A 115,343-nucleotide genomic window follows, 5' to 3' on the forward strand; every position below is an offset into this window, starting at 1 on the left:
TGCTTTATGCCGGGAAACCCTTTCGCCAGTCGCTACAAGTCGGCACTAGACGCGAAGCGGCTTCCCGGAGGGTAGCCGCCCAACGCGCTGGCTCACCACCGCAGTGGCTCCCCCACACCCTTACACCCTTACACCCCTCTTTCAAGCTAAGAAAATGAGTTTAAGAACTTACAAAAAACTAATAGCAAAAAATTTTTCTCAAGATTTTAAATCGGCTATCGAAATCATAGAAACTCCTATTCCTGAATCTAATGCTGATGAAATAGTCATTCGCAACAAATTTGCTGGTATCAATAGCGGGTTTGATACATTACTGTGCCAAGGAAAAGTTCCTTACGTTAACTTGACTCCCCCTTTTGATTTAGGAGTAGAAGCTGTTGGCGAAGTGGTAGGTGTAGGAGAGAATATTCAAAATTTTCAAGTTGGTGATGCTGTGGTAACTACTGTGCGTGGTGGTGGTTATCGCGAATACCAAGCTATCAATGCTAACTTAGCAGTAAAGGTACGGGAAGTAACTCCAGAAGTATTAACTTTAATGCCAACAGGAATATCAGCTTTGGTGGCATTAGAAAAAGTAGGGGAGATAAAAAGCAATGAAGTTGTCTTAGTAACAGCAGCAGCAGGAGGAACCGGGCATATTGCAGTACAGTTAGCTAAGTTAGCAGGTAATCACGTCATCGGTACTTGTAGTTCACAAAAAAAAGCAGAGTTGCTTGCAAGTGTGGGATGCGATCGCATTATCAACTACCGCACAGAAAACCTCGATCAAGTTCTCAAACAAGAATATCCTAACGGCATTAATTTAATTTTCGATTGTGTTGGCAGGGAAGTTTTCGATACCTGCTTAGAAAATTTGGCAATTCGCGGACGTTTAGTTGTGGTTGGTTTTATTTCCGAATATGGTAAAAATCTGGAAGAGGTAACACAACCACGCATCTATCACAAACTATTTTGGAAAGCTGCTTCTGTGCGCGGTTTTCTCATGCCTCTTTATCAAGAATATGCAGCCGAAGCACGCGATCGCCTGTTACATCTTTTCTACACCAATCACCTCAAAGTTGCCGTCGATCCAACCCAATTCCAAGGCATAGAATCCATCCCGGCTGCGGTTGAATATTTACTCAGCGGCAAAAATTGCGGCAAAGTTGTTGTGAGGTTTAGTCATTAGTCATTAGTCATTAGTTAGTAGGGGCGGGTTTATTTATGTATCTTCGCCATCTTCGAGAGATTGCTGTTAAAACCCGCCCGTACAGTATTAGTTGGTAGAGACGGGATTAATCTCGTCTGTACATTATCTGTACATTAGTAGTTAATGATATGCAATGGTGCGATCGCTTGTAAATTCAGATCTTGCACCTCACCCATAAAACGCCTAGAACTAAAGTTCCTCTTTTATAGTTCAAGTCAGTTAAAACTGACTGAAAATTTTACTTAGTCTGCTTAAGCAGACTTTAGCTTTAAGCCAAGAAATAAATTTCTTGGCGGACAAGAACTCAGATGCAAGATTTGAGTAAAGTAAAATTCAGCTATTGCACTAAATACTGCCATAAACAGGAACTGCCGCACCTCGAATATCTTTAGCAGCTTCTGAAGCTAAAAAGCAAATGACTTCGGCTAAAGATTCAGGTTTTACCCATTGATCGGCATTTTCTTCACCCATAGACTCGCGGTTAGTGGGAGTGTCGATGACGCTGGGAAGAACAACATTAGCAGTGATATTAGTACCCTTGGTTTCGTCGGCGATCGCTTTTGTGAGAGCAACAACACCAGCTTTAGCAGCACAATATGCCGCCAGTTGCCCAGTTGGTTCTACTGCACCTCTAGAGCCAACAGTAACAATACGTCCGTAACCATTTTGCAACATACTTTTCAGGCTATGTTTGCAAACTAGGAAAGTCGTATTTAAATTTATATCAAAATCACGTCTCCAATTCTCAAAACTGTATTCGTGGGTTTTTCCCATCGAAAAGCCACCCACTAGATGAATCAATACATCGACTCGCGCTATCTGGTTAATGAGATTCTCTACCGAAGCTTCATCTTTTAAATCGGCAGTGACAAATTGAATTCTGGCAAAGTCGGCGGGTGAGAGAATACCTTTAAGTCGCTCGATGTCTTTGGGATTGCGATAGGGAATTGTCACTGCTGTTGCACCTTGCGCCAGAACCGTTGGTGTTACACCTAACCCTAAGCCACCAGTGCCGCCTGTAAGTAAAACGTGCTTGCCCTTTACCACTTTATGCACTCCTTTAGCCTTAAATATCAAGATAGCGCGATCACTACAGTTGTGCTTACACCTACCACGAGTTGGGAATGGTAGCCCAAAAGTTGCGGGAATATGAAGAGGCACGGCGCAATTATCAGCAAGCTTTGGAAATCAAAATCGAATATGGCGATCGCTACAGTTGTGCTTACACCTACCCTCAAAAACTCATTAATTACTACCATTTCTCTATTAAGATGCTCTTAGAGATGATTAGTAACTGGCGGTGCGTTACGGCTAGTTCTTACTTTCTTAAACTTTCAAATCCTTATATAGCCGTAACACACCCTACTTCATATTTACTTTACAAATGACTTCTTAATCTAGCCCGTGCAGGCGGGCTTAGTTCTTATAGCCCAACCCTTCTAGGGTTTGGGCGATACAAAAAATTATCGTTGTGGCAGTGCGATCGCATTTCTTTGGGGTGTGATTCATACAAGTGCGATCAATGGGAACAATAAATAAAAACCAGCCGAAAACCAAATCACTAATATGCTTCCACATCAACACCTAAATTCCCCCTCCCCCCTGCGGGAGGGGTGAGTTAATTTTCTGGTGGCAGGGTTCCAGAATTATTAATGGGTGGTTCGGTATACTCGCAAAATATATTCAGACTAATTTTAAGAATATACAAAACAATAACAGTAGCGATCACTGGATCAATTGGTATGCCATTTGCCCCTGCTATACCTACAAGGGAAACAATTAACCCTGTCAATAATGGCGCGCTTCCCGGATTTTTAGTATATTCGCTAACTTGACCGCGAAAACCATCGTCTCCACAGAGTTCCTTCCGTAATACCTTGAGCGTTACTTCCCAAAGAGATTTTTTCTTTGGCATTGCCATTAAACCGTGCTTTTCTACCCACATATCCTGAAAAGCATTTTTAATGTCACCATTATGCCTTTCCAACTCATCTAATGCGTGCTGTGCGGGTTCGTAATCTTGCAAAATATCTCGCGTTAAATCAATCTCGTGAGCTGTTAATTGAATATCCATTCCTAGCCCCTTTTTTGGACGAACTGCAAATAATCTACAATCTTCGAGCTTGAAATTTCAAAAAACAGTGTGCTTTTCAAATCTTAAAATTCGTGACTTCCAGTCGTCTAAGCTGTGAGTAGTGGGATTGTTTGTTAGGATGCGCTTATGTTTTGCCAAATGTAACAACTTTGCTCCTATCCAAAACAGGTAAATTAAATCCATAGCAACTCACATCCATTCATGTTTGGTGCAACCATGCAAATTACCCAACCTCTCCATACAGCAATTCTGGTTACAGATTTAGAACGCTCCGAACATTTTTATGGCACTGTATTGGGATTAACCAAAGTAGAACGCTCAATGAAATTCCCTGGTGCTTGGTATCAAGTCGGTGAGTATCAAGTTCACCTCATAGTTGCGCCAACTGTCCCCAATGAACCTAAACATGAAAAATGGGGACGCAATCCCCACATTGCTTTTTTAGTTTCCGACTTAGATGCCGCTAAACAGCAGCTTCTAAATTATAACTTTCTAGTGCAACCTAGCGCTTCTGGTCGCCCCGCTATTTTTACCCAAGATCCAGATGGAAATGTGATTGAGTTAAACCAGCAGTGAGTGTGCGACGCGGGGACACAGGAATAAGGGGAGCAGAGGAGAACAACCAGCTACTAACCACTGTACGGGCGGGTTTTAACAATAATCTCTCGAAGATAGCGAAGATACATAAATTAACTCGCACGCGGCTGTGCTACAAGTCGGCTCCGCCGACGGCAGTCGCTTTATGCCGGGAAACCCTTACTTTCGCTTATCCGCCTTCGGCGTCTACGCCAGTCGCTACAAGTCGGCACTAGACGTGTTCGCCGTCAGGCGTTGCGTTAGCTAGCGGCTACCCTCCGGGTAGCCGCTAGGGCGCGCTGGCTCCCCTACTAACCAATGACAAATGACTAATGACTACTCATGAAAATCTTCGCTTATACTTACACCGATCCGCTTCTGGAAAATCCTCCCGATCCCACAACTTGGGAATGGCAGGTAAATCGAATTTATCAAGATTTGGGAGAGCGATCGCAATTAGAACAATTCTTTGCAGACTCCACAACCGATCCACCCGATTGCCTTCTGATTCGCCGTTTGGAAGAATTGGGAGATTCTGTCGAACAAATAAGCGATCGCCTCTCGCAACTAGAAGCACTGGGGATAACGTTGATTGCATTTGAGCAGGGTTACAATTCTTCTGAACAATCTCCCCATCTCCGTGCTGAGTTGCTGAAATTATTACAAGAAATCCAGCATCAGCAACACAGCCGCCGCATTCGCCAAGGACACGCCCGCAACCGTTTAGATGCAACTCCTCCACCCGGTAAAGCTCCTTACGGCTATCGTCGTAGTAGAGATAAATACATCATAGACCGCAGCACTTCCCCAGTAGTCAAAGATTTTTTTGAACACTTCTTACTTTATGGTTCGCTGCGGGGAGCAGTGCGTTACTTGGCAAAAAAATACGGTAAGAAAATTTCTGTTACCACCGGACGACGTTGGTTGACTAATCCAGTGTATCGCGGTAATACAGCTTATCAAAACGGCGAAATTATCCCCAATACTCATCCTCCAATCCTTTCTAAAGAAGAAGCAGCACAAGTCGATCGGCTGTTGCGCCGCAATAGTCGTTTGCCATCGCGAACTGCTAGCGCACCGCGTTCTTTAGCCGGATTGGTAGTTTGTGGCGAATGTCAATCCCACATGGGTGTCTGTCGCGTCACAATTCGCAACCAAGATAAAGAGTATCTTTATCTACGTCCGATTAGTTGTCCTCAACGTCCTAAATGTCGTTCTATTTCCTATCAGCAAGTATTGGATAGTACTATTGGTGCAGTTTGCCGCGATTTGCCGATGGCAGTAGCAAAAATGAATTTTCCCCAGTTGGATGCAGTTAAAGATAATTTAGGAGAAGCGATCGCCCGTCAGCAAGCAATTCTTGAGCAGTTACCCAATTTAGTAGAAACTGGTGTGCTGGATACAGAAACAGCCAAATTAAGAACATACAAACTCCGCACCGAAATATCTGCACTTGAGGCGAAGTTAGCGACTTTACCACCAGTAAATCTGCGTTCTGTCGCTCAAGCTGTTTCTATTCCTCAATTTTGGTTAGATTTATCGGAAGCAGAGCGACGGTTTTATTTTCGCGAATTTATCCGCCAAATAGAAATTCTTCGTCAAGAAAAAGAATGGGAGTTACGAGTTATTTTTATTTTCTGATAGAAAGTAAAGAATTTCCAACTTATCACTCATTACTACATATCTTTATAAGCAACAATAGAATCGGCAACAAATGGAATTAATCTTGAAATAGATTCAAACCCAGGTTTCCAAGGCGCAATAATTTTTTCTACTAACGAACCTGGATATTTTGTCCATTTCCGTAAACCAGCACCAATCACTTTATAGCCACGACGCTGAAAATAACTACGTGGTACATAACTTAAGTGAGCATCAAAATCATTAAACCCAACTATAGTATCTGAACCGTCTCTAAAACATGGATAATTAGGTGTTGAAACTATCACTTTTTTATGAGCAGCATTCTCTAAAGCTTTGAGAAAATCTTCTACTTTTTCTTGTTCAATATGTTCAATGATTTCACACGCCAAAACTGTATCCCATTTTCCCGGTAAGGGTGATGGCAATACCTGATACCACACGTTCCGATAGCATTTCTGTTGAGAACAATATTCTACATTTGCTTGAAACGCATCAATACCATCAACTAATGGAGGTTTATCTAATCCAGCTTCCCAAAAATTAGCTTGAATTAAATTACCCCATCTTCCTAAGCCACAACCAACATCTAGTACTGTTTCTCCTGTAATTAAAGGAACAACTATTGGATCTAGATAAAGTGGAGAAGAACTCATAATTACTCCATATTAAAAATGACATTTTGTCACGATTTTTATAAGTAATTTCATCGAGATTTGTAAGCTAAAAAGCTCAATTAATTTAGAATTAGTTTTTTCATAATTTTGCCAATGGGGTTATTTTTTATTCGTTGCCAGCTAGGTGTTTTTAGCAAACGAGCTGCAAAATCAAGCTTCCGATCTATACTCAACTTACGTATCAAAGCTATGCCAAAATTATTGGGACTTGTATTAACCTCAACTAAATCAAAATGAGAATTATTTTGTAAAAACTTGTCAATAACGAATCTCGGCCCATCCCAGTCACAATCTTCAGGGTAGATATCATGTAATAAGATATATCCTCCAATTGAAACATGAGGATAAAAAAGTATTAAATCGGTAAGACATCCTCTTTTTGTATGATCTCCGTCAATAAACAGGAAATCAATGGGTTCATTAATTATTTCATGATATTTTTTACCCATTTCTTGAGAATTCATTTTATGAAACTTAATTCGATGGGAAAGTTGAGCAGTAGCGACAGATTCTTGGGCAAATTCAAGAGGATTACTCAAATATCCATACCGATGAGGTAGCCACGGCATAATATCATCAAATAAATCAACCGAGTGAATAGTTGCTGGGTTTCCTATTTGCTCTAAGCCAGCAGCCATCCATATAGTAGAAATACCTGTAAAACAACCAATCTCTAAAACATTTTTGGGTTTAATATTGCAAACTAAACTTTTCAGAAATTCCCCTTGCTCTGGTGATAAAGGAGAAGGATAATTAAAAGTTTTTTGATACATTTTAGTTAAAGTAATAGCCCAAGGAGATGTGCTATTTTTTAACCAGTCTGGGATTCTATAATAGTTGCGATCGCCTGTTATACCTTGAAATGAAAAATATTTATCAAAGAAGTCTTCAAGAGTATTTTTGGGAATATGTATGACATTCTGTAGTTTAACTGTATTAAAATTTTTATCTTTGACAAATGCTATCACATCTTCCGGTGTAACTCTGAGAATTTGAGATAATTCCTCGCTAGAGTAAAAAGTTTCATTATCATAATCTACAGGCATAATTTACCTCTTCTCTAATTTTGAAATTCAAACTTTATTTTGTGCCGAAAAATATTGGCTTTATCTAGATAAAGTAGAAAATAACTACAATGTAAACAAAAATGTTTTAATCAACTCCGAATCTAGTTGTAGGGTGTGTTGTCGCCAAGCACAACGCACCACATTAGATTCTGTATGCATTATGCCTAATGCCTATCAAGCATCCGATGCAAATCTTAGCCAACCATAGATAAAGAATTAGCTATCTGTTTCTCAAACACACCAAGCGATCGCACTACAGCCTGATCCATGTCGTAGTACTTATATTCAGCCAACCGCCCTACAAAGATGACTGTACCGTTCAGTTTCTCTACCTCTTTGAGATAAAGATCCAACCGCTCGCGATTCTCCTCACGAGGTATGGGATAATAGGGGTCGTTTTTCCCTGGTACGTAAGCTTGAGGATATTCCATCACTAAAGTAGTTTTGGGTGAGGTTTGCCCCGACAAATATTTTTGTTCTGTAATGCGGGTGATGTTGTACTCGTTGGGGTAATTAACCGTACCTACTTCTTGATAATATTCTTGATCCAAAGTATCAAACTGAAAGCGTAAACTACGATAAGGCAACTCACCATACATATAATCAAAGAAGGTATCAATCGGCCCAGTACAGATGATCCGGTTAAACTTAACGTCATTAATAATTTCCCGGTAATCTGCGTTCAGGAGTACCTTGATGTTGGGGTGAGCAAGCATTCGGCGAAACATCTCGGTATAACCGTGCTTTGGCATAGCCTGATATCTATCCTGAAAATAACGGTTATCCCGACTGATATAAACTGGAACACGTCCTGTTACTCCACGATCCAATTCTTCGGGTTTTAACTCCCACTGCTTCATTGTGTAGTGGAGAAAAACATTTTCATAAATGTAGTTGGCTAAAAAATCTAAATCTCCACTTGCACTTTCACGCAATTTGAGAATAGGAACTTTAACTCCAAAACCGAAGTGTTCTAAAAGCAAATTCTCCAACTTCTCTGCATAGCGTGGGGGAAAAAGAGCATAGAGAGAATTTAAATTAAAAGGAATAGGCACTTTCTTGCCTTCCACTACTCCCAACACATGATGATAGTAGTGTCTCCATTCAGTAAATTGAGAGAGATAATCCCAAGCTTTTTTAGACTTAGTATGAAAGATATGAGGGCCATATTTATGTACTAAGATACCATGCTCATTATAGGAATCGTAAGCATTACCGCCGATGTGATCTCGCCGTTCTACAATCAGCACTCGTTGTGCCAATTGAGTTGCAATTCTCTCAGCTAGCACGCAGCCTGAATATCCAGCCCCTATAATTAGCCAATCTGCTTTCATGCTGCTTCTCCTTGTCTAAAATAAGTTGAATCTTGAAACTTTGTTTTACTTTTGAGGTTCGAGATACTCTTGCCAAAATTGCATAGAGGTTAAATCGTTGAACGCTTTTTTCCACTCTGCATTAACACTTGACCATTTCAAACTATTTTTAATTACAGAGTTAAACCAAGAAAATAAAATATCAACTCCAGCTTTTTGCTCCAATTCATACTGATAAGAATTAGGATTTTCTTCTATGATATAAAGAATTCTTTTTTTAGCTAAGGCTTTACAAATTGAGTCACGTTCTTTGTCTTTGATACCTAATCTAATTACTGCACTTTCATTGGCAATTAAGAATCGCGGTAGTAAGTGACCATTAAGTGTTAACAAGCTAATCATTTTTTGAAATTTTCCAGCTTTAGTAATTTGATAACCTTCCGTGTTGGCAACATAATTAACTAGTATAGTTTGGTTTTTATAAGTTTTACTGGAATCAACAATCTTGGAATGCAGTAAATCTGGAGTATTATTTGTAATGAAATTGGGGCCTTGCATATAATCTTCAAAACCTTTGACTACCATTTGTGCAGAATTGTAATCAAAGATGAATAAATAATAGAGTATATTGTTTGTGAAAGTTTTAACTGTTTTCACGTATTCCAAAGAACTATGAATTGAATTGGTTATTAAGTGATTGCGAATATAATAGTAGAAATCCCAAATAGGTCTTTTAGCATAAAAAGGTTCGTGCCACACAGCTATAGACGGAAAAGCCACTATTCCATTCTCAAAATGTTCGTTAATTCTTAAACCAAATTCCATGTCATCTATTTTGATAAACAAGGGAAGTGGTAATCCAATTTTTTCGACGATTTCTTTAGAAAAGCCAAAAAACCAAAACCCCCCATAATCTATATTGTCTTCTACTAAAAGTGAGTTAAGCGTGGTAGTGTTTTGTAAATCAAGATTGTGTTTGAGAGGATAGCCTGTGAATTTATCCTGCTTGATGTTTCCTTCGTCATCGATGGATTTGTTATATATTGCTCCTGCTTCATACAAAATGTGTTTTTTGTATAAATCCAACATACTACCAGCTACAGCAAAATCCTGATTCGCATATTCATACAAAGAAAAAAGCCTATAAATAGCTTCACTATCTAACTCGATATCGTCATCCATAAACAAGAAGTGGGTATAAACGCCTTCTTGTAATGCTTCAATCAATCCTTTAGTAAAACCACCACTTCCACCGACATTGCGATTAGGAATTAGCTGCACTCTATAGTCTTTAAAATCACTCGAATTCAGAGTTTTACCATTATCTACTACAAAAACTTTGAATTTTTTATCCTGCAAAAACCTGTCTTGCAAAATAGTGTTGACTGTCTTTTTTACATAAACTTCTTTTTTGAATGTACAAGTGATGATAGCTAATGATACATCCCGATGCTTTTCTTGTTCAGTTACAATTAATCCTTCTGTAAATAAACCTTGTTGACTAAGACAAGTTATTTCCAGATAAATGCGACCAGCTTTTTGATTTTGCTTGAGTTCTGGCAAGATAATTTTTACATAATCTGATAATTGACAATTCTTAATCTTTTGACTGTAAATAAGTTCTCTGGTACTTAATTCCGAAGTTTCTCGATAAGCAAAAACTTCAAAATCTCCCTCTAATTTTAGTAAATAATGAAGTGAATTTATAGAGGTATATTTTGTATAGTGTTTTTCATATATTGAATTGAAATAAGTGTTCAAAGATATAGTACTATCTTCATGTAAAACAATTTGATTGCTGTCTTCATTCAAATTAATTGATATATTATTAACAACCTTGAAGTATAAATCAGAAATCTCAAAGTTTTGAGGAAATTGAACTCTGCTAACTATGTTCATATGCTTCCTACCTTTTAGGCGTGTTTACTAAGAAAATGTTGTCAAATCTCAAATGCCAATCTTGGAAATTTACTTAGGCAAAGCATTTTACCTTCTGCCTACTGCCTTAACTTGCTGTAAATACTGGTGGGTATAATCTACAAATGGTTGATAAGCTGCTTGAGGAGATAGCTTGGCGATCGCGTACCTGTGAGCTTGTTCCTCCATCCACTGACGCTTTTCTTTTTTGGTTATAACTGTGTGTATGGCTGCTGCGAAATCTTCAGGCGTATCTGCTACCAGAACAGCACTACCAACAACCTCTTGTAGTCCTTGAACGCCTACACTGGTAGAAATACAAGCGCGCCCATAGGACATTGCCTCTACAAGTTTAATTTTCAGCCCGCTACCAGCCAATAAAGGAATCAGACAGAGTTCAGCCGCGCTGTATTCTGCTTCCAAATCGTCAACTCTACCTAAAAAGCGAACATTTGGATAATTTCCTTGAATTAAATTACACACAAGACCACATACGTGGAGAGTCAGATTGGGCATTGACTCTATAACCCTTAGCCACACATCCTCAAGAAACCACTTAAGACCATAGTAGTTGTGATCTGCACCACTACCTACAAATAGGCAACGACCGGGTACTTGCTTGTCGGTATGAGAGTGATATATTGCAGATATGGGCATCGAAATGACATCACACTGAGATACCATTTCCTTAAAAAACTTAGCATCCTCTTCCTGAATAGCTAGCAGCACTTGTGCTTTACGTAACTGTACAACTTCCTTATTCCTATCCCATTCTGAAATATCTATGTGTGCTCCGATTTGTTTTAAATCTGCAACTCTTCTATGAAGAATGTCATGTGTTAATATGACTTTTAATATTGATACATCAGTAGAAATAACATCAAACACATTACTTAGCCAAGCGTAATTAGCTACTACAACATCTGGCTTAAATCTAGCAAACTGTGAACCTGCAAAAGCTACTTCCTCTGGAGTTGCCAAAATATCCCACTTTTGAGTAAAAATCACATATAAAGGCTTTATCTGTCGTTTATTTCTGGCAGAACGGTAAATGTTTTTTAACTTTTCTGGTAAGCGATCATAAGCCAATCGTAATAACTCAATTAACCAATCTGATAAAGAGTTAAATCTAAGCAGAAGACGACCTATTCTCAAGTTATTTTTAACTGACACATTAGCAAGTGTTGCCAGTGTAGGCGGAATGATATACCAGGGAGTTCTACCATTAGGTGATGAATTAATAAGTACATACTCAATTTCATAACCAGCTTGCCGCAAGTACTGCATAAAATCAAGTATATAAGTAGAATTACCAGCAGTGTTCTCGACAGGAATATCTCTACTAATAAATTGAATTTTGATATGTCGATTAATACTTTCTCTCAACATATATTTAACTACCATTATCAGTTTTAAGCTTGCTGTAATTATTAATAAATAGCTTAATTAAAATTTTAAAATTAATAAAACTAACTATCTAATTAAGCATTTTCTCTAATAAATCTAGAACTTTTTTGTTATACTCTTTGGCAAAAATATAGGCATTTTGTGAGAGATGACTAGACAATATTGGATTTGTCATAACTTGAATGATAGATTGAGCAAATTCATCTAAATTGTTAGCAATGATAAAAGCTTTATTAGCTCCTTGCTCCAGCCCTTTAGCACCTTCAGGTGTTGTAATCAAGACTTTAGATTGTCCTAAAGCTTCAATAGTTTTGATTTTTAAACCTGTCCCAAATAGAATAGGGTTAATAACTATATCAGCAGTATCATAAACCTCGTCTATGTTCTGCATATATCCAAGTTTTATGCATCCGTCAGTATCCTCTACTACTTCACAAATATTTCCTGCGATCGCTAGTTGAACATCAGGAAGCTTTGCTCTAACTTTTGGTAAAACTTCTCTAATAAAGTAGCCAAAGCTATGAATATTGATTTCATTTCTAGAAGCTACATAAAGAATTTTTCTGCGAAGCGATACTATCTGTTTTGGTCTACGCAGGGGAACGGTATGACCTATAGTGATAACTTTGTTTCCTACTAGCTTTTTAAAATATTCTTCTTCTTCTTTTTGTACGGCTATAACTAAATCTGCTCGGCAAAGCCCCTTTATTTCCTCTTTAATAGTTGTAGAGTACCAATAATATTGTTGACCGTTATTTTTATATAAATTCACTCGATCATTGAATATATCGTGGGTATCAATTATTTTCAAAACATCTTTACTAAAATATTTTAGAGCTTTGGAGAAAAATACATATTCAACAATTACAATATCAGGCTTAATTTTTGTTTGTAATTCTACTAAAAACTGATTAATAGAATTGTCATACCAATCATCCACTGTACCAGGGAATTTAGGATAGTTGGTTAGAAAACATCTTAATTTTCTAATAATTCTTGCAATTAAACTTCGTTTTCTGTGCCAGCAATCTGTGTAAGGTAAAGAGTAGAAATTTTCCCCCCAAGTTTGGCGCATCAAATCTTCATCTGCTATCTCCTGCTGAATGTACAAAAAATGTACTTCATGACCTAGATTTTTTAGGTTTATTAACAAATTATAAATTCTAGTTCGATTACCTGCATTTTGAGGATGGGAGGGAACAGGAGATATTACTAGTACTTTTTTTGATGTACTAGTTACTTTATTTTGACTGAAAAAAACAGGAGCTGTATCCAAAATACAACTTTGAAACATAGAAATTTCCTTTTATCTATTTTCTGCTTTAGAATTCTGGGTTAAACAATTGAAAAATTTTACAACCATTCAACTTGCCAAGCTTTTTCCGATAACTTAGCTTTCCTCCTTCCAGTGGCTTCAGCTTGAATAATTAGTAAATCCATAGGAGTGATTAACAAGTCTAAAAGAGTAGCTTTACCTATAATCATTTTCGCAACATTAATCGGCAATTCTTTTAGTAGCCAACCTATCCAGCGATAGGAGTAGTCTTTAATGTTCCATATATTTTGGAAGACATCGGTACCATAGAGTTCTTTCAAATATTGATGAGAACAACCGTAGCGGTGAAATTGGTTTGTAAGTTCCCGTAGATTCACACGGTGACGGTGCTGAACTACGGCTTGATCTGCACAATAAAACTGCCAAGAGCTTTGGCGTTGAATTCGCCAACATATGTCAGCATCTCCACCCGTTGTCAGGTAGGGGCGAAACAGCCCAATCTCTCGCAAAGTTTGGCGGCGAATAGCAAGATTAGCTCCGGCGGCATAGGGACAGAATGGATGCATTGCTGCGTCTTTATGAGACAATATGTTTTTGCGCTCTGCATACTTTTCAAGAAGTGTTTTACCGGGTAGAGCAATAACTCCACCACCAACTAAACCAACTGTGGGATTGGCAAAGGGTTGAACAATGGCATACAACCAATCTGGCTGGGGACGGCAATCAGCATCGGTAAAGACGATAATTTCACCACTGCTAGTACGAATGCCAGCATTGCGAGCAGCGTATGAACTTTGAATTTTATTTTCGCTTTGGTAGCGAATTTTTATTCCCTGCTGTTGTGCATCTTCACTCTTTTGTTTGATAATTTCGGCTGTGTGATCGCCACTGCCATTGTCTACCAAGATATACTCGACGCGATCGCACGGATAAGTTTGCATACACAAACAATTTATCAAGTCTGGTAAGTCTGCTTCACCGTTATAAATTGGGACAACAACCGAAACCTTGGGCAAAAATGCTTCATTATTTAAACTATCTGTTTGATTGCTAACCATATTTCACACAAGCTCATACTTTATGTTTGATAGCAAAGCTCAACGAATCTTTTTCTTGTTTTCACTCCACAATATCCCCCACATAAATTATGACTTTACGACTGATTTAGATAAGTGAAATTTTCTTCTGATTGATAATAAACCTTGAGTAACAAGTCACTTTTTAGATAAGTGACAATGCTACCAATAGCAAAAATAAGCTCCAAACCTATTACTATTGGTACTGCTAAAGGTAGTAAACCAGAGCGACTTTTATCTTCTTGTAAAACAGCATGAATTTTCTGATTATCAAACGGTTTAATTCTCTTAATTGTCGAGAGCATACCCTTAATTTTCTGAGCTAGTGTCCAATTTAAATCCGTAGATAATTGAGCATAATCAACCAGCTCCGAATTTTTTGTCAAAAGATACTTGATGTGCTCTTTCAAAACGCGATCGCGCCCCATTAATAAATAACGCCAAATACAAAAAGATAATGTTGGTGGTTCGTGGGTAGCTTGGGCTTTTGGATGTTTCCAGATTTTGTTTTCCTGTAGGCAATGAAGAGAGTAACAGTGTATATCACAGTTGCCTCGGTAAAGCGGTAAATTAGTCGGAATGGGATATTGCAAGAGAAAATCACGACGAAAGGCAACAGCATTTAGAAAATAGTAGTCTGATATATATGGTTCCTCTTGATATGAAAAGCGCGGGAAGAAGTAGTGCATAGCTATGGCAAGTTCATAAGCATTCCTTACAGGTGTACTCGTCTCGCCGGCAACAACATTAATTTCACCGCTTTGCATGAAAGGAGTGAGTATATTCCTCAGCCAATTTGAGACATAGACACAATCTGAGTCACAATAAACAATGATTTCACCCGTAGTAAGAGTAGCACCAAGCATTTTTGCTTCGTAGTAGCCTAATCCTGGTGCTTTTTGTAAAGTAATCCAGGGATATTTAGAAGATATTTCATCTATCACTTCTTGTGGTGCATAGCCACCATCAATGATTAAAAATTCATTAGCTTGCTCAGGTGAAATATCCTGGGCAGCAATTGAAGCTAAACTTCTGTAGATATTATCAAGCTCTATACTTGAAAGATTTTCGGTTTCAAATATAATCGAAAAACTAGGCAATTTTGTCTCTATTGATTGCTTAACTTGTTCTTGACTGAGAGATTTCATAGTATTTACCTCTCCTTATTTAGAAATCTGATTTGTGGTTACTATATTTTCTTTCATTAACAAACAAATTGAAGCATTGTGAGGATGTATTATTTTCCACTTGCGTGGTTGATAGAACAAACATCTGCTGATACTTTCTTCTCTTCCCTCTACTCGAAACTGAAAGGATTCCACTGCATCGAGATGATACATTCTCTCCTTTTTCGCATATACATCCATGATGTAAATTCCCAGCTTTAAACCCATGTAGGGCATTTCTAGTTGAATTTCATTTTCACCAGGTAATAGGTAGATATTATTTTTGTCTTTTAAGTTGTTAATAAGTAAAATTGTGTCTCCTCCTTCTCCTAGACCTTTGATAGCGAATGTAATACTAACATCCTCAAGTTTTTTAAGTACTTTACATTTAATACATAAAAATGTTTGTTCCCCACTAATCGGCGATTCAATTATTTCACCTTGACTATTTCTAAAAAATAGAGATTGTATTTCTAAACCAAAACTTTCTCTTTTCCGCAAAAAGGGAATTAATTTTGTTCCTACTTCTGATTCATTTAAAAATAAATCCCTTTCGTACTGATTAATAATTGAACCTGCATCATCATATCCAAGAAACTCACCTTGTTTCAGGTAAACCGCAGATTCGCATACAGTGAGAATAGAATGGGCATCATGACTAACTAAAATAAAAGATGTGCCTTTTTGACGCAAATCGTGCAATTTCTGAAAACACTTGCCTCTAAATCGACTATCTCCTACAGCTAATACTTCATCAATTAAAAGAACATCTGGCTCAGTATGAATCGCACTAGCAAAACCTAAGCGTGCTGCCATCCCAGAACTATAACTCTGTACTGGTGCATCAATCGCATCTCCTATTTCTGCAAACTTTACAACTTCATCAAATCGCTCATTTATTTCCTTTGTAGATAAACCCAAAATTGACATATTGGCATAAATATTTTCTCGCCCAGTCAAAATAGGATTAAATCCAGCCCCTAAGGCAATTAAAGGTGCTATCCGACCATTAACTTCTACAAAACCAGTATCGGGTTTAATCAGCCCGGCAATAATCCGCAATAGGGTAGATTTTCCACTGCCATTTTTACCAACTAAACCGAGTGCTTCTCCTCGATGCAATTGAAAATTAACATCTTTCAATACCCAAAATTCTTTTGGTCGAAGCATATCGTTTTTCTCTCGCAAACCAAGTACTTCAGAAGCGATATCCTGAATACCATAGAATAGCGATCGCCTTAAATCTCGACAAAACTTTTTCGCAACTCCATTAACCGAAAGAACTACTTCACCATCATTTTTGTACGATTTTGCTGAAATTTCCTGCTCATCAATATTAATCATCATTAAGAACTCATTCTTTCAACTACATAAGGCATTGCTAGACGATAGATAATCCAAGCTAAAAGTAATCCCACAATTGCAATTAGGCTGGCTATCCAAAATCCTTGTGGATCGGATATAACACCTGTTGTTGCCAACTCCCGTGTTGTTACTAGCAAAGGTGTAACAGGATTTAGGTTGACAATGGAGCCAAATATTCCATGATTGGGAACTGGATAGACTACTGGGGTAAGAAATAACCAAAATCCAGTTATTAAGGTTATCCCCATTGAAAAATCTTGATAGAGAGCGCTTAGTGGAGCCAACAGCAAACCAAAAAAAGTTCCTAGCAATACCAAATGAATTAAGGCGACTGGCGCTAAAAAAACATTCCAAGTTATTGGAATTTGATACCAGATAAACAAGCCCACAATCAGAATTAATTTGATGCCAAAATTGAAAAAAACTTCACCTAATTTGGCAACAATCAGCGCTTCTCTGGGAAAATTAATTCTAGAGAGCATCATCTTAGCAGCTGTTACTGCTTGAGGTGGCCCGTTCAGCGCTTCGACAAAAGTTTGCCACAACGTCATGCTGAACATGACGTAAGCAGGATAGGGCAAGTCTGTGGCACCGATGTTGACAACTCCACCTCCTTGAGCAAGGGTAAAGCCAACTGCCATGACTATCGGAGGTATGATTGCCCAGAAAATACCTAAAAATGACTGACGGTATTTAGCTCTGATATCTCGAATCATCAGCCGCCAAGCCAACTCTCGTGATGCTAACAAATCCCGCCCCATTTCTTTGAATAACCGAAGCGGATGCCTCATTCGACTTTCAGGGCGATGCACTATTGTGTGGACTCTTGGAGCTACTTTTTGAACTGTATTTTGTCTCAAATACTGCTGACTTTTGTCCATCATGATTAATTTGAATCACTAATTAGATTGAGACACCAAATATGCGTCGGCGTAAGATATGAGTTAAACTCCGCACTCCATCGTAGCCATTAGCACCAAACCAACGGATCATAGCGATCGCTAAACTCAAACGCAGATATTTTTCAGAAAAGAACACTTGTGAATAATGTAGAAAAGCTTGTTGACGTAAATGAATCGCCTTTTTGTAGTCTCCTTCATCTACAGCAAGCCATGCTAAACCAAAAAATATACTGGCATAACACTGATTTCTCAAATACAACTGCTCTAGAGGAACAGATGCAAATGCTTTCTCGACAACCTGGCGAAGCTCCTTAATCATGCCTTGGCGGTTTCTAGAGAAACTATTGGGAAGTTGCCGATAGCGGACTAAAGGTTCTTTGACGACTGCTATAGGATAGCGATAAGCAATGCGAACCCACATATCTAAATCTGGTGCATAAGCCAAATTCCGATCAAACAGCCCGACAGTATCAAAGCAACTCCGTCTCACCAGTGGTGAACTTCCACTAGAAATTGGATCATTTTCTAGCAATTTATTCCATACTTTACCTTCAAGATGGGAAGCAAAAATTCTACCTGTAGGATTGTTTTCTTTATCAACTAAAAGCGTCCAAGTATATACCAAACCTACTGTTGGTTGCTCATCTAAACAACGTATCTGTTTTTCTAGTTTTGCTGGCTCCCACAAATCATCAGCATCTAGAAAAGCTATATACTTTCCCTGAGCATTAGTGATGCCTGTATTGCGTGCTGCCGAGACACGTTGGTTTGGTTGCGTAATCAATTTTACGCGTGGATCTTTGAGTTCAGAAGCCCATTCCAAAATGTTATCTGTACTGCCATCATTAACAATCAAGATTTCAAAATCAGTGAAAGTTTGCCGCAAAACACTTTCTAAAGTTTCTGGCAAAAAAGCCATAGCATTGTAGGCAGGAATGACAACAGTAACTTTTGGCATATTTGAACTCCTGAAAAGTTGATTATTGGCATTGGTAGGAACGGGTTTTACTGATAATCTTGCTGATCAAACCGATTATTTATCTTTTAAACCCGCCCGTACAGTTGTTATTAGGTAGAAAAAAAGACATTATTTTGTTTATTTTTGCCAAACTGACGGGTGATTTAGATCCCCGACTCCTTGTAGAAGTCAGGAATCTTGAACCCAACTTCTTTTGACTCCACCTTTTGCCTCAAAATAAAGTCCTGCAATTGTTTGCCTATTACCTGAGGTGAAAAGTATTCCTCTATGCGGCGACGAGCGCGCTTACCTAACTCGCATCCCCAAGCTTCATCATCCAAAACACGACCGAGTGCTTGTGCTAGTGCAGTTGCATCTTCCCTTGGCACAACTAAACCACCAGAAATCTCTCCTCCTTCTAAGATGTCGGGAATACCAGGAGCATCAGCTGCAACTACGGGCAAGCCACAAGCCATTGCTTCTAGTGGTGCGACAGGAAAACCTTCTTGCCGAGAAGCCAGAGTGTAAACATCTGCCGCCGAGAGATAGAGCCGAAGTCTTGAGTGATCGTTGACAAATTCGTCTTGCCAGATCACGCCTTGTAAGTTCATATTTGCAATACATTGGCGCAATTTGTTTGCGTCTGGGCCTGTTCCTACTAGGAGTAACCTTAGGTTTCGGTGGGGGCGATCGCGACAAATTTTCTCCCAAGCGGCTACCAGAATGTCTAGCCCTTTGCGATGAAAATCTATCCGACCATGACATACTACTATCTGAGCATCCATTGGAATGCCAAGTGCAGAACGTGCCTGAGTACGAGCAATGGGATACCAGGTTCCCGTATCCATTGGAGTGAAAATCCGGGCTATTTTAGTAGGCGGTAGTTGATAGCGATCGCGAACCCGTTCAATCTCTTTTTGCGTTGAGATAATTACACCTGTACATCCTCGCAATGCCATCTGTCGCAGGGGGTATTCCAGGAAACTGTGTGTTTTGTCACCTCCTTGAAAACTAGCAAATACTGGTAAATTCATTAACTTTCCCAAAAGTACGCAAGCATCAAAGCGGGCATACTCATACTCTTGACATAAAATCGCCTCACAACCCTCGTTTCTAATTTCCTGAATAAGTAAGCCTAGTGGTGTAGACAAGTAAGTTCCCATACTCTGAGCTAGATTCTTAAGTGTTGTCAGCAGGGAACGACGGGTGGCATTTGAGTCTTGAATCTCTGTGAATGTTTTTCCCTCACTCACACCGTAAAATTTGAGTGCTTGATGTCGCACCATACGGTAACCAAGATAGCTTTTGGGAGCAGGCAGCACGCAGATGGTGGCACCAGTAGGCACATGGGTGAAGCGTGAAACTTCAGCAACACGAGCGGAAATGCAGAATAGCACTGTCCGTACACCAACCAGTTTCAGCGTATTGATGTAGCCAAACATCCAGCTACCGACAAACTCATGACAGTAAGTCTCAAATGAAATATGAATGTGATCTAAAAAATCATCTATCAGATCCATGCAATGCAGTAATGCGATCGCTGGTTCTTTATTTTGATTTGAGATTAGTGATTCTTGTTTAACAACGTCAGGCGCTAGCATATTTTTATATTCCAACATAATTATTAAATCTCACAGTTATCTTTGGGTTTTGATGTTTGAGAAAATGCGTAAACAGCGAATATTTTTATAATATTATTTATAGTTATTGAGTAGTTTTATCAATAATTTTAAAACTATTTATAGAATCTAAATTTGGAAAACTTAAAATCTGTCGGCGTAGAGCATAAGCAAGTTCTAGCAATTTGCTATAGCTATCATTTCCAAATAATTGCAGTGCTATTATGGCCACACTCAAGCGTATATTCTCGTGAGAATAGCGTAGATGAGGGTAGTAGGAAATAGCTTTTTGTCGATAATAACGTGCTAGTTTGTAATCTCTACAACTACTTTGTAAAGCTTTCCAAGCTAAACAAAGGTTAGCATAACCGTAACTGTGTTTTTTTAAGTACAGTAGCTTTGGTGGTACAGAGTGGAACGCCTTTTCAATTACAAAAAGAAATGCTTGTTCCAGCACCCGAATATTTTTAGAGAGGCTGTTAGGAACTTGCCGATAATAATAAAGAGCTTCCTTGATAACAGCAAAATGATAATGAGCGGAGATACGAATCCACATATCCCAATCCTCAGCAAAATTTAAATGCGGTTCAAATCCCCCGACATTTTGCAAACAACAACGACGAACCATAACAGAAGAACAAGCTACCATATTTTTCTCAAGTAATTGCTGCCAAGTATTACCTTCAGCATTGGAAGTCATCACTCTACCGTTAGATTTACCTTTGCAATCAATTAAAGCCATCCAGGTATGTACCAAGCCGACTGACGGATTTTGATCAAGACAAATAACTTGTTTTTCTAACTTTGTCGGTGTCCATAAATCATCAGCATCTAGGAATGCCACATATTCTCCTTGAGCGTAGGCAATACCTGTGTTGCGTGCTAATGATACACCTTGATTTTCTTGCGAAATTAATTTCACCCGTGGATCTTCTAGTTCAGATACCCACTGCACAATCTGATCCGAGCTACCGTCATCAACAATTAAGACTTCAAAATCTGTAAAAGTCTGCCTCAAAACACTCTCTACTGTTTCTGGCAAATAGGTCATTGCATTATAGGCTGGAATAATAATAGAAACTTTTGGCATAAGTTAAACCTTAAGATAGAAAAGAAAAAAACTAACAATTAAGAGTTAATTGATACTGACAGATGTTCTAAAACATCTACTCCTTTATCTAAAACAGGAGTCGAATTAATATTTAAGATGCGAATAACTCTTGCAGGATTCCCAGCAACCACAGCACCTGCGGGGACATCTTTGACAACTACAGAACCAGCCCCAATAACAGCATTATCACCAATAACAACTGAACCAATAATGACAACATTGGAGCCAATATCTACATTATTTCCAATTTTTGGACATCTACTGTAGGAACCATCGGCTAGTTTTTTGTTACCAATTGTTGTTGAATGCCTGAGAGTGCAATTAGTTCCGATGATAGTTTCATGATTGACGACCAAAGCCACGCTATGACTCAGTTTAAGATTGGCTCCTACTTGTGTATCCCAAGGTAATTCAACCTTTAATATCCAATCTACTACTAATTGATAAAAGACTCTATAAAAAGTAGAAAATAAGGAAAAAGGTGTAGGTAAATGGCCAAATAATTGTGCTGAACGAAACATCAATAATATGAAACGGGACTTGGTACTAGTATCGTCATTTACTTGCCAATCTTGCGTAATATAATTTATGAATGTACTCATATCTAGAATGAACTCCATTAATGATATTTTCAGAAGATTTAATTTCATGTGATATGAGAGTAATGACTCAAAGATTTTTAATGCTTGAGCAAAATCAGCTACTTTGTAAGTAAGTAATACTCGTACTATCTCCTGAAAAATTTACTAGTAGATACTGAGTGTTCCAAAGTCTGAGTTTCGTTCCAATTCCACCCAGCTACAGCAAATACAGACCACCAGTAGAAAAAGGTAGGGGTTTGACTCCAGATGTTTTCAGTAACCATTGCTACTGGCATAGAGAAAAAAATAGCTAACATAATGAAACACAGGTTGCGCTTTGCACTTCCACGAGGTGCTGAATAGATTAACTGAACAAGACGCACACCCTGGGCAATCAAAAAGATTACAAAACTTACTAAACCCATAATCCCTCCTTCTATCAATGCTCTGAGGTAATCATTATGGGGATAAGCTCCATTGCCAGCCACTGGAATACTCAACCCCAAACCGTAACCTAAAATTGGGTGGTGCTGCCAACGGTTCAGGATTAAATTCCATTGAGCAAGCCGCCAGTTGAAGCTATTCATGTCTCCTTGTGACAGCAGAATTGCCCGTGATATATCCATGTCTGGATTAAGTAGCGGTGTGTTAGCAATTGAGGAGATGCGATGTTGTCCATACTCTGAACTGACAAATAGTCCCATAACTAAGGCAATCAGTAGCATCCCACCGATGAGGGTGATTGGGCTTAATCTCGGTGCAATCAAAACAAGCACAAAAACAGAAAGCATCATTAAGCCAAATAGGGATTTAGTGCTTGCATAGCAGAGTACCAGCAAGCCTAACAAACAAAGCCAGGGTAAGCGTTGCCTAGATTGATTTAGTTTCCACCACGTTAAACCGATAAATAGCAATAAAAAGCTGACAAAGGCATTGGGATGACCAATAGTCCCTTTGATTCGACCATCACCAGCTGCTAAGAAGGGAGGTAGGAGGGAAGGTAGAAACATCTGCATTAATGCTACTGCAATTGGTATGACTAAAGCTAGGAACAAGCTAGAAATAACTTTTTCGGGAGGGAGTCTATCTTTAAGTTGCATTACCAATAAGTAAACCATAGCCCAAGAAAATAGACGTACCCACTCGCGGATAGCTTCTGGCAAAAACGAAGCATCTAATCCCAAACCTCCTACAGGTAAGAGTATTACCCATAAGCCTTGTAACATCACCCAGCCAGCAAAGAACCACCAAAAGCCATCAGTATGTACACTTTTGCCTATTAGTAACCTTACCGTTACATACAGCAAAGTTAAGAAAATGAAGCCGATGCCAAATGCAGCCGGTATTTGTTGAGCAGAGAAAACATCAAGAGAACTACGCAAAATCAATAAACACAGTACAGCTTGCTCAAATCTGGCAAAGAAAAAGATAAGTGTCGGCACCGCAATGAGAGCCAATACCAGTAATAGCGGTTTAGCTCCTGCAAGAAATCCTGCAACTATACCAACTCCTACACCTGCCAACCCAACCAAGAGTGCCAGACGAGAGGAATGACTTGAGGTTTGATCGGACAACATACTTTATCTAAACCTTGAACCGTTATGAGAATTTCTATTAGCACCTCCCAGATTGGCTAAACGTCTGAAAGGACTCGGCGATCGCGGTTGGTAACCATTTACGGGATAGCGGTAATATTGTTCGGTGTGATTTGTGATTCCATTCACAACTACTCCCATAATTGGTATTTGGTTGTGTGTTAATTCTGATACAGCCCTTTGTAAAATCTCCTTAATTGTAAAACCAGGACGTGCTACGAGCAGAACTCCATCACTTTGCCGACTCAATGTATGTGCATCAGCACAAGCACTCAGAGGAGGAGTATCTAAAATAACGCAGTCATATTGTTGAGCTGCTTCTGCCAACAGAGACTTCATCGCATCTGATTCTAGTAACTGCAAAGGGCGTCCGTGCAATTCACCGCAAGTCAACACAGATAAATTCTCAATCCTAGTTGGCTGCACTGTTTGCTGTAAGGTTCTCTCTCCATAAATCAAATCGGTAATCCCTGGCTGGGGAGCTAAGTTAAATAGTGTATGTTGCACAGGACGACGCAAATCTGCATCAATCAGGAGTGTGCGCCGAGACAACATTGCACAAACAGCAGCTAGGTGTGAAGCAACTACAGATTTACCCTCTCCCGATATGGTGCTGCTAACCACAATCTGTCGCAACGGCTCAGTACTGCGAAACTCCAAATTTTTGAAGAGCATCCGGTAAGGCTCAATCAAGGCACTATTATCCAAGAATCGCTCAGATGGTTCAAGCATAAGAGTTTTGGCAGGCAAATGCGGCAACACTCCTAGCAATGGCAGATTCAGCAGTTCTTCTGCTTCGGAAGCATCCTTTAAAGTGTTATCCATTAGCTCTAGTAGCAGGACAACTCCTGTGGCTAAAGCAGCTCCGAACACAGCAGCGATCGCCAGCACAACTTTTTTATGGGGCGAGGTGGGTTGCAGTGGAATTTGAGCGGCTTCGATAATTTGAATGTTCCCTACTAGCTGGGCTTCTGCAATCCGTGCTTCTTCCAGTTTGCTTTGCAGCAATTTCAAAGATGCTGCACTTTCTTCCCGTTGTCGGATTAGTGGCGTCAGCTTTTGCTGTCTAATTGGTAATTGTGCCAAGCGAGTTTGCAGATTGGCACGATTTGCTTGCACAACTTTGAGCTTATTTTCAACTGCCAGGCGCTCAACATCATTTACCAGCAGTTGGGAAGTCAGATCTTGACTGATGCGATCACTAGCTACAGCAGTTTCAGGGATGGCTTGATTTTGAGGTGATACGCGCGCTAGTTCCTTTTGATATAGAGCACGTAATCCGTCTCTTTGTTGTACGAGTTTAATGGCAGTGGGGTGGTTGTCTGTAAAGTACAAGCCAGTCTCAATTACTTTTGTCTCCAACTCTGCCAACTTAGCACGCAACATCTTAAGTTCTTCGTTTTGTCCGCCACGTACAGATGCGTAGGCTTGATTGAGGGCTTTGGCGTCTGTGACTTGTCGCAGCGAAGCCTCTTTTGAGCGCAATTCTTGGAGTTGAGCGCTGAGGGTACCTTCTTGTTCTTCCAAGGTGGCGAGGCTATTTACTAAACTCTTGGTTTGTTCATCAAAGGAAACAATACCACTGTCTTGTCTGTATTTATTTTCAATCAGTTCAGCTTTCTCCAAGCGTTGTCTGGCTTCTGGCACCTGTTGTTGTAAAAACTTCCGCACGTTGGCAGCTTCTTGGCGAATGATTTGCGTATTATCCTCAACCATTGCCTGAGAAACGGCATTAACTAGCTTGGTAGCAAGTGCAGGATCTTTGTCTTGATAGCTCACCTCTAAAATATTGGTAGCTGGAACAATTTTCACTTTCAAGCCTTGACGAACTTTCTCAGGCGTAAGTGGAGTTGAAAGCGAATTACTGTTTAACTGAGGAACTACTCTGGAGATCGCTCTACGCAGAACACGTTGAGACTTAATTAATTCTGCTTGATCGGCTAACGGGCTAGGCCCACCTGGTATATTCGTTGGCATCTGGGTAAGATCGCGTCCTAAGTCAGAAACACTCACCCTTTTGTCGTCAAGCATGAGTCGGGCTGAAGTTTGATAACGATGGGGAGCCACTTGCAGATAGGCGATCGCTCCACCAATCACGGCAGCGAACGTAGCCAAGGCAGGGAAAGCACGCCGCTTAAATACCAAGAGTAAAGATGAAAAGTCTTTTTCCATTACATATACCCTAAAAGGTAAAGATAGTAGCTGATAGAGCAACTATGTTAGTTGTGGGATGTCTACTAGCTCAGTGGAGTTCAAAAGATTTGTATATAGTTTCAAGGTTTCAGAAGTAATGCGATCCCAACTGTAGTTAAGTTGCACGTATCTTTGTGCATTCTTAGCCATTGCCGTCATTTTTGTGGGATGGTGAATTGCCCAATCTAGAGAATGAATACAAGAGTTAAGGTTTCCAGTTTCAAAAAGCATTCCTCGTTCTCTACCAATTAATTGTTCATGGGGAGGAATGTCGCTTGCTACGACTGGTATACTCTCTTGCATTGCCTCTAACATTGCCAGAGGTAATCCTTCCAAATCCGAAGGCAGTACAAACAACCCTGCACCCCGAACAATTTCCCAAAGACGAATACCTCTGAGTTCGCCTGCAAAGACGATATTGTGATCGTTTGCTATCTTTTCTAGGAGCTTGGTGGTGAAAGATTTTGTATCACTGATGCCTCCAGCTAGAACTAGTTTCCATCCCTTTGGTTTCAAATTACTAAAGGCTTCGATAAGCAAATCAGGACGTTTTTCCGGTACCAGTCTACCCAAGAATAGCAGATAGCGTCCCTGCTCCAAGCCGAGCTGAGTTCCGTAGGTAAAATTTGGATCTGATTTACCGTAGCTCGCTGGAGCATTAGGGATGTAAACTGTATCTCTACCGTAGGTTTGCAGAAAGTAGAATTTCAGAGCATCCGAGACAACAATGATGCTATGAGCAAAACGTACTGCTGCTTTTTCCCCGGTATGAATTAAGCGAGTAGAAAAACTGCCCCACTTGGCACGTTGCCAATCTAAACCCTGACAGGTAACTACCACCTTGGCAGGAGTGGTAAATTTAGCTAAACCAGTAAATAGAGATGGGCCCAGAGCATGGAAATGAATGATATCGTATTTATTGCCAGCAGATGCGATCGCACCAAGAGCTGAGGTAATTAAAGCGTCTGCTCCTCTGAGTTGCACACTGGGTAAAGAAATGACTCGCACTCCTTGAAAGTCACACTGGTGAAGCCAGGAACCCTGAGTATAGGAAGAGCGAGCGAATAAATCCACAGTATGACCTTGTGCTACTATACGCGGATACAATTCTGCACAGTAATGTTCGATCCCACCCTGTTTAGGAGGTAATCCTTTTGCACCAATTACAGCAATCTTCATGTCAGTTACACTTGTGCTAAATGTACAAACTTGTAAGTAAAAGACTTTTTCCGCCTACTTTCTAGAGGTGCCATTTTATATTTATTTTTGTCGAGCTACTTACCAAGTTTTATGAACTCATTGGAACTGAAACACCTACATTGGTTTTGATAGTTTGTTGTTGGGGCTATCTGTTGTCTTAGTCACTAAATAGCATACTTATACAAGAGCTAATTGGTTTCGCTGTTCCCAGCGTTGCCACATTTGGTTGTAAACTTCATTGACAACATTACTGGCGGCATAGGGTTGCGCAGCCCGTACACAAAATTCAGTTGGATAATTCTCTGGATGCAACAATACTTTGCGTAAACCATCTGCTATGCACTCTGGTGTGTGTTGTTCACAAACAACTCCAGTATTAGTGGTAAGGATTTTTGGTGTTTCACCGCATCTAGTTGTGACTACTGGTGTTCCACTAGCAAGGGCTTCAAGCGCCACTAAAGGTAAACCTTCATATGCACTGCTGAGAACAAAGACATGACTGATGCGATGCAACTGTGCTATTTCTGTTTGGGCAACCGCCCCAAGCATGGTTGCTTGAGTGGATAATCCTAAGCGATAGATTTCCGCGCGTAATTCTGTTGCTAACTCCCCATCACCCGCCAATAGTAAATGAACGTTGGCAAGATTCAATGCTGCAAACGCGCGTACCAACAAAATGGGATCTTTCTGTGGGTGCAGTCTGCCTGCGAACAGCACAAAACGTGTGTTCTTTGCCAAACCCAACCTAGATGCTAATTCCCATCTAGAAGCTTCTTTTTCCTCCCTACTCAATGGGTAGAAAATCTTGTCGTCAAATGAATTTTTGATGTAAGCTACACGTTCTGCTATTTTTGGATAGCGTTGTTGGTATAGTTCTATTGCTTCAGTGTTGCATGAGAGGATTTGGTTGAATTGTTCAAGTAAAAATTTTTCTAAGGCAAAATAGGCGGCGGGAAATCTTCGCCACAGTATTGCCTTCTTATCACCTCCAGCCTGCATCTGTGTCCGAATATCATTGTGAACAAATAGAGTTTTCTCCCCACGCCACTTCAAAGCAGCTAAAGTTGGTTCTAACCTATGAAAATGCATGAAATCTGAAGCAAAGCAACGCCCTAAAAGAGCTGTTGTATATTTCAAGGTAGTAGGTACAAAATGCCTGATATTATCGTTTTCTAACGCAAATAAAGGTAGAAAATTTATTGTCCGTCCTGCCAATTCTGCTTCTTGCCATTTACCTATTACTTGGTTGCGATCACCTCCGGTGGGCGCAACAGGGGCAAAGCCGGATGTTGTTCCTACAAGCCGTACTTCAAAATTACTAGGAGCGTACTTAACAAAATTTTTGATTAATGTTTGAATACCTCCAATAGTAGTGTTCCAAGGATTGAATTGGTAAAAGATTGTCAGAACAGGTTTACGCATGATATGCACCTGACACAATAACTGTGCAATTATGATGTTGTTTCTATTCCAAAAAAATTCAAGTAATCTTTGCTATTTATTTTTAGTTTTATAGTATTTATACTTAGGAATCTAAAGACTTGGTGGGAAGCCCTCAGAAAACGTATACAGCTATCTGTGCAACTAGCTTATGGCTTGTGAGTTAATTTCTTGTGAGCAACAAAATCAAGTTTCTTTCTACCTTAAACTTATATCCCACGCAGATGCAATCATTTAGACTCCTGTATTTTACTTATGAAATTTTTATTATGTTTCTATCAATCTAAAGAAATTAAGTATTTACTGAATTCCTCCTATAGTGGTATTCAGTATGTAATGTTGATATTCATAGCTAGTGTTCAAAATCATTAAAACTACCCATGAATAGTCATAGAAGTAGATAGCTCTAGTACCAACACTGAGCAAGCTTTCTACTTTAAAAAATATGTAAACAGAATTTTTATTATTTTTACATTGAAAACTTAATCACATCTTCACAAATCCTAGTATCTAGAAAATTAAATTTCACTTACTTCTAGCTAAACTTTACCAAAACTTTATATTTTTTATGTGTAAGTTCTTGAAATCATGGTACGCAGTATCCTGCATTACTAAAAATAGCTACAAAAGAGTAATAATTTATACTTTTATATTTTATAGTTTATGAAATTTTCATAAATTTTACTATGTCAAACTATTAAAAGTAGCTGCAATTTTATATACAAATAAGATACACATAAGATATGTAGATAATCAAAGTTAAACAGACTAAAAACTACTCTGAACTCTTCTCATCGCTCAAAATAACCTATAAATATTCTTTTTGGTCATCTTCTGACTTAGAGTAAATATTAAAAGTATTTAAGAGAAATCAACACACAGAGATTTAATTTTGCAACATTAAGAACTATCTAGTCCTAAATTCGTAATAATTAGGAATTGAGCAGATTTTTTCTTGATTACAAATGTAAATGGTATTTTTGATTACAAACTTTCAAGAAATACGAAGTAGAAGAGGCAGTGCTATCTGATCACCGCACTAACTCACTATATCCTGCACGAAAAGCTACTCTCCCTTGAAGTTACCCTGTAACTGATGCCAATTTAAAAAATGATTAAGGGCAGATGGATTCATGAAAACCCAACATAGAAGGAAATTTCCAACTTCATTATCCAAAACTTGTACTGAACTTATCGAAGTATCCAAAATGGTATGAGAGAGCATTCTGGCTCTGGTTTTCGTTACCAGGCTCAACCTGGTAACGAGGGTAGAATATCTAAAGTAAACCCACTGCTACTAATTACTGCCTTAATTTTCTTCATGATTAACTGAATAACGGCTATCAGAAGCAGGGCGTATGCCTGCATTACGTACATTCACAACTTTACTAAGTAAATCGAACCAAAAGGGCGCACCCATAGCAATAGCAATACCACTAACTACCCAGCCGGGAATTAAAGTTATGATTTTAATGATTGGGAATGCTTGTTTTAAATCACGTTTCCAGTGAATTTGCTGATTTAAATTGACATCAGTCCAACCAATAGGTAGGGCAATATCGGTTAAAACTCGATCAGCATCACTTTTTAATGCATCTAAATTAATAATTTGATTATTATTTCTGACAACGATTTCTCCAGCGCTATTAGTAATCGTATCTCGCAAAGCCGAGTCTTTTGATAGTCTGTTTACCATATGAAATGCATCAGCATTAGCAGCAGTAGCAATAGTCAAACCAATTAAAATTGCAACTCCTTTAGCATTGCGTTTATAGACACCAGAGGCTCGCTCCATAGAGCTATTAAATGTATTTTCAATTTCTATACGTAATGCATTTATTCCTTCTTCTGTTTTTTTTACTCTTACTTGAGCACGTTTTGCCAAAACCTCAAGGTTATCTATCACGGATGGTGGTAATGTTTGAATGACTTGTTGAATACCTTTAAACGTTTCGCTGTCTTTATCTTTAATTGATGCTTCAATCTCTTGATAAATAGCACTACTTCTTCTTACTGTTTCTATAACTTCATTAATATTAGGTCGTAATCCTCCTAAAGATATGGCTTGCTCAAGATCATTAAAAATATCTTTTCTTAAAAATTTTAGTCTTCGTAAAGTTTTGACACATAATTCACAATCAGGCATCTGCATCTGAAAAGTCTCTAAATATCTATCAAAGCTTTCTGCCATGCAATTTAGACTTGTATTCAAACTAGCTTTTTTTTGCTTAAAATTCTGAATATATTTGTCCCATTCTTCTTGAAGGTCTGCAAATCCATGACAAATATTATTAAAAAAATATGTCAAATCTTCATCAGTATTCACTTGTTCTTGTAAGACCAAGATAATATTTTTAATTTCGGATAGCCTTTCATTTTTAAACCGTTCTAACCTAGATTCAGTGAGCTTTTCTACTAAAAAAGGTATTTGTAATGTTTCGATAAGAGTAGTAGCAAAAATATCAGCAGGAATATAAGAGGGACCACTATGTTTGTCTTTGCCAAAAATACTTTCACTCTGACTCATCCCTGGTCTAGGTTTTCTTAAATAACGATACATAGAAGCAATTGCCCAAGTAATCTTGCGAGGTAGAGTTGCAAATAATCCTTTTGCTTCTTGATTAATATTTTTAATTAAAGGATTAGCATAAATTTGGTTAGCTAGTTGAATGACTTTAGCTTCTTCTGCATTTTTTACATTCCCAGCTAAAAGGATTTCAATTGATTTTTTTAGGTGTTCGGCACGCCATTGAAAAACAGTAGCAATCAGTTCCTGGATTTCTGAGGCTAATAAGCTTAAAATTAAATAGATAAAAATTAAACCAATAGCTACGTCTACAGTAAAAGGTAAATTCATTCCTTGTCTCGACAATTACGTGCAAATAAGTGGTAATTGATAATATTCATATCAGTTTATTCAATCAAAGCTTGTTAAATAAATTTAAAATATATGTCGATAACTATGTCAAAAAATATTATGATTAATTAGCAAAAATTGAATAAGTGTGCAAATTAAAACGGCATTAGAAAATTTTGTAAACAAAACTAGATTAAAGATAGACTGAAACTAACACAGGGCAATGATTTTACATTGATAGCAACAATAGAGGCTCGTAGGCGTCTGTTTGTAATCGAACCAGCAAGCAAAATAATTATCCTGAACTATGCAAGAAGGAAGCTTTACTTGGGGCAGTCTCGAAAAACAGTATCGGGCGCTTGACAAATGGATTGATTGGACATGGATAATGGTACTGCTTGTAGCCGCAGTATTAATTTTTACCATAAATCTTGATCAATTGCCACTGCGAGATTGGGATGAAGGTACTGTGGCGCAGGTTGCCCGCGAAATTTGGCGTGCTCCATTGGGTTCTATGCGTTGGCTTTACCCGACATTGGGAGGAGAGCCTTATCATAATAAGCCACCGTTGCTTCACTTGCTGATTGCTTGGGCTTACTCTGTTTGGGGTGTGCATGAGTGGACAACACGCTTGCCTGGAGCAATATTAACAGCTATTTCTGTGCCTTTACTGTACTGCATTGGTCGTGAAATTTTTCGCAGACGTTTTTGTGCAGTTTATAGCGCTTTGGTTTATCTGACAATGTTGCCAGTAGTTCGTCACGGGCGTTTAGCGATGTTGGATGGGGCTGCGGTATGTTTTTTTATACTGATGATGTTGTGTTTGTTACGATCGCGTCGTGACTTACGTTATTGCCTGGGTGTAGGTATCGGTTTTGGGTTGATTTGCCTGACTAAAGGGATGTTGGGCATATTACTGGGTGCTATAGCAGTTGCATTTTTGGTTTGGGATACACCACGACTGCTGACTAGCGGTTATATGTGGATCGGAATGCTGATTGGCATTATTCCGGTTGCTTTTTGGTATGGTTTCCAATGGTGGGAATACGGTCAAACTTTTACTAATGTCGGGATGCTCAATCAATCACTTAGCCGGATTTGGACATCTGTGGAAAAACATTCGGGGCCACCTTGGTACTATATATTAGAAATTTTGAAATATACATGGCCCTGGTTGCTATTTTTGCCCTCAAGCTGGCGATTATTCTGGGAAAATCGTAATCTCAGCTGGGCAAAGCTCGTACTGGTATGGATGGGAGTATATCTAGTTGCTATTTCTTTAATGGGAACTAAACTTCCTTGGTATGTGTTCCCAATTTATCCTAGTCTCGCTTTGGCAATCGGAGCTAAGTTAGGAGAAATTGAAAATACGCCTTTACTATCATCATATCCCCGTGCATGGGTAGTAAGTTTGGGAATTTTGGCGGTGGTGGCAACTGGTGGTAGCATCTATTACGGTTGGGGAGGCTCGCCAACTCCGGATTTACAACTCGTTTTTGCTACTGTTGCGATCACAATGGCTTTAGCAGCTATTTTGACACAGCGAGGTGACAGGCAGTTTTTGAAGGTTCTATTGTGGGGGAGTTATATTTCTCTGTTGTTGTTGATGAAATCTAACTACTGGGTTTGGGAATTAGGAGAACGCTATCCAGTCAAACCTGTTGCTGCTATGATTCAACAGCAAGTTCCTTCAGGCACAAAAATTTACACCTCTAATCCTGAACAGCGTCCATCACTAAATTTTTATAGCGATCGCACAATTATCTCTGCTTCTATTACACAACTAGAAGAATATTGGCAATACAATCAAACATCTTACTTCTTATTGGATGAAGCTGCTTTTAATACTCTTCATCTTGATTCTGTGAGGTTAATCGACCAAGCAGAGGGATGGAAGCTTGTAACTAAGGATACAATATAGATTGTGAGCCACCCCTACTAACTCCTATCCCCTAATCATAAATAACTAGTCACTTTGTATATTTTTTGATATACTGACACTGAAAACTGTGGAAGAGGATATAGATCCCAGGAGATGCACTCACTGGGATTTTTTTCCTTGTTCTGTGATTTCTTCGATTGGTAGTGGCAGCAAGTCATTGTTTGTGCTTTGCTGGTTTATGGCAATCATACCAAATACAACGGCGCTACCCACAATAAGAGCGACTATGGGGTGTTTGGGAATAACAAAATCTCGTATAATTCTAGCTAAGGGGCGGCTTTGACGACGCAGTGCTGATGAAATCGCGATTTGTTTAAAATTAAAGGGATCGCGAACGTAATGACCACTCTTACAAACTACTAGTCTTTCCTGACAATACGGACAGGTAAACAATCCTATGTATGATTGAACAGATTTGGTTGTAGAATGCTTTTGGCAAATCGGGCAAGTTACATAATGGTGGTCAAAAGTGTGTGTATTCATCTACTTTGTTTACTTAGTACACTTACTTGCTCTATAAAAAGCTATATTTTCTCTGTTTAACCCACGTGTAAATTTCCTAGCATGGGTGAAATTTAGCCAGGAATTACACACTTAAGATGATGCTATTATTTTTATATTAGTATAAACAGACTCATGACGATAAATCAGTATTTGTAGTGTGTGCTAATCCTGTTATAGAGCATTGACCATCGATTCTCTCATTTAAGCATCACCACTACACAAAATTTGAAGATTAGAAAATTTTTAACTAAAGCTTTTTTAGAAAAATACAAAACACAAAATTCAGCATTGCTCAAGCCATTATGACTATACACGAATCGCGGTATGAAGTTTGGCGCAATATTTCAGTAGATTCACCAAAACTTTATAATTAATACATCTTTCAGCGTCTATACAATCAATAATCTTGTAGATTCTAGCTATTGGCTTGCGGTTTATTTTCTCCAACTTATAAAAGGATGTTATGAATTTTTTTAGTGAATTATATATATAGTAGAAATAACTACATATTAAAGTTTTTGCTTGTCTACTGGCTAAATAATGCCTGACAATAAAAACTAAAGCATAAAATTTAAATTTTTTATTAGATTTACTCCTCATTCAATGACTCTCCTGCCTCCCACAGAACTCAGGAAGGTAAGTGAACAGGCTGCCTTTCCTTCTCCCGTTGTTTTAACCTATTTATTTAACCGTTTTCAACCATCTCAAGAAACAATTGTACTACTTCTGGCTGTACTCATCGGTGGAGGCAGTGGTATGGGTGTAGTTACATTTCACTATTTAATCGAGCTGATTCATCGCTTGATGTTAGAAAATTTGATGGGTGCGATCGGCGGCTGGGGTGCTTGGACTTTAGCCTGCATTCCCATCTTGGGAGGATTAATAGTTGGTTTGATGCGCTGGCGATCGCAAGATTTTGGCCCTGGATTATCATCTTTGATTGCGGCATCTCAAAAAGGAGAAATCAAAAGACAACTGCGCCCAGTCACAAAGATGATCGCAGCAGCAGTTTCTCTTGGTAGTGGTTCTTCTTTGGGGCCTGAAGGGCCTAGTGTAGAAATAGGTGCTAGCTTTGGCATGCTGCTGTCTGTGGTATTACAAGTATCGCGAGAACGCCAACGTTTGCTGTTGGGTGCTGGTGCTGCTGCTGGCTTGGCGGCTGGATTTAATGCCCCGATCGCAGGTGTGTTTTTTGCTCTAGAGGTGGTATTGGGGGCGACATCCTTTGCTACTTCGGCAGTGAGTGTGGTATTGCTGGCAGCAGTGGTAGCAGCATTAATTGCTCAAATTGGTTTGGGAGCGCAACCTGCTTTTACTTTACCTGTTTACCAAGTCCGTAGTCCTTTAGAATTGCCACTTTATCTGGGTTTGGGGTTGTGGGCAAGCCTAGTGTCTTTGACTTACACTCAATCAATTAGACTCCTCAAAGCCACCTTTGCCGGGAAAGTACCAGGTTTTGCTTGGTTTGGAAAAATACCGAAGCCAATTCATCCAATTATTGGCGGTGCGATCGTTGGTGCTGTGGCTTTGTACTTGCCACAAATTTTAGGGATTGGTTATGAAACAGTAGAGGCGATGCTTCAGGATGTGGAGTTTTCGCTGCAACTTTTGGTGGTGCTTTTATTTGCAAAACTGGCAATGACAGCCATTAGTGCTGGTAGTGGTTTTGTTGGTGGTTTATTTGCACCAGCGATGTTTTTAGGTGCTTCTTTGGGTTCTGCTTATGCAAAAATTTTAGCTACTTTAGCACCTATGATTAGCGATTTTATGGCTGCCCCTCCGGCGTATGCAATGGTGGGAATGGCAGCAGTACTAGCTGCAAGTGTAAGAGCACCATTAACGGCAATTTTATTATTATTTGAATTAACACGAGACTACCGCATTGTTTTACCACTCATGGCAGCAGTGGGTTTAAGTGTATGGCTAGTCGAGCGATTCAAACCTACTTCCAACTCTAATTCTAATCTTCAACAAATAGGTCTTTCGGAATTGAAAGACGAGCAAGCAGAAATTGTTCAGCAAATTATGGTTGGAGAAGCTATGCATCCTTGCCCAAAAAAGCTTTTGGCAACAATGCAGGTTATAGAAGCTGCTTTAGAAATGATCCGCGATCGCACTCGCAGTGCTTTAGTTATTAATGAAGCAGGGCAGCTAATTGGGATTGTGTCTTTAGAAGATATTAATCGCGTCCTTTCTGCTTGGCAAAATTACCCAGATTCAAATAGCGAAATTAAACGTAATTTATCCAATCAAACTCTCAAAGATATTTGTACCACTGATATTGTTTATGCTTGGCGAGATGAACCTTTATCGGAAGCTTTAGATCGCATGGCTGTGCGAGGTTTACATCAGCTACCAGTGATAGCACAAGACAATCCTGAACAAATTTTAGGTTTATTGGAACGGGAAGAAATTGCTTTGACATCCAAAGTGGCAGCTATACGCAGAACTCTTTGTCATTATCTACCAGTGGCAACGAAAACAATAGAGACGCGATGAATCGCGTCTGTACAATAGTCATCAGTTTAGGTAAGGACACGATAACATTCGTGTCCTTTTTTAGTCCTCTGACAAAGGAGAAATAACATAGACTTCATAAGCTAAAACCTCTCCCTCAGTCCTTGTCGTTACCCACATCTTTATAGATATCTCACTTCGTTGCTATCCCGCTAGAGAATCAATTCTCAAACCTAACAGCTAAGGTCTACTTTAAGTAGACTCGCAGCATATTTTCAGTCCTAGAAGTGAACTTGCGCTATTAGCCCGGTACTTCTGTTTTGGGCGGGATCATACGAGAGCACATCACTTTGACTATTACAATAGGTAATGGCAAACCCTCAATTTTGGGTGAGGACTGCCGAACTAATGCAAATGACAAATGACAACCGACTTTAAGCTACTGTTTCTAGAGCTTCGGCATCTTCTCTATCTTCTGTGTCTATCTGTCTCAGACGAATATGCTTTTTGCCCAAAGTGATGATAAACTCATCTCCGGGTTTGAGATTCATCTGTTTTGTATAAGCGGAACCTATTAACAAGTTACCGTTAGACTGGACACTAATTCTATAGCTAGCGCTGCGTCCTCCCCGACCATTTGCACTGGGAGCACTATCTAACTGAATACCCTCGGCATCAATTAGAGCATTCAAGAACTTCATCATATTGACACGCTCTATACCATTTTTGGTAACGGTATAGTAGCCGCACTGTTTAGCTTTTTCTTCCTTACTCAGGTTTTCTAGCTCTTTGACTTTTTTGAGCAGATCTTCACCAGTTAGGGGTTCAATTTTTTTCGCTTTAGCCATCAACTTAGATTAAAAATGAACGAACGATTTACAAAGTTTAGTCGATTTTATTTTAGCTGACCTTGAGGAAATAAGAAAACAATTCTTTAATTTTTTTATTTCAGCTACTGCCAAGTATATTACACAAACAGCAGAAAATTTTTGTACTCTTTACCAATCTTCCCTTAATAAACTAATATTCAAAGAATTTTACCCATGCTGATAACTATCTGTAGTTTGTGAAGAACTGCTACACTGTATTTGTTTAAGTTTCCTAAAGCGTAGAAGGTTGCCTATTCGCATTGATTTAATAATTGGCATACAGAATGATAAGTAAAACTGATCCTTGGTCATTGGTGATTAGTTACTAAGGGCAAATGACAAAGGATAAACAAAAAAGCTAACCAAAATGAAATTAACTACCAGAGGACACTACAGTGTAAAGGCTTTATTAGATTTGAGCTTGCAGCCGGAGTATGGCCCTGTTTCGGTGAGAGCGATCGCCTCACGGCAAAATATTCCTGCTGCTTACCTAGAAAAACTACTAATAGAAATGCGTCGTGCAGGATTGGTAAAATCAATTCGTGGTAGCATCGGCGGATACAAACTAGCACGAGATCCAGCACAAATTTCTTTAGGGGAAATTCTAGAAGCAGTTGGCGAAACTATTGAACCTCTACCCCATCATCAAGCTTCACGAGGACAAGCAGAAGATTGGGTAACATTTACTCTTTGGCAGAGGTTACACCAAAAGTTGAAAGAAGCATTATACAGTATTACTTTGGCAGACCTTTATTATGATGCTCGTAGTTGGCAAGCTTCCCTTGGGGAAGAAGCTAGTTTTGTGGTTTAGTCAATGTTAGGGACTGGGGACTAGGGACTAGTGATTAGGTACTAAAATCCCCACAGAAATTAAAGAAATGATATCTGTTATTGTTTTAATTCTTGCTGCTGGTTTAGATTACTTAATTGGCGATCCCTGGGGATGGCCTCATCCTGTAAGAGTAATGGGGTGGATAATTTCTCGCTTCAGCAAATTAGCTCTGATATATTGTCAAAATTCCCTAACACAACGTTTAGCCGGAATTGTGTTAGGCATCGTCTTAATAGTAGGTAGTGGCATTGCTGGCTACTTAATAATTCAAATTACCAGATGGTTGCATCCATTCTTAGGTATAGCGATAGAAAGCATTCTTTTAGCCAGCTGTTTTGCTCTTAAAAGTTTAAGGGTAGCGGCTCAAACAGTTTTGCAACCTTTAACATTAGGTAAAATTCAAGATGCTCGCTCTAGTTTAAGTAATTACGTTGGTAGAGATACAAAAAATCTGACAGAATCAGAAATATTGCGAGCTATTTTAGAAACAGTTACAGAAAATGCGATCGATGGGGTAATGGCTCCTCTTTTTTATACGATTATTGGTGCATTTGTGCCAGTAGTGGGTTCAGTACCTTTGGTTTTGGCATACAAAGCCAGCAGCACTCTAGATTCAATGGTGGGTTATCGCCAGGCACCCTATACTTATTTGGGTTGGTTTAGTGCGCGCTTGGAAGATGGCTTGACTTGGCTTCCCTGTCGGCTAGCAGTAATAACTTTAGCGCTGCTGTCTGGTAAACCCTTGCACGTTATTAAAATTTGTCGCCGTGATGCACCTCAAGATCCTAGTCCTAATTCTGGTTGGAGTGAGTGTGTCTATGCAGCAATTTTGGGCGTACAAGTAGGAGGTACGAATTGGTATGGTGGCGTAGCCAAGCATAAACCATTGTTGGGAGATGATATTCATGCGATCGCACCTATTTTTATAAATAAAGCTTTACAACTAACTAGATATTGTTTTTTGCTGTGGTTAGGGGTAAGTATTCTATTGCTAATCTTTTTAAAAAGGTAATTATGGAGATAGGGAACAGGGAATAGGGAACAGGGAACAGTGAAAGAAAAAGGTAACTGATAACTGACACCCACTTCCCAGTTAAGTTAATCAGGGAGATATGGGTAAATGAATATTTCTACCAATGCAAAAGTGGTTGAGATTCTCTCATCTGAAGAACTTCGTCGTACTGTCAATCGTGTTGCATCTCAAATTGTGGAGAGGACACGGGATTTGTCGCAATTGGTATTAATTGGTATATATACTAGGGGAGTGCCTTTGGCACAATTGCTAGCGCGTCAAATTGAGGCACTAGAAGGTGTATCTGTGGCAGTGGGAGCATTGGATATTACATTCTATCGAGACGATCTCGATCAAATTGGCTTGCGCACTCCTGCTAAAACTGATATCCCTTTTGATTTAACAGATAAAACTGTTGTGCTTGTCGATGATGTTATATACAAAGGACGAACTGTTCGCGCTGCATTAAATGCTGTAAATGAATATGGTAGACCAGAAGTAATTCGTTTAGCTGTATTAGTAGATAGGGGGCATCGGGAATTACCTATTCATCCAGATTTTATTGGCAAGCAATTGCCTACTGCCAAAGAAGAGATTATCAAGGTTTACTTCCAAGATACCGATGGACGAGATGCGGTGGAGTTGATTGGGGATTAATTTTTAGTAATGGATTAATTCTGCGTAGTGCATCATGATAGCGTAAAAAAAATTTCTTTGTGCATCGGAATCTATTTAGGATATTTTTCAGTAGTCAGGTGTTGTGTATTTAATTTACAGATTAAATTTGCATATTTGGGGCGGGCAAGATGCTCATCCCACAAGAATTAAATTAACTTAATCTAATATATAGTGTACAAATTATAGAATTTTCAGTCGTTCGAGGTTGTATCAGTTAAAATCTCATATAAATTAGTCATCTGCTGAAGCGTAAATCAATCTTGTGTCCGCTATTGTTCGGGAAATTCTGAAATTCTACACAGATCGCAAGGACTTTATTGACAATCTACTTTCAGGTGGGTTGCCTGCGATTTTACCAGCAGCGATCGCTTTCTTGTGGTGGTTAAGATGGCGACACCGCCAACGGCGTATTCCCCCGTCAATTTTCCCCTTTGAGGTAATTAAATCTCAAACTCAAGACTTGAAAAAGCGGATTCTGGGTGGAGAAGACAACGATCCTTTGGCAGATCGCAACATTGCCTACCAACAACGAGTAGCTAATCGCAACATTCGCCGAGAACTACAACAACTGCTAGAAGAACATCGCTGGGTGTTAATTTTAGGACGCACCGGATTGGGGAAAACACGGGAAGCCACAGAACTGGTAAATCATCTCAACCAACAAGGCTGGATGGTACTTTATCTTAAACCCAATGAATGGCTGGATATTCCGGCGCGGATGCCTACAGAAATTGGTACAGATCGCAAATTGCTGTTTTTCTTCGACGATCTCAATCAGAAAATGTATCGCAGCCGCGAGGAGATATCGCCAGAAGCCGAGAAAAGCCCGGTGGAAAAGTTTAACGTGCCGTTGCAAGAAAGACTGCTGGAAGCGTTGGAACGATACGAACAATTCTGCGGAAAAGAGGAAGTGCGGGTAATTGCCACAGCGCGGAATGAAAAACAGTCTAACTTTCCGGGAGAAACTAGCCCTTGGGAAAAATTGCAATGGGAAAAATATCCGAAGTTGTGGCAGCGATTTACAATTTATGAATTGCCTCAACCGGAAGATGATGCGATTATTGGGGCGTTAGCAGCAACTGTCACCGAAGCTAAAATTGCTGCCGATCCGCAACAGTATCCCGAATTGGCAAGGCGCAACGATGCCACTTTTAGAAATGTGGTAGAGAATCTGCGACGGCTCAAAAACGATGGCTTATCTTTAAACCCCAACACCTACCGCGAAAGTTTGGGAAAGACTTGAGAAAGGCGCTACCAAGAGGCGGTGACGAGATATGCGATCTGCCGTTGTATTTATGATGCAGTTGACTTGTTGCAACAATTTGACATCCCACTCTCTCGCTTGACGGTGGAAGCAACTGCACTGATGTTGACAGGTGGGAATTTTTAGCAGCAGTTGCGGTATCGTTGGCAAATTCGCCGAGCTACCAATTTTTTAATTCACGCCGAACGCATCCTCACACCCCGCGATGGGCAAATTGAGGCAAAGGGTAGGCAAGTAGAAATTGGGAAATATATCCGCCCCTTACTTCGCTTGATGCTGAAACTGGCAAATCGATATCCTGAGGAAATGCATGCTTCACTGTTTAATTTTGGTTATCAAATGGCGCTTTTAGAGCGTTATAAGGAAGCAATTGACTGCTGGAATAAAGCGATAGAAATCAAATCAAATGATGAAAATACCTTGTATAACCGAGGTTTGGCACTGGCGAATTTGGGAAAATTTGAAGAAGCAGTTGCATCCTTTGACAAAGCGATTGAATTTAAACCCGACTTACACCAAGCTTGGTACAACCGCGGCGTTGCACTGGGTAATTTGGAAAGATTTGAAGAAGAGATTGCATCCTACGACAAAGCGATTGAATTCAAAGGCGACTTACACCAAGCTTGGTACAACCGGGGTACTGCGCTGACTAATTTGGGAAGATTAGAAGAAGCGATCGCATCCTACGACAAAGCAATTGAATTTAAAGTTGACGATCACGAAGCTTGGAACAACCGGGGCATTGCACTGGGTAATTTGGGAAGATTAGAAGAAGCGATCGCATCCTACGATAAAGCGATTGAATTTAAAGTTGACGATCACGAAGCTTGGTACAACAAAGCTTGTTGCTATGTTTTGCAGGGTAACGTTGAATTAGCACTTGAAAATTTACAGCAAGCCATCAATCTCAATCCCGAAGAATGTCGAGAATGGGCAATAACTGATTCTGATTTTGACAGCATTCGGCAAGATGAGCGGTTTCAGGCTTTGATTATTAGTGGGTAGAGATGCGATTAATCGCGTCTGTACAATTATCCATAAGTTGTCACAACGAACGCATAAGCTGTGGTTACCACACCAAACCTGTGGTTAGGAATGCATAAGCTGTGGTTACCACACTAAATGCTGTGGTTAGGAACGCATAAGCTGTGGTTACCACACTAAATGCTGTGGTTAGGAACGCATAAGCTGTGGTTACCACACTAAATGCTGTGGTTAGGAATGCAGAATGCTTGCTAATTTAATTTACCGCACAATCGGGCTGGCGTGATGATGTACTAAATACCACTTACCACCGAGAAGCTCGAACACATTTGTAGCGAGCGATCGCGCTTCCATTTTTCTGCCATTAATGACTTGCATAACATTTTCGAGCAACACAATATAGGCAACATTTTCACGTACTTCTGTGGCAATTATGTCTCTATTAATTTCTATGTATGGGGTATTTCTAAATATCTTTTCCCAGGAGCTGCGGATTTCTTTCCAGCCTTTGAGTATATTCCAGCCAGGATGAACGCAAAGGCTAGCAGTACCTTGAGACCATACTACACTCATAGCCTCAATATCTTTTTTTTCAAATGCTCGGTAAAAAGCATCATTAACGGCTAAAACTTCAGATGTGTTTGTCATTTGTTAATTACTAATGGTTAATTGATAGTAATTAGTATTTACATTTTTTCCTGTTCCCTGTTCCCTATCCTTCTGCCTCATGCCTCCAGCATAGCTGCCTTATTTTCATTTTCCATTTTTAACTGCGCCAATTGTTTGCAATAACTGCTTTGCGGTGTAGGGTTTAGATAGAAAGGCTTTGACGCCAATATCGGTTGCGGCGTTAACTTTCTCGGCAGAAGCAAGCCCGCTAACAGCAATTACTTTGACATTAGGATTAATTTTTTGTAGGGTGCGGATTGTAGTTAACCCATCCATTGAGGGCATAAGCATATCTGTTAAGACTACAGATATCTCATTTTGATGTTCTGCGTAAAGGGCGATGGCTTCAATGCCATCACTAGCTGTAATTGCTTTATAGTTATAGGTTTCTAGGGAAGTTTTGGTAATATCGCGAATTGAATCCTCATCGTCAACCACCAAAATCAACTCGCCGTTTCCAGCAGGTAACTCTACCTCTTGTTCTTCTTTTATTTCTGGTGTCTGTTGTGCTGGCAGAAACACTTTAAATTCGCTGCCTTTACCTATTTCGCTGTAAACACTGATAAAACCACCGTGACTTTTGATAATTCCCAATACCGTAGAAAGACCGAGTCCGGTGCCTTTGCCTAGCTCTTTGGTAGTAAAAAATGGTTCAAAAATGCGATCCAATATTTCCAGTGCAATTCCAACTCCCGTATCGGTAACAGCGATCGCTACATAGGCACCGCTTCGTGCATCTATATGCATTCTGGCATAATTGGCATCAACTAAAAAATTCTCGGCTGTAATTTTCAATTTACCGCCGTTGGGCATGGCATCACGGGCATTAACACACAAATTCATTAGTACCTGATGCAGTTGAGTTGGATCGCCAAATACAGTCCAAAGGTTTGGCGATATTTGGGTGGAAACTTCAATAGATTTGGGAAATGTTTCTTTAATGATTTGTTGAATTTCTCTAATCAAGTGCTTTAATTGCACCAAGGTGCGATCGCCTTCCATACCACGAGTGAAAGAAAGCACCTGTTTGACTAAGTTTGCCCCCCTTTTTGCATTGTTGATTAATATGGGCAAAAGTCGCTGGCTACGCTCATCATTTAGTTGCGATTCTAACAGTTGCGCTGTCATCAGAATGGGAGCAAGAACGTTGTTGAGATCATGAGCGATGCCGCTTGCTAGTGTACCTATACTCTCTAATCGCTGGGCGCGTAAAAATTGTGCTTCCAGTTGTTTTTTTTGTGTTATGTCAGTATTTACAATTAATATAGATTGTGTTTTGCGCTCAAATTTTTTAACTAGAGTCCAACGACTTTCGACAGTAACTTCTTTTCCAGATTTTGTTATTTGTTGTAGTTCACCCTCCCAAGATCCATGTTTCATCATTGTGGAGAGTGCTTCTTGCAATTGCGATAAATTTTTTTCTTGCCAAATTTCTGATACTTTTTTGCCGATCGCTTCTTCTTTTCGCCAATCATAAAGGCGTTCGGCGGCCTTATTCCAATATAAAATTTGATTATCTAAATCCTGAACAAAAATTGCGTCAGTCGCAACATCCAACAAAGCTGCTTGTTCACGAATTTTATGTTCTGTTTGTTTGCGTTCTAGAGCATAGCGGATAGAACGTTCTAGCAAGGGGGCAGTCAACTGACTTTTTTCTAAATAATCTGCTGCTCCTGCTTTCATTGCCTCAACGTCTATTTCTCGGTCTCCTTTACCAGTGAGTAAAATGAGGGGAGCGCTACAGCCATTTGTCACAGCTTCGCGCAACAATTCCAGCCCATTACCTTCACCCAAGCGGTAATCAACAAGATAGACATCATGTTGTCGAGAAGCAATTTTATCTCTTGCAGCGTGATAGCTACCCACCCATTCTAACTCGCACTCCACTACTTGGAATTCTCCAAACCAATCACGAGTTAAAATATAGTCATCTTCATCATCATCAATTAGAAGAACTTGGATGGGGCTGTTTGTCATATCTGCCTCCCACCGCTCATAGCGGCAGTTCTACGATTTCAAACCAGTATTTTCCTATGGTTTTCATTACTTCAACTAAAGCTGCAAACGTGACAGGTTTAATAATAAACGAGTTTGCTCCCAAATCATAGGTACGATAAATATCTTCCTCTGCTTTTGAGGTTGTGAGTACCACAACAGGGATTTGCCTTAGTTCTGGATCATCTTTAATTTCTCTAAGTGCCTCACGACCATCTTTTTTAGGCATATTTAAATCTAGCAAAATTAAAGCAGGACGGGGTGATATATGGGAATTAGCATATTGACCGCGTCGATGCAAATAATCCATTAATTCCTCTCCATCTCTAACGATGTATAGGTCATTTGCCAGACGACTTTCGGTCAAAGCTTCGCGAGCTAACATACAGTCATCCTCATCATCATCGGCCATTAAAATAGTGACAGTTGTTTGCCGACCCTTCACTCTGCATTTTCTCCTTTTTACTATTCATATAATTAATTTATTCTTAAATTGCAACAAATCTCAGATCACAATAGTAAATAATTAGCTAGTTCTATTGTTACCATATTGTTACCATAAGTTATAAAAGCAAAAAAAAGTAATTTTTGCTAGGATGGGCAGTGCTTAACTTTCCTGAAACCCTTGTTTGTTAAGTTGTGAAGACTGCCAACTTGACGCTGCTCAACAACAGTGTAAGCTCTCATTTAAAACGAAGGATTCATCGGTAAGGTAACAATAAATTTTGCTCCTTGCCCACGTATGCTCTCGGCTGTAATACTACCCTGGTGACGTTCAACGATTTTTCGACAGATTGCTAAACCGATGCCAGTGCCTTCATATTCACTACGCCCGTGCAGCCGTTGAAAAACATTAAAGATGCGATCTAAATACTTTTCGTCAAAACCGATGCCATTGTCCTCGACAATAATTTGGCACTGTTCTGTACCAATGGCGATTGGATCTAAAGGAGTTAGTAAAATCTGACTATAAATTTTGACAATTGGTGGTTGTTCGGGGCTATGAAACTTCAAGGCATTGATAATCAGATTTTGTAACAATTGCCGCATTTGCAAGGGATCGGCTTTGAGGATAGGTAACTCACCTACTTCCACCTTTGCTTGTTCTTGCTGGATAGTTATTTCTAAATCAGATAATACTTCTTGAGTAATTTGGTAGAGATTCACTGCGACAAAAGGCTGTGCTCTGGTAGTGACTCGCGAAAGAGCCAGCAAGTCTTCAATTAAAGTTTGCATCCGCCGAGTTGCATTCTGCATACGTTCGAGGTAGTCAAGCGCCTGGGCAGATAAAGAATCGCTGGCAATTAATTTGAGGCGATCGCCAAATGTTTTAATTTTACGGAGTGGTTCTTGCAAATCGTGGGAGGCGACAAAGGCAAACTCTTGGAGTTCGTCATTGGAGCGGGCAAGTTCTTGTCGCTGGCGAGTTTCTTGTTCTAAAAGTTTGGCTTGGGCTAGGGCAATACCAATTTGGTTCGCTAATTGTAACAACAGTTCAGTTTCTGACTCGTTCCAGTCGCGAGGATGGGCGCACTGATGGGCAATTAATAGCCCCCACAGTTTGGTGTGTTGGAGAATCGGCACAACTAGGTTAGCCTTCACAGCTATTTTTTCTAGAAATTCTGCATAGCAAGGTTCAACTTTATCTTCTTGGGCATTGTTGATTGTACCAACTCTACCCTTGCGGTATTTTTCAATGTATCCTTCGTTAAAACAAGGATCGATGATGTTTTGTCCTAGAGTTACAGGAAAACCGGGAACAACTTCTTCTTTAACTACAGTTCCCGAACCATCAGATAGCATTTTAAATATTAATACTCGGTCAGCCTGCAATAGCTTTTGCACTTCTGTGACACTGGTTTGGAGAATTTCATCAATTTGCAAAGACTGGCGAATTTTGAGAGTGACATCAGCAAATAAGCGCGATCGCATATTTTGGCGTTCTAGTTCTTCTTGGGTACGCTTGCGATCGCTAATATCCATCATTGCCCCAATCATCCGCACTGGTTTGCCCATACTATCGCGAACCGCATAAGCGCGATCAAAAATATAGGCATAGGAACCATCAGCACGGCGAAAACGGTATTCATTCGACCAAAAATGTTGCCCACTTTGAATTAGATTACCAATGTCAGCAATAATTCTGGTTCTATCTTCTGGGTGTATGCGTTCGTGCCACCAAGCCGGATCAGGACTAACTTGCTCTGGGAAGTAACCATAAAGTGTATGTACATTATTATTCCACCAAAGTTGGTTTGTGACTAAATTCCAGTCCCAAACAACATCGTTGGTAGCACGGGCAAGAATCTGGAAACGCTCTTCACTCTGATGCAAATTTTCTTCAGAGTGCTTGCGCTTAGTAATGTCCATATCTATGCCTAAAATCTGCACTGCTTTGCCAGAAGTGTCACGAAAAACGACTCCCTTTTTCACTAGCCAGCGAATGTTATTGTCAGGCAAAACAACACGAAACTCTACTTCACATTCTGCTCCCGTTTCAATTGCTTTGTGGAATGAGTTGTGAACGCGATCGCGATCTTCAGGATGAATATAGCTCAGGAAAGTTTCATAACTTTTGTTAGCCGTGGCTGCTTCTAAACCAAACAAAGTTCTCAAATTTTCTGAGAAACTAACTTTATTGGCGAGGAGATCCCATTTCCAAGTACCCATCTGGGCAGCTTCTAATGCCATGCGCAGTTGCATTTCTTGCATTTGTGCCTGTTCGGTTTGCTCTCGCAAGGCTTGCATCACTTGACTTGCTGCCACCAGACGACGCACTCGCTGACGTAATATTGGCCAATGGATCGGTTTGGTAATAAAATCTGTGGCACCAGCTGCAAAAGCCCGTTCTACTGATGCTTCATCATAAAGAGCTGTAATCATTAAAACAGGAGTGCGATCGCCTCCAGGAAGTCTTCGTAGTTGCTCGCAACAACTAAACCCATCCACACCCGGCATAATAGCATCTAGTAGTACTAAATCTGGTTGTAGTTGGGCAAAGGTAGTTAGTGCGTCCTCTGCGTTGCTTGCCTGTGCTGCCCTATACCCTGCGGCTTCCAATAGTTCGCGCAGTTGCGCCTGCATCAAATGATCGTCATCAACGATCAAAATTAAATTACTCATGTGTTATTAGTCATTAGTTATTAGTCATTGGTAAGGGGCAGATTTTAACAATAACTATCTAGAATTACGAAATATCCAAATCAACCAGCCCATACTAGCCTTGGCTAAAATGCCTAAATAAGAGGACACGGAGACACGGGGAAATATGAATGACGTTCTTTCTCCTTATCTCCTTATCTTCCCTTCTGTTTGTCCTTCCTTCTGCCATCTGCCCTCAGCATAGCTGCCTTCTACTTATTAACCAATAACTGAATGCAATGTTTTTAACAGTTCCTTTGCCGTGTAAGGCTTTGCTAAAAAGGCAGGGCGTTTACTACTGTTGAGTTGTGGTATCTGTTCACTGGTTGCCAAACCACTAACAGCAACAATCGGTAGTAGTGGATTCATTTTTTGCAATGTTTTGATAGTGGTTGTTCCATCCATGTTTGGCATCATCATATCTATAATTGCTCCACTAATTTTGTCTTTATATTGAGCGTAGAGCGCTACTGCCTCAATTCCATCACTAGCAACAAGAGCTTTATAGTTATGCTCTTGCAAAGAAGTTGCTGTAATTTCTCTCACCGCAGATTCATCATCCACAACCAAAATATATTGTCCGTTTCCGGTTGGTACTTCCAAGTCTTCTGGTAGTTTGATTGTATCTGTTTGAATTGCTGGCAAATACACTTTAAATTTTGTACCTTTACCAGGGCGACTAGACACAGTCACAAAACCACCATGTCCTTTGATGATACCCATTACTGTTGATAGTCCTAGCCCCGTACCTTTACCAAGCTCTTTTGTGGTAAAGAATGGCTCAAAAATTCTATCCAATAATTCGCTGGGTATGCCGACTCCTGTATCCGCAACACTCAAAACTATATAATGGCCAACCTTGGCATCTAAATGGACTCTGGTATAATTTTCATCAATGAAAATATTTTGAGCAGAAATTTTCAAAGTCCCGCCACCAGGCATGGCATCACGAGCATTGAGACACAAATTAATCAATACCTGATGCAATTGGGTAGTGTCACCGCAAACATTCCACAACTGTGGTTTTATTTCTGTTTCGAGGTTAATTGATTTGGGAAATGTTTGTTCGACAATTTGCTGTATTTCTAAAATCAGGTGTTTCACTTGCAATACGGTGCGATCGCCTTCGATGCCGCGTGCAAAAGCCAGTACTTGCTTCACCAAGTTTGCACCACGTTTGACATTGGTTTCTACTATCGATAGAATTTGGCGATCGCGTTGTTCGCCACAGTTGGCTTGTAAAAGTTGTACTGACATCAAAATTGGTGACAGCACATTGTTGAGATCGTGAGCGATACCACTGGCAAGAGTACCAATACTCTCCATGCGCTGATTGCGTAAAAATTGCTTTTCTAGTAGTTTCTTTTGCGTAATATCTGTATCAACAACCAGAATTGATTTCGGTTGTAAGTTTTCATCACATACTAATGTCCAGCAACTTTCAACAATGATTTCTTTGCCAAATTTTGTAGTTTTAAGCAACTCACCCTGCCAAGAGCCTTTTTCTAAAACAGTTTGATGAATTTCTTGTAGTATTGGTGAAGATTCGTTATATAGAAGTTCATTGGCATACTTGCCTATTGCTTCTTGCGCACGCCAGCCGTAAAGGTTCTCAGCACTTTTGTTCCACAATAAAATTTTGTTGCATAAATCTCTGACAATAATTGCATCTGTGGTGATATCTAACAATGCGGCTTGCTCACGCACTTGCTGTTCAGCTTGTTTGCGGGCGGTAATATCTTCAAAGATATATAAACGGCCAAAATATTGATCGCTAGCATCTCGAACTTGAGTGGAGAAACGCCGGATCACACGCCCGTTGGTAAACAAAATCTCATCTTCTACAACCGAACGATTCTCTTCGCTTTGCAAAGGTTTGCATGACTCAGCAAAGGCAGGAATATCCAACACCAACTCCAGGCAATCGGGAATAATATCTTGGTTTTTCAATTTGCCGGATACCATCTGCTCTTTTAGATGTTGAATGCCCCAAATTTCGCAGAAGCGATCGTTGAAATATAAAATGTTATCTGTACGGTTGTCTACAACATAAAATGCTAATGGTGAAACGCTAGTCATAGAACGCAATAGCGCTTCTTGCCAGCGTAAATTATCCTCGGCTTGCTTGCGTTCGGTAATGTCTTCTACTACATAGGCAAATTGCTTAACACAGTTGCTATACGCACCGATAGATGAAACTGTTGTTCTCAGCCATTTCTTTCCTTGGGGAGTATCGTGAGGATATTCAAAGCTGACAGGCAATTTAGTGCGTTCTGCTTCACGATAGTATTGAATCCACTCATACACCTGCTGTTGTGGCATCCCAATCTCGCTTTCTAGGCGATTTCGCATTGCTTCTGGTGTTTGTCCAAAAAATTTTGCACTCGTAGCATTATCAGAAATATGCAGGATGTCATTTTCTTGGAGTTCTACAACTCCCATCATCATCGGTGTACTGTCAAAAAAACTGCGCAGAGTACATTCGCTTTGCTGAAGTGCTGCTTGTGCCTGTTGGTAGTCTGTTTTGATCTCAATCAGTTCACTGAGATTGCGCCGCAGTTCTAATTGTCTAATTACCAAACGGCTAATAGCCTTCAGTGCTTCTATTTGTTCTGGGGTAATTTTCCGTGGCATGCGATCTGCTATACACACAGTGCCGATCGCTATTCCTTCTGGTGCTAATAAAGGTACGCCGGCATAAAATCTCACATAAGGTTCAGACTTAACCACAGCAGAAGTTGCAAAACGCTCATCAGCTAAAGTATCAGGAATAATCAAAACATTGCCTTGCTCTAGGCAAAGAGGACAAAAGCCAATATCTATAGGCAGTTGCGCTACATCCAACCCAACTTTGGCTTTAAACCACTGACGGTTGACATCAATGAGGTTAATCAAAGCGATCGGTGTTTGGCAAATCTGAGCAGCTAAAAATGCTAAATCATCAAATGCTTGTTCTGGTAAAGTGTCTAGAATTTGATATTGACGAAGAACCTTTATCCTCTTCACTTCATGATGATTTTGTACTAAAGTTTTCATAGGCTATTCCCGTTACTGCTGAATTACGGCTGTTGTGCTTGTAACTCGCGGTTATCTAAATTCTGGGAGTCAGGTAATTAATGGGGAAAAAAAAGGATAACAGTTATTAATTTTCTTACGACTGCCATATACATAGACTCTTTTGTTAACTAAGTCGGAAATTTTACTTCTTAATTAACTAAGCGTTGACTGCACTTTTTAGCTCACCACAGTTCAGTTAAGCTCAAAAAATCAATTTCATTTAGTCAAAGATGTTAGGTTGGTAAAGTTAGAATATTTCGTACTTTGCTTTCATGAATAACCTACTTGGCAATTTAAGCAACAAAGACTACTAGTATGCTCCTTTACTCGGTGTTTACTGAACTTTTTAACTGAGTCAATTTGTTTAAATAATTATTTCAACAGATAATTAGATAACTTTGTCACTTACCTATAGTAATATGCCTGAAGGAAGATGACAAAGTAACTGTTAAACTCAAGTACATTTACGCAAAAAAACTTATATGGCGTAATTATTAGTAACTTGTTTTTAAACTCGAAATTATCAGAATATAAACAAAAGCTTTGCTGAAGCTAGTTTAGTACAGACACTTTATTGTATAAATCAACTCAATACTATTATAAACTATTGCTCAAACTGAGCATTTTCTTCATTTTGATTGCTTATGATAAATATATTTACTTCTATTGTTAAACCCAGAAATGAAGATAGCTTTGCAATTTGCTTTGCTCCGTTGTCTATTGAAGAAGTCTATAAATTAGCCGACGATCCAGCAAATGGTGCAGTAGTGCTCATGAGTGGAATGGTTCGCAATCAAACTGATGGTAGATCTGTTGTTGCCCTAGAGTATCAAGCTTACGAACCGATGGCGCTGCGCGTATTTTATCAAATTGCTGAGGAAATTCGGCAAACATGGACAGATGTAACTCGCGTGGTAATTCACCATCGGATTGGACATTTGCAAATTGGCGAAATCAGTGTTTTGGTAGCGGTAGGCTGTCCCCATCGTTCCGAAGCTTTTGCAGCTTGTCGCTATGCAATTGATACCCTCAAGCACAATGCACCCATTTGGAAAAAAGAACATTGGCAAGATGGTTCTAGTACCTGGATAAGTATTGGGGCTTGTGAGCTATCTAATCAGGAATGCTAGAGGGAAAAGAGCGATGTGTATGCGCGCCTGGAGGCAGCAGCCCACAAATCCTCGTTACCAGGTCGAGAATACACTGTTCCCTGTCACCTGTTCCCTGTTCCCTATGGCGAAGGTGAAGAATAATTCGCTTTGTCCGATCGCTTGTTAATTTTCTTAGCATTAAGAGTTAAATAAAGAATGAATTTATATTTGCCTTAGTCTTTACATCTCGTATATCTCACAAAGACAGCGAAGTTTTTGCTTGATGCGATCACGCACTGAATCAGGTGACACAACTACGCAATCTGGCGTATACTGCATAACTTCACGGATAAACCAAAAGGTACTCGAAACACCTCTTACTACTCGCCGCACACGTTGTTTTTCTGGTATCCATTCATTTATTTTGTCTTCTGGTTTAGCTTGGTAAGCAAAAGCTAAGTTACCTAATAGGTGCATTTCTACATCCATTTCATCTAATTGCGATCGCCACCTACCAGAAATAGGCATCACAGCCGCATCCTGTATGCGATCTAAACGCAAACTCCAATTATGATGGAGTTCTTCCACGTCAAAATTTCCTTCTGTCTCTTCACACCAGCAATCAAGATATTGACGCTTTTCGTGCGGTGATACTTTGGCATAGCGAACCGTAAAATTCCATATACGCCCCGTCGCATCTTGATAAGAAAGCTGAAAAGGTTGCTCTCGTTTGATATAACGATCAATATCCAAACGCCAAGAAGGGGGTGAGTTCTCCAAAAAACGTTCTATTTCACTTCGCAGTGGTAATGATAATTCGCTGCGTTCCAGAAGCAAGTTTGCAATAACCTGAGCTTGTTCAATTTGTCCGATATCCGTCAAAGCAGAGATACATTGATGTAATGGTCTTATCCTTGCCTCTGACCAATTATTATTATGACCGAGTATAAGCTGACGACGAGCGATCGCTTCTACAAGCTTGGAGATATTCGGGCGATCACCCCACATCATACCAAATTCAAGAGCGATCGCTTCTAGTTCGGCTTTGTCACGTTCCGATATCGAGAGTGTAATTGACTGGCCTTTTCGACTCATTTTTATACGGACACTTTTATATTGATATATCTTGTCAACCCCTATTTTGCGTGCCAATATAGTTTTTAACAACTAATTACGGACACTATTTAAGTGTATGTCCGAAAGTTACAAAATTACTCTCAAACCCGTTTATTCTCAAACCGTCCCCACACCTGACGGAGTAAAATTACCTAAAAATTGGTCGCTTTCTTGGCATCAAGCAGCAACATTAGAGGTGTTACGTGATCCAAATATTGATGTAGTGTTCAACACTGCCATGGCTGGTGATGGTAAAAGTTTGGCTGCTTATTTAGAAGTTCTTCAAGGTGAGTTTTCTGCTATTGGACTTTATCCAACTAATGAACTTGCTCGCGATCAAGAAACGCAGATTAAAGGTTATGTTGAAGAATTCCAGCCTAGAGATAAACCGCGTGTAGTGCGACTAAGTGGGGCTGATTTAGAAATTTATGCAGAAAATGAAGGCTTGAAAAAAAGTGCAGCGATCGCAACTCTCACAAGTCAACGAGAAGCATTATTAACCAACCCTGATATTTTCCATTACTTACATCGCGGTGCTTATATTATTCACGGTGATAGTCCAGATAAATTATGGGGAAGAATTGATAAAGACTTTGACTTATTTATATTTGATGAATTTCATATTTTTGCGGCTCCCCAGATAGCTAGTGTTATTAATACAATGCTATTAATTCGCTGTACAAATCGCCGCAAGAAATTCTTGTTTCTTTCTGCTACACCTGATAAAAATTTAATTTCTAAGTTAGAAACAGCAGGGTTTCGTTGTCGAGAAATCAATCCACAAGAACAAAATAAATATCAATTTCCTGATACTCCACAGCAAGAACAGCAGCTGCGCTCGCAGGGATGGCGGCAAGTAGCGCGAGCAATTTCACTAAATTTTATTCCCTTAGAACCTACTTTTAAAGCTTCTGAAATTTGGTTAAAAGAAAATAGTAATTTGATTTTGAACCAATTTCAGCAATATCCAGGGAGTAAAGGCGCGATTATTCTCAATTCCATTGCCGCAGTCAAGCGACTCACGCCATTTTTTCAAGAAATTTTACAGCCTTATGGCTTAAGAGTCGGAGAAAATACAGGCTTATCTGGTAAAGCTGAAAAAGAGCAAAGCCTTGCTGCTGACTTAGTTATTGGAACTAGTACAATTGATGTTGGTGTTGACTTTAAAATTAATTTTTTGATTTTTGAATCATCGGATGCAGGTAACTTTATCCAACGCTTAGGAAGGTTAGGCAGACATGATGGATATGAAAAAAATGGTCAACAAATCAAATTTGAAAACTTCACAGCTTATGCTCTTGTTCCTAACTTTTTAGTAGAGCGTTTATTTCAGGTAGAGTCTCCACCTTTAACTGTTAATTGTATTTGTGATCGCATGTTTTTCCAAAGCACCATTAAAGAGCAATATCGCCAAATTAATGATTTTCATGGTTATTATCGCCGTTGGGGTGCAGTGCAGTCGTTTTGGTTGTATTATCAATTGAGCGATCGCACAATTAAACAACAGTATGCCCAAAGTCGAGAGCAGTTTCAAGCAGCTTGTGAAGAAGTATTTGAGACTAGTTTGAAATTTATAGCCGGACGTATTCAAGGATGGGCAAAAGACTGGCAAGCGCTTTCAGGTAAATCAGGAAATCCCATTGCTGAGGATGCTGCTAGTTTTCGGGGTTCTAGTCCTCTGCAATGTGGTTTGTACGATTTAATGGAAGTAAACGAAGCAGACAGGTTTAAAATCTACGATTTACCGGGAATTTTGAGCAATGTAGAAATTGAAATGTGGACAGAAGCAGCGTTTATTCGGACACTGAAAGAAACCGCACAACGCATCGGACAACCCATTGCCAAAGGAAGATTTGCTCACTGTCTGGCATTTATGAAGTTGCGTTCTTACCGCGAGGAACGGCTGAACTGGAAATTTACCTACTCTGGGGATTTACAGGCTATTGGCGATGCGTGGAAAGTTCAGGTTTTAAAGGGTATAGAAATTTGGCAACCAGAAAACTACTGGATTGGGGAAATTAACAAACGCCTGAAAAAAGAAGGTTTGGTTTGTTATGTGATTCGTCGTCCAGTTGCCCAAGTGCGGATGCGGTTACGTTTGCCAATGCACTTTCAGATTTATCCCATTAGCGATCGCTACAGCTTTCATGATGCTACTGCACCGTATGCGATCGCTTTTGGTCACTCTGCGCTGCTGCTAGATACGCTTGCTTATACATTTAAAAGCAAAGGAGATGAGATATGGGTTGCGTGAGGTTTCAATCCCTCATAGGGATTATGACTACTCGATTAGAGTCTGAGGGCGTAAGCCTGCAAGTTCAGCATCGGAAATTTCAATCCCTGATAGGGAGTCTTAATAGCCCTCTATTTCTAATTATATAGGAGTGTGTCTTCAAGAATAAACACGTCTTCTGATGCTGTACTTAATAAACTGTGCTAAAGTCTACTTGGTGGCATTAACCTTCAAGTACAAAGACGGAAATTCGCTGTGTCCGATGCTTGCATCCGTCCGGCGTAGCACCTTTTTTGAACGTTAAAGGGCATAAACCACCATTCGGACAAATCCAATAATGGAGATGACAAAAATGAATGGTGAACAATTAGTTCTCTTTGATGTGGAACTTTACACAATTGAGCAGGTTGTTCCAGTCAATAGTAAAGAGTTTCAGGTTGAAGAAGTTCAACAGTGTGTTGAGTATAAGCAACTTGAACTCGACCTCTTCCCACAACAGCCTCATCAAATTCCTCAAGAGTTATTGAGATTGGCTGCATAAGTTAACTAAGGGGGCTAAGAATTCATCATTTCAAAAGCCCCCTCTTTAAACTTAAACATCTCAGAGGTTAACTATGAACGAGCAACAACTTTTGGAAAGAATCACAGTCAACCCCAAAATCTTTGGCGGTAAACCTATTATTCGAGGTCGTCGCCTAGCGGTTGAACATATTTTAGGAATGCTGGCAGCAGGAGATACTATCGAAACCTTGCTAGAAGCTTATCCCTGGTTAGAAAAGGAAGATATACAAGCTTGTTTAGTTTATGCACGGAGGCTAGTTGGTCATGAACGAGTTGAACCTTTATTAATAGAGTAAGCAATGTGAAAATACTGCTAGATACTTGTGTGTGGTTTGGGGTGCGTACCAATTTACTCGCTGCTGGCTATGACGTAGTTTGGAGTGGAGATTGGTCAGAAGATCCAAGCGATGAGGAGATTTTAGCAACTGCTTATCGTGAAGGTCGAATTTTAGTAACGCTTGATAAGGACTTTGGAGAGTTGGCGATTGTACGGGGAAATCCTCACTGTGGAATTTTGCGTTTGGTTAATCTCACTACCAGAGAGCAATCTATTGTTTGTCTGCGAGTACTTCAGCTTTACGGTAATGAATTAGCATCAGGTGCAATTATAACTGCGGAATTAGGCAGAGTGAGGATTAGACCACCAGAAACTGATGGCTAAAATTCAACAAATGAAAAACTCACACCATTGGTGCGAGAAATTGACTGGCTTGATAATTTAGTTTCTCTAGATTTTTTATCAATACGTACAAAACTGCAACCATTGGTTGCAGAAATTGGCTGTACTCAGTTATACAGGTTTAAAAAACTGCCACCATTGGTGGCAGAAATTGCTGAGACTCATAACTTGGTCATTCTTGGGAGTTAGAAAATGACTAATGATGATGATAATTGGTTATCAGGTGATTTTGGTTTTGATAGTGATAGCGATCGCACTATTGAAACTCAAGGACAATTACTCACACTTAGGCTATTGCGTGAAGCTATTCAGGCACAAAATCCAGGCGATCGAGTCATGGCGGATTTTGCCGAGTATGTTTTACCCAATCTCTTGCGGATAGCAATTGGTGTGACTGCTAAAGGTGGTAAATTCTTTGATGAAATTGACCAAAAACGAGAAGCGGAAGGTAAAACTAAAGTTAGGCGAGATAACGCTGCCGATCAATCGCTAAATACACACTTACTTAATGGTTTATTTCCTGCAAATTTAATTGAAAAGCGGTTAGAAAATCTTGATACAACTATCCGGCGGGTAGTACGAGAACGAGAACGACGCTTAGTAATTGCTGGTTTCATTTTACATGACTTTGAAAAATTTCCTGATGTCCCAGAAAATTGCCGCAAGTTACCGTTAGCAGAACATCGCCAAATTATTGATCAAAAAATCAGACAGTTAGGACTTGATAGCTTTATAAATCCAGATAATCCAGAAGATTACAAAGAGTATTTAGATGACTTATTGTGCATGGCTTACAATGCACAGCGCCGCTGGGATACTAACTGGAATTTTTCTGAATTTGGGTTAAATCCCGTTCTCAAAGACCGTACAATTCGTAGTTTATCAGATTTAACTTGTTTGGCTGATTCTCTCGCCTCAATTATTAAACATCCGCAAGATGCAGAAAATTCCAGACTGCAAGAAATTATTCATAATCTTAGTGATGGGCAATTAAAATTTACTTATCACAGTATTGCTGAAAATAGGGGTGTTTTAACCAATGTTGTGAATAATGCTGTAATTCAAGCTTATACTAGCCTCAATAGCGATGAGAATACATACTATGAACCTTTACTATATCTGCCAACAGGCGTGATTTACTTAGCTGCGCGTAATGCTCCTCCTATCTCAGCAAAAGATTTACCAGACCTTGTAGTTAACAATATTAAATCCCTTTGTGCAGGACAATTAAAACTGAGGCAAACAGGTTTTGGTAGAGATGGTAAAGGCATGAAATATGCCGAATATTACAACTTATTTTTTGATTCTCCAAGCTTAATGCAAGTGGCTTTAGATGCAACGTTACGCATTTTAAGTTCTAATAAAGCATCTGTTGCCAAAAGTCGCAGTGAAAATTTAGTCAAGTTTCAAAAACAAGGAGTTTTACCTGCTGAATTTGATTTTAATTTTGCTGATGATATCCGTATTGATCAAATAGCAGAATTTGGTGATTTAGTAAGTCGCAAGATTTGGGATGAAACCGTTAATGGTATTGAAGCAATTCGCAAAAAAGATAAAAAATTACCAGAAATACCTGCTCTTGATTTAACTCATAAGGTAGCTAAATTCTGGAATTTAGCAAAATATCTCCCTCAGATTCGCCACATTCAGTGCATTAATGAAAGTCTGAAAGAAAACAAGTTAAAAGGTAATACTGGTGGAGTACCTTATGAATGGTACTATCTCGCAGCTAAGTATCTCGAAGAACATCCAGGTATTGAAGATGTACGAGAAACTTGCAAGCAAGTTATTGACTACTTGACAGATTTAATCTCTCCAATACTGGGACAGTATAAATTACCTGATGGTTGGGACGATTTAAGACAATGGGTATCAAGAGTTGTCATGTTACCAACTACAAATCAACAACCATCATCTCAAAATCAAACTGAGAATTTTCTTAATGAGTTAAATAACTACAATGCTGCTAAAAAACCAGGAAGAGGGAGACAATTAATTTGTTCAATTTCTCACTCTGCTTACACAGTGACTGAGCAGATGGAATCAGCAGTTTTGTTTACACCGCAAGTTTATACCAACAAACAAATGTTGGGTGGTTCTAATGCCAAGCGCAATATTTCTAGCATTGCAGGTGTAGAAATGATGCTGAGGCAAATTTTGATGAATCAAACTCAAGCAGTAGGTAAAAGATTTGAAGATGGTAAATATCGCTATCTCTACTTTTATCCGACTTATTACTTCACACCAGAAACTAATAAGTTTTTGCAGACAGCTTACAGTGGAATTGCTCAAACTCGCTTTGATACTACCGTCCGCAATCATTTCATCACTAAAGACTTACAGGCACATTTAGATAAGGAAAATTATCAAAGTGTGGATACTTTCTTAATAGATGAAAATCTAGATACTGAAAAAGACCGTACATTTAAGCTTTCTTATCCTGAAGATCAGCCTTTAACATTTTACTTCATGGCGCTACCACCAGGGCGAGACAGCACTGATACAGAATCTTGGGTAATGCCTAGCTGGTTAGCGTTTGCTTTTCCGATGATTTTAGATGTTAAAACAGTGGTTTCTGAGTCGCCAATTCCACCTTTTAATGATGGTGCGGAATTTGAAGAAAGCGTTTTTCTTGACAGTGCGCCTCATGCCTTTCGCGCTTTGGTAAGAAGAGACAGGTTTCGTTTAGACTACATCCTTGAAGGTTGGAATGAAAACGGTACTCAATATCCAGCACCCTTAAATGTCTTAACTGCTGCTTACGCCATTCACTTAGATGTGAATGCGCGACAAGGAAAGTCTGGTTACGATGCCAACTGGGGAAGATTTACGGAACTAGCAAAGGACTTTGAAACTAGTCCGCTTTACGTCTTTTCTTATCTCAATCGTTGGGTGCGTAACCAGGGAGTAGAAACAGCCAGAATTGAAAAAATTCGGCTTTATACCTATCATTTTTATCCTTGTTTTGACCCTTATGCAAAATTTGACCATACCAATGAGGAATTAATTGTGGGAGAAGAATCAAGTCTCAATCATCCGAAGAAATTAACAGAGCTTTATCGCCGCTTTTATAGAGCGAATAAGCGTTATAATCCCAAATCTAATGCAGTTTTGAAACCGATTGATATTGCGGCTGAAACTATACTCAAAGCTGAGTTAAGCGTGTTTAATGGAGAAACATTAGTTGCGGCTGTTGCAGCAGAAGTTTTTAAACTCATGGATCGCGTTCATTCTTCTACTGCTGAAGGGCGCTGGGTAATGAGTAAACGGGAGGAAGAACGACAAGCAGTTCTAGATTTTGCACGGTATTTTGTAGTGGAAGTATTTGAGAAATCATTTGCAGGCGATCGCGCTCGTTTGGCAGGGCGTCAACTCAACTTAATTCGAGATACTTGTGAGTTCCTATATCGCCTGGAAGATGATAAAGAAAACGCAGTCAAAGATGAAAAATCTACTGAACCAGACAATGAAAATGAGTAGATATAAATCCTTTTTCATTTAGAAACGTCAACAATTAGCAAATTATTCTTTGGAGACTTAACTATGTCATTTCTAAAAACCATTGATTCCAAATTATTTCAAGTTGAAATTCCCTACAAGCCGATGGGGAAATATGTCCATTTTTTAACTATTCGCATTACCGAATCTTATCCTTTATTTCAAACAGATGGAGAACTTAATAAAGCACGGGTAAGAGCCGGAGTAAAAGATAAAACTACTATTAGCCGTCTGTCAATGTTCAAGCGTAAGCAGTCTACACCAGAGCGTTTAGTTGGGCGTGAATTACTACGTAACTATGGCTTGATGACTGCTGAAGAATGCCAATATAACGTAAATTTTGCAATGGATAATCCTGATTGTATTATTTACGGATTTGCTATTGGTGACTCTGGTTCTGAAAAATCAAAAGTAGTAGTAGACACGGCATTTTCAATTACAGCTTTTGATGAGTCTCACGAAACTTTTACTCTCAATGCTCCTTTTGAAAATGGTACAATGGCTTCTAAGGGTGAAAATGGTTCAAAACCTGGTGAAGTTACTAGTCGAATTAATCAGCAAGACCACATCATACCTCAAGTTTTCTTCCCTAGTATTGTCACGCTAAAAGACCCTACTGAGGCTAGTTTTCTTTACGTTTTTAATAATATCTTACGAACTCGCCATTACGGAGCACAAACAACTCGTACAGGTCGTGTTAGAAATGAGTTAATTGGTGTTGTATTTGCAGATGGAGAAATTACGAGTAATCTGCGATGGACTCAAGCAATATACGACCAGATGAAGGTTAATAATACTTTAAATCCACCAGATCCTCTGGATGAAGATGATGTAATTACTGCTGCTAAAAGTGCGGTTGAGGTATTGATGGCTGATGAATTTATCGTTCATACTGACTTCATTGGTGATGCTTTTACACCTCTGCTTAATGAAGTTAAGACTCTCACAGGAAGCGAGAAAGGAATTCAAGCAATTTTGCAAAAAGCTGATGCTGAAGCTAAAGCTTATGCCAATAAACATATCAGTAAGAAGAAAACTGCTGCCAAAGCGGGGTAATAGTAATGGCAATTATTTACCGCTGTCAATTAGAACTACACGACAGCCTCTATTACGCAACTCGTGAAATAGGGCGATTGTATGAAACAGAACCAATCATTCACAATTACGCCCTCTGTTATGCACTAGGATTAGTTGATAGTGAAAAATATTCAACAACTGTCCCTGAAGAACATTCCTACCGCTACTTTTGCCCTGAACAAGTGCCAAAATATGAAGAACATTTAACGCGCCTTAATCAACAGGCTATTTACGTTACTCCGGCGCGATCGCTTAATCATTCTGCCATTCTCAACACCTGGAAGTATGCCAATAACAACTATCACGTTGAGATGGAGAAAACCCAAAAGAATATTCCTAGCTTTGGCAGAGCAAAAGAAATTGCGCCAGAAAGTCAATTTGAATTTTTTGTGATTGCTCAAAAGCAACTTAAACTACCAAAATGGATTCGCCTGGGAAAATGGATGAGCAAAGCTGAAGTGACGGTTGAACAATTGCCATCACCTAAAATCCAAGAAGATGTATTTACTTGCCATCATCCCTTAAATCCTTTAGATGTGATGTTCACTAATCGAGTTATAAGTTACGACGTGGTAAATATGCCTCCAGTTAGCCTCATCCAAAATGTAAAAATGCAAGGAAAATACTACCAATTTGATAGTATTAAAGACTTGAGAATTCCAGCGCAAATGGAATATCGTTTTCGCAGTTAATCACTATTAGACGATCGCTCCTCCCATCCAACGTGAAACACTACCAACTACAACCCAACGCCTTCCCCAGCAACTATCTCAACGACTTATGGGGAGAAATCCAGGCTTGTCCTTACTTTACTATCAACAACCTCAACCGCGATTTTGTCGGTACTAAGGGATTTTCTGTGGTGTTTGTGCGATCGCATCTTCCACAAGTAGTACAGCAGTTCCCATACTTCAAGCCTTATCTAGACTTGGCTCTCCAGGCAAATTGTAATGCTTTTTACCTCAATCCTTTACTGCTCAAAGAAGGCTCCCGCGTCGATCCGCATATTGATCGCTCTTTGCGATCATACTGCAAAACCATTGAACCACCTGCTGTAGTTAGTGTTCTCTATGTTCGCGTACCACCGGATATGGAGGGAGGAGAACTAGTACTGCGATCGCCCAAACGTCAACTGGGGCAAATTAAGCCTCAAGTAAATACTTTACTGTACTTTCAGGGTGATTTAACCCATTCTGTCAACGCTGTCAAAACCCCAGGAAATCGTTTGAGCTTGGTTTGTGAACAGTATAGTTTGAGCGAAGCTGAACTCCAAGAAATTCCTGTGTTTACTGTCGAATCAAGAAGCTCTCAGTCTCCAAAAAAGAAACAAAAGTATGCCCCATAGCCTCATCCTCAACCTCACTCCCCAATCTCCCATCTACCCTGAATTTCTCAGTGGCAGACATTTCCACGCCCTTTTTCTCACCCTCGTCAGTTCCGTCGATCCAACTTTGGGAGATTACCTGCACTCTTCAAAAGCCGATAAAGCATTCACCCTTTCGCCTTTGCAAGTATTGAGGGAACAGGGTAGGAAAAAATTTCAGACATTGCAATGGGAACATCAAAAACCTATCCTCGCAGGTACTTCCTGCTGGTGGCGCATCTCCCTACTCGATGACACTTTGTTTAGCAAGCTAACTTCACTGTGGCTAAATCTCAACCCTAAGCACCCTTGGCATTTGGGTTCGGCAAATTTATACATTACTAGCATTCAAGGCACGCCGCAATCAACGCAACCTTGGGCAAATGCTTGTACTTACGCTCAATTATATGAGCAAGCATCAGGGAGCGATCGCACTCTTGACTTTACCTTTGCAACACCAGTAGCCTTTCGTCAAGGTGGATACGATACTGCTCTTCCCAGCAAAGAATCTGTTTTCAACAGTCTTCTTAGCCGTTGGAATAAATATAGTGGGATTGAATTTACCAACATTTCCTTTGAATCAATTTATCCCAGTTTTTTTAACATTAATACAGAAAGTATTAGTAACTATGACAGTAAATTTATAGGTTGCGTGGGTGAAATTAGCTATCGCATTTTAGGTGATGTTGAACCGCTAGTAATTAAGCAAATTAATGCTTTAGCTGACTTTGCTTTGTATGCAGGAGTGGGACGGAAAACAACAATGGGTATGGGGATGCTGAGAAGGGGATAATTTCACCACAAATAGGTAATTTATTAGAGCTTGCACTTCGCCCTTAAAACGCCTGGAACTTAAGTTCCAGACTTATAGTTAAAGTCCGTTAAAACGGACTCAAAAAGTGATTGAGTCAGCTTTAGCTAACTTGAGCTTTTAGCCAAGAAATTTATTTCTTGGCGGGCAAGAACGTAGATAAAGAATATGAGGAACGGTGAATATTTTGCTGGCTGTAACTTGTTTTTTATCTCTCATCACACAAATCAGCAATATGCTTACTTCACTTCGCAATAAAATCTTAGGTACGCAATGAAAAATCAAATAACTTCAGTCTCTTCAGTATCCTTAGCTGACTACATTCCTATTGCAGCATTAAACCAATATACCTATTGCCCGCACCGCTGTTGGCGAATGTTTTGTGCAGGAGAATTTATTCATAACCAATACACGATTGAAGGTACGAGTTTACACGATCGCGTCCACACAGTTGGAGAAGGAAATCGAGAAGAAATTTGGCAAATAAGGGCAATTTGGCTGAAATCTGAACAATACAAACTCATTGGGAAAGCGGATTTAATCGAAGCCGAAAAGGACGAATGGTATCCAGTTGAATATAAACGGGGACGAAAAGGCGAATGGGATAACGATGAACTACAAGTCTGCGCTCAAGCGTTGTGTTTGGAAGAAATGACAGGGCAAAGTGTTAGCAGTGGCTATATCTACTACGCACACTCGCACCAACGCCAGTTAGTCGAAATTACTGATGAACTGCGTCAAAGCGCGATCGCTACCATCGAAGCCGTTCAAACACTGCTATTTACAGGTGCGATGCCAAAACCTGTCAAAACCAAACGCTGTGACGGATGCAGTCTTTACTCATCATGTTTGCCCCAAGCTGGTGAGAAACTAGGGCGCTATCAAGAAGCCAGCTAATTTGAAATTTTGATAACTGATAACTGTTAACTGATAACTGATTTTGTTGCAATTATGGGTACAGTTTACATTACTCAAGAAGATGCTTTTATCGGTAAAATTGATGAACGTCTCAACGTCAAATTTGATAAAAAGACAATTTTAGATGTGCCGTTAATTAAAGTAGATGGTGTTGTAGTTTTAGGACGTGCTACGATTTCACCTGCGACAATTTCTGAACTACTTGAGCGCCACATCCCTCTGACTTTTCTCACAGAAAATGGTCGTTATTTGGGGCGATTAGAACCAGAAGTAACTAAAAATATTTTTGTACGTAAGGCACAATGGCAAGCAGCTGGTGAGTCAGTCCAAGCCATTCACGTAGTTCAAGCATTTGTACGCGGTAAACTGAAAAACTATCGAAACAGCCTTATCCGCCGTCAGCGTGAATGTTCAGATTTAGATTTATCAGAAAATGTCACGCGTATAGAACAAGCAATTGCACCTATTGACACAACTCAAAGTATTAATTCACTTCGTGGTTTAGAAGGTACGGGTAGTGCAGCTTATTTTGGCTGCTTCAACCAACTCATTCGCGCAAAAGAATTTACTTTTAACAGCCGCATCCGTCGCCCACCAACTGATCCAGTTAATTCCTTACTCAGCTTTGGCTATTCCTTATTGCGGCATGACGTTCAAGGTGCTGTTAATATTGTTGGTTTTGATCCATATTTAGGATACTTGCACTGCGATCGCTATGGTAGACCATCATTGGCATTGGATGTGATGGAAGAGTTTCGTCCCCTCGTAGTAGATGCAGTGGTTTTATCTGCATTAAATAAGGGGCTTTTGACATCTACAGATTTTGTCACAGAACCATTAAGCGGTGCCGTTTCCCTCACTCCAGAAGGACGAAAAACATTCTTGCGCTTATACGCACAGAAAAAGCAATCTGAATTCAAGCATCCGGTAATAGGACGTAAATGTACTTACCAAGAAGCGTTTGAACTGCAAGCGCGGTTACTAGCAAAATATTTGATGGGCGAAACCGAGAAATATCCGCCGTTGGTTTTGAAGTAGAAGAAGGCAGCTATGCTGACGGCAGGAGGCAGAAGGGATAAATAGGGACTAGGGAACAGAGAAGGGAAACTGATAACTGATAACTGGTAACTGCACCCGACACCCAATCAAGTTATTTCCACAGTGATGTAGTGAAGTGAAAAATATTAATGAATATTGTTGTGTCCTACGATATTTCTGAAGACAAGCGCCGCACAAAAATCCACAAAGTTCTCAAGTCGTATGGGCAGTGGGTGCAGTATAGCGTCTTTGAGTGCCAGCTTAATGATACTCAATATGCAAAATTGCGATCGCGCCTCAACAAGTTAATTAAACCTGATACTGATAGTATTCGCTTTTACTTTATGTGCGCCTGCTGTTTTGGTAAAGTCGAACGTATCGGTGGTGAACAACCCCGCGATGAAAATATTTTCTTTGCCGAATGCGCGGATGGGTAGGTGTTGGAAAATCAGTTAAGGGAAAAATGGCTGAATGTCTCACTGCACAAGGTTTTAGAGGAATATTTGCTACCAAACCATCCGCGCTCCTTATCTAGACTGGGTTTCAGCCATTTACACCCTACTCAATTCAAAATTCTTATGCTATGATTTCTCCATCCGCGCCTCGGAACCTTGAAAACCTAATATTGATTGACTTTTGGGCTACCGCCGTTGAAATTTCTCTTACTCCCTATTAGGGATTGAAACCCTGACCTACCTACCCCTATCAACCTCAAGGATTTAGTTGAAATTTCTCTTACTCCCTATTAGGGATTGAAACCGCCATAGATGCTTTCAATGCAGGGCTAGGGAATACCGTTGAAATTTCTCTTACTCCCTATTAGGGATTGAAACCTCTTTGTACGGGCCAAGAAATACAGGAATCAGGGGTTGAAATTTCTCTTACTCCCTATTAGGGATTGAAACGATCTATCTCTCTTCTGACCTCATTATCTATCTCATGTTGAAATTTCTCTTACTCCCTATTAGGGATTGAAACCTCCTGCTGAGAGTGAGGATTGGTTGGTGTTGTTCGAGTTGAAATTTCTCTTACTCCCTATTAGGGATTGAAACCAGATGTTAGAACTTTCACTAACTCCTTAAAAAGTAAGTTGAAATTTCTCTTACTCCCTATTAGGGATTGAAACAACCTATTTTCTATTCTAATTCTGTGAATATCTTGTGGTTGAAATTTCTCTTACTCCCTATTAGGGATTGAAACTTAAAGGGGTAGCCATAAATATTCCACTAGTTTAGTTGAAATTTCTCTTACTCCCTATTAGGGATTGAAACGATGGACAAGGCGTCCTATTTAGTCGCATCAAGCAGTTGAAATTTCTCTTACTCCCTATTAGGGATTGAAACGGACAAGGCACCAGTGATTACTGAAGAGTTCCCAGCGGTTGAAATTTCTCTTACTCCCTATTAGGGATTGAAACTACGAGGGATTATTTGAACAAACTGCTGAGGAGAGTTGAAATTTCTCTTACTCCCTATTAGGGATTGAAACTTGCCATGACCGAGTGGATATCCGTAGATTCCTCGTTGAAATTTCTCTTACTCCCTATTAGGGATTGAAACGCGTTCAGTGTCGTTGCCTTTACCCTGGCGATACTGTTGAAATTTCTCTTACTCCCTATTAGGGATTGAAACAACAGATTTTTGACGTGCCAGCATTCAAAATGGGGGTTGAAATTTCTCTTACTCCCTATTAGGGATTGAAACGTCGCCAATTCTATAGACACTTTCCTAGCCCAAGTTGAAATTTCTCTTACTCCCTATTAGGGATTGAAACTAGGCCGATTTCTAGGCAATCCAAAGTCCATGTCCCTATGGTTGAAATTTCTCTTACTCCCTATTAGGGATTGAAACTGTGATTCTTGCCAATATTCCCATGATTTAGGTTGAAATTTCTCTTACTCCCTATTAGGGATTGAAACTCTGCCCAGGTATTATCGCCAACTGGGCAAGTTTTGGGGTTGAAATTTCTCTTACTCCCTATTAGGGATTGAAACACCCCTTGGGGGGGTGCTTGAGTAAAAATTTTAGGTTGAAATTTCTCTTACTCCCTATTAGGGATTGAAACATCGACTCAAAGGCGTAAAATTTGGGAGTTTACACAAGTTGAAATTTCTCTTACTCCCTATTAGGGATTGAAACGTAGCATTATCAAAAACCACATCTAATGGTGGATGTTGAAATTTCTCTTACTCCCTATTAGGGATTGAAACTATAAGAGGTATGTTGCAGCAAAGAAGTATAGACAGTTGAAATTTCTCTTACTCCCTATTAGGGATTGAAACGCCAATTCAATTGAATCTTACATAGCAGCTGAAAGTTGAAATTTCTCTTACTCCCTATTAGGGATTGAAACAAAGTCTAAACCAAGGACTCCAACAAACTCAAATAGTTGAAATTTCTCTTACTCCCTATTAGGGATTGAAACTCCCAAATCTCAATCATTATTATTTCAAACACCTTCGCCTGAAGATACATCCGCTTTGCAGCACCGCGATAGTGTGTGTTCCACATTTGTTGCGCTAGCGATCGCATTGCTGGAGTCAATATGGGGCAAAATGAGGGGTTCCAGTCTTGTTCTTTATAGAGTTGTTTCTGAAGCTCGTTACTATAATGCCCATCCTCTAGAAAAAACGATTCTAGCAGTAGCGGTTCAATATCCACATTTACAATAGTTAAACGATCTCCAGCGCGATGTTTCCCAGAACAGGCAGGCAAATACCGCTACCTGAAAAATAACTATGTGTTCCTCCTATAACACGAGGATGAACATCGTCAAAATAAGTCACGCCTGATAGGAAAATCATGAACTGAATCGGATGATCGTGAGCGGGCATTTTCACGATTAAATCCTAATGAAATTCCCAATCATAATAAACCCAACCACACCCCAAGCGATAGATTCATAATGCGATTGTAGCCCCATCCCAAGATTTTCGGCACTCTCTCAAGCTCCTCAAAACCATCAAGTACGAGATTTTCAACCTGGAGTTTGGGAGCCTGTTGGTACAGTTCGTCAAAGTCAGATATGCTGAGGGTGAGTGTCATTGTGGGGCTAACTAAGTGCAAGTTTTGATCAATAAAATTACCACTAAGTCATGATGCACTTCAACTCAGGCGAGGACACTCTATATCAAATTAGATTAAGCGATTGTAATAATTTTTACTATTTCTGTGGCTAAGTCTGTAGGTTCTACAGGCTTACTCAGGTAAGATTGAAAACCAGATTTGAGAGCAAAGTTGCGATCCTCTTCTGTACACATCGCCGTGATGGCAATAGCTGGAATTGTCCCCAAAGGAGAATTAAGAGTTCTGAGTCTACGAATGAACGAGCAGCCGTCAACTTCTGGCATCGCAATATCAGAAATCAAAAGATTTGGTTCAAATTCTTTTATCAGCTCTAGAGCTTCTATCGCTGATGCTGATGTCATTACTTGAACACCATAGCTTTCAAGAATAAAAGCAAATAAGATACAGTTATCAACATCATCATCCACTACAAGTATCCGCAAACCATCCAAAGACTGAAAATCTTCTCTATCATTCTTGAGATGATTATTATCAAGATCACTTGACATGATCATACTGTCTCCTATTTGCTTACTCAATTAGGGGGAAGTCTGCTAGGTAGCTAGCTGCGAACTAGCTACCTAACGGGCGCTTTAGTTTAATTAATTATTAAATCAAATTTCTCTTGCTTTAGTCTTATTCCCTGCGAAACAGGAAAGTATATCAAAAGACATATTCCAAGTGGAGCGGTGAGATATTTGTTCCAAAATCTTTTTCCCCTAGTTCTCCCCGATCACATCTTAAAATTGCAGACAAATCATAAATATTGACGAATTATCAGGCGAGACTACTACTATGAGCAAAAATATTTTAATCGTAGATGATGAAGAAGATGTACGGGCGATCGCCAAGCTAGGGCTAGAAATGGCTGCGGGTTGGAATGTTGTAACTGCCAGCTCCGGCAGGGAAGCGTTAAACCAAGCAGTTAAATATCAACCTGATGCAATTTTATTGGATATGATGATGCCTGATATGGATGGGCGTACTACGCTGCAACAACTAAAGGCAAATCCAGCAACTGAAACAATCCCCGTCATTTTAGTCACAGCTAAAGTTCAAAATTCGGATCAACAGAACTTCACTGAGTTACAGGTTGCTGCTATTTTTGCTAAACCATTCCGCCCATTGCAACTACCAGAGCAAATTAGTGAGGCACTAGGGTGGGAATAAATATCGATAATCTTGCTATCTTGTTCCTCGGAAATATCCTCATACCAATGGGAATAGTACATAAAGTATCACAGTCAAATTGTCAACACTTCTGCTATCACTCTTGAGAAAGTCAAAACCTATTCCAAGAGAGTGATGAGCAGTTCATCTAAAAATGCAGAAATATTATTAATGACTTGATAATTTTGTAAATAAATTTTCTCTATCAAGGAGAAATCATGATGTTAACTTTAAAAATATACCTAAAATTATAGCGATCGCTTCAGCAGAGGTGATTACTTGATGATGAAGACACGAACATTGAGAGCCAGCGTTTAGAAGCAATCCTAAAATACTAGATGATTGATATTTTCTTAACTGCGATGCTTCTAGTAATTAGAACCAAAGAGTTCATCAACTAATGCATATAGGGACTCATATTTGATTTTTGAAAAAAACATAGGTTGTGTGAGCGCGGAGCGTAACGCACCCTACAAATACTTGATTTTTTCAGTCATCAAACCGGATTTATATAGTAGTTTTGAGGTATCACAATGAAAACACGAAAATCATCATTATTGCTCATCGAGATGAAACTATTTAATAGTTAGCACAGTAGGGGCTGTGCGCTATGTGAAAAATTCAACTTTTGTCATTGCACACAAAGGAGATAACGATGGAAACTGATTTAGAGCAACAGCAATATGTCAATCCTGCCTCACAAAACCGTGTCGAAGCAATAGAAGCTTCAGAAGCCGGAAAAATTGCAAAATTACCATCTGCTACTAAATCTGATGAACAATTCCAGGAAATTGGCAGAAAAATTTCTGAATTTTTGGCACAGTTGCCCGAAAAAGTAGCTAGGTTTGTTCAAGAATATAAGCTGCCAGTAGTTAGCTTTGTTTTGCTTGTAGTTACAGCTATTACTCTTAGAATAGTGTTGGCACTACTGAATGCTTTGAATGATATTCCACTGGTTACTCCATTTATGGAAATGGTCGGAATTGGTTATACAATTTGGTTTACTTTCCGCTATCTTCTTAAAGCTTCCACTCGGCAAGAATTAGCAGCAGAAATTCGTTTGATTAAAAAGCAAATTTTGGGCAGACAAGAATCAGAAACTTTAAGCTAATACTTATCAGTGATTTTTGACAATCAGCCGATGCAGCGTCTACGCCCATTACTCTACAAATGAAGTCGAGCGATCGCCCTCACCACACCATCATTCCACCTTAAGTACTACTTACCACAAACTAAGTTGATCGGGAGGATGATTTAAATTATCCCAGGGCAAGGGTGGAACTGCTACGCCATTTTGTTCTAATAATTGTTGGAAGTAACGCGCTGTACTAGGCGATCGCTCTTCTATTGGACAATGAACAAAGAAATAAATACGCGTTCCCTGTTGTAACCACTGCTTAATCTGGGTTACCCACTCCTCCATAAAAGGTTGATTAACTGTTAAGTCGGGATGGGAAATAAATCGAATCAAACTAAAAGGTGCTGTAACGCTAAACTGCACTGGTAACTTCGGTTTACGTCGCTCCGATTGCAATTGTGGATCGTCGTCTCCTGTATAGATAGGGCGGGAATCCAGTAACACTCTTCCCACACCTATCTTTTCTAATAGCATTGTCAATTGACTTGCATGGGGTTCCTTAAACCAGTCTCGATGACGAACTTCTAGTGCCAATGATATTTCTGTACGAGGCCAAGCTTCCACAAAGGCAGTAAGATCTTCTATTAACGTCGGTGCATAACTAGGAGGTAACTGTGCAAAAATCGGCCCAAGCCGCTTACCTAAAGGACGCATCACCTCTATAAATTTCAAAGCATCAGGAATATGCGGTTGCAGCAACCCTTGATGGGTAATGTCTCGTGGTAATTTTAAACAAAATTCAAAACCAGCAGGTGTTTCAGTTGCCCAACGGGTTACAGTTTCCTGATTAGGCACAGCGTAGAAAGTAGTGTTGCCTTCAACTGTAGTAAAACGTCTACTGTAAAGCCGAAGAAAATCAGCTGGGCGAGTACTTTGAGGATAAAGCTCACCCATCCAACCTTTATATGCCCAAACAGCGCAACCAATAAAAAAATTCACAGTTATATACTACCGTTGACTGGCGATTTTCCTTTCTAAAACAGCAATCCGTTCTCGTGTATTGGGGTGAGTACTCAAAAATGCCGGTGTAGAAGAACGACTAACTAATTTCCTCAAGAAGGCAGGCATGGCATTAGGATCATAACCAGCCGCCGTTAAATATTGCAATCCTTTGGCATCAGCTCTAAATTCAGCTTCGCGGCTATTTGGTAAATCTACTGCAACTTTATAAGCCACAGCAGCCAATTGGCTACGATTTAAGCCAGCAAGAGAGGCTGCACCCTGAACTAGTTGTGTTTGTCTGAGTCTATTGACTACATCGTCATTACAAATGTGGGCGATCTCGTGAGCTATCACTGATGCCAACTGATCTTCATTATCTGCTGCTCTTATCAATCCAGTGTGGACATAAACATAGCCGCCTGTAGTAGCAAAAGCATTAATGCTTGAGTCTTGAACTACATAAAATTTAAAAGGAATTTGAGAACAATCACTCGCTCTAACTAGTCGTTGTCCGATTCTATCAACAGTCTGGTTAGTAGTAAGCCTATAATTCCTTTCTACCTGCTTATGTATATCGCTACCCAAGGCAACTTTGTCCCTTGTTGACATATTGGAAAATTGAAAATAGCGAATCCCAGGAACAATTAACTCCTGAAATGGAATTGCACTGGCTGGCATAGGAGCAGATAACCCTACACTCACAGCAGTTCCTAATCCAAGTGCTAAAGAAAGAGGTTTTTTTAATGTCTTACGGAAACGAGAATTCATGATAGTCAAGATTAAGGATTTTACAAGTCAGTCAACAAAACGTTATTTTGAATTGAAATTCAATGTGGAAGCTATTTTTATGCGAAGAACAGACAATAAATATTAATTTTTTGCCAATTTACTATTCTTATTCATTGTACCAAAAACTTTTTAACTCTATCAAATTCTTAGCTTTTGACAACTATTTAATTAATATAAACAACTATAAATTTCTTATTACAAAATTAGAAATAAGGGAAATTCAATTCACGATTTTAAGTTATTCTCTTGCTTCACTTATATCAGTTATCTATGCTAATTATATATTCTTTATATTACCCTTAGTTTTAGTTTTAGGGTAAATAGTTGAGGTAGTAAAATCCCCTCTTTCCATGGGTTGAAATTGCTTGAATGAAAGTAAAAAAATATACGTAAATTTTCTATCATTGTAACTTAGAATTATCCTTGCTACTGCTATCTATATAGTAGACATTGAGTAGGCGATCGCTTGTTCCCAAATTTTTACTTCCAGCTTTCTGTCAGAGAACCAATTAAATTGGGTTAGAGTGGTGTTACCCAGTAGCTAACTCCCCTCACAATCTTATTTTGCAACCCTAACTCAGCCAATTTCTCCTCTGGTTGACCAAGATATGTCCAGTGGGGTATGTCATTTTCAACAGTTTGAAACCAGCCATTTTGATATAAAGCCTGTTTTTGTATTAGCGTTGATACTCGTAAATCAATTGCCAATCCCCAAAGGTGTTGGGATGCACCAGGAGGAGCTACAGTAGAAAGAATTTTGGTTTCTTTCCCTTGGCGAATTCTATCTAAAGTTATATTGTTGGCATATTTTCTCCAAAATTTTAGATTCGTGCCAAAAGTACGAGCACAATCACCAGCGCCATAACCAGATTTTAAAGGAATTTCAACTTGTGCTTTTGCCCGATTAAAAGCATCTGCTGCTACCTTTTGTAAATAACACTTATTAGTATTTTTAACTTTCCCCAACGTTAGAGTAGCTTGAAAGGCTTTTGTCTCACTTTCGTTATTAAAAAATACTTTCTCTGGTAGTTTGACTTCCGGATTTTGATTAACAAATATTGCTCCATAAGCACGCAGCAAAATATATTCATAGCTTCCCGATTGTGGAAGTGTAAGCAGCTTATTCTTGACTTCAGCTAGAAAACGCTCACTTTCCGATAAATTCAAATTGGAATTAGGTGCAATATCTGATTTAGGGAAATTAGTACAAAATCTACTGATCTGTCTATTCTTTACTACAGAACCAGCCATCAAACAATCTTGTAATTGTTGGTCATTTCTACTCAAAAGTTGACGAGAATTACCGGTACTCGCCACTAAAGTAAAAGCGATCAAAGCTATGAGAGTATAAAAAACAGTTTTTTTCAAAATAAGTTTCACAACTACCTACAATCATAAATTTATTTTAATTTCAACACTTATTAAATAGGAGCCATTAGCGGTAGGGTGTGTTCCGGCTATGTCAAGGATTTGAGAGTTTAAGAGAATGAGAACCAGCCCTAACGCACCGCATGATTATGGTGCATTACGCGTTGCTTTAACACACCCTACAACTTACCCTCGTTACCAAGTTGAAATTCGGTAACGAGAACTAGAGTATCTGACTCCTCAATTGAAGCTTTAATATCTATTAATAATTTAGTACTTATATCATTTTTAACATACACAAAGAAAATAAGGAAACCATTGGATCGGTTAAAATTGACAGTATATAAAAGCTCGACGTTCCCTAGTTATGACCATGCACAATTCCGTTGAATTCCAAGACGCCTTTGATATCATCGTTGTTGGTGCAGGTCACTCTGGTTGTGAAGCAGCACTGGCTAGCGCCCGTCTTGGTTGTCGTACCTTGCTATTGACACTCAACTTAGATAAAATTGCATGGCAACCTTGTAACCCAGCAGTAGGTGGCCCCGCTAAGTCTCAATTAACCCATGAGGTAGATGCTTTGGGTGGGGAAATAGGTAAAATGGCAGATCGCACCTATCTGCAAAAGCGAATTCTCAACTCTTCAAGAGGCCCTGCGGTTTGGGCATTACGCGCCCAGACTGATAAGCGGGAATACGCAGCAGTAATGAAGAATATCATTGAGAATCAAGAAAATTTGCTGGTTCGTGAAGGCATGGTTACAGATTTAGTCTTGGGTGCTAACGATGAAGTCGTTGGTGTTCAGAGTTACTTTGGTGTGGCGTTCCAGTGCAAAGCTGTTATTCTGACAACTGGCACATTTTTAGGAGGACGGATTTGGGTTGGTAACAAATCGATGTCTGCGGGACGTGCTGGGGAATTTGCTGCTGAGGGTTTAACCCAAACTCTCAATCGTTTGGGCTTTGAAACAGGGCGGCTAAAAACTGGAACTCCGGCACGAGTAGACAAGCGCTCTGTAGACTATAGCAAAATGGAACTTCAGCCAGGAGATACAGAAGTTCGGTGGTTTAGCTTTGACCCCCAAGTGTGGGTAGAGCGAGAACAAATGCCCTGCCATATGACGCGCACTACAGCCGAAACCCATCGCCTGATTCGGGAAAACCTACACCTATCTCCCGTGTATGGTGGTTGGGTGGAAGCCAAAGGCCCCCGTTATTGCCCTAGTATTGAAGATAAGATTGTGCGCTTTGCCGATAAAGAAAGCCACCAAATTTTTATTGAACCAGAAGGCAGAGATATACCGGAGCTTTACATTCAAGGGTTTTCTACAGGATTGCCAGAAAACTTACAACTACAAATGTTGCGGACTCTACCTGGTTTAGAAAATTGTGTGATGTTGCGTCCGGCATACGCAGTTGAGTATGATTATTTGCCTGCAACTCAGTGTTATCCCACACTGATGACTAAGAAAATAGAAGGGCTTTTCTGTGCCGGGCAAATTAACGGTACAACTGGTTACGAAGAAGCCGCCGCTCAAGGCATTGTGGCGGGAGTCAACGCCGTGCAGTTTGTGCGCGGACAATCTCCGATCGTGTTTGCGCGGGAGGAAAGTTATATCGGCACGCTGGTGGACGATTTATGTACGAAAGATTTGCGGGAGCCTTACCGAATGCTCACAAGCCGCTCGGAATATCGTTTACTTCTGCGTTCTGATAATGCCGATCAGCGCCTCACACCCTTAGGACGGGAAATTGGCTTAATAGACGATCGCCGTTGGCAGTTGTTTATCCGCAAGCAGGCGAATATCGCAGCCGAAAAAGAACGGCTACATGGAACACGGATCAAAGAACATGATCAAATTGGTAAAGCGATCGTTCAAGCCACAGGACAAGCCATTAAAGGCTCGATTACCCTTGCCGACTTACTACGGCGTCCGGGATTCCATTACATTAACCTAGAAACGCACGGATTAGGAAATGCCGATCTCGAACGTGCTGAAAAAGAAGGTGCAGAAATCGACATTAAGTATTCTGGCTATCTTGCCAGACAGCAAAACCAAATTGAACAAATTGCTCGTCAGGCAAACCGTCTCTTACCTGCGGATTTAGATTATGCATCAATTGATACTTTGTCTAAAGAAGCGAGGGAAAAACTCACCAAGGTAAAACCGCTTACCATCGGTCAAGCAGCACGTATCGGTGGTGTTAATCCAGCCGACGTCAATGCTCTGCTGATTTATTTAGAATTGCGTAAAACCAAGTCAGATAATGAGTTTCCAGCCTTAGCTATCAAACAATCTTTATAAAGCAAGAGTATAGTAGTAAGGAGTATCTGGAACATCCAGGTATGATTGATGACATAAGTACATACTTAGACATTATCAAAGCTGACCAGATACTTAGTCAAAATTTAAATACTGATAAATCATCAACTCGTCTCGCTGGGATGGGTTTATAGATTTTTGTATTCAAAATCTGCATAAACAGGGGTAATAAATCTCCCCAAAAAGCTAAAACTGGAAATCGCTATGTCTTCAGAAATCAGCACTAACTTGATTATTCCAGAACCAGCTGAGGAATTAATCGCCAGCGAACCTTGGTCGATGGAAACCTATGCTGATGGATTAATTGACGATCTCTTTGCTGAGATAGATACTATTCTAGATGGTAGCAAGAAATTACCTTTACAAAAAGGAAATCCATCTAAGAAGCTTCCTCCATATACTCATGCACAAACAGTGAGTATGCCGCAAATTGCCTTACCAGAATCATCTACCCAAACGGCACAAACAGCTCCCCAATCTCAAAACAATCAATTAAGTACGTTTGTGGTAAATACTTCTCGTGCCGGTAAATTAGTCAGGCAACAACCGCAACAATCACACTACCGGAGTAGATTGCTACAACTGTTAGCAACCTTTGGATTGGCGATCGCTGGCATTGTCTGGATATCAAACTCCAATCTACTTAGCCGTCTAGAATCAAAGTCCTTCCGACAAGCTTTAGAGATATCTCAGCCGCCATTGCAGCCACCGATATATACAAAAGAAGATGTTGCAGCAGATTTTGCTAATTACATATTAGAAGCACTAGCTGCAATAGATAGGCAAGATGGAAGCAACTATCTTTCATCTGCCAATACACTCATCTCAAGAATGACAAGTAATCGTACAACCCTCCCATATGTCAAACCAACTGACAATCTGCCACCCGTCTTGACTGGTAACAATACATCTCCCATTCCTAACCGTTCGACAAGCGTTGTAGAGCGAATATACATTCCCGTTTATCAAGCACCCCTGCCGATGCGCTACGTGCCTTCAGCGACTTCTGGCATTGCCAACACCTTACCACAACTACCCTCTACTGCCAGCACAGCTGAGTCAGCTAAATCTTCCTCTGAGAATACTGGGCATAAACCAGTCAAACCTGCGGATCTTTTAGCAGGTATACAGTCAAAGCTTAAACCTGTAGATGTTAACCCAGCAGCAATACCTGTGCAGCAAGCATCCCAACCAGCAATACCATCTTTACCAAAGTTAGCACCTCCAAAGCTACCTACAGCTACAGCACCGGAGGCAGCATCTGTCATTTCTTCTCCTGCTGGTTCATCACATACTTTAGAGGGATTGTTGGAACTAGGAAACAAATCTGCTGCTTTATTTAAAGTGAGCGGTATTACTCGCCGGGTTGAGATAGGTGAAAGCATCGGCTCTAGTGGTTGGACACTTGTAGATGTCGCTAACGGAGAAGCTATCATCCGCCGCAACGGTGAGGTGCGATCAATTTTTGCAGGGCAGAGTTTTTAACAAAGAAGACAGAAGGACATTCGGCGAGCGCTACTTCGATGAAGCTCAGTACAAGTCAGTCGAGCCGCAGAGGGCAGGAGGGGAAGGCTCCTTTCTGAGCAGATTTAAATGGTTGGCGTTTTGAGTTTAATTATGTCCACTTAACTTAATAGCCAATAGCTAATGGTTCATCGGGTGATGCGGAGAATTTTGTCTCCCCCTTGAGGACAACTTCCTCTACCGTCGCAGTTACTGGTAGTAACGTACAATTCACCATCTAACCCCATCACTACATCTCGGAGTCTTCCGAATTGATTTTGAAAATATACCTCATGTAGTTGCACGCGATCGGGGTTTGCTGAGTCGAAAACAACCCGATGCAGGTGTCTAGAACCAAGAGTACCAATAATTAAGTTTCCTTTCCACTCAGGGATAGCATTTCCAGTATAAATTGCTGCTCCACCTGGAGGTACGGCTTGTTGCCAAGTAAGGGAGGGAATAACCATGCCTTGTTGTGATTCACAACCGTATATAGTAGGCCAACCAAGATTATCACCTGCTTTGGCGACACTCACTTCATCGTGACCAGTTCTTCCTAAATCGCCACTAGGGCCATGATCCGTTACCCATAGTGTAGATTTATTAGGCCAATCAAATCCTTGAGTGTTACGAATTCCTGTAATGAAAACAGGATTATTTGGAAATGGATTATCTTTAGGAACTTGTCCATCTGGTGTCAAGCGCAAAATCTTGCCAGCTAAACTATCAATATTTTGAGAGGATCTGGGATCTTGCTCATCACCAGTACCAATGTAGAGCATTCCATCCGGGCCAAAGCGTAGACGACCGCCATTATGGTAAATGGCAGCAGGTATATCGTCAATAATAATTCGGTCTCGTGATGCCTTAACTCCATCAGTAGATAATCGCCACCGCTCAACTCGATTGACTGGAGATCCATTTTTATCAACTGTATAGTACAGATAGAAAAATCGATTATTGGCAAAGTCTGGATGAGCCGCAATCCCTAACAACCCACCTTCTCCAGAGTCTGTAACTCTAACAGTGTTTACAGGAGCTTGTTGCAGCTTTCCATTTCTTACTAATCGCACCCTACCAGGGCGTTCTGTGACTAGCATATCCCCCCCAGGCAGAAAAGCTATTCCCCAAGGAACTTCTAAACCTGTGACTACTTCCTCAACCCTTACTTTTACCTGTCCTTGGGAACCAAAGCCATCTTTAACATACGTACAGGCTTGAGTTTGGGCAGCTGTTGTTGTATTTGCTGCGGGTGATACTGCTTGATTTTCATTATTAGAGTTGCTCTGTGTTGCTGGTGTAGTGTTACAGGCAACAAGTCCCGTTAAACTTAAACAGACAAACAAATTGATTTTAGACTTTCGTGAATACTTCATGCTTAGATTTGGCAAAATCCTGTAACGATTCTCCGGCTGAGTATATATTTAATATTCAATTTAGTATTCATCTGCGGATGTAAAATCCTCTTTAGGTTTGACAATTAACAGCAGGAATTTTAATTAATTAATAGTTATTGTTCGTTAGTTTAGACTGAGTGCTAAGGTGTATTGTTCCGCAATCATTTTGTGATTTTTTTGATTCTTGATGGCAATAAATAGGACTTGTGTGTTAACGATTAGACTGCAAAGCATCGAGTGCTAAATTTAGCTTGAGGACGTTAACTCCAGGTTCGCCAAAAACACCCAAGAATCTGCCATCTGTATTTTGAGCTATCAAGGATTGAATTTGGGTTGGGCTAATCCTGCGGACAGAGGCAACACGTTGTACCTGTGCCTGTGCTGCATCAACGCTGATGTGAGGATCTAATCCAGAGCCAGATGTATAAACTAAATCAGCAGTGGGTTGAATATTAGCTTTTTGTAGCCGTGTGACTTCCTTTTGAATACGTTCGATAAGTTCGGAATTGCTGGGTGCAAGGTTGCTGGCTCCTGACGTACCTGTGGTAGCAACTTCTGGGCTGGTGCTATAGTCAACAGTGCTAGGGCGACTCCAAAAATAGCGATCGCTATTAAAAGGTTGACCAATTAATCCCGAACCGATGATTGTACCTTGACTATTGGTGATTAAGCTACCGTTAGCCTGGAAAGGTAATGCAATCTGTCCGCAAACTAACATCAACAAAGGATAAATTAATGCTGTTAAGAACCACAGAGCCAAGGTGGAACGAACAGCTTTATTGAGTTGGCGTATCTGATTCATCAGAATTTCTCCGGTTGCAAAATAACTACAAATAAATAGATGCAGACACTCACAGTTACTAGCCCTAAAAGAGCAATGGCGTAAGATGCAGTACGTGATATTTCCTCAGAGGTGGCTGCGTATACGGCTTGTGCCAAAAATACGTTGAGGATAAGTGTGAGGAAGAGAGAAATCGATAAGTTTTTCATGATTGAAACGCACAGAGGCGCGGAATTATGCTAGTCCTATGGCTGCAATCAAAACGTCAATAACTTTGATGGCAATGAAGGGAGCAATGACACCACCCAATCCATAGATAAAAATATTGCGTTGCAAAAGTTGATCTGCTGTGAGTGGGCGAAACTTGACGCCACTTAGTGCTAAGGGAATGAGTGCGGGAATAATCAAGGCGTTGTATATTAGGGCTGATAAAACAGCAGATTGAGCGCTGGCTAAACCCATAATATTGAGGCTGCCAACACCAATACCAGCAAAGATGGCAGGAATGATGGCGAAATACTTAGCGACATCGTTGGCGATGGAAAAGGTAGTCAGTGCGCCACGGGTAATCAGCAGTTGTTTACCAATAGTGACAATATCAATTAACTTGGTAGGATCAGAATCCAGGTCTACCATATTAGCTGCTTCCTTTGCCGCTTGTGTACCAGAATTCATCGCTACGCCGACATTTGCCTGTGCCAATGCCGGAGCATCGTTAGTCCCATCTCCAGTCATTGCTACTAACTTTCCTTGGGCTTGTTCTTTTTGAATTACCTCAATTTTGTCTTCTGGTGTGGCTTCAGCTATAAAATCATCAACTCCTGCTTCTTGGGCAATCACTGATGCAGTAATGCGGTTATCTCCTGTTAACATGATGGTTCTAATTCCCATCCGCCGCATTTGGTCAAACCGTTCTCGAATTCCCGGTTTAATAATGTCTTTGAGATAAATGACACCGTAAATAATTTCGTTTTGACACAGTGCCAGGGGAGTACCACCGAATCTCGAAATTCGTTCAAAAGCGGCATCAAGTTCAGGTGTTAATTGTCCGCTACGCGAACGCACAAATCCTTTGATCGCATCTACTGCACCTTTACGAATTTGCACGCCATCTGGTAAATCAGTGCCACTCATGCGCGTTTTGGCAGAAAATTCAATACCTTCTGCTTGGTTGGGGTTAAAATCTAATTTTGCTCCTAATTTTTCTGCTAGTTTGACGATGGATTTCCCTTCTGGTGTTTCATCAAATACACTCGATGCTAGAGCAACTCTTGCCATCTTTTCCATAGAATGACCGTTCACAGGGATAAATTCCTCTGCCATGCGGTTGCCCAAAGTAATTGTCCCTGTTTTATCTAATACAAGGGTGTTAACATCTCCGCAGGCTTCCACGGCACGTCCGGAAGTGGCAATGACGTTAAACTGAGCAACTCTATCCATACCAGCAATACCGATCGCACTTAATAATCCGCCAATAGTTGTGGGTATAAGTGCTACTAGTAGGGCGATTAATACAGCAATACTGACAGGTGATTTTACGTAGACTGATACTGTGGGTAAAGTTGCAATCACGACCAAAAATACCTGAGTCAGGACTGCCAATAAAACTGTCAGGGCGATTTCATTGGGAGTTTTACTGCGGGAAGCTCCTTCTACTAAGCTAATCATCCGGTCGAGAAAGCCTTGTCCTGGATCAGTTGTAACGCGAATGGTGAGTTCATCGGAGATGATTCGTGTTCCTCCAGTCACGGAACTAGCAATATCTGTCCCCGGTTCTTTTAATACTGGTGCAGATTCTCCTGTGATGGCAGATTCATCTACAGAGGCAATACCTTTAATTACTTCGCCATCGGCGGGGATAATATCACCAGCAATTACCTTAATTTGATCGCCACGTCGTAAGGCTGTAGAACTAACTTCTTGGATGGAACCATCAGCAAGGAGTTTTTTGGCTTTGGCTTCGGATTTTGCCGATCGCAAGGCATCTGCTTGAGCTTTGCCTCGTCCTTCGGCTACGGCTTCGGCAAAGTTAGCAAACAGAACGGTTAAGAACAAAATTAAGGTAATTAGACCATTGAATAGTCTCAGATTATCACCCGGAGTTGGGCCAAATAGATCTGGTGCGATTGTTACTAATGCTGTAATGATTGTGCCTAACCAGACGACAAACATTACCGGATTTTTGAGCATATGGCGCGGGTGCAATTTGATGAATGCTTGTTGAAACGCACGCCTGTAGAGTCCAGATTGTTTGACTTTGGGTGTATGTTTGCGTTCTTGACGTGGTTTAGTAGATCGTGTCATTGGTTATTACTTCAACAAAATTAATTACACATTCTTCAAGCTCTTACCTGATATCCACCCGTAACTTCAATTTTGCCTAACGCACTTATCCACCTCTGGCAATCAGAAAAGCTTCTGCCAAAGGCCCCAAAACAAGTACAGGGAAGAATGTGAGCGCACCAAGAATCAAAATCACGCCACTTGTCACTCCTGTGAACAGTCTAGTATCAGTTCTCAATGTGCCTGAAGTGACAGGAACAGGTTGCTTGCGAGACATACTATCTGCTAGCAGTAGTAGGGCAATAATGGGGATATAACGCCCTGCTAAAATGCTGACACTGGTACTGAGGTTCCACCATAGTGTGTTATCGTTTAATCCTTCAAAACCAGAACCGTTGTTGGCGGCGGCGGAAGCATATTCGTAAACTACCTGCGAAACTCCATGAAAACCAGGGTTAGTAATGCCTGAGAGGGTATCGGGAAAGCCAAAGACTATTGCCCAAGGGATGAGAATAGCAAAGGGGTGAACTAATAAGATGACGCTGGCTAGGATGATTTCTTTTTTCTCTATCTTGCGTCCTAAAAATTCTGGAGTTCTCCCCACCATTAAGCCAGTGAGAAATATTGCCAAGATTAAGTAGATGAACAGGTAAGCTGTACCTGTTCCTTGACCTCCCCAAATGATCTGTAAGAACATATTAAACAGAGTGGCAAAACCCCCGGTTGGCATTAAGGAATCGTGCATTCCATTCACAGCACCACACATGGTTGCTGTAGTCATAACTGCCCATAATGCTGTTTGCGCCCAATCAAATCGCACTTCTTTGCCTTCTAGGTTGGGTTGCTGTCCTCCTAAAAGAGAATTAACAAGGGGATTTCCTTGAAATTCACCTATCGCAGTAATACCTACTAAAAAGACAAAAATGACAAAAACCATCCAAAACACTAGCCATGCTTGTTTACGGTTGTTAGCAAACACGCCGTAGGTATAAATCAATGCCGAGGGAATGGACATCATTGCCCACATTTCTAATAAGTTAGAGAAGCCGTTGGGATTTTCGTAAGGATGGGCTGAGTTAATCCCAAAGAAGCCACCGCCGTTTTCTCCTAATTCTTTGATGATCTCAAAGTGGGCAACTGGGCCACGGGCTATTGCTTGAGTTGCACCCTCTAAAGTAGTAGCTGTTGCTGGGCCTGATAATGTTTCTGGCACACCTGCTAAAATCAACAACAATCCCCCAATTACAGATATAGGTAGCAAAATTCGCGTGATTGACCTAATCAAATCGCTGTAAAAGTTACCTAATGGTCTACCAGTTAAACCACGAATAAAGGCAATACCCACTGCTAAACCAGTTGCTGCCGAGGTAAACATCAAAAAACCCAAGGCGAAGGTTTGACTGGCGTAGCTAAAAGTTGTCTCACCAGAGTAGTGCTGTTGATTAGTGTTGGTGACAAAAGAAATAGTGGTATGTAGTGCCAGATCCCAACTAGGAGCACTTAAATTTGTCGGATTAAGTGGTAGCCATCCCTGAAACATTAGGACGAAATAAACTAAAATCCCCATAACTAGGTTGCTATACATCACTGCTTTGGTATACTGCCAACCTGTCATTTGTTCTTGAGGACGAATACCACTAAAGGCATAAATAACTCTATCTAGGGGATTAATTATTAAATCAAAAAATGTTTCTTCTCCCATGAAAACATGGGCGATATATTTTCCAAGTAAGGGGGTAGTTGCTATGAAGATGAGTAGTGTGATAGCAATTTGTATCCATCCTTGTAACATGAATTAGAAAAGCTCCTGAGCTAGTATTGTTCAACTTTTGGTGAAATACTCTTGTGGAAAATAGTAACTTGGATACCTTTTGTTTAAGGTAACTTTGAGCATAGGAACTAAGGCTGGATTTAAAGCAACAGCCAATATATAATCGCCATTACAAATAATAGGCTCTGCATTTACTAAAATGACTTCGGTATCTCTAACAACACCGATAATTACACATTCATTTGGTAAATTTAAGCTTGTTAATGCTTTGCCACAATGGCAGCTATTACCCCAAATTTTTACACTTATTAAACCTAATGCCATAAACGCATTTTTTTGCTAGTGAGAAGAAATTAATATCTTCTAGTTTGTAACAATTTATATTGTTCATGATTGGATAAACGAAGACAAGCAATAGAAGGATATAAAACAGTGTTTATTTATTTATATCAAGTGTTTAGGATGTTTATGTGATATATATTCAAGCGTTTATTTTGAGATAAACAGATTTTTGAAGATTACTAATCAGGTAAAATACATAAGATATATATGCGTTTTTTAAATTAAAGAATGCTTGACAAGCATTACATTCTAAATGGTTAATTTCAAAGCTAGATTACCTAAGAAAGAATCTCTAGGCAAATTTTGGCTGATCGCTGGTTTATTTATAGTTGTTATCGCTCTGGAGTTCTCTACGCCAACTGAGTACGTGTTTGGATATCTCTACACAGGGCCTATTTTATTGGCAAACTCTTGGCTAGGGAGGCGTGCAACTTTTCACACCACCCTCGCAGCCGTGTTTTTAACCATGTTAAATCTTGTAATACCAGTAGGCGAAGTGATGAAGGCTTCCACAATTGCCAGTAGAGTGATCGCAGCGATGGCGTTGATTGTCACTGGTGTGTTGAGCGATCGCCTGCGACGTTCCCAAGACGCGATCGCCCTCACCCGTGCTAAACTGGCAGCGCAAGAGGAATTATCCAGAGTTCGCGAAGACTTTGCTTCTACTCTCACCCATGATTTGAAAACGCCTCTGTTAGGAGCAATTGAAACTCTCAAAGCTTTTGAGGAAGAAAAATTTGGTGCTGTTGCACCAACACAGCAAAAAGTTTTAGCCACAATGGTACGCAGTCATCAAACTTCCCTACAATTACTAGAAACTTTGTTAGATATCTATCGCAATGATACCGAAGGCTTAAAACTTAACTTAGCTCCTGTAGATTTAACTATCGTGGCAGAGGAAGCCGCAGCTACTCTCAGTAATTTAGCAGCTAACCGTCGTGTTTATCTTTCACTTAACTATGGTGACTCTAATTGGCGGCGATCGCTGTGGGTTCGGGGAGATGCACTACAACTTCAACGAGTTTTTACCAATCTCCTAGTTAATGCTATCAACCATTCCCGGCGTGGTGAGCGTGTTGAAGTGGTGTTAGAACCACAAGATTCCTATCAAGTAGTAAAATTTCTGGATACAGGTGCAGGTATTCAACCCGAACAATTCCGCCATTTATTTAAACGATTTTATCAAGGACATAGCGATCGCCAAGCCAAAGGTTCTGGGTTAGGACTTTACCTATCTCGGCAAATTCTAGAAGCCCACGGCGGTATAATGTGGGCAGAGAATAGAGTACCTGTCGGTGCAATGTTTGCTTTCAAGCTTCCGGCTTACCCATTTCAATCCTCTCTTACCGTGTGAGATGCCATCTACCCCCATCAAAATTCTCCTAGTTGAGGATGATGAACTTTTCCGCTTAGGCTTGCGCGTGCGATTGCAACAAGAAACAGAGTTAGAAATTATTGCTGAAGCCGAAGATGGTGAAACAGCTATTGAGTTAGTTAATCAAAATCCTTTCGATGTAGTGCTGTTAGATGTAGGATTACCAGGAATTGGGGGTATTGAGGCTTGTAAACAAATTAAGCAGCAAAATCCCCACTTACCAGTTCTAGTCTTAACTTCCCATTCCCAAAAAACTTTAATTAAACGGTTAATTGCAGCAGGCGCTCAAGGTTATTGTCTCAAAGGAGTGGCGGCGGAAAAATTGGTGTTAGCACTCCGTTCTGTAGCTGCTGGAGCATCTTGGTGGGATGAAACCGCAACCAAAGAAATTCGTTCTACTTTTGGATCTGATTCTGCCCAACTTGACTCAGAAAATATCTTAAATCCCTCCAATCCACTCACCCAACGCGAACAAGAAATTTTATCATTGTTGGTGGCAGGAAAAACTAACCGAGAAATTGCCCTCGCACTTTACATTACACCTGGAACAGTCCGAGTGCATGTGCATGCGATTTTGCATAAATTGGGAGTAGGCGATCGCCAAAGCGCTGTTGTTGTTGCTTTACAAAAACGTTTCATTAAAAGTGACTCTCTTCTAGAAGAGTAGTAATTTCAAAGTTTTTTTGATGTTGTTTCGCAAAGGCTGAAGTAAACTCAGACTCAAGCTATCATCAAAGGTCTTTACTAGATAGTGTGCTAGTTCATTTTCATACCTCAGATAGAGACAATTACTCAAAATTTCCGCGTAAACTGCACTTGCTAATCTTGCTAGTATTCTTAATAGTTAAACGTAAACATAACTGTACTACCAAAAATAAAATCTGCTAACTTATAATCAAAATGTACTTATGGATAACTCCTCAGCGCGGCAATATTTTTACCAAGAAATCCAGCAGCCTGATGAGTATATTGATTTAGCAAGGGCAGCTTTATATATTGCTCAAGAAGAATACCCCAACCTTGATGTTGAAGAATATCTCAATGCTCTTGATACAATGGCAGCAGAGTTAGAAGAACGATTGCCACCCCAACGCTATCCGCTACGAATAATTCAAAGTATTAATCAGTATATTTACCAAGATTTAAGATTTGCGGGTAATAAAACAGATTACTATGACACCCGTAATAGCTTTTTAAATGATGTGATTGATCGGCGCTTAGGGATTCCTATTTCTTTGGCACTGGTATATATAGAAGTTTCTCGGAGAATTGATTTCCCGATGGTGGGAATAGGAATGCCTGGCCATTTTCTCATTCGTCCTGACATTCCCGAAATGGAGATTTTTGTAGATGCCTTCAATGATGGGGAAATCATGTTTCCCCAAGACTGTCAGGAAAAGCTGGCTCAAATGTATCAGTATCCTGTGTCAATCCAACCAGAATTTCTAGCAGCAGTGACGAAAAGGCAATTTTTGGCAAGAATGCTGACCAATCTCAAATATATTTATTTAAGCCAACAGGAATTGGAAAAAGCTTTAGCAATAGTAGAGAGGATTTTACTGTTGTTTCCTGACTTGGCTTTGGAATTACGCGATCGCGGACTTTTGTGCTACCAGCTCGGACGATTTTCTCAAGCAGCGAACGACTTAGAAACCTACCTAGATATAACTCCAGAAGCCCAAGACGCTTATATTATCAAAAGACTGCTGACTAAACTTGGTAGGTATTGAAGAAAGGCAAATGGCAGAGGGCAGGAGGCAGAAGGAAATTAGGACAAGGATTTGAGGGAGTTAAGGGAGGTGAGGGAGATGAGGAAGTAATAAGAGTAAATTCTTCCCCATCTTCCCTATCTCCCTCATCTCTTCCTCTCCCACTCTTCCCCTGCTCCCTCACAACCCTTGCTGTATCTCTTCTGCCACGAGCTTGAGGCGGCGTAGTTGAGCTTGCATATCTTCTTTTGTCCAACCTTCGGCAAAGGTTTTAAAACCCCAGCTTATGATCGGATTGGGAATCTCAAATTCAAAGCGGTTGAGTAGACGCGTTTTCTTATCTATCGGTTGACATTCCCAGCGATCGCGTCCATGAAAAAAACCCTCAAATTCCCACACTACCAATCCTGGTCGTCTTTCTACAACAGTACTATTTAAAGTAGGTTGGATGAAAGGTACTTGAATGACAAAGCGACTTTTACTGCCAATATCAGTATTCCATTCGCCCACAGGTTCACAACGCAATGCCGGATTCAACCAACGGTGCATCAGAATGGGATCAGTTATACAGTCTTCTACTACCGTTGCTGGAGCATTAATATCAATTGATTGCTCAAAAACTTGCATAGCAGATAATTTACATATTTTGCTCTTATATCTGCACTTTAGACTAACCCAAAATAAGGTTTGTGAAAAAGTCTAGGCAAAAATAGATTTTAATTTATTAGTGTAGCATTTATAACGTTCATAGAAGTAAAAATTTATATTGTAATAAAAAGATATTTTGAGCATTTCTCAGAAAAATGAACTGATAAATAAAAATAAAGAAAAAAACAAACCTCAATATCATTCATTGTGAAATTTACTGGTAAATTATAAAGGCAAAACACTAGTATTTTAACTGTGTGTAGCCTTATACTCCAAAAACATTACAGTGTTTTTTTGTGAGACAACTGAACTTTAATACCAAAAACCATGAATATAAATTGGCAAAGTATAACCCAAGTGATGGGATCTGGTTTGTGGATTAGGGGAGAGACTTTCTTAGCACAAGTACCAACATTACCACCACAGCAAGATGCCAGAATAAACGCTTATGTGCAAAACACTTTCCAACAAGTGACTGCATTTCTGCCTCGTTTGTTGGGGGCGGTATTAATTTTATTAATTGGTTGGTTAATTGCGGCGATCGCAGCTGCGGTGACACGAAGTCTTCTCAATCGCACACAGCTAGATAACCGGATTGCGGCTGGAGTGATGGGGCGTGAAGAAGGCAGAGAACTTCCCAAAGTGGAAGGTGTAATCTCCAGTATTGTATTTTGGGGTATTCTGCTCTTAACGATCGTTGCTGTTTTAGACACTTTAGAGCTGAGAGTAGCATCTCAGCCGCTCAATGCTTTCCTCAACCAAATTGGCGATTTCTTACCAAGGCTGGTAGGTGCAGCAATATTTTTGGCAGTGGCTTGGTTAATCGCTAGTTTAGTCAAGCTAATTACAATACGCGGATTGCGGGCATTTAGAGTAGACGAACGTTTAAATCCACCACCGCAGGATGCTGATGCAACAGTTAGGCAGAATCGGTTGCCTCTTTCTGATACAATTGGCAATGCTCTGTACTGGTTCATATTTTTGCTATTTTTGATCCCAATTTTAGATACTTTGGGATTGCAACAAGCATTACGTCCAGTAGAAGTACTAGTAACAGAGATTATTGCAATTTTACCGAACATCCTGGGAGCGGTGCTAATTGCAGTAGCCGGCTGGTTTGTGGCGAATATAGTACGGCGCATTGTTACAAATTTGCTGGCAACAACAGGAATCGACAATTTAGGAAGTCGATTTGGACTTTCACGCACTGCCACAGTGCAATCTCTTTCCTCAATTATCGGTACGATTGTCTATGTCTTGATTTTAATTCCTGTGGCGATCGCGGCGTTGAATACCTTACGCATTGAAGCGATTTCGGTACCAGCGATCGCAATGTTGCAGCAAATTCTCAATGCACTTCCCGCCATCTTCACAGCCATCGCAATTTTAATTATTGCTTATTTTGTTGGACGGTTTTTGGCGGATCTTGCCACCAGCATTCTGACAAGTATAGGCTTTAATAACATTTTCTCGATTTTGGGTTTTCCATCACCCACCAGAAGAGTTGTTATTTCAGCAGAAGAACCAACAACACCAACTGCAACCACTCGTACCCCATCAGAAATTGCGGGTATTGTCGTATTAGTTGGTATTATGCTGTTTGCAACTGTGGCAGCAGTAAATATCCTCAATATTCCAGCGCTGACTGTACTAGTGACAGGTATTGTTATTGTTCTGGGGCGGATTTTGGCAGGATTGATAGTATTTGCAATTGGTTTGTTCCTCGCGAATCTTGCCTTTAGTATTATTACCAGTTCCGGCAATGCCCAAGCTAGAATTTTAGGACAAATCACGCGAATTGCCATTATTATCTTGGTTTCGGCAATGGCATTACAACAAATTGGTGTCGCTCCTGATATTGTTAACTTAGCCTTTGGATTGCTATTGGGTGCGATCGCTGTTGCTATTGCTCTTTCCTTTGGTTTGGGTACTCGTGATATTGCCAACCAGCAAGTTAGAGAATGGCTGGATTCTTTCAAAAACAGAGGTTAAATCTAGTAACTGTCTATTACTTCTAGCGCTAATATTTCAGTAGGGACGCAAAATTTTGCGCCCCTATTTTTATTTTTCAATGGCGATCACGCTCTAAATAGTGAATAACTTTTTCGAGATACCAATTCCCAACATGGGGCGATTTTCTTAATTAAAGCATCAGAAAATCTTCGTATTTTAATTTAAGGAATAGGCAAAGCTGCCAAATAGTTGTGAAAGAACTGGTCAAAGCGCTAGAAAATGACTAGAGTGAAAGACGAAATTTAATCACTAGCAGGTAATAGATAATTAAATTCTCTATTGCTTCAAAGGAATCACTATGATGAATAAAATCAATCAGGTGGCAGTCGTTGGTGGAACCCACGGAAATGAATTAACAGGGGTGTATTTAATTAAAAAATTTGAGCGATTTCCCCAGCTAATTCAACGGTCTAGTTTTGAAACTTTAACTTTATTAGCCAATCCCCAAGCCTTTGCAAAAAATAGGCGTTACATAGATAAAGATTTGAATCGTTGTTTTCTCAATCAAGATTTGCAAAATTCAAGTCTTTCCAGTTATGAGGATGTTCGAGCAAAAACTATCAACCAAATGCTAGGGCCAAAAGGTCAATCTCAGGTAGATATAATTGTAGATTTGCACTCTACAACTACAAACATGGGGTTGAGTATAATCCTGGATACCCAGCATCCTTTCATGATGCGATTAGCTGCTTATCTTTGTTCAATAAATCCCTTAGTTAAGATTTGTTGTCCACAACTTGATCAAGAAAGTTCCTTTCTTAGATCTTTATGTAAATTTGGCTTTGTGATTGAAGTTGGCCCTGTAGCCCAAGGAGTACTAAATGCAGATTTGTATCAGAAAACAGAGCAACTTATTTATACAATTTTAGATTATTTAGAAGCATATAATCAAGGTTTAATTCTATTTGAGCACAGCACATTCACCCTTTTTGAATATATCGAAACTATCGACTATCCCAGAAATGAAAAGGGAGAAATTCAGGCAATGATTCACCCCCATCTTCATTATCGAGACTATAAATCTCTTCATCCTGGTGATCCGATATTCATAACTTTTGACGGGAAAGAAATTTTGTATCAAGGAAAATCAATAGTTTATCCAATTTTTATTAACGAAGCAGCTTATTACGAAAAGGGTATTGCTATGTGTTTAACCAAAAAGCAAGAGGTTACAGTTTAGTTGAGTACTAAACCATATAAAACCTTTCTCGACATTAAGTAGGTATACATAATTAAATGTCAGATGCTGACTGAAGAAAATTACTCCAAAAAGGCTTTTTCCTTCTGCCTTCTGCCTCTTTGAAGTTTGGAGCCTCCTTGTGGAGGAGCAACGCTTTCGGAGGAAGCCTCCGCTCCAACTTCTCTGTGCCTCCTGCCTTGAAAGTCACCTCACCCCCTGCCCCTCTCCTTAGCAAGGAGAGGGGTGTCCGACAGGACGGGGTGAGGTTTTTCATGCCTGGCGATAAAACTTGTTTCATTGGGACTGCCTTCTACTGAAAAAATCTAATTTCTCTTGATTTTTGTTCGTAATTCATCTTTAATTCGGTTGAGAATCGAATTTTCATCTAGTGTTGCCAATATTTTATTAATCACTGCTTTTGGCCCTTCTGGCCCCCAAGTTGCTCCATTAGCTAAATAAGCTTTGGTTACTTGTCCAATTCCATAACAAGAAACACCACTTACTGCCGCTTGTGTTAGCGCCACCGACAGATAGGGAGCAAGAGAAGCACCTCCGGTTGCTGGTGCAGAGATGCCAAGTAAAGTTTTCAGAGAACTTAAACCCAAATTTGCTAAAAGTTCGCTGGCACTAATACCGCCCATACCGAGAGCGATTTTTTGAAGTAATTTGACAGCACCTGTTTCTGTCATGGGAATACCGTAGAGTTTAGATAAACCCAAAATTAAGACAACATCAATTACTGCACCGCTAAGAATATCAACAACAGTTAGAGGATTGAGAGCGATCGCACAAGCTTTAGTCATTACCGCCTTCCAAATCAACTGATTGGCAGCATTCTCCCGAATTGCCAACTTGCGCTGCACCAATTGCTCATTCACGTTGTCGGCATAAAGCATGGTGTTGAGAGCAACTAGGGCTTTACCTTCGCGGTGGAGAATCTCCAAAATTTTCAGCTTCAGTTCCTCCATTTGGGCATTACCCTGACGCATTTGCAAGCCTCTAGTACCATCAGCACGATAAACCACTGTCTTGACTAGTGGTGATGCTGCTGCCATCACAATTTCATCCGGAGAGAGTAACTCCCGCACCCGCTCATCCCGGATTTTTTGATAAATTGCCATGCGATCGGCTTCTGGATACTGATCGACTTTATTAAACACGAGTAATATAGGTTTACCCGCTTCCCGCAATTGAGAAAGGGCTTCGTGTTCGACTTTCGTCATATCGCCGGCAATGACAAACAAAATTAAATCTGCTTGTTTTGCCACCTGTTCTGCTAAAGCAGCACGAGTTTCGCCATCAACTTCATCTAATCCCGGAGTATCAATCAATTCTACTTGCGAGTTACCAGCTCCTGGTAAAGTGACTCTTAAGGCGCGTTCTGTTTCGCCAACAGCCTCCTCAGTGATAGTCCAATTCACTCTTTGGGCAGTGCGGGTAACACCGTGTAAAGGCCCCGTTTCAAACACCGTTTGCCCAACTAAAGCATTTAACAGAGAAGACTTGCCCCGCCCCACCATACCAAAAGCAGCAATCTGTACTACCATGCGGTCTAACTTACCCAACATGGTTTCTAAATCGCCGATTTCTACCTCCAATCCTGCTTCTTCTTCAGAAGTGAGGTCAAAACTTGCTACCAAATTTCGCAGTGCTGTTTGTGCCTGTTTGTAGTTGAGTTCTGCCTGAATGTCTTCAAAGCTGAAAATGGCATTATCCAATTCCTTCTCCCAATTCAGGGAATTTGCATCCGTTTTGGATGCAGCACTTTGATCGGGATCTGGTAGGGGCAATGTCGAAGTCATAACAAATTTGAATTTAAGATTTTGGTTTTTAAAGTTTGAGATTAATGTCCTTTTCAATCCTAGTAATTTTTAGCAACAAATTGGGAGAGGGGACAAGGGGACATGGAGACGCGGGACACGGAGACGCGAGACACGGGGACAAGAGAGCAGGGGGGCAACAGGTGCAGAGGAGATGGGGAAGATGGGGAGAGAACAACTAACCACTAACCACTAACCACTAACCAATGACCAATGACTAACTACAAACAAGTGTCCAAAATGAACTAGAGTGAAAAATGCATTAAGTATAGTACTGACTTGACAAAATCACCTGTGCGAAAAATAGTAATTGCTGGAAACTGGAAAATGTTCAAAACCCAGGCAGAATCCCAAGAATTTTTAACGGGATTTCTGCCTACTTTAGAAGAAACTCCACAAGACCGAGAAGTGGTATTGTGTGTTCCTTTCACTGATTTAAACGTTTTGTCCAAAAGTTTGCATGGTAGCCGCGTACAGCTAGGGGCGCAAAATGTCCATTGGGAAGATAGTGGAGCCTACACGGGTGAAATTTCCGGACTGATGTTGCAAGAAATTGGCGTGCGTTATGTAGTTGTCGGTCATAGCGAAAGGCGACAATATTTTGGAGAAACGGATCAAACCGTTAACTGGCGTCTGAAAGCAGCTCAAAGGAATGGTTTGATCCCGATTCTGTGTGTAGGTGAAACTAAACAACAACGAGATGCGGGGGAAACGGAAGCACTGATTACTAGCCAGTTGGAAAAAGATTTAGTAGATGTGGATCAAAGTAATTTGGTAATTGCCTATGAACCGATTTGGGCGATCGGTACCGGTGACACTTGTGAAGTTACCGAAGCCAATCGAGTCATCGGTTTAATTCGCAGCCAATTAAAAAACCCCACTGTGACAATTCAATATGGCGGTTCAGTAAAGCCGAATAATATTGATGAAATCATGGCTCAACCAGAAATTGATGGCGTTTTGGTGGGAGGAGCAAGCCTTGAGCCTGATAGTTTCGCCCGGATTGTAAATTATCAATAGATTGTCAAAAATTGGAACCATTAAGGCACAAAGGTACGAAGGCTCAACATCAAGGTAGTGACTACTATTGTTTTGGTGTTTTCTTTGAGTCTTAGTGGTTTTTCTCATCCTAAAAATTTTGCTATGCCAAAGCCAAGCAATTTAACAATTCGCGATCGCACCTTTGAATGGGGACAGCGAACTTATTTAATGGGTGTTTTGAACGTCACACCCGATAGTTTCAGTGATGGTGGCAAATTTAACTCTACTACTGCTGCTCTAGCCCAAGCACAAGCACTGCAAGCTGCTGGAGCAGATATTATTGATGTGGGTGGCCAATCGACACGACCAGGAGCAGAACAAATTACCGTAACTGAAGAACTAGAGCGTGTTTTACCTGTTATACAACTACTGCGTCCAAAAATCACTTTACCAATTTCTGTAGATACAACGCGAGCAGAGGTAGCAAAAGCTGCTATTCAAGCGGGTGCAGATATAGTTAATGATATATCTGGAGGCACCTTTGACTCCGAAATGTTACCAGCCCTAGCAAAATTAAACGTGCCAATTATTATCATGCATATCCGTGGTAATCCGCAGACTATGCAAAAGATGACAGACTATCAAAATTTGATGGAGGAAATTTCTAATTTTTTGGCTGGGCAAATTGCAACAGCTACTGCTGCTGGTATTGATTCAGAGAAAATCATTATCGATCCAGGTATCGGTTTTGCCAAGAACTACGAGCAGAATTTAGAAATTTTTCGCCGCTTGCCAGAATTACGAAAACTCAACTGTCCAATTTTAGTAGGGCCATCCCGTAAAAGTTTTATTGGTCGCATTTTAGAGCAACCAGATCCAAAAGCACGAGTATGGGGAACGGCAGCGGCATGTTGTGCTGCTATCTTTACAGGAGCTGATATTCTCCGAGTTCACGATGTTCAAGAAATGCGAGATGTCTGCTTAGTTGCAGATGCAATATTCCGACACTCTTCACCACTCTAGTTGTTGGACTAAGTAGAACCATGCTCAGATGGCTTGCCGTTGCCATTCTCTTTAGTTGCTGCCTCGGCAATCACCTCTTTCATCAAATCACCACTTTTGCCTGGATCTACAAAGACGACTTTGGCATTTTCGCTTTCACCTAGCCTGTAGCTAGCATTAATATAATCTTGGGCAACAAGATAGCGTAAAATTTCCTTGCTTTCAGGGCTAGTACGCAATGCCTCAGCAATAATCTGCATCGAAGTCTTAGTTCCTTCAGCTTTCTTAATCGCGGCTTGTCGTTCTCCTTCAGCTTCTAAAATAGCAGCGCGACTTTTAATTTCTGCGGCTCTTTGCTCTTCCATAGACTTGCGCACACTTTCAGGCGGTGTAATCCGTTGAATATCTACTCGCAGAACATTAATCCCCCATGTTGTTGTCGTCTGATTTAATTCATCCAATAAGGCTTTATTCATCTCTGCCCTAGAGGCATTAGTTTCTTCCAAAGTATTCTGGGCTATAACTTCTCGGAGTGTGGTTGTAGCCAGATTGTTCAGCCCTTGTTGTAAATCGTCAATTTGGTAAAAGCTTCTCTCTATATCAACAATGCGCCAGTACACCACTCCATCTACTTCCAAATAAATATTATCTTTAGTAATGACATTTTGCGGTTTGATATCTAAAACTTGCTCCCGTGTAGTATCTTCCATCACAATTTGATCTACTAAAGGAACAATAAAGTTAAGCCCTGGTTTAAGTTTGCGATGATACCGTCCTAAACGTTCTACAAGGGCTTCATTCCCTTGATTAACAAGTTTTGCAGATCCTAAGGCATAGCCTATAAGCACTAAGACTATAGCAATGATTGGCTCCATGTATACTCCTACTTAAGCTTTTGGAAAATTAACTTTACGGACTCAATTCTACTTTGTCCTACCTTTCAGTCTAGTGGGTGGAATGTGTAATGTTATTATCACAAGCAGCGCACTTAGGCAAGACTGTTTAGCGAATATCGAAGATGCGGACATTGTGTTAAGAAATATCGATATGAAAGCACTATTTTAAAAATTTACTTTACTCTAAAGCACCTAATTATACTTATAATCTCGTAGTATCTCGGAGTGAATTATCATTACTTAACTGATGTGGGTGCGGCGAAACTAAAAAATAGCAGGAGGTAGAGCAGGTAAGTCTTTGGGGGAAATATACAGCAAACATACAGAGCCTTTTCGCTGCAATGAAGTTGTTGTGCCGTGAATACCATCGGCTACCTTAGTATTTATCAAATAAAAATGACTCACCCTCAAGATACAGATGAATCTGTTCTTTAACGATATACGGCACGCTTTCCGAAATCCACTTATGCTCAAGTGGATTATGAACATGAAAAGAAAGCACTTCAATCAGCGCCATGATAAAGAAACCTTCTGTAATCTGTAAGTAGTTTTCAGGGAGCTTACGGATATCTTGATAGCCTTCAAAAAAGGAAGGTCTGACAGTGGGAAGTAAATATTGAAGCGTACTTGCAATATCGTAAAGATAGTATCCAAAGCCACAACGAGCGAAATCGATTGGACAGAATTCATCGTTGTACAATAGATAGTTGCCTTCATGAAGGTCAGCGTGAATCAACCCCCAGATATTTTGCTCCTGACCCAGTGTTTCTATCATCCCTTGAACTTGGCAAACCGCTACTGAGAGAGTTTTGTAATTTTCTGCTGAAATCAATTCTTGTAATACTGCTGGATAAAGTGCCGAGAGTGCTGCTTGCAGTCGATTCCGATCGTAGGCTGGGCGAACAAAGTTTTGTGGCAGTTGCCACTGACTACTATGCTGATGCAATCGAGCTAGTAACAAACCAAGTTGGTAAGCCTGTTGTGGAGTTAGTTGTGCGTTAAGAATGTTGCCATCAATCCAATGCAGCAGTGAACAATAAAACACTTCTACGGTCTCATCTGCCAAAACCTGAGTGAGCCATCTACCCTGTAGATTTTTTACTGGCTCCTGTACAATAATCTCTGTGTCATTACGCAAAGCAGCCAGCCACAGAAGTTCTGATTCAATCACCTGTGGTCTTTGCCATACATCGCCTTGGAGCGTAGATACTGGTCGATGAATACGCAGAAGAAATTTTTCCGCTTGTGTCTTTATGCAGAAGGTTACGCTTCCACTATGACCTAAAAAACAACGCTGTCCTTGAGCCATACCATATTGGGTAAGGGCAGCTTTCGCGATGTCGTCATAGATGTTATACTGCATTTTTCCATAACGCCCTGGTATACATACTCTAACCTTAACTTTCACCGATTAGCTTGCGACTGTGCCGTCAACGGCATGGTTGAGCGGCAGCAGATAACACGAACTCAATATTAACTGATATCTTGTAGAGGCTCTACCTTATTCCGTGACACGAGGGTATTTGGAGGTTGGACAGTTCTAGAGCAAATAGGCCGTCTATTTAATACTTTAGTGGTGAAAGACCGTTGGCAACGTCCGGTGTTGCTGTCTAGAAACCAATGGAACGTGGATCGAGTCCTTGCAGAGCATCTAGAACTGGAGTTAAGTACGATCGCTCTACCCTCACAAACGAAAATTTTTAAGCAGATTGCTATTTTCAAAAAGGAGGAATATATGCTCACCAAATCTGTTATTCTCTCTCATCGCAGCGAATGGGTTGAGTGGCATCTTACTCCCAGAGGCTGGGAACGAGGAACCGAAAAATGCGACAATCTCGCTCACCTTATAAAAGTAGAACCTCCCGAAGACAGGGTTTTAACGTGCAGATATCATCAGAATATAGCTGTTAATTCTATCTGGTTGCAGACACATATTAGCGAGATTTGGAAATCTGCAAACCAAGAAATAGTTAATGAACTGTTAGAAAAGTTTGGTTCTTGTCCGCAAACTATATAAATCAGGTGTTGCTGATTTCATGGTGTGAAAATAATTTTGTGTAATGGCAAACCCTTGTACCAGACACGATATATCGCGTCTGGTACATTCAGTAACGCTATCTTGTTTAACCCAGACACTTCTTAAAAAAAGCTAACACTGTGTCTGGATGATCTACCACGTATTGATAAGCACCAAAACGATGATTTGTCTCAGGATAAAGGGGTTCTACAGCGTTGGGTGTGGCTGCTACCATACTGGCTACATCAGCAACGCTACCCCATTTATCCCCTGTTCCTTGGACATAAAGTACAGGAGTATTACGCGCCCCAAAAGCAGCGTAGACGGGCTGGAGATAATCAGTTTTGGGAGCGCCGAATAAACGATAAAGAATTTCTATAAAGATGTTAATTAGTTTACCTATCGTACCGTATTTATCGGTACGATAACGTTCTCCAAACAGTGATGAGGTATTGGGCTGAACAGCAATAGCAGCTTTAATGTCTGTGGTTTCGGGCAGTGTATATACTACAGTGTTTCCTCCCATAGAAAACCCAATAGTGACAATCCGGTTCGGATCTACTTCATGTCGGCTTTTCACATAGCGGATCGCTCCCAACAAGTCACGTTTTTCAAATAAACCATAGGTAACTGGCACCCTGGCTGCACTCTCACCAAAATTACTTAAGTCAAACATCAGTACGTTATAGTTCTGCTCGTGCAATGCTTTGGTTAGGGGAAACAGGTTAATTGGCTTACTCCCTGGTAAGTCTCCGAGTGGATCTTTAGCTTTAGTACCTATACGATTCCAAGGCCAGCCATGTAAAATTATCGCCACGGCGGATGGAGTTGACGCTGCGGGAATAAACCAACCTTTGAGACGTATCCCATCAAGAGCCGGGAACTCCACATCTTCATAGCTTAACCCTAATTCTTGCTTAGGATTTGTCCACAGTCGTTGTCGCTTTGGTGAAATCACTAACCGCGCTGAGTTAGCGATCGCTAAAACTAATACCAAAAAAACTATCACAATCAGCCAGATAAATATATTCATAGAAAGATAATGAAATTTTAAGTACTCAGACAGAATTAATTACGCCCATTGTTTTCCTCAACCCTGTCTTTACGAATGAATTTAATTTTGCCTAGCTATTTATGACTTACTATTCAGACTCCGAGTGATTTTTACTACCATTTTTCTCGGTGTAAATCTGACAGCTTCAGCAAATAACTTGTTTTTCAAGCCAGGAATAACAACAGTTTTGTTAGACATCAAGCCGTGATAGCCGATCTTGGCTACAGTTTCCGCATCCATACTTTTTTGGCTACTAAAGAGCTTTGATTGTTCCATTGCAGCTCTTTGTTGAAAACTAGATTCTGTCGGTCCCGGACACAATGCTGTTACAGTCACACCTGTACCTTCTAATTCGTTAGCGATCGCTTCCGAAAACGACAAAACATAGGCTTTAGTTGCATAATAAACTGCCATGAGCGGCCCTGGTTGAAAGGCAGCCCCAGAAGAAACATTCAAGACTTTGCCATAGCCTTGCTGCACCATATCCTTGAGAAATAATTTAGTTAAATGGGTGAGGCTAACCAGATTTACTTGTAGTAATTCTAGTTCTGATTTGAGGTCAGTTTCGTGAAAAAAACCATAGGAACCAAAGCCAGCATTATTTACTAGTACATCTACTTTGATTCCAGCTTGTTGTAGTTCTGTGAAAATCTCTGTGGGAGTTGTTGGTACAGATAAATCTTTAACTATAGTTTCAACTTTTATACCTGATTTTTCTGTAAATTCCTTGGCAATTTTCTTTAGTTTTTCCTCGCTTCTAGCAACTAACACTAAGTTATAACCATCGAGCGCAAATAACTTGGCTAATTCGTACCCAATTCCTCCAGATGCCCCAGTAATTAGAGCAGTTTTTCCCATGTCTAAATGGTCTGTTTTGTTCATAAAACAGAATCTTCTTTGTTATTAAAATTCTTGGATTGATGAACTTCGTTATAACCTAAAAAATACTAACTACGTAATTTGTAAAGTAAATATAAGAATATTCAATTTTGGCAAGGTTATGGACTGCGCTCTACCCGATCTGCTGTAAAAGTTGGCAGTTCGCTAATCATTTTCTACTTGGGGACAAAATCACATCATTCAAACTCCTGCGCCCCCAATGCTATTAAGGCCATTTTCTCAGCCTCAGTTAAGCCAGTAACACCTGTAATATTCATACCCTCATATAGTCTAGGAGGTTTGAGTGTTTTCAAGCACTCACCCGTGCTTACATCCCAAAGTTTAATCGTTTCATCTTCACTACCACTTGCTAAAACTTGTCTACTTTGCAAGCTGTCTTCGTGTTGAATAGCGATCGCATCACCGTGCGGAGCAAAAACAACTGTCAGCACTGTGGCAGTGTGTCCTTGTAAAGTTTTAACGCACTGACCAGTTTCGGTATCCCACAGTCTCACTGTTTGGTCTTCACTGCCACTCGCGAGCAGGTAGGCATGATTGCTATTTCCTGTCTCCTTCAAAGAGGCTACGTTCTGGGGTATAGCAACGCTTGCACCAACGGAAGACTTTACTACGTATCCTCGTGGAGCAAAGGCAACAGACCAAATTCGGCTTGCGTGTCCAGTAAGCGTTTGCAAACACTGACCTGTTTTGACATTCCATAGTCTCAAAATCCCATCTTCACTGCCGCTAGCGAGAATGTGACCATCTGGACTAAAAGCGACGGAAAGTACAAATCCAATATCTCCACCGAATGTTTGCAGGCATTCACCGCAACGAAAATTCCATAGCTTCACAGTCTGATCTACACTACCAGTAGCAAGCATTTGACCATCTGGACTAAAAGCAATGGAAAATATCCAATTGAGATGACCTTGCAAAGTTTTGATGCATTGACCCGTGTTTATATCCCATAGTGTTACGGTTTGATTGCAACCGCTACTAGCAAGGATGCGACCATCTGGACTAATGGCAACAGAACGTACCTGACTGCTTTCCTTTTGGAATGTTTTCAAACCTCGACCAGTGCTAATATCCCACATCTTCGCAGTATAGTCATCGCCGCCACTAGCGAGAATATGACCATCTGGGCTAAAAGTCACGGCTCGTACTTGGCTAGTATGTCCCTGCCAAGCTTTGAGCAAATGTCCCTCACAAACGTTCCATAACCTTATTGCTGTGTCTTCACTACCACTGGCAAGGGTATTACCATCCGGACTGAAAGCAACAGAAAATGTTGAATTGGTGTATCCTTGTATCGTTTTTAGGCATTGACCTGTACTAACGTCCCACAACTTAATAGCACGGTCATCGCCGCAACTGGCAAGAATTTGGCCATCGGGACTGAAAGTGACTGAATATACCCGACTAGTATGCCCTTGCAAAGTTTGAATGCATTGACCACTGCCAAAATGCCATAACTTAATAGATTGATCTAAACTAGCACTAGCAAGGATTTGTCCATCTGGACTTAAATTTACAGATACTACCCAGTTACTGTGTTCTTGCAATGTCTGAATACATTCACCAGTGCTAACATTCCACAAATTAATGGTACAGGCATCGTCGCTACTAGCAAGGATTTGACCATCTGGACTGAAGGCTATAGACCAGATCTGACCTATCTGCTGTTGTAGAGTTTTCAAGCTTTGGCCTGTGTTAGCATCCCACAATCTAACTGAACTGTCAAGACTGCTACTGGCAAGAATTTGACCATCAGGGCTGAAGACCACAGTCCCCACCCAGTTGCTGTGTCCCTGCAATGTTCGACAACATAGACCTGTATTAACATCCCATAGTTTTACTGTTTGGTCTGCACCACTGCTAGCAAGCATTTGTCCATTTGGACTAAAAGCGACAGACCAGACACTATCGGTATGTCCATGAAACACCCTCAAGCATTCACCTGTGTTGACATCCCATAGCTTTACTGTCCGGTCGAGACTAGTACTAGCAAGGGTTAGACCATCTGGACTAAAGCAAACAGTCCATATCCAACGGCTGTGCCCTTTAAAGGTCAAAAGTTGTTTAGTATCTGCAACTCGCCACAAGTGAATCTCTCCATCAGCAAAACCCGCTGCCAAAAGTTTGCCATCTGGGCTAAAATTCACCGACAAAACACTACTGAAGGTTTGAGCAAAAACAGATTTGCTCAGATCGGCGTGGGCAAAATTCACTTGGTGTAAATTTACATCTTGCAGATATGCCTGCCAAACTGTGAGGTGAGAAAAGTCATAACCAGTTAAATTGAACTTCAACTGATGCAATAAGTTAATGATATTTCCACATTCGTATTTTGGTGAGTAAGTTTCATTTTCACTACTGCATAAACGCAGTTTCATTAAAATTTGCTTCAGCTTATTTCCTAGGTTTTCTCTAGTTCCAAATTGGGTGCTAAGTTTAGTGGCAAGAGGTTCTAAAATTAGGCGAATTTGACACTGTCTAATATAGTCTGTTGCCTGAGCTTTCAGTAGTGCGTGCTTCCTGAGTAATTCAAAATTTCCTGTAATAATCTCTTCATAAGCCTGCTCGATTAATCGTTCTGTCATGTACTCCATGACAACTGGTTGTTGTGTAAAGCCAATGGAGTTTTTTTCAATTAGCGATCGCCTCTGTAAAGACGCTAATGCCTCTAAAATTTCACTCGTGCGAACGTTAGAGACTATATCTGCCTGCAATTGCAAGAATGAAACTGGCTCTCTATTGATTGCCAACCAGTACATCACCTCTTTTTCTAACTCTGATAGACGGTTAAATTGCCGTTCTAAGAGGTTGCGAATATCATCAAAAACCAACGTCCCTTGCTTCAACAATTCCAAGAATTCAGAAACCCTGCCATCAAAAAAATCTCGAATTGCCGCAGCCACCATTTTCAAAGCCAAGGGATTACCAGCGTAATGCTCAATTAGGTAACTCCACTCAGATTCTGATGCCCTAAAGTTACCTTTTGCTTGAAAAATTTTCTGTCCTTCTGGGATCTCTAAACCAGCCAGTGGTAACGAGCGAACGGGAAGTGTTTCACCCTCCTTTACTGCTAAACTTTTAGGTTTTTCTCGACTAGTTAGTATTAAACAACTGCGATGGGGTGTTTCTGCCACAAATTCAAAAAATTGACCATAGCCTTCATCTCCTTGTCGGTAAGAACCTGTGTGTTCACCTTCATGTAGAATCGTTTCAGCATTATCTAGTACCAGCAAGCAGCGTGAGGAGCGTAAAAACTCAAGTACCCGCACTAGTTTACTGCCTATAGTTTCTGGTAAATTAGTTTCCTTTCCCTGAGAGAAAAATTGAATTAGCTGTGCTAGCAAATCTTCAATCGGTGGGGCATTGCGGAGACTGCGCCAGATTAAGTACTCAAATTTACTCTGAATCTCTTGTGCTAATTTTACAGACAAACCAGTTTTACCAATGCCGCCCATGCCAAATAGCGTCACCAGTCGGCAGCGATCCTTTAATATCCATTGCTTGACAAGAGCTAGTTCTTCAGTGCGGTTATAGAAAATAGAGACATCAATTGCCTCGCCCCAATCTTGGTGTGGACGAGTAGTAATAGACATGGTGATATTTCGCTTCGCGAATGTCTCATCTTCAAACTCTTGTATATCTTTTAACCCGTTAATTTCAGGGTTATGACCGTTCATTACGGAGATCGTCGGCGCTGTAGCTGATACTTGAGTTTGGTGGGCGTATCGCTTCAAAATTGACTGAAAATTATTTTTAGTTACCTTCTTATTCAACGCTTTTGAGAGCGACTGCCATAGTTGAAAGCCAACTTGCTTAATGTACTCAGGCTCATAGCCAGCACTTGCAGCCATCTCTGAATAAGATTGTCCTTCCCAAGATAGGCGCAATACTATTTCTTGCACTTTGTTTAGGCGATCGTAGTCTAGAACTTTTTCTACGAGTTCTAGCACTTCTTCAACATTCATGAGCAAGGATTTTAAAGGAATCTTTTTTAAGTTTTTTCTAATAGTCAGGTTAAAATATGCAGTTAAGATTTTATCAACTGCATATTAGCCTTTAAAGTAATCGCTTTTCTATCGAATTATCAAAATTTTGTAATCCTTTTTCCAGAAAAATCAAGGTTTTGACTACTTGTTAAGTTTACAGATTCTTCCATTCAACTATTTTCTTTAGTAATACATCTTTATAAATTTTATAGTAGTTTCTCATTTGATTAGAATACACTTTTGTCTGTTTTTTGCTCTTTGCAGGATATCTTAAAGTCTTAAATAGTATTTACTTCGAGTGAAAACAGCGATAAATGACTTTTTGGTAACTTTTTCTTACTGTTAAGCTGAGAAATGAAAGATATAGTGTGCTAACAATAAACAAAAAATGCAATCTCTATTTTAAGCTAAAATTGAGTAAATTTGTTCAAAATAATCATCAAGGAATTAAAAATCACAAATAAACGCAGATATAGTGTTATAAATGCATTTTAATTTGAAGATATTCATAGGCTAGTTATAACTAGTTACAAGTTAAAATTATTGCCAGTAATTTGGCTTATTCCTAAAGATATACTCTATAACTACATAGTGGCGGTCAGAACAAAAAACCTACTTGCATTTACGAGTCTTATCTGAAAATTATTTACCTGCACTTTCATAATTAAGTGGAGATTATTCTATCCACTAGCCTTATTAAGCGGCACTGGATAAACGGCTTATTTCACTGCCGACTTCCAAGACGATAGTTTCTGAGGTTTTTCGCCCTATCCCAGAGAAATAAACCTCAAAAGTTTCAGCACGGGCTTAAAAGAGTTATGGTTTTGAGATTAAGTTAGTAAAAAATAGATATTTATAACTATTTTGTGACTTTCCAATAACTATTTTGTGACTTTTTCTAACTGTTCAACCCGGTAAATTGCAGCTAATCTTTTTCTAAAAGCAGTTAATATGTAAAATCTATTACATAGAATCTTCTAAGCTCAAGCAGCTTTGGAAAAGGTTGATTTTAATACTGCTTTATCCTTTAGTCATTAGTCAGGATTAATACGATATGAATAAGGTAGGGAAGATAGAAGCTTTATTAATAGGAGGACTTGTTTTTAGTGCTGCTCCTGCTATGGCACAACTTCCTACATTTAGTGGCCCTTGGGTAGTTAAGTTATGGGGAGATTCTACTCGTGCTCAGGTAGGAATAGATTATTGTCTTGCTTTCACTAAAGTTGCTGGTGGTGTAGCTGGCTCACCTGATGGTGGAACATTTACCTCCCGCAATATAGCCAATTGGAATGGCCAATGGGTACAACAAGGTGATCGAATCCGATGGTGGGGGGCAATTGCTAAGACTGTTGCAACAAATTCGGAGGGAACGCTAATAAATCCAAATCTTGCGACTGGGTACTATTTACACTACAATCTACTAGATCCTGGAGAAGCGAATAAAGTATTTAGTATTGGTACTTGGTCAGCTCAACCAGGCACAGTTGGAACCTTTCCCTGTTAATTCAAGCCAAACGCATTAATTCATCAAGAACTAGAGGGACAAAGGTGATGGGGAGAAGAAACCCCACACATTTATGTAGAATATGTGTTCAGAACCTCGACTTTTTGAAAAAGTCGGGGTTCTATAGCCTTTCATAACTTGCGTGGCGGACTATTAGCTGCCAAGTACTCATACAATTTCCAATGCGCATCAACTTCAGCTTGCGCTGCTTCCAATAAGTGCTTGCAGCGATCGCATATATCCTTGCACTCGTGACATCTGAAGCAAATCACGCTGCTTCCTTGTTAGAGCGAGCAAAAAGCGATCGCTTATGTTACGTGCTAGTGCTCTAGTTCTCGTTACCAGGTTGAAGCTGGTAACAAGAGTTTCGACGCTGCCTCCAGGTTGTTGGTAGGAGTCTTGATGTGAATAAATAAACTGTTTGGTAGAGGTAAAAATCTTCCTGATTAGGTATTATATGACTCCGAAATCAGTCGTGAAAAGCTAGAACGATCACAAAACCTCTAATTATCAGAAGTTTATGAGAAGTTTATTGCAAATAGAAGCATCAAGTGACCTTGACTCACGCTCTAAAGAAAAAAATAGAGACTATGAAGATGTTCTAGTTGTCGGTCAGCCACTGTACATCTCCCTCAAAAATCTTGCGCCCTCTGAGGAGGCAATTGTGAGTTTCAAAACACGGGGAGAAATCGAAGTTTATTCTAACGTAAACCAACCTATTGCTATACAAACACCGATTCCTCTCAAGCAAATTCCAGAGATTACGCTTATAGCGAGAACCTTTAGCGATCAGCCAAAAGATCGTTTTTTACAAATAACCTTTGAAGATGATCATGGTTGTGAATTGAGTCAAGTGCGACTCCAACTAACTTGTCTGCGGATTTGTTTAGATGTGGATGCAGATCGAGATGGAATTATTGACGAAAATAACCCTGATAAAGGGGATTGGCAATGGGGAATTAATGGTCATGGTGCAGTCTTATTAGTAAATAGCGATCGCGATTTTGTTCATTCTGCTGATGAATATGATGGCGAAGATAACTATATCAAAGGACTGCTGGATCTAAAAGATTTTAGCTTTATGATTGTTCGCAAAGTTGGTTTAAGAGATTTACCTTTTGGATGCGAACTTTACTTGTCAGTGAATCAAGATACTGCCGAACGCATTCGCATTTATGACGAATTAGATAGAAGTGGTTATGAGTTAATTGACCCTGGAAAAACAAAAGCAAAAATTAGAAATACTGATCAGGATATAATTCTTGCTATTGAAGGATTAGCTTATCCCGATTTTGACTTTGATGGCATGATTGAGATTACTTTAAATCTCAGCAAAGATGGAAAAATCATCTACAGCGATCGCGTGATTTTTCGAGTTGCTCCCTGGATCATGACTCCTAATACTTTATCCCCAACTACTGTCTATGTTTCTCGTTTATCTGATGGACGTAACGAAGAATTTATTGAAGAGCTGAGAAAAGTTGTTGGCAAAGCTAATGCGCAACTAGAGCCTGTCCCTTTTGAGTTTCATCAAGATGATCCTTGGATGCGAGATGAAATTGAAATTGGTTACACTCAAACTCCAGGACACCTAATGCATGTAGTACTTGATTCGCCTCGCGATCGCGGATTAGTTCACTTTGCCAAACGCAAACTACTAGGAATTGACTTTGGTTATGTGACTCGTAAAAGTCGCCATCAACCCACCAAATTAGACTCTTTTGGAAATCTAGAAGTTTCTCCGCCAGTAACCGTAAAAGGTGTTAATTATCCCTTTGGACGTCTAATATTTGGGGGTACACGCAAAGAAATTATTCAAAAGCCACGTCGAATGTTAAGAGTCTTGCGAGACTTTCTTTACGCCCAAAAAATTCAAGCCCCCTTTGAAATTTTTTCTGACTGGCTTAGTGTAGGTCACATAGATGAATTTATGACCTTTGTTCCTGCTCCTAATCCTAAAGGATTTAAACTACTTCTTGCAAGCCCCAACAAGTGTTATGAGCTTCTCAAACGCTTACGAGACGAAGGACATTCTCAAGTATTATTGCGCCAAGGAAAACGACTTTATGGCAAACCTGCTGATATTAGTGTGATAGATATTCTTAACAATCAAGAATTAGCTAATCAAAACCAAAGATTTCAAGAACACATTAACTGGAATCGAGAGGTTTTGAAACAGGAATTAGATTTAGGTGAAGAAGATATTCTCGACATACCTGGTTTATTTCAAGATGATGGTGATGGTGATGGGCGAGCAGAAACTTTTTTTCCTAACATGGTAAATATGATTGTTCTCAATCAGCATCTTGCTATTCCCAAACCATTTGGCCCTAAGGTTAACGAGCAATGTCAATTTGAAGCATATGTGAAAGAAATTTTAGAACCTTTGGGTTTAGTTTGTCACTTTATCGATGATTGGGAGCCTTATTTTCGGGGAGGAGGGGAAATTCATTGTGGTACTAATGCATCTCGACAACCTTTTGCCCAAAAATGGTGGGAAATTGAGCCGATGTTCTTTTAGAGAGAATCAATACCAATTTCCTAAAAATCATAAATTTCCATTTTCTCCAATTTTCCTAGCTGCCAAATACTCATAAAACTGCCAACGTGCATCAACGTCAGCTTGCGCTGCTTGCAATAAGTGCTTGGCAAGTTCAGGTTTGCTCTTAGCTAGCATTTTGAAGCGGTTTTCTTGATACATTGACTCTTGTACTGGTTGCTTTGGCGATGTCTGACGACAAGCCGCTTCGCGTCTACGCATATCTAATTGCAAAGGATTTTTACCCTGTTTTTGCAACTCAGGATTATATCGATATAGCAACCAGCGTCCTGATTCTACCAATGCCTTTTGGTTACTCATAGCCGTTGTCATGTTGATGCCGTGAGCGATGCAATGGCTATAGGCAATAATTAACGATGGGCCGTCGTAAGCTTCGGCTTCTAAAAATGCTTTCAAAGTCTGGTCATCTCGTGCGCCTAATGCTACACTCGCTACGTAAATATTACCGTAGCTCATAGCGATTAGTCCTAAGTCTTTTTTGGCAGCAGGTTTACCACTAGCGGCAAATTTAGCGATCGCTGCCCGTGGAGTTGATTTGGAAGCTTGACCACCAGTATTAGAATAAACTTCGGTATCCATCACCAAGACGTTGACGTTACGACCACTAGCAAGCACATGATCTAGTCCGCCAAAGTCAATATCATACGCCCAACCGTCACCACCGACAATCCAAACACTCTTTTTAACAAGATAATCAGCTAAAGATTTTAAAGATTTTAGTTTTCTTATTTTCTTTGCGTCTTTGTGTCCCCGCGTCCCCGCGTCTTCTTCTACTATAATTTCATCTACACGTTGTTTAAGAAGGGCAATTTGTTCGCGTTGTGCATAGATATCTGCTTCGGTTTTTTGTACAGCATTAAGAATAGACTGAACTAAGTTATTGCCAACCTCACTACTCAATTCCTGCAAAAGTTCAGCAGCGTATTCAGCTTGTTTGTCCAAAGATAGGCGAAAACCAAAGCCAAATTCAGCATTATCTTCAAATAAACTATTAGACCATGCCGGGCCTCTACCTTGAGCATTCTTTGTCCACGGAGTTGTAGGCAAGTTTCCACCGTAAATAGAAGAGCAGCCTGTGGCATTGGCAATTACCGCGCGATCGCCAAATAGTTGTGTCAGCAATTTTAAATAAGGTGTTTCACCACAACCAGCACAAGCACCAGAAAACTCAAACAATGGCTCTTGCAGTTGTTGTTGACGAATTTGGTTTAGTTTTAGTTGTCTTCGATCAGGATTTGGTAAATTCAAAAAGAAATTCCAGTTTTCCCGTTCTTGCTCCCGCAAAGGCAACTGGGGTTTCATATTAATCGCCTTTGTTTGTGTTACTCTATCCCAATCCCCCTGTTCCCTGTTGTTTCTAACTGGACAAATATCAACGCAGACACCACACCCCGTGCAGTCTTCTGATGCTACTTGAATAGTAAATTTCTGCCCGGCAAAGTCTTTATCTTTGGCATTGGTTGACTTGAAATTGACAGGAGCATTCGCCAGCCAATTTGGTGGATAAACTTTACTACGAATCGCCGCGTGGGGACAAACCATGACACACTTACTGCACTGTACGCAGATATCTGGTTCCCAAACAGGTATTTCCTGGGCAACATTGCGTTTTTCCCACTGAGAAGTTCCAGTAGGATAAGTCCCGTCAGCAGGGAAGGCACTCACAGGTAATTCATCACCTTGCCACGCCATGATTTTACCCAAAACTTCGCGGATGAATTGTGGCGCAGAAGAGGACGCGGGGAGGTTATGACGCGGTGACGCGGGGAAAGAAGAGGACACGGGGAGGTTGTGACGCGGTGACGCGGGGAAAGAAGAGGACGCGGGGAGGTTATGACGCGGTGACGCGGGGAAAGAAGAGGACACGGGGAGGTTGTGACGCGGTGACGTGGGGAAAGTTTTTGATAGATTCTCTGCGTCTTCTCCCCATTTCCTCCTTTCCTCTTCTGTGATATCTACTTTATGTAAATTAGTAAGGGTGTTGTCTACCGCTTGCAAATTCATACGGACGACTTCTGCGCCTTTTTTACCGTAAGTTTTTTCAATAGTTTGTTTAATTTTAGCGATCGCTTCTTCCTCTGGCAGCACTCCAGCAAGAGTAAAGAAGCAGACTTGCATAATTGTATTAATTCTTCTGCCCATGCCACTTTCACGGGCAACTTTATTAGCATTGATAACGTAAAATTTTAATTTTTTTTCTATAATCTGTTTTTGTACTTCGGCTGGGAGGTACTTCCAAACAGTATCGGCATCGTAGGGACTATTTAACAGGAATATTGCACCAGGCACGGCTGCCTTGAAGACATCAACGCGTTCTATGAATGTCCATTGATGACAACCGATAAAGTTCGCTTGCTCAATTAAATAGGTAGAGCGAATTGGCTGAGAGCCGAAACGAAGGTGAGAAACAGTCATCGAACCAGATTTCTTGGAATCGTAGACAAAGTAACCCTGGGCGTAATTGTCCGTTTCTTCACCGATAATCTTGATGGAATTTTTGTTTGCGCCCACTGTGCCATCGGAACCCAACCCGTAGAACATGGCTCTAACGACGTGATCGGGTTCCGTTGAGAAGTTTAAGTCGAAACTCAAGGAAGTATGGCTTAAGTCGTCATTAATACCAATGGTAAAATGGTTTTTTGGCTTTTCTTGTGCCAGGTGATTGAAAATAGCCCGCACCATTGCCGGGGTAAATTCTTTAGAAGAAAGACCATAACGACCACCGATAATTATAGGGGAGGTTCTTCTGCCACTGCCCCGCTCTGCACGAATCTCGCTCCACATTTCATGAATAGCTGTCACTACATCCAGGTACAATGGTTCTCCAGCGCTACCGGGTTCTTTAGTGCGATCAAGAACAGCGATCGCCTTGGTAGTATCGGGCAAAGCTTCGACAAATTTTTGGGCATCAAAAGGACGATAAAGTCGAACTTTAAGAACACCAACCTTTTCGCCATGGGCATTGAGGTAATCTACGGTTTCATGTAGCGTTTCGCAGCCCGAACCCATGAGAACAATTACGCGATCGGCATCCTTTGCCCCATGATATTCATAGATTTGGTAATGCCGTCCGGTGGATTTTCCAAATTGATCCATAACCTGCTGGACAATTTCCGGGCAGGCATCATAAAAAGGGTTAACTCGTTCCCGCCCTTGGAAGTAAACATCAGGGTTTTGAGCAGTTCCCCGCAACACAGGGTGATCGGGGCTTAAAGCGCGAGAGCGATGAGCAAGTACTAATTCTTCATCAATAAGCGATCGCATCTCGCTATCTTTCAGTAGTTGGACTTTTTGAATTTCGTGGGAAGTACGAAAGCCATCAAAAAAGTGCATAAATGGCACTCGTGCTTTGAGAGTCGCAGCTTGAGCAATTAGCGCAAAATCGTGAGCTTCTTGTACTGAAGCAGAACACAATAGAGCAAAGCCAGTCGCACGGGCTGCCATAACATCGCTGTGATCGCCGAAAATCGACAAAGCATGAGTAGCCAGGGAGCGCGCTGCAACATGAAGAACAAAACTAGTCAATTCGCCAGCAATTTTGTACAGGTTAGGAATCATCAACAATAATCCTTGTGATGAAGTGAAGGTTGTTGTCAGAGAACCTGTTTGCAACGCTCCATGCACGGCAGCTGCGGCTCCACCTTCACTCTGCATCTCAATTACACTTGGAACTGTACCCCATAAATTGGGATTTTCTTCTGCTGCCCAAGTATCTGTCCATTCACCCATTGCAGAAGAAGGGGTGATCGGGTAGATGGCTACAACTTCACTCACGCGATAAGCAACACGGGCTACAGCTTCATTTCCATCGATAGTTGCAAAGGTTCTGTTCATACATTAATACTCCTGACAGCTTGCCCCAAATACCGCGATCGCTACATTACTAATTAGTAATTCAAGGCATAAATAATTAGAATCCTTAGTGCTGAGACGCTTGATATTTTTCTAGCTTTGCCTTTTATTTCTATTCAGCCACTTGGTGTTAAAGGCACAATTAAAAAGGTAGTATCAAGAACATAGCTACTAAAAAGCTAAACTCATAGATAAGCTATTATTTGTTCAATAGCCTTTAATTCGGAGTTATATTTGTACCATCGTGGTATTTTTTATCTACCTTCTTTAATAGGATAATTAGCAATAACTAGAAATTAGAAATCTGGTATGTAGCGTCTTAACCATAAGCATAAGTAGAAATTAATATTGAGAAATTGTAATTGTTTTGGTACAATTACAATTCACAGGCTATTTGGGTCTCAAGAAAATTATCTCATCCTCCAACCTGCTTTAATTAATAACTATTAACAGTGTACTCAAACTCTAAAAGTACTGCTAAATAGAGATTTCAGAGTTTTTAATATTTTTTGGGGGTATAGGTGCGGGATATGCTAACTGCTGTACATTTTCCAGTTCTCTAGATACTAAGATGTTTCGTATAGTGAAACTTCAAAAATTCTGAGTACTTAGATATATATTGAAAATAAATCTTAAGTTTATAGATTATATAAAAGTAGTTTAACACACAGTTTTAATGTGATGCTTTCCAATATAAACATCATTAAAATATTGAATTAAGTATTAAATAGAACTAATTTGAAAATGAGATTCCCGACTTCTTTGAGAAGTCGGGAATCTCTATGTTTTTAAAGTGCTGTTACCTTTATCACTGTCCTGTATTTTCTCAAAGTTTTTAACTTTCTTGTACGCCTATGCAATAGCCCGGAGGCGAAGCCTCCAAACTCTCGTACGCTACGAGAATTAGAGCATTCTGGTTCTTGTTGAAACCCTCCCGCAGTGATGGCTGCCCTACAGTTTAAGGTTTAGTTGATAAATCATTTCTAAGACTTTTAATATTGAATAGCTAAAATATTCCCTTTTGGGAGCAGCTAAAGTTTATGATGAGAAGATAGATAATTATACTTTAGAAAATAAATATATTCCCTTGAGCACCTTAGTGTTATTTGCTTCACAAAACTACCAATGAAAAACAACAACAAAACAAATCCTCTATCAGATATAAATAATTTAGATAAAATTAAGGTTCCACCAGTTTCTCAGAAAACAGGAGTTATACCAAGGTCAATTGGTAGGACTCTGAATAGAATCATTGCTGACTTTTCTCCACAAGCAGAAGAACAATTTATCAAAAATTTTCAATTTTCTAGAAATCGAAGCAGAATTGCTTTGAGATTTTTACTCATGCTTGTGATTGTACCGCTTTTAACTCAGGAATATTCTAAGCAATTTTTATTCAGTCCTGTCGTGGAGAGAGTCAGAGGTGAAAACACACCTGAAATTTTTCTTAATTCTGAGATGGAAGAAGAAGCTCTGCGAGAGTTGAAGCTTTTTGAAGAACAACTGACTTTTGAACAGTTAATCCGCAAATCTCCCCCTCTGTCTCCAGAAATTAGAGAAGAAAAACTTAAGGATAAAGCGAATGAAATAGTACAAGTATACCGGAGAAAAAGTAATGTTGCTATCAGTAATATTTTTGCTGATATTCTCTCACTAATTGCTTTCGCATTAGTAGTAGTTACTAACAAAGAAGCCATTGAAGTTGTCAAATCATTTATAGACGAAATTATCTATGGTCTAAGTGATAGTGCAAAGGCTTTCTTAATTATTTTATTTACAGATATATTTGTAGGGTTTCACTCACCCCACGGCTGGGAGATTATTTTAGAAGGATTGGCAGAACATCTTGGTTTGCCAGCAAATAGGGAAGCAATATCTTTATTTATCGCTACATTTCCTGTGATTTTAGACACTATATTTAAATACTGGATTTTCCGCTATCTCAGTCGGCTATCACCTTCTGCATTAGCTACATTAAAAGAAATGGACGAGTAATAATTGCTTATGCGTGCCATGCTTTTAGAAGCACCGCATCAACCTCTGCGGCTAGTCGATTTGCCTGTACCAAAACCCAATCCAGAGCAGGTGTTGATTCGCATTCATGCTTGTGCTGTGTGTCGTACAGATTTGCATATTGTAGACGGAGAACTGACACACCCAAAACTACCCCTAATACCTGGACATCAAATTGTCGGTACTGTGAAGGCGGTAGGAGAACAAGTAAAAAATTTTAACGTAGGCAAACGTGTTGGTGTTCCTTGGTTAGGTCATACTTGCGATCGCTGCCGCTACTGTCTTTCTCATCGTGAGAATCTTTGCGACTATGCCGAATTCACAGGTTATAACCTCGATGGCGGCTATGCTGAGTACACCGTTGCTGACTATCGCTATTGCTTTGAAATTCCAGCAGGCTATCCTGATATGCAGGCTGCACCTTTGTTGTGTGGTGGATTGATTGGCTATCGTGCCTACAGAATGACTGGTGATGCTGAAAAAATTGGCTTTTATGGCTTTGGTTCATCTGCCCACATTTTAATTCAACTGGCGCGTTATCAAGAGCGTCAAGTCTTTGCCTTTACTCGTTCTGGCGATACTCAAGGACAAGAATTTGCCCGTCAATTAGGTGCAACTTGGGCAGGTGATTCTGACGAACTGCCTCCAGAACCATTAGATGCGGCGATTATTTTTGCGCCAGTTGGGAAATTAGTACCTACAGCGTTGCGTGCAGTTGCTAAAGGTGGTGTGGTGGTTTGTGCTGGCATTCACATGAGTGATATTCCCTCTTTTCCCTATGAAATTTTATGGGAGGAAAGAGTGTTGCGCTCTGTTGCTAATTTAACTCGACAAGATGGAGAAGAATTTTTGACATTAGCCCCTCAAGTTCCCATTCGTACAGAGGTAAATCTCTTTGGGTTAAGTGAAGCTAATGAGGCTTTAGATGCTCTACGTAGTGGCAAAATTGAAGGTTCAGCAGTGTTGTTTATTTAGGATTTAAGAAGCCAGATGGCAGGAGGCACAGAGAAGTTGGAGCCTCCTTGTGGAGGAGCAACGCTTTCGGAGGAAGCCTCCGCTCCAAACTTCACAGAGGCAGAAGAGAAGTTAAGTAGGGGAGGCAAAAAGCGGAGTGGATGTTCCTCCCGCTTTATTGCCGTTGTGTTACGGCTATGCAAGGATTTGAGAGTTTAAGAGAATAAGAACTAGCCGTAACGAACCGCAATCTGGTAGTGCGTTAAAGCAGCGCGAAAATCTTGTGGGATGGGCTTCTAGCCTGTCCTCGTAGCGGGCTTCTAGCCCGCACCACAAAACAATTTATTCCATCATTTTAGTCGTGTCACGCCACTACAATTCAAGGTTTACTTTACAAATAATCTAGCTAAGAAGATGGCAAAGGCAGAAGTACATAAAAAGTACTACCTTGTCCTATGGTACTCTCAGCCCAGATTCTACCATTATGCTGTTGGACAATATTGCGGCAAATTGCCAGTCCTAAGCCTGTTCCGCCTTTTTTACGAGAGTCAGATGCATCTACCTGTTGAAACCGCTCGAAGATGGTTTGGAGTTTATCTTCAGGAATTCCTCGTCCTTGATCACGCACAGTAATGAGTAGGGAGTTAGACGCGCAGACAGAAGACGCAGAGAAGGGGAGACGCAAAGACGTGGAGAGAGGATTCCCAGTGTCCCCCAGTCTCCGTTTCCCCGTCTCCTCTTCTCCTATAACTTCTGCGCCAATCCAAACTGTGTCGCCTGTTTCAGAAAACTTGATGGCGTTGCTGATTAAGTTTGTCAGAGTTTGTAGTAGGCGATCGCTATCTGCCCAAAGTTCTACATTTAGAGGATTGACAATTAGCTGTACTTGCGAGTTATCTGCCATTGCCTGCATGGCTTCAGTTGCCTGAACCATTATATCAGCGGCATTGCACTTCACCTTGTGCATAACAATTTTGCTAGATTTCATCCGTTCTAA

Annotated in this window: 93 protein-coding genes, 2 pseudogenes and 1 CRISPR repeat array (1 of these 96 running past the window's edge); of the genes and pseudogenes, 43 read left to right on the plus strand and 52 right to left on the minus strand. The window is 40.3% G+C overall.

Annotated features, from left to right (window positions below; all coding sequences use genetic code 11):
* The first annotated feature begins 154 nt into the window (after positions 1–154).
* Positions 155–1,168 carry a zinc-binding dehydrogenase gene (locus QUB80_RS12810; RefSeq protein ID WP_289789896.1) on the plus strand — a complete coding sequence of 338 codons (1,014 nt, stop codon included), beginning with the start codon at positions 155–157 and terminating at the stop codon, positions 1,166–1,168.
* A 366-nt stretch (positions 1,169–1,534) separates the two neighbouring features.
* Here QUB80_RS12810 and fabG read toward each other — a convergent pair whose 3' ends face one another.
* The gene (gene fabG / locus QUB80_RS12815; RefSeq protein ID WP_289789897.1) at positions 1,535–2,236 is read right to left on the minus strand and encodes a 3-oxoacyl-ACP reductase FabG; all 702 of its coding nucleotides are present in this window, start codon (positions 2,234–2,236) and stop codon (positions 1,535–1,537) included.
* A gap of 38 nt (positions 2,237–2,274) precedes the next feature.
* Here fabG and QUB80_RS35225 point away from each other — a divergent pair.
* A pseudogene (locus QUB80_RS35225) lies at positions 2,275–2,427 on the plus strand (tetratricopeptide repeat protein); the annotation flags it as partial.
* A gap of 178 nt (positions 2,428–2,605) precedes the next feature.
* Here QUB80_RS35225 and QUB80_RS12825 read toward each other — a convergent pair.
* Together QUB80_RS12825 and QUB80_RS12830 are read right to left on the minus strand one after the other, a co-directional pair.
* Positions 2,606–2,773 (minus strand): hypothetical protein, encoded by a 168-nt coding sequence (locus QUB80_RS12825; RefSeq protein ID WP_289789898.1) that lies wholly within the window; start codon positions 2,771–2,773, stop codon positions 2,606–2,608.
* 34 nt (positions 2,774–2,807) lie between these two features.
* Positions 2,808–3,263, minus strand: coding sequence for a hypothetical protein (locus tag QUB80_RS12830; protein WP_289789899.1), 456 nt, complete (start codon positions 3,261–3,263; stop codon positions 2,808–2,810).
* A gap of 237 nt (positions 3,264–3,500) precedes the next feature.
* On the opposite strand from QUB80_RS12830, the gene QUB80_RS12835 reads away from it, so the two are divergent.
* The 3 genes from QUB80_RS12835 (at position 3,501) to QUB80_RS12845 (ending at position 5,501) form a co-directional block, all read left to right on the plus strand.
* A complete protein-coding gene (locus QUB80_RS12835) occupies positions 3,501–3,860 on the plus strand; it encodes a VOC family protein (RefSeq protein ID WP_289789900.1) in 360 nt (119 codons plus the stop codon).
* Entirely contained in the window at positions 3,857–4,096 is a 240-nt protein-coding gene (locus QUB80_RS12840) for a hypothetical protein (RefSeq protein WP_289789901.1), read from the plus strand. The genes QUB80_RS12835 and QUB80_RS12840 overlap by 4 nt, the downstream gene beginning before the upstream one ends.
* 106 nt (positions 4,097–4,202) lie before the next feature.
* The gene (locus QUB80_RS12845) at positions 4,203–5,501 is read left to right on the plus strand and encodes a recombinase family protein (protein ID WP_289789902.1); all 1,299 of its coding nucleotides are present in this window, start codon (positions 4,203–4,205) and stop codon (positions 5,499–5,501) included.
* 35 nt (positions 5,502–5,536) lie between these two features.
* Here the strand turns inward: QUB80_RS12845 and QUB80_RS12850 are convergent, their stop codons facing one another.
* The 19 genes from QUB80_RS12850 to QUB80_RS12940 all read right to left on the minus strand — a co-directional run bounded on the left by QUB80_RS12850 (position 5,537) and on the right by QUB80_RS12940 (position 31,221).
* The gene (locus QUB80_RS12850) at positions 5,537–6,157 is read right to left on the minus strand and encodes a class I SAM-dependent methyltransferase (protein ID WP_289789903.1); all 621 of its coding nucleotides are present in this window, start codon (positions 6,155–6,157) and stop codon (positions 5,537–5,539) included.
* An 80-nt stretch (positions 6,158–6,237) separates the two neighbouring features.
* Positions 6,238–7,224, minus strand: coding sequence for a CmcI family methyltransferase (locus QUB80_RS12855; RefSeq protein ID WP_289789904.1), 987 nt, complete (start codon positions 7,222–7,224; stop codon positions 6,238–6,240).
* Positions 7,225–7,439: 215 nt separating this feature from the next.
* Positions 7,440–8,579, minus strand: a complete 1,140-nt coding sequence (gene glf, locus QUB80_RS12860) for a UDP-galactopyranose mutase (RefSeq protein ID WP_289789905.1) — start codon at positions 8,577–8,579, stop codon at positions 7,440–7,442.
* A gap of 45 nt (positions 8,580–8,624) precedes the next feature.
* The gene (locus QUB80_RS12865; RefSeq protein WP_289789906.1) at positions 8,625–10,457 is read right to left on the minus strand and encodes a glycosyltransferase; all 1,833 of its coding nucleotides are present in this window, start codon (positions 10,455–10,457) and stop codon (positions 8,625–8,627) included.
* An 87-nt stretch (positions 10,458–10,544) separates the two neighbouring features.
* Positions 10,545–11,864 carry a glycosyltransferase gene (locus QUB80_RS12870; RefSeq protein ID WP_289789907.1) on the minus strand — a complete coding sequence of 440 codons (1,320 nt, stop codon included), beginning with the start codon at positions 11,862–11,864 and terminating at the stop codon, positions 10,545–10,547.
* An 88-nt stretch (positions 11,865–11,952) separates the two neighbouring features.
* The gene (locus QUB80_RS12875; protein WP_289789908.1) at positions 11,953–13,176 is read right to left on the minus strand and encodes a glycosyltransferase family 4 protein; all 1,224 of its coding nucleotides are present in this window, start codon (positions 13,174–13,176) and stop codon (positions 11,953–11,955) included.
* A gap of 59 nt (positions 13,177–13,235) precedes the next feature.
* A complete protein-coding gene (locus QUB80_RS12880) occupies positions 13,236–14,216 on the minus strand; it encodes a glycosyltransferase family 2 protein (RefSeq protein WP_289789909.1) in 981 nt (326 codons plus the stop codon).
* A 95-nt stretch (positions 14,217–14,311) separates the two neighbouring features.
* Positions 14,312–15,382, minus strand: coding sequence for a glycosyltransferase family A protein (locus QUB80_RS12885; RefSeq protein WP_289789910.1), 1,071 nt, complete (start codon positions 15,380–15,382; stop codon positions 14,312–14,314).
* A 15-nt stretch (positions 15,383–15,397) separates the two neighbouring features.
* Complete coding sequence (locus QUB80_RS12890; RefSeq protein WP_289790262.1) at positions 15,398–16,744, minus strand: ABC transporter ATP-binding protein; 1,347 nt, start codon at positions 16,742–16,744, stop codon at positions 15,398–15,400.
* A 2-nt stretch (positions 16,745–16,746) separates the two neighbouring features.
* Positions 16,747–17,646, minus strand: a complete 900-nt coding sequence (locus QUB80_RS12895) for an ABC transporter permease (RefSeq protein ID WP_289790263.1) — start codon at positions 17,644–17,646, stop codon at positions 16,747–16,749.
* A gap of 22 nt (positions 17,647–17,668) precedes the next feature.
* Positions 17,669–18,625, minus strand: a complete 957-nt coding sequence (locus QUB80_RS12900) for a glycosyltransferase family 2 protein (RefSeq protein WP_289789911.1) — start codon at positions 18,623–18,625, stop codon at positions 17,669–17,671.
* Positions 18,626–18,789: 164 nt separating this feature from the next.
* Entirely contained in the window at positions 18,790–20,226 is a 1,437-nt protein-coding gene (locus QUB80_RS12905; protein ID WP_289789912.1) for a glycosyltransferase family 4 protein, read from the minus strand.
* Between the two features lie 103 nt (positions 20,227–20,329).
* The gene (locus QUB80_RS12910; RefSeq protein ID WP_289789913.1) at positions 20,330–21,334 is read right to left on the minus strand and encodes a glycosyltransferase family 2 protein; all 1,005 of its coding nucleotides are present in this window, start codon (positions 21,332–21,334) and stop codon (positions 20,330–20,332) included.
* Positions 21,335–21,372: 38 nt separating this feature from the next.
* Positions 21,373–21,957 (minus strand): serine acetyltransferase, encoded by a 585-nt coding sequence (locus QUB80_RS12915; RefSeq protein ID WP_289789914.1) that lies wholly within the window; start codon positions 21,955–21,957, stop codon positions 21,373–21,375.
* 125 nt (positions 21,958–22,082) lie between these two features.
* Entirely contained in the window at positions 22,083–23,513 is a 1,431-nt protein-coding gene (locus QUB80_RS12920; protein WP_289789915.1) for an O-antigen ligase family protein, read from the minus strand.
* A gap of 3 nt (positions 23,514–23,516) precedes the next feature.
* Positions 23,517–25,703 carry a GumC family protein gene (locus tag QUB80_RS12925; RefSeq protein ID WP_289789916.1) on the minus strand — a complete coding sequence of 729 codons (2,187 nt, stop codon included), beginning with the start codon at positions 25,701–25,703 and terminating at the stop codon, positions 23,517–23,519.
* 42 nt (positions 25,704–25,745) lie between these two features.
* Complete coding sequence (locus QUB80_RS12930) at positions 25,746–26,903, minus strand: glycosyltransferase family 4 protein (RefSeq protein ID WP_289789917.1); 1,158 nt, start codon at positions 26,901–26,903, stop codon at positions 25,746–25,748.
* A gap of 198 nt (positions 26,904–27,101) precedes the next feature.
* Positions 27,102–28,346 (minus strand): glycosyltransferase family 4 protein, encoded by a 1,245-nt coding sequence (locus QUB80_RS12935; protein ID WP_289789918.1) that lies wholly within the window; start codon positions 28,344–28,346, stop codon positions 27,102–27,104.
* Positions 28,347–29,673: 1,327 nt separating this feature from the next.
* Entirely contained in the window at positions 29,674–31,221 is a 1,548-nt protein-coding gene (locus QUB80_RS12940) for a hypothetical protein (RefSeq protein ID WP_289789919.1), read from the minus strand.
* Between the two features lie 307 nt (positions 31,222–31,528).
* Between QUB80_RS12940 and QUB80_RS12945 the strand changes: the two genes are divergently transcribed.
* Complete coding sequence (locus tag QUB80_RS12945; RefSeq protein ID WP_289789920.1) at positions 31,529–33,142, plus strand: ArnT family glycosyltransferase; 1,614 nt, start codon at positions 31,529–31,531, stop codon at positions 33,140–33,142.
* Between the two features lie 120 nt (positions 33,143–33,262).
* Here QUB80_RS12945 and QUB80_RS12950 read toward each other — a convergent pair whose 3' ends face one another.
* A complete protein-coding gene (locus QUB80_RS12950) occupies positions 33,263–33,646 on the minus strand; it encodes a hypothetical protein (RefSeq protein WP_289789921.1) in 384 nt (127 codons plus the stop codon).
* A gap of 624 nt (positions 33,647–34,270) precedes the next feature.
* On the opposite strand from QUB80_RS12950, the gene QUB80_RS12955 reads away from it, so the two are divergent.
* Positions 34,271–36,166, plus strand: a complete 1,896-nt coding sequence (locus tag QUB80_RS12955) for a chloride channel protein (protein WP_289789922.1) — start codon at positions 34,271–34,273, stop codon at positions 36,164–36,166.
* A gap of 392 nt (positions 36,167–36,558) precedes the next feature.
* Here QUB80_RS12955 and QUB80_RS12960 read toward each other — a convergent pair whose 3' ends face one another.
* Entirely contained in the window at positions 36,559–36,972 is a 414-nt protein-coding gene (locus QUB80_RS12960; RefSeq protein WP_289789923.1) for an AbrB family transcriptional regulator, read from the minus strand.
* A gap of 388 nt (positions 36,973–37,360) precedes the next feature.
* Here QUB80_RS12960 and QUB80_RS12965 point away from each other — a divergent pair, with 388 nt between their 5' ends.
* The 6 genes from QUB80_RS12965 (at position 37,361) to QUB80_RS12990 (ending at position 41,784) form a co-directional block, all read left to right on the plus strand.
* Entirely contained in the window at positions 37,361–37,804 is a 444-nt protein-coding gene (locus tag QUB80_RS12965) for an Rrf2 family transcriptional regulator (RefSeq protein ID WP_289789924.1), read from the plus strand.
* A gap of 67 nt (positions 37,805–37,871) precedes the next feature.
* Entirely contained in the window at positions 37,872–38,837 is a 966-nt protein-coding gene (gene cbiB, locus QUB80_RS12970) for an adenosylcobinamide-phosphate synthase CbiB (RefSeq protein ID WP_289789925.1), read from the plus strand.
* A 114-nt stretch (positions 38,838–38,951) separates the two neighbouring features.
* Positions 38,952–39,494: a bifunctional pyr operon transcriptional regulator/uracil phosphoribosyltransferase PyrR gene (pyrR, locus tag QUB80_RS12975; protein WP_289790264.1), complete on the plus strand. Its 543-nt coding sequence runs from the start codon at positions 38,952–38,954 to the stop codon at positions 39,492–39,494.
* Between the two features lie 283 nt (positions 39,495–39,777).
* Complete coding sequence (locus QUB80_RS12980) at positions 39,778–40,758, plus strand: nSTAND3 domain-containing NTPase (RefSeq protein WP_289789926.1); 981 nt, start codon at positions 39,778–39,780, stop codon at positions 40,756–40,758.
* Between the two features lie 21 nt (positions 40,759–40,779).
* A complete protein-coding gene (locus QUB80_RS12985; RefSeq protein ID WP_289789927.1) occupies positions 40,780–40,905 on the plus strand; it encodes a hypothetical protein in 126 nt (41 codons plus the stop codon).
* 6 nt (positions 40,906–40,911) lie between these two features.
* Complete coding sequence (locus tag QUB80_RS12990) at positions 40,912–41,784, plus strand: tetratricopeptide repeat protein (protein ID WP_289789928.1); 873 nt, start codon at positions 40,912–40,914, stop codon at positions 41,782–41,784.
* 240 nt (positions 41,785–42,024) lie between these two features.
* Here QUB80_RS12990 and QUB80_RS12995 read toward each other — a convergent pair whose 3' ends face one another.
* The 5 genes from QUB80_RS12995 to QUB80_RS13015 all read right to left on the minus strand — a co-directional run bounded on the left by QUB80_RS12995 (position 42,025) and on the right by QUB80_RS13015 (position 50,604).
* Positions 42,025–42,411, minus strand: a complete 387-nt coding sequence (locus QUB80_RS12995; protein WP_289789929.1) for a nuclear transport factor 2 family protein — start codon at positions 42,409–42,411, stop codon at positions 42,025–42,027.
* 105 nt (positions 42,412–42,516) lie between these two features.
* The gene (locus tag QUB80_RS13000; protein WP_289789930.1) at positions 42,517–44,409 is read right to left on the minus strand and encodes a hybrid sensor histidine kinase/response regulator; all 1,893 of its coding nucleotides are present in this window, start codon (positions 44,407–44,409) and stop codon (positions 42,517–42,519) included.
* Positions 44,410–44,425: 16 nt separating this feature from the next.
* A complete protein-coding gene (locus QUB80_RS13005) occupies positions 44,426–44,872 on the minus strand; it encodes a response regulator (protein ID WP_289789931.1) in 447 nt (148 codons plus the stop codon).
* A 242-nt stretch (positions 44,873–45,114) separates the two neighbouring features.
* Positions 45,115–47,550 (minus strand): PAS domain-containing protein, encoded by a 2,436-nt coding sequence (locus tag QUB80_RS13010; RefSeq protein ID WP_289789932.1) that lies wholly within the window; start codon positions 47,548–47,550, stop codon positions 45,115–45,117.
* 237 nt (positions 47,551–47,787) lie between these two features.
* Positions 47,788–50,604 (minus strand): PAS domain S-box protein, encoded by a 2,817-nt coding sequence (locus QUB80_RS13015; RefSeq protein WP_289789933.1) that lies wholly within the window; start codon positions 50,602–50,604, stop codon positions 47,788–47,790.
* A 665-nt stretch (positions 50,605–51,269) separates the two neighbouring features.
* Here QUB80_RS13015 and QUB80_RS13020 point away from each other — a divergent pair.
* Positions 51,270–51,755, plus strand: coding sequence for a molybdenum cofactor biosynthesis protein MoaE (locus QUB80_RS13020; protein ID WP_289789934.1), 486 nt, complete (start codon positions 51,270–51,272; stop codon positions 51,753–51,755).
* Between the two features lie 201 nt (positions 51,756–51,956).
* On the opposite strand, the gene QUB80_RS13025 is transcribed toward QUB80_RS13020, so the two are convergent.
* Positions 51,957–52,811: a WCX domain-containing protein gene (locus tag QUB80_RS13025; RefSeq protein WP_289789935.1), complete on the minus strand. Its 855-nt coding sequence runs from the start codon at positions 52,809–52,811 to the stop codon at positions 51,957–51,959.
* Between the two features lie 97 nt (positions 52,812–52,908).
* Here QUB80_RS13025 and cas3 point away from each other — a divergent pair, with 97 nt between their 5' ends.
* From cas3 to cas2, 12 genes are all read left to right on the plus strand, one after another.
* Positions 52,909–55,086, plus strand: coding sequence for a type I-D CRISPR-associated helicase Cas3' (gene cas3 / locus QUB80_RS13030; RefSeq protein ID WP_289789936.1), 2,178 nt, complete (start codon positions 52,909–52,911; stop codon positions 55,084–55,086).
* Between the two features lie 331 nt (positions 55,087–55,417).
* A complete protein-coding gene (locus QUB80_RS13035) occupies positions 55,418–55,606 on the plus strand; it encodes a hypothetical protein (RefSeq protein ID WP_289789937.1) in 189 nt (62 codons plus the stop codon).
* A gap of 73 nt (positions 55,607–55,679) precedes the next feature.
* Positions 55,680–55,922, plus strand: coding sequence for a DUF433 domain-containing protein (locus tag QUB80_RS13040; protein ID WP_276748722.1), 243 nt, complete (start codon positions 55,680–55,682; stop codon positions 55,920–55,922).
* A gap of 5 nt (positions 55,923–55,927) precedes the next feature.
* On the plus strand, positions 55,928–56,287 hold the full coding sequence (locus QUB80_RS13045; RefSeq protein WP_289789938.1) for a DUF5615 family PIN-like protein: 360 nt from the start codon (positions 55,928–55,930) through the stop codon (positions 56,285–56,287).
* A gap of 210 nt (positions 56,288–56,497) precedes the next feature.
* A complete protein-coding gene (gene cas10d, locus QUB80_RS13050) occupies positions 56,498–59,785 on the plus strand; it encodes a type I-D CRISPR-associated protein Cas10d/Csc3 (protein WP_289789939.1) in 3,288 nt (1,095 codons plus the stop codon).
* A gap of 63 nt (positions 59,786–59,848) precedes the next feature.
* The gene (cas7d, locus tag QUB80_RS13055; RefSeq protein ID WP_289789940.1) at positions 59,849–60,859 is read left to right on the plus strand and encodes a type I-D CRISPR-associated protein Cas7/Csc2; all 1,011 of its coding nucleotides are present in this window, start codon (positions 59,849–59,851) and stop codon (positions 60,857–60,859) included.
* 5 nt (positions 60,860–60,864) lie between these two features.
* Positions 60,865–61,572, plus strand: coding sequence for a type I-D CRISPR-associated protein Cas5/Csc1 (gene cas5d / locus QUB80_RS13060; RefSeq protein ID WP_289789941.1), 708 nt, complete (start codon positions 60,865–60,867; stop codon positions 61,570–61,572).
* Between the two features lie 32 nt (positions 61,573–61,604).
* Positions 61,605–62,225 carry a 2OG-Fe(II) oxygenase gene (locus QUB80_RS13065; protein WP_289789942.1) on the plus strand — a complete coding sequence of 207 codons (621 nt, stop codon included), beginning with the start codon at positions 61,605–61,607 and terminating at the stop codon, positions 62,223–62,225.
* Positions 62,215–63,036 carry a CRISPR-associated endoribonuclease Cas6 gene (gene cas6 / locus QUB80_RS13070; RefSeq protein ID WP_289789943.1) on the plus strand — a complete coding sequence of 274 codons (822 nt, stop codon included), beginning with the start codon at positions 62,215–62,217 and terminating at the stop codon, positions 63,034–63,036. The genes QUB80_RS13065 and cas6 overlap by 11 nt, the downstream gene beginning before the upstream one ends.
* A 291-nt stretch (positions 63,037–63,327) precedes the next feature.
* Complete coding sequence (gene cas4 / locus QUB80_RS13075) at positions 63,328–63,951, plus strand: CRISPR-associated protein Cas4 (protein ID WP_289789944.1); 624 nt, start codon at positions 63,328–63,330, stop codon at positions 63,949–63,951.
* A 54-nt stretch (positions 63,952–64,005) separates the two neighbouring features.
* Positions 64,006–65,010 (plus strand): type I-D CRISPR-associated endonuclease Cas1d, encoded by a 1,005-nt coding sequence (cas1d, locus tag QUB80_RS13080; protein WP_289789945.1) that lies wholly within the window; start codon positions 64,006–64,008, stop codon positions 65,008–65,010.
* A gap of 149 nt (positions 65,011–65,159) precedes the next feature.
* A complete protein-coding gene (gene cas2, locus QUB80_RS13085; protein ID WP_289789946.1) occupies positions 65,160–65,447 on the plus strand; it encodes a CRISPR-associated endonuclease Cas2 in 288 nt (95 codons plus the stop codon).
* A gap of 212 nt (positions 65,448–65,659) precedes the next feature.
* Positions 65,660–67,434: direct repeats of the CRISPR family, unit length 37 nt; unit sequence GTTGAAATTTCTCTTACTCCCTATTAGGGATTGAAAC.
* A 77-nt stretch (positions 67,435–67,511) separates the two neighbouring features.
* Here cas2 and QUB80_RS35230 read toward each other — a convergent pair.
* The 3 genes and pseudogenes from QUB80_RS35230 to QUB80_RS13095 form a co-directional block, all read right to left on the minus strand.
* Positions 67,512–67,670 (minus strand): annotated as a pseudogene (locus QUB80_RS35230) (AraC family transcriptional regulator); the annotation flags it as partial.
* 204 nt (positions 67,671–67,874) lie between these two features.
* Positions 67,875–68,054, minus strand: a complete 180-nt coding sequence (locus QUB80_RS13090; protein ID WP_289789947.1) for a hypothetical protein — start codon at positions 68,052–68,054, stop codon at positions 67,875–67,877.
* Between the two features lie 95 nt (positions 68,055–68,149).
* Positions 68,150–68,584: a response regulator gene (locus tag QUB80_RS13095; RefSeq protein ID WP_289789948.1), complete on the minus strand. Its 435-nt coding sequence runs from the start codon at positions 68,582–68,584 to the stop codon at positions 68,150–68,152.
* A 286-nt stretch (positions 68,585–68,870) separates the two neighbouring features.
* Here QUB80_RS13095 and QUB80_RS13100 point away from each other — a divergent pair, with 286 nt between their 5' ends.
* Together QUB80_RS13100 and QUB80_RS13105 are read left to right on the plus strand one after the other, a co-directional pair.
* Positions 68,871–69,245 (plus strand): response regulator, encoded by a 375-nt coding sequence (locus QUB80_RS13100; protein WP_289789949.1) that lies wholly within the window; start codon positions 68,871–68,873, stop codon positions 69,243–69,245.
* 655 nt (positions 69,246–69,900) lie between these two features.
* Complete coding sequence (locus QUB80_RS13105; RefSeq protein WP_289789950.1) at positions 69,901–70,356, plus strand: CAAD domain-containing protein; 456 nt, start codon at positions 69,901–69,903, stop codon at positions 70,354–70,356.
* A 111-nt stretch (positions 70,357–70,467) separates the two neighbouring features.
* Here the strand turns inward: QUB80_RS13105 and QUB80_RS13110 are convergent, their stop codons facing one another.
* The 3 genes from QUB80_RS13110 to QUB80_RS13120 form a co-directional block, all read right to left on the minus strand.
* Positions 70,468–71,322 carry a DUF72 domain-containing protein gene (locus QUB80_RS13110; RefSeq protein WP_289789951.1) on the minus strand — a complete coding sequence of 285 codons (855 nt, stop codon included), beginning with the start codon at positions 71,320–71,322 and terminating at the stop codon, positions 70,468–70,470.
* A 9-nt stretch (positions 71,323–71,331) separates the two neighbouring features.
* Positions 71,332–72,093, minus strand: coding sequence for a M48 family metallopeptidase (locus tag QUB80_RS13115; RefSeq protein WP_289789952.1), 762 nt, complete (start codon positions 72,091–72,093; stop codon positions 71,332–71,334).
* 540 nt (positions 72,094–72,633) lie between these two features.
* Positions 72,634–73,494 (minus strand): D-alanyl-D-alanine carboxypeptidase family protein, encoded by an 861-nt coding sequence (locus QUB80_RS13120; protein WP_289789953.1) that lies wholly within the window; start codon positions 73,492–73,494, stop codon positions 72,634–72,636.
* Between the two features lie 355 nt (positions 73,495–73,849).
* Here QUB80_RS13120 and mnmG point away from each other — a divergent pair, with 355 nt between their 5' ends.
* Together mnmG and QUB80_RS13130 are read left to right on the plus strand one after the other, a co-directional pair.
* Positions 73,850–75,787 (plus strand): tRNA uridine-5-carboxymethylaminomethyl(34) synthesis enzyme MnmG, encoded by a 1,938-nt coding sequence (gene mnmG, locus QUB80_RS13125; RefSeq protein WP_289789954.1) that lies wholly within the window; start codon positions 73,850–73,852, stop codon positions 75,785–75,787.
* Positions 75,788–76,009: 222 nt separating this feature from the next.
* Positions 76,010–77,290, plus strand: coding sequence for a hypothetical protein (locus tag QUB80_RS13130; protein ID WP_289789955.1), 1,281 nt, complete (start codon positions 76,010–76,012; stop codon positions 77,288–77,290).
* A gap of 167 nt (positions 77,291–77,457) precedes the next feature.
* On the opposite strand, the gene QUB80_RS13135 is transcribed toward QUB80_RS13130, so the two are convergent.
* From QUB80_RS13135 to QUB80_RS13160, 6 genes are all read right to left on the minus strand, one after another.
* Entirely contained in the window at positions 77,458–78,684 is a 1,227-nt protein-coding gene (locus QUB80_RS13135; protein WP_289789956.1) for a PQQ-dependent sugar dehydrogenase, read from the minus strand.
* Between the two features lie 232 nt (positions 78,685–78,916).
* On the minus strand, positions 78,917–79,507 hold the full coding sequence (gene kdpC / locus QUB80_RS13140) for a K(+)-transporting ATPase subunit C (RefSeq protein ID WP_289789957.1): 591 nt from the start codon (positions 79,505–79,507) through the stop codon (positions 78,917–78,919).
* Complete coding sequence (locus QUB80_RS13145; protein WP_289789958.1) at positions 79,507–79,695, minus strand: potassium-transporting ATPase subunit F; 189 nt, start codon at positions 79,693–79,695, stop codon at positions 79,507–79,509. Before QUB80_RS13145 ends, kdpC begins: the two co-directional genes overlap by 1 nt.
* Positions 79,696–79,720: 25 nt before the next feature.
* Positions 79,721–81,790: a potassium-transporting ATPase subunit KdpB gene (kdpB, locus tag QUB80_RS13150; RefSeq protein ID WP_289789959.1), complete on the minus strand. Its 2,070-nt coding sequence runs from the start codon at positions 81,788–81,790 to the stop codon at positions 79,721–79,723.
* 85 nt (positions 81,791–81,875) lie between these two features.
* On the minus strand, positions 81,876–83,561 hold the full coding sequence (kdpA, locus tag QUB80_RS13155) for a potassium-transporting ATPase subunit KdpA (protein WP_289789960.1): 1,686 nt from the start codon (positions 83,559–83,561) through the stop codon (positions 81,876–81,878).
* Between the two features lie 30 nt (positions 83,562–83,591).
* On the minus strand, positions 83,592–83,864 hold the full coding sequence (locus QUB80_RS13160) for a hypothetical protein (RefSeq protein WP_289789961.1): 273 nt from the start codon (positions 83,862–83,864) through the stop codon (positions 83,592–83,594).
* 271 nt (positions 83,865–84,135) lie between these two features.
* On the opposite strand from QUB80_RS13160, the gene QUB80_RS13165 reads away from it, so the two are divergent.
* The 3 genes from QUB80_RS13165 (at position 84,136) to QUB80_RS13175 (ending at position 86,987) form a co-directional block, all read left to right on the plus strand.
* A complete protein-coding gene (locus tag QUB80_RS13165; protein WP_289789962.1) occupies positions 84,136–85,236 on the plus strand; it encodes a sensor histidine kinase in 1,101 nt (366 codons plus the stop codon).
* Position 85,237: 1 nt separating this feature from the next.
* Positions 85,238–85,924, plus strand: a complete 687-nt coding sequence (locus QUB80_RS13170; RefSeq protein WP_289789963.1) for a response regulator transcription factor — start codon at positions 85,238–85,240, stop codon at positions 85,922–85,924.
* Between the two features lie 241 nt (positions 85,925–86,165).
* On the plus strand, positions 86,166–86,987 hold the full coding sequence (locus QUB80_RS13175; RefSeq protein ID WP_289789964.1) for a SirB1 family protein: 822 nt from the start codon (positions 86,166–86,168) through the stop codon (positions 86,985–86,987).
* A gap of 159 nt (positions 86,988–87,146) precedes the next feature.
* Here QUB80_RS13175 and QUB80_RS13180 read toward each other — a convergent pair whose 3' ends face one another.
* The gene (locus tag QUB80_RS13180; protein ID WP_289789965.1) at positions 87,147–87,593 is read right to left on the minus strand and encodes an SRPBCC family protein; all 447 of its coding nucleotides are present in this window, start codon (positions 87,591–87,593) and stop codon (positions 87,147–87,149) included.
* Between the two features lie 348 nt (positions 87,594–87,941).
* Between QUB80_RS13180 and QUB80_RS13185 the strand changes: the two genes are divergently transcribed.
* Positions 87,942–89,606: a mechanosensitive ion channel gene (locus QUB80_RS13185; RefSeq protein ID WP_289789966.1), complete on the plus strand. Its 1,665-nt coding sequence runs from the start codon at positions 87,942–87,944 to the stop codon at positions 89,604–89,606.
* Positions 89,607–89,928: 322 nt separating this feature from the next.
* A complete protein-coding gene (locus QUB80_RS13190) occupies positions 89,929–90,807 on the plus strand; it encodes an aspartoacylase (protein WP_289790265.1) in 879 nt (292 codons plus the stop codon).
* A gap of 52 nt (positions 90,808–90,859) precedes the next feature.
* Here the strand turns inward: QUB80_RS13190 and QUB80_RS13195 are convergent, their stop codons facing one another.
* Positions 90,860–91,105: a hypothetical protein gene (locus tag QUB80_RS13195; protein ID WP_289789967.1), complete on the minus strand. Its 246-nt coding sequence runs from the start codon at positions 91,103–91,105 to the stop codon at positions 90,860–90,862.
* Between the two features lie 25 nt (positions 91,106–91,130).
* A complete protein-coding gene (locus QUB80_RS13200; protein WP_289789968.1) occupies positions 91,131–92,609 on the minus strand; it encodes a GTP-binding protein in 1,479 nt (492 codons plus the stop codon).
* Between the two features lie 312 nt (positions 92,610–92,921).
* Here QUB80_RS13200 and tpiA point away from each other — a divergent pair, with 312 nt between their 5' ends.
* Positions 92,922–93,647, plus strand: a complete 726-nt coding sequence (tpiA, locus tag QUB80_RS13205) for a triose-phosphate isomerase (RefSeq protein WP_289789969.1) — start codon at positions 92,922–92,924, stop codon at positions 93,645–93,647.
* Between the two features lie 123 nt (positions 93,648–93,770).
* Entirely contained in the window at positions 93,771–94,631 is an 861-nt protein-coding gene (gene folP / locus QUB80_RS13210) for a dihydropteroate synthase (RefSeq protein ID WP_289790266.1), read from the plus strand.
* A gap of 8 nt (positions 94,632–94,639) precedes the next feature.
* Here the strand turns inward: folP and QUB80_RS13215 are convergent, their stop codons facing one another.
* Together QUB80_RS13215 and QUB80_RS13220 are read right to left on the minus strand one after the other, a co-directional pair.
* Complete coding sequence (locus tag QUB80_RS13215) at positions 94,640–95,485, minus strand: SPFH domain-containing protein (RefSeq protein ID WP_289789970.1); 846 nt, start codon at positions 95,483–95,485, stop codon at positions 94,640–94,642.
* A 397-nt stretch (positions 95,486–95,882) separates the two neighbouring features.
* Complete coding sequence (locus QUB80_RS13220) at positions 95,883–96,869, minus strand: phosphotransferase enzyme family protein (protein WP_289789971.1); 987 nt, start codon at positions 96,867–96,869, stop codon at positions 95,883–95,885.
* 213 nt (positions 96,870–97,082) lie between these two features.
* Here QUB80_RS13220 and QUB80_RS13225 point away from each other — a divergent pair, with 213 nt between their 5' ends.
* Positions 97,083–97,523 (plus strand): hypothetical protein, encoded by a 441-nt coding sequence (locus QUB80_RS13225; RefSeq protein ID WP_289789972.1) that lies wholly within the window; start codon positions 97,083–97,085, stop codon positions 97,521–97,523.
* 106 nt (positions 97,524–97,629) lie between these two features.
* Here QUB80_RS13225 and QUB80_RS13230 read toward each other — a convergent pair whose 3' ends face one another.
* The 3 genes from QUB80_RS13230 to QUB80_RS13240 all read right to left on the minus strand — a co-directional run bounded on the left by QUB80_RS13230 (position 97,630) and on the right by QUB80_RS13240 (position 103,442).
* Positions 97,630–98,556 (minus strand): alpha/beta hydrolase, encoded by a 927-nt coding sequence (locus QUB80_RS13230; protein ID WP_289789973.1) that lies wholly within the window; start codon positions 98,554–98,556, stop codon positions 97,630–97,632.
* Between the two features lie 99 nt (positions 98,557–98,655).
* Complete coding sequence (locus tag QUB80_RS13235; protein ID WP_289789974.1) at positions 98,656–99,459, minus strand: SDR family NAD(P)-dependent oxidoreductase; 804 nt, start codon at positions 99,457–99,459, stop codon at positions 98,656–98,658.
* Positions 99,460–99,653: 194 nt separating this feature from the next.
* Entirely contained in the window at positions 99,654–103,442 is a 3,789-nt protein-coding gene (locus tag QUB80_RS13240; RefSeq protein WP_289789975.1) for a WD40 domain-containing protein, read from the minus strand.
* A gap of 1,075 nt (positions 103,443–104,517) precedes the next feature.
* Between QUB80_RS13240 and QUB80_RS13245 the strand changes: the two genes are divergently transcribed.
* Together QUB80_RS13245 and QUB80_RS13250 are read left to right on the plus strand one after the other, a co-directional pair.
* Positions 104,518–104,967, plus strand: coding sequence for a hypothetical protein (locus tag QUB80_RS13245; RefSeq protein WP_289789976.1), 450 nt, complete (start codon positions 104,518–104,520; stop codon positions 104,965–104,967).
* Positions 104,968–105,487: 520 nt separating this feature from the next.
* Positions 105,488–107,488: a protein-arginine deiminase family protein gene (locus tag QUB80_RS13250; RefSeq protein WP_289789977.1), complete on the plus strand. Its 2,001-nt coding sequence runs from the start codon at positions 105,488–105,490 to the stop codon at positions 107,486–107,488.
* A gap of 27 nt (positions 107,489–107,515) precedes the next feature.
* Here QUB80_RS13250 and nifJ read toward each other — a convergent pair whose 3' ends face one another.
* Entirely contained in the window at positions 107,516–111,361 is a 3,846-nt protein-coding gene (gene nifJ / locus QUB80_RS13255) for a pyruvate:ferredoxin (flavodoxin) oxidoreductase (protein WP_289789978.1), read from the minus strand.
* A 1,143-nt stretch (positions 111,362–112,504) separates the two neighbouring features.
* On the opposite strand from nifJ, the gene QUB80_RS13260 reads away from it, so the two are divergent.
* Genes QUB80_RS13260 through QUB80_RS13270 form a run of 3 tightly spaced genes read left to right on the plus strand, consistent with a single transcriptional unit; the run spans position 112,505 to position 114,565 of the window.
* A complete protein-coding gene (locus QUB80_RS13260) occupies positions 112,505–113,374 on the plus strand; it encodes a CemA family protein (RefSeq protein WP_289789979.1) in 870 nt (289 codons plus the stop codon).
* A 9-nt stretch (positions 113,375–113,383) separates the two neighbouring features.
* On the plus strand, positions 113,384–114,367 hold the full coding sequence (locus QUB80_RS13265; protein WP_289789980.1) for a zinc-dependent alcohol dehydrogenase family protein: 984 nt from the start codon (positions 113,384–113,386) through the stop codon (positions 114,365–114,367).
* 15 nt (positions 114,368–114,382) lie between these two features.
* Positions 114,383–114,565 (plus strand): hypothetical protein, encoded by a 183-nt coding sequence (locus QUB80_RS13270; protein ID WP_289789981.1) that lies wholly within the window; start codon positions 114,383–114,385, stop codon positions 114,563–114,565.
* A gap of 187 nt (positions 114,566–114,752) precedes the next feature.
* On the opposite strand, the gene QUB80_RS13275 is transcribed toward QUB80_RS13270, so the two are convergent.
* Positions 114,753–115,343 carry the final stretch of a hybrid sensor histidine kinase/response regulator gene (locus QUB80_RS13275; RefSeq protein ID WP_289789982.1) on the minus strand. It continues 999 nt past the right edge of the window, so the window shows 591 of its 1,590 coding nt (coding positions 1,000–1,590); the start codon falls outside the window, past its right edge; the stop codon is at positions 114,753–114,755.

Source organism: Chlorogloeopsis sp. ULAP01 (genome assembly GCF_030381805.1).
Lineage (GTDB): Bacteria > Cyanobacteriota > Cyanobacteriia > Cyanobacteriales > Nostocaceae > Chlorogloeopsis.

What these genes read in the sequence shown, in the direction of transcription:
- QUB80_RS13100 (WP_289789949.1), top strand. Translation starts at nt 68,871, where the DNA reads ATGAGCAAAAATATTTTAATCGTAGATGATGAAGAAGATGTACGGGCG.
- QUB80_RS13175 (WP_289789964.1), top strand. Translation starts at nt 86,166, where the DNA reads ATGGATAACTCCTCAGCGCGGCAATATTTTTACCAAGAAATCCAGCAG.
- QUB80_RS12965 (WP_289789924.1), top strand. Translation starts at nt 37,361, where the DNA reads ATGAAATTAACTACCAGAGGACACTACAGTGTAAAGGCTTTATTAGAT.
- QUB80_RS12855 (WP_289789904.1), bottom strand. Translation starts at nt 7,224, where the DNA reads ATGCCTGTAGATTATGATAATGAAACTTTTTACTCTAGCGAGGAATTA.
- QUB80_RS12830 (WP_289789899.1), bottom strand. Translation starts at nt 3,263, where the DNA reads ATGGATATTCAATTAACAGCTCACGAGATTGATTTAACGCGAGATATT.
- nifJ (WP_289789978.1), bottom strand. Translation starts at nt 111,361, where the DNA reads ATGAACAGAACCTTTGCAACTATCGATGGAAATGAAGCTGTAGCCCGT.
- cas7d (WP_289789940.1), top strand. Translation starts at nt 59,849, where the DNA reads ATGTCATTTCTAAAAACCATTGATTCCAAATTATTTCAAGTTGAAATT.
- QUB80_RS13200 (WP_289789968.1), bottom strand. Translation starts at nt 92,609, where the DNA reads ATGACTTCGACATTGCCCCTACCAGATCCCGATCAAAGTGCTGCATCC.
- QUB80_RS13235 (WP_289789974.1), bottom strand. Translation starts at nt 99,459, where the DNA reads ATGAACAAAACAGACCATTTAGACATGGGAAAAACTGCTCTAATTACT.
- QUB80_RS12880 (WP_289789909.1), bottom strand. Translation starts at nt 14,216, where the DNA reads ATGGTTAGCAATCAAACAGATAGTTTAAATAATGAAGCATTTTTGCCC.
- QUB80_RS13250 (WP_289789977.1), top strand. Translation starts at nt 105,488, where the DNA reads ATGAGAAGTTTATTGCAAATAGAAGCATCAAGTGACCTTGACTCACGC.
- kdpC (WP_289789957.1), bottom strand. Translation starts at nt 79,507, where the DNA reads ATGAATCAGATACGCCAACTCAATAAAGCTGTTCGTTCCACCTTGGCT.
- QUB80_RS12870 (WP_289789907.1), bottom strand. Translation starts at nt 11,864, where the DNA reads ATGTTGAGAGAAAGTATTAATCGACATATCAAAATTCAATTTATTAGT.
- QUB80_RS13170 (WP_289789963.1), top strand. Translation starts at nt 85,238, where the DNA reads ATGCCATCTACCCCCATCAAAATTCTCCTAGTTGAGGATGATGAACTT.
- QUB80_RS12850 (WP_289789903.1), bottom strand. Translation starts at nt 6,157, where the DNA reads ATGAGTTCTTCTCCACTTTATCTAGATCCAATAGTTGTTCCTTTAATT.
- QUB80_RS13215 (WP_289789970.1), bottom strand. Translation starts at nt 95,485, where the DNA reads ATGGAGCCAATCATTGCTATAGTCTTAGTGCTTATAGGCTATGCCTTA.
- QUB80_RS12950 (WP_289789921.1), bottom strand. Translation starts at nt 33,646, where the DNA reads ATGAATACACACACTTTTGACCACCATTATGTAACTTGCCCGATTTGC.
- QUB80_RS12930 (WP_289789917.1), bottom strand. Translation starts at nt 26,903, where the DNA reads ATGAAGATTGCTGTAATTGGTGCAAAAGGATTACCTCCTAAACAGGGT.
- cas2 (WP_289789946.1), top strand. Translation starts at nt 65,160, where the DNA reads ATGAATATTGTTGTGTCCTACGATATTTCTGAAGACAAGCGCCGCACA.
- QUB80_RS12995 (WP_289789929.1), bottom strand. Translation starts at nt 42,411, where the DNA reads ATGACAAACACATCTGAAGTTTTAGCCGTTAATGATGCTTTTTACCGA.
- QUB80_RS13115 (WP_289789952.1), bottom strand. Translation starts at nt 72,093, where the DNA reads ATGAATTCTCGTTTCCGTAAGACATTAAAAAAACCTCTTTCTTTAGCA.
- QUB80_RS13095 (WP_289789948.1), bottom strand. Translation starts at nt 68,584, where the DNA reads ATGTCAAGTGATCTTGATAATAATCATCTCAAGAATGATAGAGAAGAT.
- QUB80_RS12845 (WP_289789902.1), top strand. Translation starts at nt 4,203, where the DNA reads ATGAAAATCTTCGCTTATACTTACACCGATCCGCTTCTGGAAAATCCT.
- QUB80_RS13190 (WP_289790265.1), top strand. Translation starts at nt 89,929, where the DNA reads ATGAATAAAATCAATCAGGTGGCAGTCGTTGGTGGAACCCACGGAAAT.
- cas1d (WP_289789945.1), top strand. Translation starts at nt 64,006, where the DNA reads ATGGGTACAGTTTACATTACTCAAGAAGATGCTTTTATCGGTAAAATT.
- QUB80_RS12935 (WP_289789918.1), bottom strand. Translation starts at nt 28,346, where the DNA reads ATGCGTAAACCTGTTCTGACAATCTTTTACCAATTCAATCCTTGGAAC.
- mnmG (WP_289789954.1), top strand. Translation starts at nt 73,850, where the DNA reads ATGACCATGCACAATTCCGTTGAATTCCAAGACGCCTTTGATATCATC.
- QUB80_RS13015 (WP_289789933.1), bottom strand. Translation starts at nt 50,604, where the DNA reads ATGAAAACTTTAGTACAAAATCATCATGAAGTGAAGAGGATAAAGGTT.
- QUB80_RS13220 (WP_289789971.1), bottom strand. Translation starts at nt 96,869, where the DNA reads ATGCAGTATAACATCTATGACGACATCGCGAAAGCTGCCCTTACCCAA.
- QUB80_RS13135 (WP_289789956.1), bottom strand. Translation starts at nt 78,684, where the DNA reads ATGAAGTATTCACGAAAGTCTAAAATCAATTTGTTTGTCTGTTTAAGT.
- QUB80_RS13035 (WP_289789937.1), top strand. Translation starts at nt 55,418, where the DNA reads ATGAATGGTGAACAATTAGTTCTCTTTGATGTGGAACTTTACACAATT.
- QUB80_RS13180 (WP_289789965.1), bottom strand. Translation starts at nt 87,593, where the DNA reads ATGCAAGTTTTTGAGCAATCAATTGATATTAATGCTCCAGCAACGGTA.
- QUB80_RS12890 (WP_289790262.1), bottom strand. Translation starts at nt 16,744, where the DNA reads ATGATTAATATTGATGAGCAGGAAATTTCAGCAAAATCGTACAAAAAT.
- cas4 (WP_289789944.1), top strand. Translation starts at nt 63,328, where the DNA reads ATGAAAAATCAAATAACTTCAGTCTCTTCAGTATCCTTAGCTGACTAC.
- QUB80_RS13000 (WP_289789930.1), bottom strand. Translation starts at nt 44,409, where the DNA reads ATGACAAACAGCCCCATCCAAGTTCTTCTAATTGATGATGATGAAGAT.
- QUB80_RS13265 (WP_289789980.1), top strand. Translation starts at nt 113,384, where the DNA reads ATGCGTGCCATGCTTTTAGAAGCACCGCATCAACCTCTGCGGCTAGTC.
- QUB80_RS12835 (WP_289789900.1), top strand. Translation starts at nt 3,501, where the DNA reads ATGCAAATTACCCAACCTCTCCATACAGCAATTCTGGTTACAGATTTA.
- QUB80_RS12925 (WP_289789916.1), bottom strand. Translation starts at nt 25,703, where the DNA reads ATGGAAAAAGACTTTTCATCTTTACTCTTGGTATTTAAGCGGCGTGCT.
- QUB80_RS13160 (WP_289789961.1), bottom strand. Translation starts at nt 83,864, where the DNA reads ATGGCATTAGGTTTAATAAGTGTAAAAATTTGGGGTAATAGCTGCCAT.
- QUB80_RS13260 (WP_289789979.1), top strand. Translation starts at nt 112,505, where the DNA reads ATGAAAAACAACAACAAAACAAATCCTCTATCAGATATAAATAATTTA.
- QUB80_RS12875 (WP_289789908.1), bottom strand. Translation starts at nt 13,176, where the DNA reads ATGTTTCAAAGTTGTATTTTGGATACAGCTCCTGTTTTTTTCAGTCAA.
- QUB80_RS12955 (WP_289789922.1), top strand. Translation starts at nt 34,271, where the DNA reads ATGACTCTCCTGCCTCCCACAGAACTCAGGAAGGTAAGTGAACAGGCT.
- QUB80_RS12940 (WP_289789919.1), bottom strand. Translation starts at nt 31,221, where the DNA reads ATGAATTTACCTTTTACTGTAGACGTAGCTATTGGTTTAATTTTTATC.
- QUB80_RS12915 (WP_289789914.1), bottom strand. Translation starts at nt 21,957, where the DNA reads ATGAGTACATTCATAAATTATATTACGCAAGATTGGCAAGTAAATGAC.
- kdpA (WP_289789960.1), bottom strand. Translation starts at nt 83,561, where the DNA reads ATGTTACAAGGATGGATACAAATTGCTATCACACTACTCATCTTCATA.
- kdpB (WP_289789959.1), bottom strand. Translation starts at nt 81,790, where the DNA reads ATGACACGATCTACTAAACCACGTCAAGAACGCAAACATACACCCAAA.
- QUB80_RS13025 (WP_289789935.1), bottom strand. Translation starts at nt 52,811, where the DNA reads ATGAGTCGAAAAGGCCAGTCAATTACACTCTCGATATCGGAACGTGAC.
- QUB80_RS12920 (WP_289789915.1), bottom strand. Translation starts at nt 23,513, where the DNA reads ATGTTGTCCGATCAAACCTCAAGTCATTCCTCTCGTCTGGCACTCTTG.
- QUB80_RS12895 (WP_289790263.1), bottom strand. Translation starts at nt 17,646, where the DNA reads ATGGACAAAAGTCAGCAGTATTTGAGACAAAATACAGTTCAAAAAGTA.
- QUB80_RS13105 (WP_289789950.1), top strand. Translation starts at nt 69,901, where the DNA reads ATGGAAACTGATTTAGAGCAACAGCAATATGTCAATCCTGCCTCACAA.
- cbiB (WP_289789925.1), top strand. Translation starts at nt 37,872, where the DNA reads ATGATATCTGTTATTGTTTTAATTCTTGCTGCTGGTTTAGATTACTTA.
- QUB80_RS13145 (WP_289789958.1), bottom strand. Translation starts at nt 79,695, where the DNA reads ATGAAAAACTTATCGATTTCTCTCTTCCTCACACTTATCCTCAACGTA.
- QUB80_RS13130 (WP_289789955.1), top strand. Translation starts at nt 76,010, where the DNA reads ATGTCTTCAGAAATCAGCACTAACTTGATTATTCCAGAACCAGCTGAG.
- QUB80_RS13240 (WP_289789975.1), bottom strand. Translation starts at nt 103,442, where the DNA reads ATGAATGTTGAAGAAGTGCTAGAACTCGTAGAAAAAGTTCTAGACTAC.
- cas6 (WP_289789943.1), top strand. Translation starts at nt 62,215, where the DNA reads ATGCCCCATAGCCTCATCCTCAACCTCACTCCCCAATCTCCCATCTAC.
- QUB80_RS13090 (WP_289789947.1), bottom strand. Translation starts at nt 68,054, where the DNA reads ATGACACTCACCCTCAGCATATCTGACTTTGACGAACTGTACCAACAG.
- folP (WP_289790266.1), top strand. Translation starts at nt 93,771, where the DNA reads ATGCCAAAGCCAAGCAATTTAACAATTCGCGATCGCACCTTTGAATGG.
- QUB80_RS13195 (WP_289789967.1), bottom strand. Translation starts at nt 91,105, where the DNA reads ATGAAACAAGTTTTATCGCCAGGCATGAAAAACCTCACCCCGTCCTGT.
- QUB80_RS13010 (WP_289789932.1), bottom strand. Translation starts at nt 47,550, where the DNA reads ATGAGTAATTTAATTTTGATCGTTGATGACGATCATTTGATGCAGGCG.
- cas10d (WP_289789939.1), top strand. Translation starts at nt 56,498, where the DNA reads ATGACTAATGATGATGATAATTGGTTATCAGGTGATTTTGGTTTTGAT.
- QUB80_RS13165 (WP_289789962.1), top strand. Translation starts at nt 84,136, where the DNA reads ATGGTTAATTTCAAAGCTAGATTACCTAAGAAAGAATCTCTAGGCAAA.
- QUB80_RS13020 (WP_289789934.1), top strand. Translation starts at nt 51,270, where the DNA reads ATGATAAATATATTTACTTCTATTGTTAAACCCAGAAATGAAGATAGC.
- cas3 (WP_289789936.1), top strand. Translation starts at nt 52,909, where the DNA reads ATGTCCGAAAGTTACAAAATTACTCTCAAACCCGTTTATTCTCAAACC.
- QUB80_RS13185 (WP_289789966.1), top strand. Translation starts at nt 87,942, where the DNA reads ATGAATATAAATTGGCAAAGTATAACCCAAGTGATGGGATCTGGTTTG.
- QUB80_RS12810 (WP_289789896.1), top strand. Translation starts at nt 155, where the DNA reads ATGAGTTTAAGAACTTACAAAAAACTAATAGCAAAAAATTTTTCTCAA.
- QUB80_RS13245 (WP_289789976.1), top strand. Translation starts at nt 104,518, where the DNA reads ATGAATAAGGTAGGGAAGATAGAAGCTTTATTAATAGGAGGACTTGTT.
- QUB80_RS13230 (WP_289789973.1), bottom strand. Translation starts at nt 98,556, where the DNA reads ATGAATATATTTATCTGGCTGATTGTGATAGTTTTTTTGGTATTAGTT.
- QUB80_RS13270 (WP_289789981.1), top strand. Translation starts at nt 114,383, where the DNA reads ATGGCAGGAGGCACAGAGAAGTTGGAGCCTCCTTGTGGAGGAGCAACG.
- QUB80_RS13040 (WP_276748722.1), top strand. Translation starts at nt 55,680, where the DNA reads ATGAACGAGCAACAACTTTTGGAAAGAATCACAGTCAACCCCAAAATC.
- QUB80_RS12900 (WP_289789911.1), bottom strand. Translation starts at nt 18,625, where the DNA reads ATGCCAAAAGTTACTGTTGTCATTCCTGCCTACAATGCTATGGCTTTT.
- QUB80_RS12885 (WP_289789910.1), bottom strand. Translation starts at nt 15,382, where the DNA reads ATGAAATCTCTCAGTCAAGAACAAGTTAAGCAATCAATAGAGACAAAA.
- QUB80_RS12905 (WP_289789912.1), bottom strand. Translation starts at nt 20,226, where the DNA reads ATGCTAGCGCCTGACGTTGTTAAACAAGAATCACTAATCTCAAATCAA.
- QUB80_RS12910 (WP_289789913.1), bottom strand. Translation starts at nt 21,334, where the DNA reads ATGCCAAAAGTTTCTATTATTATTCCAGCCTATAATGCAATGACCTAT.
- cas5d (WP_289789941.1), top strand. Translation starts at nt 60,865, where the DNA reads ATGGCAATTATTTACCGCTGTCAATTAGAACTACACGACAGCCTCTAT.
- glf (WP_289789905.1), bottom strand. Translation starts at nt 8,579, where the DNA reads ATGAAAGCAGATTGGCTAATTATAGGGGCTGGATATTCAGGCTGCGTG.
- QUB80_RS12960 (WP_289789923.1), bottom strand. Translation starts at nt 36,972, where the DNA reads ATGGCTAAAGCGAAAAAAATTGAACCCCTAACTGGTGAAGATCTGCTC.
- QUB80_RS12865 (WP_289789906.1), bottom strand. Translation starts at nt 10,457, where the DNA reads ATGAACATAGTTAGCAGAGTTCAATTTCCTCAAAACTTTGAGATTTCT.
- QUB80_RS12945 (WP_289789920.1), top strand. Translation starts at nt 31,529, where the DNA reads ATGCAAGAAGGAAGCTTTACTTGGGGCAGTCTCGAAAAACAGTATCGG.